90 protein-coding genes and 2 pseudogenes (1 of these 92 cut by a window edge) are annotated in these 88,723 nt (G+C 63.2%); 50 read left to right on the top strand and 42 right to left on the bottom strand.

All coding sequences use genetic code 11. From position 1 onward, the window contains the following. Positions 1–444 (top strand): integrase core domain-containing protein (locus NKH21_RS13240; protein WP_352865461.1); only part of this gene is annotated, 444 nt, incomplete at its 5' end. 402 nt (positions 445–846) lie between these two features. On the opposite strand, the gene NKH21_RS13235 is transcribed toward NKH21_RS13240, so the two are convergent. The 8 genes and pseudogenes from NKH21_RS13235 to NKH21_RS13200 form a co-directional block, all read right to left on the bottom strand. Continuing rightward, positions 847–1,053: a type IV toxin-antitoxin system AbiEi family antitoxin domain-containing protein gene (locus NKH21_RS13235; RefSeq protein ID WP_352865459.1), complete on the bottom strand. Its 207-nt coding sequence runs from the start codon at positions 1,051–1,053 to the stop codon at positions 847–849. Positions 1,054–1,261: 208 nt separating this feature from the next. Then, positions 1,262–1,441: pseudogene (locus tag NKH21_RS13230) on the bottom strand (TetR/AcrR family transcriptional regulator); the annotation flags it as partial. A gap of 63 nt (positions 1,442–1,504) precedes the next feature. Beyond that, the gene (locus NKH21_RS13225; RefSeq protein WP_352468751.1) at positions 1,505–1,750 is read right to left on the bottom strand and encodes a DUF982 domain-containing protein; all 246 of its coding nucleotides are present in this window, start codon (positions 1,748–1,750) and stop codon (positions 1,505–1,507) included. A 165-nt stretch (positions 1,751–1,915) separates the two neighbouring features. Continuing rightward, positions 1,916–2,158 carry a DUF982 domain-containing protein gene (locus tag NKH21_RS13220; protein ID WP_352666034.1) on the bottom strand — a complete coding sequence of 81 codons (243 nt, stop codon included), beginning with the start codon at positions 2,156–2,158 and terminating at the stop codon, positions 1,916–1,918. Further along, positions 2,079–2,339 carry a hypothetical protein gene (locus NKH21_RS13215; RefSeq protein ID WP_352666086.1) on the bottom strand — a complete coding sequence of 87 codons (261 nt, stop codon included), beginning with the start codon at positions 2,337–2,339 and terminating at the stop codon, positions 2,079–2,081. Before NKH21_RS13215 ends, NKH21_RS13220 begins: the two co-directional genes overlap by 80 nt. 172 nt (positions 2,340–2,511) lie before the next feature. Next, positions 2,512–2,961, bottom strand: a complete 450-nt coding sequence (locus NKH21_RS13210; protein ID WP_352666033.1) for a hypothetical protein — start codon at positions 2,959–2,961, stop codon at positions 2,512–2,514. Positions 2,962–3,181: 220 nt separating this feature from the next. Next, positions 3,182–3,460, bottom strand: a pseudogene (locus NKH21_RS13205) (AtaL-like protein); the annotation flags it as partial. A gap of 36 nt (positions 3,461–3,496) precedes the next feature. Then, complete coding sequence (locus NKH21_RS13200; RefSeq protein ID WP_352666032.1) at positions 3,497–4,360, bottom strand: SDR family oxidoreductase; 864 nt, start codon at positions 4,358–4,360, stop codon at positions 3,497–3,499. 104 nt (positions 4,361–4,464) lie between these two features. Between NKH21_RS13200 and NKH21_RS13195 the strand changes: the two genes are divergently transcribed. The 4 genes from NKH21_RS13195 (at position 4,465) to NKH21_RS13180 (ending at position 9,277) form a co-directional block, all read left to right on the top strand. Beyond that, positions 4,465–5,355 (top strand): LysR family transcriptional regulator, encoded by an 891-nt coding sequence (locus NKH21_RS13195; RefSeq protein ID WP_352865455.1) that lies wholly within the window; start codon positions 4,465–4,467, stop codon positions 5,353–5,355. 231 nt (positions 5,356–5,586) lie between these two features. Then, complete coding sequence (locus tag NKH21_RS13190) at positions 5,587–6,072, top strand: (2Fe-2S)-binding protein (protein WP_352865479.1); 486 nt, start codon at positions 5,587–5,589, stop codon at positions 6,070–6,072. Continuing rightward, positions 6,069–7,058 (top strand): FAD binding domain-containing protein, encoded by a 990-nt coding sequence (locus tag NKH21_RS13185; RefSeq protein WP_352865453.1) that lies wholly within the window; start codon positions 6,069–6,071, stop codon positions 7,056–7,058. The genes NKH21_RS13190 and NKH21_RS13185 overlap by 4 nt, the downstream gene beginning before the upstream one ends. After that, positions 7,055–9,277, top strand: a complete 2,223-nt coding sequence (locus NKH21_RS13180) for a xanthine dehydrogenase family protein molybdopterin-binding subunit (RefSeq protein ID WP_352865451.1) — start codon at positions 7,055–7,057, stop codon at positions 9,275–9,277. The genes NKH21_RS13185 and NKH21_RS13180 overlap by 4 nt, the downstream gene beginning before the upstream one ends. Here NKH21_RS13180 and NKH21_RS13175 read toward each other — a convergent pair. Beyond that, positions 9,255–10,454: an amidohydrolase gene (locus NKH21_RS13175; protein WP_352865449.1), complete on the bottom strand. Its 1,200-nt coding sequence runs from the start codon at positions 10,452–10,454 to the stop codon at positions 9,255–9,257. The two genes, NKH21_RS13180 and NKH21_RS13175, sit on opposite strands and share 23 nt — an antisense overlap. Positions 10,455–10,544: 90 nt before the next feature. Here NKH21_RS13175 and NKH21_RS13170 point away from each other — a divergent pair, with 90 nt between their 5' ends. Further along, positions 10,545–11,375 (top strand): AraC family transcriptional regulator, encoded by an 831-nt coding sequence (locus NKH21_RS13170; RefSeq protein WP_352865447.1) that lies wholly within the window; start codon positions 10,545–10,547, stop codon positions 11,373–11,375. 68 nt (positions 11,376–11,443) lie between these two features. After that, complete coding sequence (locus NKH21_RS13165; protein WP_352666025.1) at positions 11,444–11,875, top strand: cupin domain-containing protein; 432 nt, start codon at positions 11,444–11,446, stop codon at positions 11,873–11,875. 55 nt (positions 11,876–11,930) lie between these two features. Here the strand turns inward: NKH21_RS13165 and NKH21_RS13160 are convergent, their stop codons facing one another. The 4 genes from NKH21_RS13160 to NKH21_RS13145 form a co-directional block, all read right to left on the bottom strand. After that, complete coding sequence (locus NKH21_RS13160; protein ID WP_352865445.1) at positions 11,931–12,377, bottom strand: nuclear transport factor 2 family protein; 447 nt, start codon at positions 12,375–12,377, stop codon at positions 11,931–11,933. 130 nt (positions 12,378–12,507) lie between these two features. Further along, the gene (locus NKH21_RS13155; protein WP_352865442.1) at positions 12,508–12,927 is read right to left on the bottom strand and encodes a nuclear transport factor 2 family protein; all 420 of its coding nucleotides are present in this window, start codon (positions 12,925–12,927) and stop codon (positions 12,508–12,510) included. Further along, the gene (locus NKH21_RS13150) at positions 12,893–14,041 is read right to left on the bottom strand and encodes an alpha/beta hydrolase (RefSeq protein WP_352865440.1); all 1,149 of its coding nucleotides are present in this window, start codon (positions 14,039–14,041) and stop codon (positions 12,893–12,895) included. Before NKH21_RS13150 ends, NKH21_RS13155 begins: the two co-directional genes overlap by 35 nt. A 59-nt stretch (positions 14,042–14,100) precedes the next feature. After that, the gene (locus tag NKH21_RS13145) at positions 14,101–14,604 is read right to left on the bottom strand and encodes a nuclear transport factor 2 family protein (protein WP_352865438.1); all 504 of its coding nucleotides are present in this window, start codon (positions 14,602–14,604) and stop codon (positions 14,101–14,103) included. A gap of 128 nt (positions 14,605–14,732) precedes the next feature. On the opposite strand from NKH21_RS13145, the gene NKH21_RS13140 reads away from it, so the two are divergent. Next, positions 14,733–15,641, top strand: coding sequence for a LysR family transcriptional regulator (locus NKH21_RS13140; RefSeq protein WP_352865435.1), 909 nt, complete (start codon positions 14,733–14,735; stop codon positions 15,639–15,641). 28 nt (positions 15,642–15,669) lie between these two features. Here NKH21_RS13140 and NKH21_RS13135 read toward each other — a convergent pair whose 3' ends face one another. Further along, entirely contained in the window at positions 15,670–16,125 is a 456-nt protein-coding gene (locus NKH21_RS13135) for a carboxymuconolactone decarboxylase family protein (RefSeq protein ID WP_292662971.1), read from the bottom strand. Positions 16,126–16,364: 239 nt separating this feature from the next. On the opposite strand from NKH21_RS13135, the gene NKH21_RS13130 reads away from it, so the two are divergent. Next, complete coding sequence (locus tag NKH21_RS13130; RefSeq protein ID WP_352865432.1) at positions 16,365–17,123, top strand: copper homeostasis protein CutC; 759 nt, start codon at positions 16,365–16,367, stop codon at positions 17,121–17,123. Between the two features lie 22 nt (positions 17,124–17,145). Further along, positions 17,146–17,643, top strand: a complete 498-nt coding sequence (locus tag NKH21_RS13125) for a GNAT family N-acetyltransferase (protein ID WP_352865429.1) — start codon at positions 17,146–17,148, stop codon at positions 17,641–17,643. Between the two features lie 19 nt (positions 17,644–17,662). On the opposite strand, the gene NKH21_RS13120 is transcribed toward NKH21_RS13125, so the two are convergent. After that, positions 17,663–18,685, bottom strand: coding sequence for an acyltransferase family protein (locus tag NKH21_RS13120; protein ID WP_352865426.1), 1,023 nt, complete (start codon positions 18,683–18,685; stop codon positions 17,663–17,665). Positions 18,686–19,055: 370 nt separating this feature from the next. Between NKH21_RS13120 and NKH21_RS13115 the strand changes: the two genes are divergently transcribed. Genes NKH21_RS13115 through NKH21_RS13100 form a run of 4 tightly spaced genes read left to right on the top strand, consistent with a single transcriptional unit; the run spans position 19,056 to position 21,980 of the window. Next, on the top strand, positions 19,056–19,766 hold the full coding sequence (locus NKH21_RS13115; protein ID WP_352865423.1) for a fumarylacetoacetate hydrolase family protein: 711 nt from the start codon (positions 19,056–19,058) through the stop codon (positions 19,764–19,766). Beyond that, complete coding sequence (maiA, locus tag NKH21_RS13110; protein ID WP_352865420.1) at positions 19,763–20,413, top strand: maleylacetoacetate isomerase; 651 nt, start codon at positions 19,763–19,765, stop codon at positions 20,411–20,413. The genes NKH21_RS13115 and maiA overlap by 4 nt, the downstream gene beginning before the upstream one ends. Beyond that, positions 20,403–20,879 carry a DUF4262 domain-containing protein gene (locus tag NKH21_RS13105; RefSeq protein ID WP_352865417.1) on the top strand — a complete coding sequence of 159 codons (477 nt, stop codon included), beginning with the start codon at positions 20,403–20,405 and terminating at the stop codon, positions 20,877–20,879. Before maiA ends, NKH21_RS13105 begins: the two co-directional genes overlap by 11 nt. A 60-nt stretch (positions 20,880–20,939) precedes the next feature. Next, positions 20,940–21,980 (top strand): zinc-dependent alcohol dehydrogenase family protein, encoded by a 1,041-nt coding sequence (locus NKH21_RS13100; RefSeq protein ID WP_352865414.1) that lies wholly within the window; start codon positions 20,940–20,942, stop codon positions 21,978–21,980. 19 nt (positions 21,981–21,999) lie between these two features. Here NKH21_RS13100 and NKH21_RS13095 read toward each other — a convergent pair whose 3' ends face one another. Continuing rightward, positions 22,000–22,893, bottom strand: coding sequence for a LysR family transcriptional regulator (locus tag NKH21_RS13095; protein WP_352666012.1), 894 nt, complete (start codon positions 22,891–22,893; stop codon positions 22,000–22,002). A gap of 141 nt (positions 22,894–23,034) precedes the next feature. On the opposite strand from NKH21_RS13095, the gene NKH21_RS13090 reads away from it, so the two are divergent. Further along, entirely contained in the window at positions 23,035–24,495 is a 1,461-nt protein-coding gene (locus NKH21_RS13090; RefSeq protein ID WP_502903412.1) for an MFS transporter, read from the top strand. Between the two features lie 42 nt (positions 24,496–24,537). Here the strand turns inward: NKH21_RS13090 and NKH21_RS13085 are convergent, their stop codons facing one another. Further along, on the bottom strand, positions 24,538–25,446 hold the full coding sequence (locus NKH21_RS13085; protein ID WP_352666011.1) for a DMT family transporter: 909 nt from the start codon (positions 25,444–25,446) through the stop codon (positions 24,538–24,540). 105 nt (positions 25,447–25,551) lie between these two features. On the opposite strand from NKH21_RS13085, the gene NKH21_RS13080 reads away from it, so the two are divergent. Beyond that, positions 25,552–26,955: an aminotransferase-like domain-containing protein gene (locus tag NKH21_RS13080; RefSeq protein WP_352666010.1), complete on the top strand. Its 1,404-nt coding sequence runs from the start codon at positions 25,552–25,554 to the stop codon at positions 26,953–26,955. 30 nt (positions 26,956–26,985) lie between these two features. Here the strand turns inward: NKH21_RS13080 and NKH21_RS13075 are convergent, their stop codons facing one another. The 3 genes from NKH21_RS13075 to NKH21_RS13065 form a co-directional block, all read right to left on the bottom strand. After that, positions 26,986–27,483 carry a MaoC family dehydratase gene (locus tag NKH21_RS13075; RefSeq protein ID WP_352666009.1) on the bottom strand — a complete coding sequence of 166 codons (498 nt, stop codon included), beginning with the start codon at positions 27,481–27,483 and terminating at the stop codon, positions 26,986–26,988. Between the two features lie 138 nt (positions 27,484–27,621). Next, a complete protein-coding gene (locus NKH21_RS13070) occupies positions 27,622–28,050 on the bottom strand; it encodes a phasin family protein (protein ID WP_352666008.1) in 429 nt (142 codons plus the stop codon). An 84-nt stretch (positions 28,051–28,134) separates the two neighbouring features. Then, complete coding sequence (locus NKH21_RS13065) at positions 28,135–29,439, bottom strand: DUF445 domain-containing protein (RefSeq protein ID WP_352865409.1); 1,305 nt, start codon at positions 29,437–29,439, stop codon at positions 28,135–28,137. 192 nt (positions 29,440–29,631) lie between these two features. Here NKH21_RS13065 and rirA point away from each other — a divergent pair, with 192 nt between their 5' ends. Further along, positions 29,632–30,093, top strand: a complete 462-nt coding sequence (gene rirA, locus NKH21_RS13060) for an iron-responsive transcriptional regulator RirA (RefSeq protein ID WP_352865406.1) — start codon at positions 29,632–29,634, stop codon at positions 30,091–30,093. 13 nt (positions 30,094–30,106) lie between these two features. Here the strand turns inward: rirA and NKH21_RS13055 are convergent, their stop codons facing one another. The 5 genes from NKH21_RS13055 to hemP all read right to left on the bottom strand — a co-directional run bounded on the left by NKH21_RS13055 (position 30,107) and on the right by hemP (position 34,357). Continuing rightward, complete coding sequence (locus NKH21_RS13055; protein ID WP_352865403.1) at positions 30,107–30,895, bottom strand: heme ABC transporter ATP-binding protein; 789 nt, start codon at positions 30,893–30,895, stop codon at positions 30,107–30,109. Positions 30,896–31,050: 155 nt separating this feature from the next. Continuing rightward, positions 31,051–32,154 (bottom strand): FecCD family ABC transporter permease, encoded by a 1,104-nt coding sequence (locus NKH21_RS13050; protein ID WP_352865401.1) that lies wholly within the window; start codon positions 32,152–32,154, stop codon positions 31,051–31,053. A gap of 5 nt (positions 32,155–32,159) precedes the next feature. Further along, positions 32,160–33,068 carry a heme/hemin ABC transporter substrate-binding protein gene (locus NKH21_RS13045; RefSeq protein WP_352865399.1) on the bottom strand — a complete coding sequence of 303 codons (909 nt, stop codon included), beginning with the start codon at positions 33,066–33,068 and terminating at the stop codon, positions 32,160–32,162. Between the two features lie 11 nt (positions 33,069–33,079). Then, positions 33,080–34,141 carry a hemin-degrading factor gene (locus NKH21_RS13040; RefSeq protein ID WP_352865397.1) on the bottom strand — a complete coding sequence of 354 codons (1,062 nt, stop codon included), beginning with the start codon at positions 34,139–34,141 and terminating at the stop codon, positions 33,080–33,082. 9 nt (positions 34,142–34,150) lie between these two features. Continuing rightward, a complete protein-coding gene (gene hemP, locus NKH21_RS13035) occupies positions 34,151–34,357 on the bottom strand; it encodes a hemin uptake protein HemP (protein ID WP_352451949.1) in 207 nt (68 codons plus the stop codon). 201 nt (positions 34,358–34,558) lie between these two features. Between hemP and NKH21_RS13030 the strand changes: the two genes are divergently transcribed. The 3 genes from NKH21_RS13030 to tolA are packed head-to-tail and all read left to right on the top strand — an operon-like array spanning position 34,559 to position 38,523. Continuing rightward, positions 34,559–36,766 (top strand): TonB-dependent hemoglobin/transferrin/lactoferrin family receptor, encoded by a 2,208-nt coding sequence (locus tag NKH21_RS13030; RefSeq protein WP_502911894.1) that lies wholly within the window; start codon positions 34,559–34,561, stop codon positions 36,764–36,766. Between the two features lie 5 nt (positions 36,767–36,771). Further along, positions 36,772–37,203, top strand: coding sequence for a hypothetical protein (locus tag NKH21_RS13025; protein WP_352666001.1), 432 nt, complete (start codon positions 36,772–36,774; stop codon positions 37,201–37,203). Between the two features lie 36 nt (positions 37,204–37,239). Continuing rightward, the gene (gene tolA / locus NKH21_RS13020; protein WP_352865391.1) at positions 37,240–38,523 is read left to right on the top strand and encodes a cell envelope integrity protein TolA; all 1,284 of its coding nucleotides are present in this window, start codon (positions 37,240–37,242) and stop codon (positions 38,521–38,523) included. A 69-nt stretch (positions 38,524–38,592) separates the two neighbouring features. On the opposite strand, the gene putA is transcribed toward tolA, so the two are convergent. Continuing rightward, positions 38,593–42,204 carry a bifunctional proline dehydrogenase/L-glutamate gamma-semialdehyde dehydrogenase PutA gene (gene putA, locus NKH21_RS13015; protein ID WP_352865388.1) on the bottom strand — a complete coding sequence of 1,204 codons (3,612 nt, stop codon included), beginning with the start codon at positions 42,202–42,204 and terminating at the stop codon, positions 38,593–38,595. Positions 42,205–42,366: 162 nt separating this feature from the next. Here putA and NKH21_RS13010 point away from each other — a divergent pair, with 162 nt between their 5' ends. Continuing rightward, positions 42,367–42,819 carry an Lrp/AsnC family transcriptional regulator gene (locus NKH21_RS13010; protein ID WP_292226421.1) on the top strand — a complete coding sequence of 151 codons (453 nt, stop codon included), beginning with the start codon at positions 42,367–42,369 and terminating at the stop codon, positions 42,817–42,819. 21 nt (positions 42,820–42,840) lie between these two features. Here NKH21_RS13010 and NKH21_RS13005 read toward each other — a convergent pair whose 3' ends face one another. From NKH21_RS13005 to NKH21_RS12995, 3 genes are all read right to left on the bottom strand, one after another. Next, positions 42,841–43,572 (bottom strand): cysteine hydrolase family protein, encoded by a 732-nt coding sequence (locus NKH21_RS13005; protein WP_352865385.1) that lies wholly within the window; start codon positions 43,570–43,572, stop codon positions 42,841–42,843. 129 nt (positions 43,573–43,701) lie between these two features. After that, positions 43,702–44,901, bottom strand: a complete 1,200-nt coding sequence (locus NKH21_RS13000; RefSeq protein ID WP_352865382.1) for a cytochrome-c peroxidase — start codon at positions 44,899–44,901, stop codon at positions 43,702–43,704. Positions 44,902–44,908: 7 nt separating this feature from the next. Continuing rightward, positions 44,909–45,355: a FixH family protein gene (locus tag NKH21_RS12995; RefSeq protein WP_352865476.1), complete on the bottom strand. Its 447-nt coding sequence runs from the start codon at positions 45,353–45,355 to the stop codon at positions 44,909–44,911. A 157-nt stretch (positions 45,356–45,512) separates the two neighbouring features. On the opposite strand from NKH21_RS12995, the gene NKH21_RS12990 reads away from it, so the two are divergent. Next, the gene (locus NKH21_RS12990) at positions 45,513–46,442 is read left to right on the top strand and encodes a sugar kinase (protein ID WP_352865379.1); all 930 of its coding nucleotides are present in this window, start codon (positions 45,513–45,515) and stop codon (positions 46,440–46,442) included. On the opposite strand, the gene NKH21_RS12985 is transcribed toward NKH21_RS12990, so the two are convergent. From NKH21_RS12985 to NKH21_RS12975, 3 genes are all read right to left on the bottom strand, one after another. Beyond that, entirely contained in the window at positions 46,435–47,436 is a 1,002-nt protein-coding gene (locus NKH21_RS12985; RefSeq protein ID WP_352865376.1) for an NADP-dependent oxidoreductase, read from the bottom strand. The two genes, NKH21_RS12990 and NKH21_RS12985, sit on opposite strands and share 8 nt — an antisense overlap. 5 nt (positions 47,437–47,441) lie before the next feature. Beyond that, positions 47,442–48,389, bottom strand: a complete 948-nt coding sequence (locus NKH21_RS12980) for an alpha/beta fold hydrolase (protein WP_352865373.1) — start codon at positions 48,387–48,389, stop codon at positions 47,442–47,444. Between the two features lie 86 nt (positions 48,390–48,475). Continuing rightward, on the bottom strand, positions 48,476–49,291 hold the full coding sequence (locus NKH21_RS12975; protein ID WP_352865369.1) for an oxidoreductase: 816 nt from the start codon (positions 49,289–49,291) through the stop codon (positions 48,476–48,478). 107 nt (positions 49,292–49,398) lie between these two features. On the opposite strand from NKH21_RS12975, the gene NKH21_RS12970 reads away from it, so the two are divergent. Further along, positions 49,399–49,983 carry a TetR/AcrR family transcriptional regulator gene (locus tag NKH21_RS12970; protein ID WP_352865367.1) on the top strand — a complete coding sequence of 195 codons (585 nt, stop codon included), beginning with the start codon at positions 49,399–49,401 and terminating at the stop codon, positions 49,981–49,983. 12 nt (positions 49,984–49,995) lie between these two features. Here the strand turns inward: NKH21_RS12970 and NKH21_RS12965 are convergent, their stop codons facing one another. Continuing rightward, a complete protein-coding gene (locus NKH21_RS12965) occupies positions 49,996–51,159 on the bottom strand; it encodes a LacI family DNA-binding transcriptional regulator (RefSeq protein WP_352865364.1) in 1,164 nt (387 codons plus the stop codon). A gap of 33 nt (positions 51,160–51,192) precedes the next feature. On the opposite strand from NKH21_RS12965, the gene NKH21_RS12960 reads away from it, so the two are divergent. From NKH21_RS12960 to NKH21_RS12940, 5 genes are all read left to right on the top strand, one after another. Next, complete coding sequence (locus tag NKH21_RS12960; protein ID WP_352490671.1) at positions 51,193–52,233, top strand: ABC transporter substrate-binding protein; 1,041 nt, start codon at positions 51,193–51,195, stop codon at positions 52,231–52,233. A gap of 127 nt (positions 52,234–52,360) precedes the next feature. Further along, complete coding sequence (locus tag NKH21_RS12955) at positions 52,361–53,398, top strand: ABC transporter ATP-binding protein (RefSeq protein ID WP_352865362.1); 1,038 nt, start codon at positions 52,361–52,363, stop codon at positions 53,396–53,398. Beyond that, positions 53,395–54,282, top strand: a complete 888-nt coding sequence (locus tag NKH21_RS12950; RefSeq protein WP_352865360.1) for an ABC transporter permease — start codon at positions 53,395–53,397, stop codon at positions 54,280–54,282. Before NKH21_RS12955 ends, NKH21_RS12950 begins: the two co-directional genes overlap by 4 nt. Next, positions 54,275–55,066 carry an ABC transporter permease gene (locus NKH21_RS12945; protein WP_352624600.1) on the top strand — a complete coding sequence of 264 codons (792 nt, stop codon included), beginning with the start codon at positions 54,275–54,277 and terminating at the stop codon, positions 55,064–55,066. The genes NKH21_RS12950 and NKH21_RS12945 overlap by 8 nt, the downstream gene beginning before the upstream one ends. 80 nt (positions 55,067–55,146) lie before the next feature. Beyond that, complete coding sequence (locus NKH21_RS12940; protein WP_352865358.1) at positions 55,147–56,001, top strand: phosphorylase family protein; 855 nt, start codon at positions 55,147–55,149, stop codon at positions 55,999–56,001. Between the two features lie 111 nt (positions 56,002–56,112). On the opposite strand, the gene NKH21_RS12935 is transcribed toward NKH21_RS12940, so the two are convergent. The 3 genes from NKH21_RS12935 to NKH21_RS12925 form a co-directional block, all read right to left on the bottom strand. Further along, positions 56,113–57,138, bottom strand: coding sequence for an aldose epimerase family protein (locus tag NKH21_RS12935; protein ID WP_352865356.1), 1,026 nt, complete (start codon positions 57,136–57,138; stop codon positions 56,113–56,115). Positions 57,139–57,219: 81 nt separating this feature from the next. Beyond that, positions 57,220–58,677: an NAD-dependent succinate-semialdehyde dehydrogenase gene (locus NKH21_RS12930; RefSeq protein ID WP_352865354.1), complete on the bottom strand. Its 1,458-nt coding sequence runs from the start codon at positions 58,675–58,677 to the stop codon at positions 57,220–57,222. A 170-nt stretch (positions 58,678–58,847) separates the two neighbouring features. Further along, a complete protein-coding gene (locus NKH21_RS12925; RefSeq protein WP_352865351.1) occupies positions 58,848–59,798 on the bottom strand; it encodes an AEC family transporter in 951 nt (316 codons plus the stop codon). 192 nt (positions 59,799–59,990) lie between these two features. On the opposite strand from NKH21_RS12925, the gene NKH21_RS12920 reads away from it, so the two are divergent. The 7 genes from NKH21_RS12920 (at position 59,991) to NKH21_RS12890 (ending at position 66,187) form a co-directional block, all read left to right on the top strand. Next, positions 59,991–60,356, top strand: coding sequence for a hypothetical protein (locus NKH21_RS12920; protein WP_352865349.1), 366 nt, complete (start codon positions 59,991–59,993; stop codon positions 60,354–60,356). A 106-nt stretch (positions 60,357–60,462) separates the two neighbouring features. Next, positions 60,463–61,011 (top strand): histidine phosphatase family protein, encoded by a 549-nt coding sequence (locus NKH21_RS12915; protein WP_352665980.1) that lies wholly within the window; start codon positions 60,463–60,465, stop codon positions 61,009–61,011. Positions 61,012–61,223: 212 nt separating this feature from the next. Beyond that, positions 61,224–61,508: an acyl carrier protein gene (locus NKH21_RS12910; protein WP_023719977.1), complete on the top strand. Its 285-nt coding sequence runs from the start codon at positions 61,224–61,226 to the stop codon at positions 61,506–61,508. Between the two features lie 38 nt (positions 61,509–61,546). Further along, complete coding sequence (locus NKH21_RS12905; protein ID WP_352865474.1) at positions 61,547–62,734, top strand: beta-ketoacyl-ACP synthase; 1,188 nt, start codon at positions 61,547–61,549, stop codon at positions 62,732–62,734. A gap of 75 nt (positions 62,735–62,809) precedes the next feature. Further along, the gene (locus NKH21_RS12900) at positions 62,810–64,081 is read left to right on the top strand and encodes a beta-ketoacyl-ACP synthase (RefSeq protein WP_352865347.1); all 1,272 of its coding nucleotides are present in this window, start codon (positions 62,810–62,812) and stop codon (positions 64,079–64,081) included. An 83-nt stretch (positions 64,082–64,164) separates the two neighbouring features. After that, complete coding sequence (locus NKH21_RS12895) at positions 64,165–65,193, top strand: zinc-binding dehydrogenase (RefSeq protein WP_352865344.1); 1,029 nt, start codon at positions 64,165–64,167, stop codon at positions 65,191–65,193. Position 65,194: 1 nt separating this feature from the next. Beyond that, entirely contained in the window at positions 65,195–66,187 is a 993-nt protein-coding gene (locus NKH21_RS12890) for a lipid A biosynthesis lauroyl acyltransferase (RefSeq protein WP_352865342.1), read from the top strand. 95 nt (positions 66,188–66,282) lie between these two features. On the opposite strand, the gene NKH21_RS12885 is transcribed toward NKH21_RS12890, so the two are convergent. Next, positions 66,283–66,711 carry a L,D-transpeptidase gene (locus tag NKH21_RS12885; protein WP_352666077.1) on the bottom strand — a complete coding sequence of 143 codons (429 nt, stop codon included), beginning with the start codon at positions 66,709–66,711 and terminating at the stop codon, positions 66,283–66,285. A gap of 222 nt (positions 66,712–66,933) precedes the next feature. Between NKH21_RS12885 and NKH21_RS12880 the strand changes: the two genes are divergently transcribed. The 9 genes from NKH21_RS12880 to NKH21_RS12840 all read left to right on the top strand — a co-directional run bounded on the left by NKH21_RS12880 (position 66,934) and on the right by NKH21_RS12840 (position 77,419). After that, a complete protein-coding gene (locus NKH21_RS12880; protein WP_352865340.1) occupies positions 66,934–68,223 on the top strand; it encodes an acetylornithine deacetylase/succinyl-diaminopimelate desuccinylase family protein in 1,290 nt (429 codons plus the stop codon). Between the two features lie 129 nt (positions 68,224–68,352). After that, complete coding sequence (locus NKH21_RS12875) at positions 68,353–69,831, top strand: ABC transporter substrate-binding protein (RefSeq protein WP_352865338.1); 1,479 nt, start codon at positions 68,353–68,355, stop codon at positions 69,829–69,831. Between the two features lie 256 nt (positions 69,832–70,087). Continuing rightward, entirely contained in the window at positions 70,088–71,035 is a 948-nt protein-coding gene (locus tag NKH21_RS12870) for an ABC transporter permease (protein ID WP_352865336.1), read from the top strand. Then, on the top strand, positions 71,032–71,901 hold the full coding sequence (locus NKH21_RS12865; RefSeq protein WP_352865334.1) for an ABC transporter permease: 870 nt from the start codon (positions 71,032–71,034) through the stop codon (positions 71,899–71,901). Before NKH21_RS12870 ends, NKH21_RS12865 begins: the two co-directional genes overlap by 4 nt. Beyond that, the gene (locus NKH21_RS12860; protein ID WP_352865332.1) at positions 71,898–73,520 is read left to right on the top strand and encodes an ABC transporter ATP-binding protein; all 1,623 of its coding nucleotides are present in this window, start codon (positions 71,898–71,900) and stop codon (positions 73,518–73,520) included. Before NKH21_RS12865 ends, NKH21_RS12860 begins: the two co-directional genes overlap by 4 nt. A gap of 67 nt (positions 73,521–73,587) precedes the next feature. Continuing rightward, the gene (locus tag NKH21_RS12855) at positions 73,588–73,953 is read left to right on the top strand and encodes a hypothetical protein (RefSeq protein WP_352665971.1); all 366 of its coding nucleotides are present in this window, start codon (positions 73,588–73,590) and stop codon (positions 73,951–73,953) included. A gap of 152 nt (positions 73,954–74,105) precedes the next feature. Further along, complete coding sequence (locus NKH21_RS12850; RefSeq protein ID WP_352865330.1) at positions 74,106–75,881, top strand: RHS repeat-associated core domain-containing protein; 1,776 nt, start codon at positions 74,106–74,108, stop codon at positions 75,879–75,881. Between the two features lie 26 nt (positions 75,882–75,907). Continuing rightward, complete coding sequence (locus NKH21_RS12845) at positions 75,908–76,390, top strand: hypothetical protein (RefSeq protein ID WP_352865329.1); 483 nt, start codon at positions 75,908–75,910, stop codon at positions 76,388–76,390. Positions 76,391–76,624: 234 nt separating this feature from the next. Then, positions 76,625–77,419, top strand: a complete 795-nt coding sequence (locus NKH21_RS12840; RefSeq protein ID WP_352865327.1) for a hypothetical protein — start codon at positions 76,625–76,627, stop codon at positions 77,417–77,419. A 556-nt stretch (positions 77,420–77,975) separates the two neighbouring features. Here the strand turns inward: NKH21_RS12840 and NKH21_RS12830 are convergent. Then, positions 77,976–78,401, bottom strand: a complete 426-nt coding sequence (locus tag NKH21_RS12830; RefSeq protein ID WP_352666076.1) for a tellurite resistance TerB family protein — start codon at positions 78,399–78,401, stop codon at positions 77,976–77,978. A 200-nt stretch (positions 78,402–78,601) separates the two neighbouring features. On the opposite strand from NKH21_RS12830, the gene NKH21_RS12825 reads away from it, so the two are divergent. The 3 genes from NKH21_RS12825 to NKH21_RS12815 all read left to right on the top strand — a co-directional run bounded on the left by NKH21_RS12825 (position 78,602) and on the right by NKH21_RS12815 (position 80,196). After that, positions 78,602–78,772: a hypothetical protein gene (locus NKH21_RS12825; protein WP_023676480.1), complete on the top strand. Its 171-nt coding sequence runs from the start codon at positions 78,602–78,604 to the stop codon at positions 78,770–78,772. Positions 78,773–78,872: 100 nt separating this feature from the next. Further along, positions 78,873–79,700: a helix-turn-helix domain-containing protein gene (locus NKH21_RS12820; protein ID WP_352665968.1), complete on the top strand. Its 828-nt coding sequence runs from the start codon at positions 78,873–78,875 to the stop codon at positions 79,698–79,700. Positions 79,701–79,773: 73 nt separating this feature from the next. Then, positions 79,774–80,196, top strand: coding sequence for a VOC family protein (locus tag NKH21_RS12815; RefSeq protein WP_352640468.1), 423 nt, complete (start codon positions 79,774–79,776; stop codon positions 80,194–80,196). Here NKH21_RS12815 and NKH21_RS12810 read toward each other — a convergent pair. Both NKH21_RS12810 and NKH21_RS12805 read right to left on the bottom strand, forming a co-directional pair. After that, complete coding sequence (locus NKH21_RS12810) at positions 80,193–81,662, bottom strand: cobyric acid synthase (protein WP_352665967.1); 1,470 nt, start codon at positions 81,660–81,662, stop codon at positions 80,193–80,195. The two genes, NKH21_RS12815 and NKH21_RS12810, sit on opposite strands and share 4 nt — an antisense overlap. A gap of 1 nt (position 81,663) precedes the next feature. Further along, complete coding sequence (locus NKH21_RS12805; protein ID WP_352865324.1) at positions 81,664–82,278, bottom strand: dimethylsulfonioproprionate lyase family protein; 615 nt, start codon at positions 82,276–82,278, stop codon at positions 81,664–81,666. A 151-nt stretch (positions 82,279–82,429) separates the two neighbouring features. On the opposite strand from NKH21_RS12805, the gene NKH21_RS12800 reads away from it, so the two are divergent. From NKH21_RS12800 to NKH21_RS12790, 3 genes are all read left to right on the top strand, one after another. After that, on the top strand, positions 82,430–83,596 hold the full coding sequence (locus NKH21_RS12800) for an isobutyryl-CoA dehydrogenase (protein WP_352665965.1): 1,167 nt from the start codon (positions 82,430–82,432) through the stop codon (positions 83,594–83,596). A gap of 26 nt (positions 83,597–83,622) precedes the next feature. After that, a complete protein-coding gene (gene mmsB / locus NKH21_RS12795; protein WP_352665964.1) occupies positions 83,623–84,507 on the top strand; it encodes a 3-hydroxyisobutyrate dehydrogenase in 885 nt (294 codons plus the stop codon). A gap of 473 nt (positions 84,508–84,980) precedes the next feature. Continuing rightward, positions 84,981–85,394: a VOC family protein gene (locus NKH21_RS12790; RefSeq protein WP_352668835.1), complete on the top strand. Its 414-nt coding sequence runs from the start codon at positions 84,981–84,983 to the stop codon at positions 85,392–85,394. 110 nt (positions 85,395–85,504) lie between these two features. Here the strand turns inward: NKH21_RS12790 and NKH21_RS12785 are convergent, their stop codons facing one another. Together NKH21_RS12785 and NKH21_RS12780 are read right to left on the bottom strand one after the other, a co-directional pair. Further along, entirely contained in the window at positions 85,505–86,884 is a 1,380-nt protein-coding gene (locus tag NKH21_RS12785; protein ID WP_352865320.1) for an aspartate aminotransferase family protein, read from the bottom strand. Positions 86,885–87,138: 254 nt separating this feature from the next. After that, positions 87,139–88,723, bottom strand: partial view of a prolyl oligopeptidase family serine peptidase gene (locus NKH21_RS12780; protein ID WP_352865318.1) — the 3' portion only. 485 nt of this gene lie beyond the right edge of the window; 1,585 of the gene's 2,070 nt are visible here — the last part of the coding sequence; its start codon lies beyond the right edge, outside the window — the gene reads right to left on this strand; the stop codon is at positions 87,139–87,141.

Here is an 88,723-nt window from a genome sequence, read left to right as displayed (position 1 = left end):
GCCCGCGAATTGGACCGGCTCATCACCGAGCGCGGCCGGCCGAGGATGATCGTCAGCGACAATGGCAGCGAGTTCACCTCGAACGCCATCCTCTCCTGGGCGGATCAGAACCGCGTCGAATGGCATTACATTGCGCCCGGCAAGCCGATGCAGAATGGCTTCATCGAGAGCTTCAACGGCCGATTGCGCGATGAACTGCTCAACGAGACGCTGTTTACCTCGCTGGCTCAGGCGCGCGTCGCCATCGCCCTGTGGCACGCCGACTACAACACCGCGCGGCCGCACTCCCAAATCGCCTGGCAGACCCCGGCCGAGTTCGCCAGCACCTTTAATCCGCGACGGTCGCTCGCGCTGCGCTATGCCAAAGGCTCCGCGCCAGCGCCCGTCGCTTCACCGGCCCAGCAGGGCACAACCCACGCCGGAAACGAACTCAAAACTGGATAGAAACTGGGGGCAACGTCAGCTGGTCAAGCGCGCGCACTGTGACGTACAACTGGGCGACAGAGCGTCCACGGACTGTCCAACGCGAGCTGCTTATCCCGGCGGAACATTGGTGGGGCGATCGGAAATCGGTGCCTGGACCAAGCCCAAGTGAAGGCTCCCGGCTTCGTATGAGCCGCCAGTCCGCTTTCGGCATAGCGGCCACTTCATGACTGACGACGGATGACTGCTTCTGGCCCAAGACCCGACGGGTCAAGCGGCCTTCTGAAGGACGGCACGAGGGCGGCCGTAACCTGCGCCCAATCGACGCCTCCGCGAAGGCCGGATTGGGAGGTCATCGAAGCGGCGCGATCCTATGGCGCATTCGGCCCGGCCTGAAGGTCAGGCCGCCTTCAACGCAGTGGCTCAACACCGGCCATAGCCGACCTTCACGAGCAGCCCTTCCTCGCGCATCCGGGAGAGATAGCACCGTGGGATACCGATGTCGGTGAGATCGCGGGTCCGCACCTCGCCGCGCTCTCGCGCCAGAGCAACGGCGCGATCCCGGAGCGATGGCGGCCGCCCACCTGCAAGGCGTAGTGCTTCTGCGCGGTCACGATCACGTTTTCGCACTTGATGCGGCTGTTGCGCGTGTCGGTGGAGCGCTATGGCGAACTCGTATTTCGCTGCTTCGTCGGTCCCGGGGAGCCACCGCCTTTTGTACGCTAAGGCGCGCTAGAACCAGCCGCGGCGCGCCCAGACTGCAATGCTGGCCGGGGAACGAGCGACATCGTCGGGAACAAGTCCCGTCTCATAAATCAGCACAACAGGTCTGCCGGGGCTAACTAGCTGACACTTGGTTGATCCCGGCATCAACCCAGGAACGTGTCTGTTCCAGCACCTCATCGGAAAACGCTGGGTCGTCAATCGCCCGGGCGAGGATCACTGCCCCCACCATCGCCGCAAAGCTTCCGATCGCCGCGCGGCGCCTGTCTGCCGCATCCAGTTCCGGGAACGCCCTACCGGATGCTTACGGTCTTGACGTTGACCGGAGGGGAGAACCAATGGGTAGCCATGACACCTACTACTCAGGGGAGAGATACATCTTGGCCTCCTTAGCGGCAGCCTCAAATGCCTTTCGTATCACGTGAGGGTCAATCGGATCGCCCTCCACAGCCGACAGGCAGAGGGTCACCGCCTTGTGCCAGCAAGGTCCTCTCCGGGTCCACGTCTTTAGCTGCTCAAGGGCTGCCCTCGCATTGTTGCAGCCATGCCTATCACCGGACGCAGTCCTTACGAACACAGGAGGGACGAACCAATGGGTTGCCATGAGGGGAATCTAGAGCGGGACGAGCCTGCCGACCAACCCAGTTGTAGCCCGCAATAATGGAACAACGCAGGCGCTCAGTAGTTTAGAAATCGCAGCGGTCGATTCTTCGTGGATGCAGCCGCGTGCTGGGTCCGTCGCCTTTCTCACGAGCGGCGGGCCTCCACCTTATGGAGGGACTAACGTCCCCTGCTCCTTAGCGGCAGCCAGGAATGCCTTGCGGGCCTCCTCGGGTGCCATCTGGTCGGAAATCACGGCGATGCAAACGCGCACCGCGAGGTCCCACTGAAGGCCATGGTTGGTCCACTTCAGGAGTTCCTCAGCGGCTGCTTCAGCGTTGCTGACCTTGCGCGTCGAACCGCGACCCTCGGTCCTTACAGGGACCGGCGGGGAGAACCAATGGAGCGCCATGCAGCCACTCTTTGTCGGCCCGATCAAGTTCCTGCAGCAAATGCTTTTGCTCAGCCGGCAGCTCCTGTTCTACAGGCAGATTTAGCATGGCGCGAAGGTAATTGCGGATTACCTCTGAAGTGATCCACCGCCGCACAACTTCGGCAACAACTTCCTGTCTGGCTTTATCGATTTCGACCACGTTCAGGCCTACATGCTTAATAGGGCCGAACCCCCTCGCAAGCGGATTTGTTCCTTAGAGGGCGGGGAATGTTTGGTACAAAACCCAAGGGGTGATCGGATAACTGGCTCGCGCGAGGCCCCCGTACGTACCCCCCTCCGTTTCCCTTACGGCGCTGGTGGGCACAGCCTTGCTATGTACCCTTGGCAGCGTCCTCGATCAGGTCGGCTATTAAGGTGCGGACCCGTAGGTCGGACCTATCCCCTATGTTTCCCACATCTTTGGTCACCATCCCCGGCGAAGATACGGACACCGCCCCGCTCACCTTAACGTTGACCGTAAAGGTTCTTCTAGGCGCCTTCTCCAATTCTCGCTTCCTGTAGATCTGGAAACGAATCGACGGGGTTAAAGCTTTGACCTGCCGGCGTGGCGCGGTGTCTATGTCGACAGCCACCTCGCCTGCCACGTCAGCCTTGGCCGCCTCCAGCGATGCAATCACGACGTCGTTTAGCCAGGCCTTTGCTTGCTCGCTGAAGTCCGCCATGGGGGCATCTCGCTTCCCCATCTCCGCGCCGCCGACGGGCTTCTCCTGCTGACGGCGAGCTTCCTTCCCGCGCTCAAGGGCTTCTTTAAACTTTGCCATCCCTGTTGCTCCGATTTATCATCAGGCCACCCCCGTCAGATCGGCTATGGCGCCCTCCCATTCACTAGAACGCGCGTAGTCGGGGTACGTTGCGTTGGGGAGCCTTTGGGTTCGCCGCTATTCAGCGTCACGGGGCGCGGCCGATGGACAGCGAAGCAGGTTTCGAGGGTGCTGGAGAGGGTATCGGGCTGATTGTTTGACGGACTGGCTTTGCGAAGGCGATCTCCGCCCCTTCGCGCGGACCGGTCGCCTGGAAGAAGGTGACCTTGCTTTCCGGCTCGAGCGTGACGATCTCGCGCAGATCAGCACCGGCGAGCGTAGCTTCGCGCACGAAGTGGGTCGCGCTCTCCTCCACGACGTCGCAACGGGTGCAGAGGCCTGCGGGCAGGAACAGTCTGGCGTCGCGCGCCTTGAGTTCGAGGCCTTGCCATATCTGCGCACGGGTCAGCCTGGTCTCGCCGCCGGGATTCACCGGAACGGTAGCGCTCGAGTAGATCATGATGTGTCTCCTGGACAGAAGGTCGGTGATGGGGACTCAGCCGGCAATTGCGGCCGCATAGTCGCGATAGGAGCGCAACGGCCGGCCCAGCAGCGCGGTCAGCCGATCGACATCGCCGGCATCGGGGACCATGCCGTCCGTGAGGAAGCGCTCCGCCATCAGGCGCATGTCGAGCGCCATCCAGCTCGGCATGAACTGTCGCAGGTTCTGCTCGAACCCGGCGGTGTCGTCGCCCGGATACGCGATCTTGCGTCCCAGGACGTCTGTCCAGATGGCCGCGACATCCGCGCCGGTCAGCGTGTCGGGGCCGACCAGGTTGATGCGGTCGAACGGCAGCGGCGCGGCGGCCTGCTCGCGGCGGATGAGTTCGATCGCAGCGATCTCGCCGATGTCCCGCGCGTCGATCATGGCGACACCCTTGGCTCCGATCGGCATCGGATAGATGCCGTAGCCGGTCACCACGTCCTTGATCGTGATGTCGTTGTTCATGAAGTAGGCGGGCCGCAGGATGGTGGCGTTGAGCCCCATCTGCTCGATCATCCGCTCGACGCCGAACTTGCCCGCAAAATGCGGCACGTTGACGTAGAGGTCGCTGTGGATCACCGACAGGTAGACGATCCGCTCGATGCCGGCCTCGCGGGCAACGGCAAGCGTTACGAGAGCCTGGGTGTATTCGTCGGCCACCACCGCGTTCAGCAGGAAAAGGGTGGAGACGCCGGAGAACGCCTTGCGCAGGGAATCGACGTCGAGCAGGTCGCCCTGCACGACATCTACGCCAGCGGGGAAGTCGGCTTTGGATGGATCGCGAACCAAAGCGCGCACATTGGCGCCACGCTTCACGAGCTGTTCGACTACGTTGCGGCCGACATTGCCGGTCGCGCCGGTAACGAGAATGGTCATGGGGTTACTCCTGAGTTGAGCCGGATGGCATCCCAGAAAATTAGTGATCCACATTTGTGCCGGTAGGCGTTATATCTGGACACACCGTCTCACTGGTGGAACACATGGATCTACTTGCCCTTGCTGATTTCAATCTGGTCGCCCGCCATGGGGGCTTCGGCAAAGCCGCGCGTGCTGCCGGGCGCCCGAAGGCCACCTTGTCCCGACGCGTGGCGGAGCTGGAGGCGAGTCTCGACTTACGGCTGTTTGAGCGCGGCGCGCGCGCGTTGAAGCTGACGGAAGAAGGACGTGCGCTTTTCGAGCGCGCCGGCCGGTTGCTGTCCGAGCTCGAAGAGACCGCGGCGGCAATCGCCTCAGGCGGCGAAAGGCCGCGAGGCAGGTTGCGGATCAGCGCCCCAGTGCTGTTCTCACAGACCGCGATGGGGAAGATCGCTGCCGGCTTCGCCCTGAAATACCCGGAGGTAAGGCTCGAGGTCACGACGGAAGACCGCGCCGTCGACATGATCGAAGAGGGATTTGATCTGGTGATCCGGGTCAACCCGGATCCGGATGAGAGCCTCGTCGGGCGAGCCTTTCTGCGTGATCGACTGGTGGTCGTGGCAAGTCCTCACCTCGCCCGGCCGGCGGAGGGTCTGGCGACCCCGGCCGTCATGCGTTCGACAACCGATCGAAGGGCTTGGGACGTGAAGACGCCCGCTGGCCGGTCAACAATCGCGATCGAGCCGGTCCTTGCGCTGTCGTCACTCATCATGGTCCGGGATGCGGTGCGGGCGGGCGTCGGCGCGGCACGCCTGCCGGTGTCGCTGGTGAGCCATGATCTGGCGGACGGAACGCTGGTACATTGGGGGGATCTCGATCGACCCGACATCGCCCTGTGGACACTCTATCCCTCTCGGCGGCTGCTGAGCGCCCGCGTCTCCGCATTCATTGACCATCTGAAGCAGGCCTTTCCGATGGGAACGCCTGACGAGCTGGCCGCCTATATCGGCAAATGACGCCGGGAAGCTGGTTAACCCAGCTGAGGCCTTACTCCAGGGTTGGGGGATCGAGCGGTCATTGGTCGTGCAAGCCCTTCCACCGCAAATCATAAACGCGCGTTTTTTGCTTTCTGCGCACGACAGCGCCTTTTCCCTAAAATCGATCGCCCTATTTCGCCTCGACAGGTGGGCGGCTGCTTGCTGGACGAGTCCTTGCGGCGAGTACGGCATGTGCTTCGAGGTAACCCCATGGACTTCCACGATCGGCACCTATTGCGGTTGCGGGTGAACGGAGAGGACCACAGCCTTTCCGATCTCGATCCTCGCGTCACGCTGCTCGACCTGCTGCGCGAGCGGCTTCATCTGACCGGAACGAAGAAGGGATGCAATTTCGGCGAGTGCGGCGCCTGCACCGTGCATCTCGACGGACGGCGTGTGAATGCCTGCATGATACTCGCCGTGTCCGTGGAGGGACGCGAGGTCACGACGATCGAAGGCCTGGCAGACGGCGACGCGCTTCATCCCGTGCAGCAGGCGTTCATCGATCATGATGGTTTCCAGTGCGGATTCTGCACGCCCGGCCAGGTGATGTCGGCGGCGGCGTTGATAGAGGAGGGACATACCGGCTCCGATGCCGAGATCCGCGAGTGGATGAGCGGCAATCTGTGCCGCTGCTCGGCCTATCCGCAAATCGTCGAGGCGGTGCGCGCAGCGGCCGGGAGGGCGAGCCAATGACCCCGTTCGTCTATGCGCGTGCCGATAGCCTGGGCGAAACGATCGCGGCAGGTGCCGCGCCGGACAGCGCCTTTCTCGCCGGCGGCACCGAATTGCTCAACTGGCTGCGCCTTGGAATTGCGGGGCCGACGCGGATCATCGATATCTCCCGCCTCGACGGGCTGGATCAGATCGAGGCACTGCCCGGCGGCGGCTTGACGATCGGCGCCCTGACGCATCTCAACGATGTAGCGCAGCATGCGCTGGTCATGCGCGACTATCCGGTGTTGAGCCAGGCGATCCTCAACGCCGCGTCGCCGCAACTGAGAAATCTCGCAACGATAGGCGGCAATCTGCTGCAGAAGACGCGCTGTGCCTATTTCCGTGCCGAAGAGCAGCTGCCGTGCAACAAGCGTCAGCTCGGCTCCGGTTGCTCGGCATTGCATGGCATCAACGACAATCACGCAATATTCGGCTGGACCAAGGATTGCGTCGCCACCCAGCCGTCCGACCCGGCGGTGGCGCTGGCAGCACTCGATGCGGTCATCGTCACCGCGCACCGCAGCGGCGGCCGGCGCATTCCGGCAGCCGAATTCCACCTGCTTCCCGACACGCGGCCCGAGGCGGACAATGTGTTGCAGCAAGGCGAACTGATCACGGCAATCGAGCTGCCGGCGCCGGCGCCGCGATCGGCCTACCTCAAGGTGCGCGAGCGCGAATCCTACGAATATGCCATCGTCTCCGCCGCCGCGGTGCTGGAGATGGACGGTCAAACCATCCGTCGGGCTGCCCTGGCGCTGGGATCCGTCGCGCTACGGCCGTGGCGGCTGAGCGCCGCCGAGGAGCAGCTCGCCGGTGCCGAACTCGGCGATCGCGAGGCGTTGAGCACCGCCATCGAGCAATCCTTCGCCGAAGCGCGTCCCTTGTCGCAGAATGCCTACAAGATCGAACTGGCCAAGACCGCCGCTTTGCGGGCGATCGAAAAAGCAGCGAGGATGCCGTCATGATGATCAGCCAGCCTGTTGCCCGCCCTGACGGCGGCGTCAAGGTTACCGGCCGCGCCCGCTATGCGGCCGACTATTTTGCTCCCGATCTGCTCCATGCAGTGCTGGTGACCGCGCCAGTTCCCGCCGGCCGCGTGACGTCGATCGTCGTCGACGATGCGCTCGCCGAGGAAGGCGTCGTGCGTGTGCTCACGCATGAGGACATGCCCAAATTCGGCCGGTTCGCATCGCCGAGGGCCGAGCCCGATACGCAGATGCAGCAGGCCGAAGGTCCGCCGGCGGCGCAGAGCTTCATGCCCATGCAGAGCAACGAGATACGTCACGAGGGCCAGCCGCTTGCCATTGTGCTGGGCGAGACGCTGGAGGCGGCGGAAGCCGGCGCCCGCCGCGTCGCATTGCGCTACGAGTTCGCCGAGCCGGAATTGCCGGCACCGCCGGAGTGGACGGCAATCGACAAGGCTGCGGTCGTGCCGAGGGAGAGCGGCTTCCTGTTCCTGGAGCCGACGTTTACGAAGGGCGAGGTCGACCGCGGGCTTAGCGACGCGGCCGCCACGGTCGAAGCCGTCTACCTGCAGCCGTCGCGCCATCACAACGCCATGGAGCCCTCGGCGACGCTCGCTGAGTGGAACGACGGAGAGCTGACGCTGCACGACGCCACGCAGCACGTCTATGGTGTCCGCCAGGTGCTTGCCGCCCGTTTGAATGTCCCGGCCGAGAAGGTCCGCGTGATTTCCCGCCATACCGGCGGCGGCTTCGGCGGCAAGGGTTGGATCTGGCCGCATCAGGTGCTGGCCGCCGCCGCGGCGCGCATCATGCAGCGCCCGGTCCGGCTGGCGCTCAGCCGCGCCAATGCCTATTCCTGTCTCGGCTACCAGCCGCGCATGGCACAGAAGATCGTGCTGGCGGCGGACAGGTCGGGCAAGCTGACCGCCGTGCAACAGGACGTGGTCAACCTGACCACCGTGAGCGACGATTTCGTCGAGTTCGCCACTGAAGCCTCGAAGGGTCTCTACGCCACGCCGGCCATGCGTCTCAGCCAGCGCGTCGAGCGCGCGAACGTCGCCATGCCGACGGCGCTGCGCGCCCCGGTCGAGGGTCCCGGCACCTGGGCCCTCGAAAGCGCGATGGACGAGCTCGCCCACGGTCTCGGCATCGATCCGCTCGACCTGCGTCTGATCAACCATGCGGACACGGATCCGGCCACCGGCCAGCCCTGGTCATCGAAGAAGCTGCGCGAGGCTTATGAGGAAGGCGCCCGCCTGTTCGGCTGGCGCGAGCGCCCGCGCCAGCCACAACGCGACGGCGATTGGCTGATCGGCTACGGCATGGCGACCTGCAGCATGGGCTGTTTCCGCCACCCGACGCCTGCAGCCGAGGTCAGGCTGCACAGGGACGGCACGGTGCTCATCCGCACCGGCACCCAAGACATCGGAACCGGAACACTCACCATCTTTCCGCAGATCGCAGCCGACGTGCTGGGCCTGCCGATGGAGAAGATCGAATTGGAAATGGGCGATACAGAGCTGCCGGAGGCGGGACCGACTTATGGCTCATCATCGACCATGGGAGTGGGCTCGGCGGTGCTCGCAGCTGCCGAAGATGCGCGTTCGCAGCTTGCCCGTCTCGCCAATCTGCTGCCGGACGAGGTGGAGATGCAGGACGGCAAGATTCGCCGCAGAGGCGCTGCCGGCGGCCAGACGATCGCCGATGTTATGAGCCATACCGACATCGGCGAGATCATCGGCTCCGGCTCGTTCGATCCGGCGCAGCATGGCAAAGGCCTCGCCATGCGCACTTTCGGCGTGATTTTCGTGGAGGTCGGTGTCGATCCGGGGCTCGGCCTGCTCAGGCTTCGTCGCGCCGTTGGCAGCTACAGCGCCGGCCGCATCGTCAATCCCCGCACCGCACACAGCCAGATGACGGGCGGCATCATCTGGGGCTGGGGCATGGCGGCAATGGAGCAGAGCAGGCACGAACCAGTGCTTGGGCGGTTCCTGTCGAAGAACCTTTCCGGAGTCGCCATTCCGGTCAACGCCGACATTCCCGGCGATGTCATAATCCATTTCGTCGACGAGGTAGACGAGCATGCCAGCCCGATCGGCGGCAAAGGCATCGGCGAGCTCGGCGCCACCGGCGTTGCCGCCGCGGTTGCCAACGCCGTCTTCGACGCCACAGGCAAGCGGATCCGGGAGTTGCCGATCACGCCGGAAAAACTGCTGTAGGAGGACCGGCCTGCGGAAGCGTCTGCTCGACGAGGTTGACGTAATAGCGCATCACCGTCGGCACGATCTCGTCGTTGAAGATGTAGCGGTCGCCGTGCAGGCCTTCGCCCGGGCCGACCTCGCCGGCACCGATCCACGCATAACAGCCGCTCGCCTCGCGGATCATGAAAGCGAAATCCTCGCAGCCGAGACTGGGGCTGAACTCGGTCAAGACATTCTCCCGGCCGACGGCGGAGGCGGCGGCCTCGACGGCATGGGCCGTCGCGTCCGCGGTGTTGATCAGCGGCGGATAGCCCTTCCTGTAGTCGAGCCTGGCGTTGAGCGAATGCGCGGCGGCAATGCCTTGTGCGATCTCCCCGATCAGCCTCTCGCAGTGGTCGGAAAGTCCGGGCTCGAAGAAGCGGCAGGTGCCTTGCAGCCAGACCTTGCCCGGCACGATGTTGCCGACATTGCCGCCATGGATCTGCGTGAGGCTGACGACAAGCGCGCTTTGCGGGTCGACCGTGCGGCTGACGATGCGCTGGACGGCTTGCACGAAGGCGCCGGCGGCCAGGATCGGGTCGTCGCCGAGCTGCGGCATCGCGGCATGCGCGCCAAGACCCTCGAAGGTCAGTTCGAAATTATCGACGGCCGCCATTTGCGCACCAGCGCAGGCGGCGATCGTTCCCAGCCTGACGCCCGGCCAGTTGTGGACCGCATAGACCGCCTCGACTGGAAAGCGCTTGAACAGGCCATCCTCGATCATGCGCATGCTGCCACCCTCGTTCTCCTCGGCTGGCTGGAAGATGAAAGTGACGGCGCCGTCGAAGGTGCGCGCCTCGCTGAGCAGTTTGGCGGCGCCGAGCAGCATGGCAGTGTGGCCGTCATGGCCGCAGGCGTGCATCACGCCCTCTCGCCTAGAAGCATAGGCCAAGCCGGTTTTCTCCAGCACCGGAAGCGCGTCGAGCTCGGCGCGAAGGCCGATGGCGCGTGTGCCGCCACCGCTGCGCAGAACACCGACGACGCCGGTGCCGCCGATCCCTTCATGCACCTCGTCGACGCCGAAGGAGCGCAGTTTCTCTGCAACGAAACGCGCCGTTTCGTATTCATTGAATCCGAGCTCCGGATTGGCATGGATATGGTGCCGCCAGCCTATGACCTCTGGTGTCAGCGCGGCGATGGGGTCATTATGCAGCATCATGCCTCCTTTCACGCCGGCAAAGGCGGCGCGGTTTGATCCTGCCAGCCATAGAAGGCCGGACGAGAAGCGTCTTGAACCGGATTGACCATGGCAAGGACAAACCAAGCGGCAGAGACCGGGAAATACTGGCGCCATCCATGCTTCCCCGACCTTGGCCTGTTCGAGGCGCGCTTCACCCGGCACCGCTACGAACTGCACACGCACCCGACCTACGTGATCGCCCTGATCACCTCCGGCTGCGAGCGGATACGCATCGGCCGCCAAAGCGTTCTCGCTCCGGCAGGCACCATTGCCGTGGTCAATCCCGAGGAGTGGCATGACGGCGAACGCGGGGCGGACGAAGGCTGGGCTTACCGGACGTTTTATCCCTCGGTGCCACTGATGACCGCGCTTGCCCGCGAACTCGGCCGCGACGGCGCTCCGGTATTTTCGCGCGCGAGCATCGAAGACAGCAGTCTCGCCGCAGCATTGAAGGCAGCACACCAGGGCTCGACATCCCCGGACACAATGAGGGCCGAGACGTCCCTGCTCGTGGCATTGCGACGGCTGATCGTTCGGCATGGCGACTGGAGCGGGCGCCCCGAGGAGCTCGAAAGCTCCAGATCACAGCGAAGATTTTCGCTCTACCGCGATTTTGTCGAAAGCGAGCTTGGCTCGCAGCTCGACCTCAAGCGGCTTGCCGGCGTGGCTGGCGTGACCCGGTTCCAGGTCATCCGCGACTTCAACAAGACAATCGGCCTGACGCCGGCGGCCTACATCCGCGACCGGCGATTGCGCCGGGCGAGCGCGCTGATCGAACGGGGATTTGGCCTCGCCGACGCCGCTATCGCGGCAGGTTTCGCCGACCAGAGCCATCTTTCCCGTACATTCCGGGCCATGCATGGCATGACGCCGGGCATGTTTAGAAGAGCGGGATAGGCGCTCCTGAACAGACAGCTTGCGCGCCAATGCGTGCTGCGCAATGCTGACGCAGCTCGGGGGGAATCATGCGAAAAATCTTGGCATTGACGCTGCTGCTCGCGGCTGCACTGTTTGCAAATAGGGCCCAGGCGCTGGATGCCAGCGGCACGCCGGTCGTGGTGACCCCACTTGCCTCTCGCACCGAGACCGCGTCCGGCCAGCCGATTACGCTGCCGCAGAAGAACGTGCAGGTCCTGGTCTCGGCCTATCAGATCGCGCCGGGCGCGACCTTGCCGGTCCACAAGCATCCGTTTCCGCGCTATGCCTATGTCGAGGCCGGCACGCTTCAGGTCACCAACGTCGAGACCGGCAAGAGCAACACCTATCAAACAGGTGATTTCATCATCGAGATGATCGGGCAATGGCATCAGGCGACCAATGTCGGCGCCGATCCGGTCAAGCTGCTGGTCATCGACCAGGTCGAAGAAGGTACCAAGAACACCGTGTTGCGCCAGTAGCTGCCACGTCTGAAGACGGAGTCCGTGGCGGATCCAGCACAGCGCGTAACAGACGTCAGAACGCGAACCCCTCCGGCAAATTGTGATTCCAATAGCCTTCCTCGACAAGTTCACTTATGCGCCAGCCCTCGGACGTGCGTACGACGCGGTCGCGATACCACAGCCCTTGGAAGAAGACCTGCCTTTTGCCTTCGCCGAGGTCGACCTCCATCGGGCATGAACAATGCACGCGCGCGCTGGCCTCATCCTCTCGGAGATCCAGAAGGATTGTCGAAATGGCGTGCTGCGAGATCAATATCTTCGAAAGGGCGCCTTTTATGTAAGCAACATGCTCATCCACACTGCTCCTGATTCCACCTGTTACAGTGTCGTCAAGCACAGCATCAGGTGTGAATATTTTGCGATAGGCGTCCCAGTCGCGATCGTCTACCGCGTAGCAATAGCGAACAAGCAGCTGTTCGATCTCGAGCCGATCCGAAACCTCGTGCAATGAAAGGGTCATGTCCTGTCTCCGCGGTTGGCGGCACTAATGCCGCATGCGCCAAGCCTGCCCGACATTTCGATCAAATATTCACGTTGCCGATGCTCCGAGCAACCTCGCCGCGCGACTGGGCATGCGCAAACCCGAACACTCATTTGGCCTCCGCCTTTACCCGGTCGGCAGCGGCGGCCAGCACGGCGCGATCCCCCTCCTCGTACAACCGATGGATGGCAATGGCGTTGACGCGCCAACCTTCCGGCGTCCGCACCAGCCGGTGGAGATAGCTGCCACCGACCGTCCAGAACCGCCCGTCGATCCAGTGGGCGGCGCGGACATGGCTGCGTGCGACCGCGTCATTGCCCGCGCCTTCGACGGTGATGTTGGTGATGAGGTGCTGGGTGGCGTCGAAGCCCGGCAGCAGTCCTTGCCACTGCGCGATCAGCGCGTCGCGGCCGCCGGTCGTGACCTCGCCGCCGAAGAGGCTGGTATAGTCGGTCGTGACACGGGCCGCGAGATAGGATCTGACCCGGTTCCACTCACGCAGATCGGCATAGAGGCCGATCCCGGCCACTGCCTCGGCGATTGCGATCCTGTCTTCGACCGTCAGCGCATCTCCCGATGCGCTCGACGTGGGCGCCGAGACGGCGGAAACCGTCGCAGCGGAAAGCGCCGCGACCAGGACATGCCGACGGGTGACGAAGCTCATTGTTCCGCCCCCCCGCACTGCCCAGCGTCGCGCGGAAGTGCGCGGCGACGGCGTCGCTCGCGGCCTTCACCGGCGCGGCACGATCGTAGAAATCGAATTGGGTGACGTTGTCGAGCCACAGCTCCTGTTTGGAACTGGTCAGCCGCGCGTAAAACTTGTGCGCACCCTGCGGAATGGCTGCCGCCTCGCTATGCACCATCAGAAAGGGCTGGTGCAGGCGCGGGGCAGCCTGGATGGCGTCAAACCTCAGCCAGCCGCGCCAAAAGGCCGGATCGGCCTCGTTGCGCCAGGCCGGGATCATGCCGCGATCGGGTTCGGTGTAGTAAGGCACCTTGAACATGATTGCGCGCTCTTCGGTCAGGCTAGCGGCCGGCAGGAACGCCTGTCTGCCGGTGCGGCGATACGCTGCCTTGGCCGCGTCGCCTGCGGCCTCAAGCCTGGCGATGCCTTCCTTGCCGCCATAGGTCTGCTCGACCACTTCGGCATCCTGCAACCAGGGCGCAACGAGGGCGACCGACTTGATCGCAGCGTTTTCGGCCGCAGCGGTGACCATGTAACCGGAGCTGGCGCAAATGCCGAGCCCGCCGATGTGCTCCTTGTCGGCCTCGGGCCGGCTCGCGAGATAGGCGACGGCTGCTTCGATGTCGGCGGTCTTGGCGTTCGGGTCCTCGTACTGGCGACGTATGCCGCCGCTTTCGCCCCACCCACGAAAATCGAAGGTCAAGGCGACGAAGCCACGATCGGCCATCTCGCGGGCGTAGCGGGCTGGCATCTGTTCCTTCACCGTCATCCAGGCACCGGTCACCACCAGCGCGGGCCGAGGTTTCGCCGTGTCTATATCCTCTGGCAGATAGAGTTCGCCGACGAGCTGCTCACCATGCGAGGAGAATGTGACGCGCTCGACGCGCGGTGCGGCGACGGCATTGGAGGCGGCGAGCGCGGCGGTGATTGCTACGGCAAGTGTCAGGGTTTTAAGCATCGCAAGTCTCCTTTGGCTTGGAGTGAGAAGCGCGGCGCGTTGCGAGAAAGACCGTCGTCTCAGCGCTCGCCAGCCAGTCGGCCGGGCAGTGGCTTCAGCGGGTAATGCGCCCAGTAGAAGGCGTCCGACTGGTACATGTCGGTCAAAAAATTCTGTGCCTCGGCGATCTTGCCGTCCTTGATGCGGAACATCAGCGCGTAGAACTGGTCAATCTCGGGACCTGAGCCGACATTCGACCGGCCGCGATGGACGTCGACGACGAGGTTGCCCTGCGCCTGGAAGAAGATCGGTTCCGCCTTGAATTTGCCCTCGGCCAGGCCGCGGAAAAAGGCGACCACCTCGTCCGGCCCGCGCTTGTCCCCGGCGAGCGGATGATGACCGGGAATGCGCCACACGATGTCGGGCGCGAGGAAGGACCGCACGGCCTCGGGATTGCCGGTCGCGTAAGCTGCGTAATAGTCCTTGATGAGCTGGATGTTGCTGTCCTCCAGCGGCCCGGCGTCCGCCGGGGCGGCAGACACCGCCAGAAGAGCGCCGGTGGCGAGTAAAGCGAGCCTGGTCATCGGTCCTGTCTCCGTGCCCCGTTCGGGTCCTCGCAATAGCGAGATCCGTTCGTCGGACCCAACATGACGCCTTTTGTTCACCGGAAAAACCAGTAGAGTTCGACAGGGCTATTTGGAAAAACCTTACAATGCGCCTCGACCAGTTCAGCGGCATCGTCGCCTTCGTAAAAGTTGCGGAGGCCAGAAGCTTCACCCGCGCCGCGGCCGAGCTCGGCGTCGCTCCGGCCTCGTTGAGCGAGGCGGTCAAGGGGCTCGAGGAGCGTCTGGGGGTGCGGCTGCTCAACCGGACGACCCGCAGCGTTGGCTTGACAGAAGCTGGCGCCCAATACCTCGACCATGTGCGCCCGGCAGCCGAGGATATCCGGGCGGCTGGTGCGGCACTGCGCGAAGCCCGCGACCGTCCCGCCGGCACGCTGCGCCTCAGCCTGCCCTGGATCGCCGCGCCGCTGCTGATCGAACCGCTGATGCGGCCGTTCATGGATGCTTATCCGGAAGTGCGGCTTAGCCTGATCTTCGACGACAGCTTCGTCGACATCGCCGCCGAGGGCTTCGACGCCGGCCTGCGCATCGGCGAGCTTCTCGAGAAAGACATGATAGGCGCGCGCCTGGGCGGGCCCCTGCAGATGGTCGTGGTGGGCAGCCCCGACTATCTGGCGCGCAACGGCACACCGAAGCGGCCGGCCGACCTCGCTGCCCATCGCTGCATCGCATTCGCCCTCACCCGCACCCGCTCGATTTCGCCCTGGGAGTTCACCGTAGAGGGACGCGAAGTCGCATTCACGCCGGACGCATGTCTGGTCGTGAACACGCTTCCGCTGTGCATTACCGCCGCCGCGCAAGGGCTTGGCCTCGCCTTCGCGGTCGGGGGCCTCGCCGCGCAGCTTCTCGCCTCAGGCGCGCTGGTCAAGGTGCTGGAGCCTTTCTGTCCAGCTTACGAACCGCTTCATCTCTATTATCCGAGCCGCCGCCTGGTACCGCCGAAGCTGCGGGCCTTCATCGACTTCGTGCGCGCGAATTCGCACAAGCTGCGGATCTGATGTGGCTTTTGGAGAACCCGGCCCCGTTTCAGCCCCAGGCGCCGACCATCTGCCTGGTGGTTGCGTTGAGCCGGTTGAATGCGTTGATCAGGGCAATCTGGACGACCAGGGCGGCAAGCGCCTTTTCATCATAGTGCCGGGCGGCCTCGTCCCAGACCGCATCCGGCACCGGATCCGGGCGGTCGGCCAACCGGGTTGCCGCCTCGGTCAGCGCCAGCGCGGCGCGCTCGGCATCCGTGAAGTAAGGTGTTTCCCGCCAGGCGGACACGGTGAAGACGCGCTCGTCCTTTTCACCGGCCTTCTTCAATTCGCGCGCATGCATATCGACGCAGAGGCTGCATCCGTTGATCTGGCTGGCGCGCAAATGGACGAGCTTGCGCGTCACATAGGACAGGTCAGCCGTTTCCGTCGACTTGTCCAGCGCCAGCAGCGCCTGCAGGGCGCCGGGAATGAGCATCACGGGGTTTTTCAATCGTGCTTGCATGGTGGTCTCCTTAGGCGTGTTTTTGCCGGCCGGACATTTCAGCTGTCGGTCGGCGGCGCTGTTAACGCAATCAATAACTCATCAGTTATGAATTGACATATAACTTCCCGGTTATGGATGTGTCAAGCGGCAAAATTGAAGGAAGTGGCGCCATGTCGCGTGTTGAGCCAACAGTTCCGGCTTTCATGGCACCAGACCCGATGCTACCGCTGGCCAGCCAAATCATCGACGGATCGCCCATGACCGAACGCCCTCGCCTCCCGCTGATCGAGATCTGCGTCGAAGGCATACACGGCCTGCTGGCCGCGCAAGCCGCTGGCGCCGACCGTGTCGAGCTCTGTGCCAGCCTGATCGAAGGCGGCATCACACCGAGCTTCGGCACGGTGCGCACGGCACTCGAGCTGGCGACGATCCCGTTTCACGTCATCGTGCGGCCGCGCGGCGGCGATTTTCTCTATAGCGAAGCCGAATATCGTTCGATGCTCGCCGATGTCTGCGCGCTTGCCGAGCTCGGCGTCGCCGGTGTCGTTATCGGCTGCCTTAATGCCGACAGCACGATCGACGAACAGCGCATGAGCGAACTGGTGAAGGCGGCGGGGCGATTGAACGTCACCTGCCACCGCGCATTCGACATGACCCGCGATCCGGCCGAGGCGCTCGAGGTGCTGATCCGCTGCAAGGTCGGCCGCGTGCTGACCAGCGGCCAGCGCGACACGGCACTGGAAGGCGCGGACCTGCTCGCCGATCTTGTCAGGCAGGCCGGCGACCGCATCATCATCCTCGGCTGCGGCGGGCTTGATCCCGAGAACATCGGCAAGGTGCGGAGGAAAACCGGGTTGAGCGAAATGCACTTCGCCGCGCTCAAGGACGTGCCGAGCGCCATGCGTTACCGCAACCCGAAAGTCGGCATGGGCGGCACCGACCTCGACCGCGAATACCGCAACACCGTGACCGACGAGGCGGTGGTGGCGGCGACCATCGCCGCTGCCCGGACATGATCCTGGAAGATCGAACAAAAACATGATCGAAACGCATTTGCCGATCGAGCAGGTCTCGCCGCAGGATGAGCCCGTCATCCTCGCGCTCAACAACGAGCATGCGGCGGAATTGTCGTGGCTCGAGCCTGAGCGCCTGTCCTTCCTGCTCGGCGAAGCGTTTTACACGCGCCGCATCGGCACGCTCGAAGCCTTCATCATGACCTTCGACCAGGACGCGAGCTACGACAGCCCGAACTTCCTGTGGTTTCGCGAGCGCTACCCGCGGTTCGTCTATGTCGATCGCGTCGTGGTCGCCGCCGCAGCGCGCGGGCGCGGCCATGCCCGCCGGCTCTACGAGGATTTGTTCGACCAGGCGTCACGCGCGGGCCAGGCGATCGTCACCTGCGAGGTCAATGCCGAGCCACCCAATCCGGCTTCAGACGCCTTCCATGCCGCACTCGGCTTTGTGGAAGTGGGCGACGCGGTAATCCACGGCGGCAAGAAGGCGGTACGGTATTATGCAAGGCGGATCGCCGGCTAAACTGCGGGCGCTGTTCGCCCTACCAATTGCGGTTCAGCCAGGAGCGGGCCGGCTTTTCGATGATGTAGTAGCTGCACAGCGCGCAAGCGAACACCGCCGCCAGCATCAGCCACGGCGAACTGCCTTTTATGTCGACGAATTGATAAAAGGGCTGCTGCCAAAGATAGAGCGAATACGACCACAGCCCAAGCATTGTCATCGGCAAGGAGGATAGAAACCCGGTCAGGTACCGGCTGCTGAAGTCGAGCGAGTTGACGGCGAGCGCCAGCAGCGGCACCGCGACCAGATAGTGGATGGGGGTTGGCACGGCAGCCATGAAAAGGAGCACAGCCACGACTGCGGCTGCCAGGGCGACATGCGGCCCCTTGAGCAGGGCCGGCAGCCTGTCATCGGCCTTGAGCAGGCATATCACCGCCGACAGCAGGATCGAGGCGATGTGCACGTCGGTGCGCCAATAGGTGCCCTCGTAGCCTATTGCGAGCACCCAGTAGGAAATGGCGCCGTTTGCCATGGCCAGCACCGACAATGCGCCGAGCAGCACGATGACCCGGGACCGCCCCGAGACGACGACGCTGATCAGCGCCAGGATGATATAGGCATGCTCTTCGACGCAGAGCGACCAGATATGGTCGAGCGCGCCGGCGCGGGTGACGAGAATTCCGGCATAGTTGTAGGTGAACGTCAACGCCGTCAGCGCCGCCTTCCACTTGAAGGCGATGAATGTGCCGGACAAGGCAACCATCGCGGCGACGACGAAAACCAGCAGTGCCGGGTAGATGCGGGAGAACCGGCGCTTGAAGAATTTCTTCAGCGGATAGTGTTCGACAAACAGGATCTCGGCCATCAGCCGGCCGCTGAGCACGAAGAAGAATTCGACGCCCAGGACGCCGAGATTGATGCCGGGAATGGGGAAGAAATGGCCGATCAGCACCAGCGCGATCGACAGGCCGCGCCAGCCGTCGAGATAGGCAAGCCTGGTTCTTGCCGAGCTGTCGGCGACAGGCCTGGACACGACAAGACGCGTCGCGGAAATATCCGTCATGCCGGTCCCTTCATTGAACCTGCGAAAAGGCGGGCTGGAGGCCGCATTCCTCCTGGTATATTGCAGTGCACCAGAGCTTTGTGCAAGTGCGAGATAACGACACGCCCGAAGTACGGGACGCACAGAAAGCGCCGTCGAGCCCCTTCCCAAAACCAACGGTCGGTAGTCTCAGGCGTTGGCGGCAGGCGCTGCGCGCCATGGCCAGCTTATTGCCAAATAGTACATTGCCATCCTGGCTGGCTAAGCAAAATGTACTCACGATTTCCGCGGCGCCGCGCGGCAGGCCTGCTCTTCCGCCATCCAATGCCTTGCCCGTTTGTCCAAATCGGCCGAATGTGCCGGGGACAGATCCACTGAACAGAGGCAGTGCATGACCGGCTTCGTCCTTCCCCTGCCCGCAACCCCGTCGGTGGCTGTGGTTGGCTCGTCGGAGCGTTTTGCGGTGCGCCGGATCTTCTGCGTCGGCCGCAACTACGCCGCCCATGCCCGCGAGCTCGGCAATGATGAGCGCGACCCGCCCTTCTTCTTCACCAAACCGGGCGACGCGGTGGTCGACGCGGCAGTTGGTTCGGGCACGACGATCCCCTACCCGCCGCTGACCCAAAACCTGCATCACGAAATCGAGCTGGTCGTCGCGATCGGCAGAGCCGGCTTTCGCGTCCCGCGCGAGCGCGCGCTGGACCATGTCTGGGGCTACGGCGTCGGCGTCGACCTGACCCGCCGCGACCTTCAGGACGAGGCGAAAAAGGCGGCAAGGCCGTGGGACTGGTCGAAAGCCTTCGACCGTTCCGCGCCCTGCGGCCCGCTGGTCCCGGCGCAAAAATCCGGTCATCCCGACAAGGGCCGCATTTGGCTCGCCGTCAACGGCGGGATCAGGCAGGATGGCGACCTCGCCGAACTGATCTGGCCGGTTCCCGACATCGTCTCGATTTGCAGCGAGGCGATAGAACTTAAGCCCGGCGACCTGATATTCACCGGCACGCCGGCCGGCGTCGGCGCCGTTGGGCCGGGCGAAAACATCACCGGTGGCGTCGACGGCATCGGCGAAATCGAACTGACCATCGGCCAACCGATCCGATGAGCGACATCGTCCTCCATAACTACTACCGCTCCTCGACCTCTTACCGGGTGCGGATCGCGCTGGAGATGAAGGGCCTGGCCTACGAGTACGTGCCGCATCATTTGCGCCATGGCGAACATCGGGAGCCCGCCTACCTCGCGGTCAATCCGCAAGGGCTGGTGCCGGCGCTGGTCCTCAGCGATGGCACGCTGCTGACGCAATCGCTGGCGATCATCGAATATCTCGACGAGACCACGCCTGAGCCGCCGCTGCTGCCCAAGGATGCGCCTGGCCGCGCTCGCGTCAGAATGCTGGCGCAGATGAGCGCCTGCGACATCCATCCGGTGAACAATCTGCGCGTGCTGACCTCACTGCGCACACTGTTCGGCGCCGGCGATCAGGATGTCGTCAACTGGTTCCGGCACTGGGTCAACGAAGGCTTCCAGCCGCTTGAAAAGATTCTGGCTTCTTCGCCCGAGACCAAGACATTCTGCCATGGCGACACGCCGGGGCTGGCCGACATCTGCCTGATCGCACAGGTCACTAGCAATGCCCGCTTCGGCGTCGACATGACGCCCTACCCGACGATCTCGCGCATCAATGCCGCCTGCATGGCGCTGCCGGCGTTCCAGAAGGCCGCGCCGGAGAACCAGATCGATGCCGAATAGAGAAGCCAAAGATCCAGATGAAGCGAAAACGCTCGCCGACATCGAAGAATATGGCTGCCACATTCTGTATGTGCTGGAAGAGGGCGAGCATCCGCCTTTCAGCTACTCGGTGGGGATAGAGCACAATTTCAATGCTCCTGAACTGGTCGTTGTCGGGCTGAAGCCAGAGCTTTCCCAGTCTGTCATCAACCAATACTGCAGACGGGTGAGCAACGGCGAGATTTTCCGCATCGGGCAGCGATCGTCTGGTTTCATAGGCGGCTTCGACTGTCAGTTCGGCTCGGTCCATGTGGAGCACTACCCTGAACATTTCGGTTGGGACATCTGGTTCTACGACGGCCTGGGCTTCCGGGTTATGCAGCTTATCTATCCTACGACCGAAGGCATCTGGCCGTGGGATACTGAAGCGAGCGAGTGGTTTCGAAAGCGGCAACCGCTTCTCGACACGCCGCCGGCATCAAGCTAACTCCGAACAGCCGCCTGACGAATGCGCCGTTATTGAATTGAAACGTGTGAAAGCCTTGTCATGAAAGCCGTCGTCTTCGAAAAGTTCGGTGAAACGCCGACGATCCAGACCGTTCCCGATCCGGAGCCGGCACCGGAAGGCGTCGTCATCAAGGTCGAGGCGACTGGCCTCTGCCGCAGCGACTGGCATGGCTGGATGGGCCACGACGACGGCATCCGCCTGCCGCATGTGCCGGGCCACGAGCTGGCCGGCGTCGTGGTGGCGGCCGGCAGCCAAGTGACCCGCTGGAAGGGCGGCGAGCGCGTCACCGTGCCGTTTGCCGTCGGCTGCGGCCGCTGCTTCGAATGCACCTCGGGCAACCACCAAGTCTGCGAGCATCAGTTCCAGCCCGGCTTCACCGCCTGGGGATCGTTCGCCGAATATGTCGCGATCGACCATGCCGACACCAATCTCGTGCGCTTGCCCGACGAGATGGAATTCGCCACCGCCGCCAGCCTCGGCTGCCGCTTCGTCACCTCGTTCCGCGCCATCGTCGATCAAGGCCGGGTGACGCCCGGCGAATGGGTGGCCGTGCATGGCTGCGGCGGCGTCGGCCTGTCGGCGATCATGATCGCCAGCGCCATGGGCGCCAATGTCGTCGCCATCGACCTCACCGACGAGAAGCTGGACTTCGCCAAAAAGATCGGCGCGGTGGCGACGATCAATGCGGCAAAGACGCCGAACGTGGTCAAGGCGGTCAAGCAGATCACCAATGGCGGCGCGCATATGTCGATGGACGCGCTCGGCCATCCCAGTACCTCGTTCAACTCGATCGCAAACCTGCGCCGCCGCGGCCGCCATGTGCAGGTCGGCCTGATGCTCGGCGACCATGCCAGGCCGCAGATTCCGATGGACAAGGTGATTGCCTTCGAACTCGAGATCCGCGGCAGCCACGGCATGCAGGCCTTCCGCTACCAGGCGATGATGGAGATGATCGGCACCGGCAAGCTCAAACCCGAACTCCTGGTCGGCAAGAAAATCAGCCTCGAAGAGGCACCGGCCGCATTGATGGCGATGGGCGGCTTCGAAGGCATCGGCATCGGCGTGGTGACCAGATTCTAGATCACGCTCCGAGTCTGGATCAGCGAAACGACGCACAGACCTCCCGCACGCAGGCTCGCAGCCAGCGTTGTGCCGGATCGGCATCGAGCCGCGGATGCCACAGCATCGAAATGGTGACCTCCTCGATATCGACCGGCAACGGGAAGCTGTACATGCCTGCGCGCGCGCCCAGCGTGTGCCGTTCGGGGACGCTGGCGATCAGATCGGAGGCGCGCGCCATGGCGAGCGTGGCCGAGAAGCTGGAAACCATGCATACAATCGTCCGCTGGAGACCGAGCAGTTTCAAAGCCTCGTCGATCGGGCCCTTTTCGCGGCCACGCCGCGAAACGCTGATGTGGCGGCCGGCCGCATAGCGTTCCGGCGTCACAAGGCCCTCGCTCAGTCTATGTCCCGTTCGCACCGCACCGATGAAGCGGTCGCGAAACAGCGCCTGAATGCGCATTTCAGGGCTCGTTTCACTGGCAACCCCGATTTCGAGATCAACCGCCGCGTCACGCAACGACATGTCGTTCTTGTCGGATTTCGGCGCAAAACGCAGCCGCACGCCGGGCGCGTCCGCTTCGATGCGGGCGACAAGACGCGGTGCGAACTCCTCGACGAAACTTTCGTTGGCGCGCAGCGTGAAGACCTTGTCGAGAGCTGACAGGTCCAGAAGCCTGGCAGGACGCAGCAGCGCCTCCGCGTCCTCAACGACGCGGCCCACCTGTTGCTGCAATTCCTGCGCGCGAGGCGTCGGAACCAGGCCGCGGCCGGCCCGGACCAGCAATGGATCGCCTGTCGCTTTCCGCAACCGCGCCAACGTCCGGCTCATCGCCGAGGGACTGAGGCGCAGCCGCCCGGCCGCGCGCGCCACACTGCCCTCGCTCAGCAGCACATCGAGGGCGACAAGCAGATTGAGATCGGGCGACGACATGGAAGGACTATAGCACAGCTCAGCCGTGATGTGGCGTTTCATGCACGAATAAGATGAAAATGCTGCGCCTTTCGCCACATCAAGCCGGGGAATAACTTCCGGCAGCTCCGATCCTGGGGGCTGCCGGCAAAGGAGTTCACCTTGGCATCGATCGCTGAAAAGACTTGGAACGAAGTTGCCCCGGTGAGCGCACGATCGACCCGATGGGCATTGGCAAGCCTGTCGCTTTCAACGCTGCTGTCGTCGCTCGCCAACAGCATCGCCAGCGTCGGGCTGCCATCACTGATGCAGGCGTTCGGCGCATCGTTCCAGCTCGTGCAATGGGTCGTTCTTGCCTATCTGCTCGCCATCACCACCTTGATCGTCAGTGCCGGGCGGCTCGCCGATATATTCGGCCGCCGCCCGCTAATGCTCGGCGGCATTGCCCTGTTCACCTTCGCATCCGTGCTTTGCGGGCTCGCGCCGACGCTCTGGCTGCTGATCGCCGCACGGGCGGCACAGGGGCTCGGCGCGGCCGTCATGATGGCTCTGACGCTGGCCTTTGTCGCCGATACGGTTCCCCGGGAAAAATCCGGCAGCGCCATGGGCCTGCTCGGCGCCATGTCGGCGATCGGCACCACGCTTGGCCCCTCGCTTGGCGGATTTCTGATCGCCGGCCTCGGCTGGCGCGCGATCTTCCTCATTAATCTGCCGTTGGGGGCGCTGGCCTTCGCGCTCGCCTGGCGCGTCCTGCCGGCCAGAAAAAAGATAGCGGAACCGGATCGGCGCGGTTTCGACGGGATCGGCACGGCCTTGCTCGCTCTGACGCTGGCCGCCTATGCGCTCGCCATGACCCTTGGGCGCGGCAGTTTTGGCTCTCTCAATGTCGGCTTGCTGATTGCCACCGCCGTGGCTGGCCTCCTGTTCGTCATTGCGCAGACAAGGGCCGAGAACCCTTTGATCCAGCCTGCCAGGTTCCGCGACCGCGCCTTGAACGCAAGCCTCGCCATGAACCTGATGGTCGCCACCGTGATGATGGCGACGCTGGTGGTCGCGCCATTCTATCTGTCGCGCGCGCTTGGGCTGGACGCAGCCATGGTCGGGCTGGTTCTGTCGACCGGCCCTCTGGTTACCGCACTGGCGGCGCTTCCAGCCGGACGCCTGGTCGATCGTTTCGGGGCGCACCGGATGATGATCGTCGGCCTGTTCGATCTCGCTATTGGTACCGTTGCTCTATCGCGGGCGGAATTCGGTATTGCCGGCTATGTCGTACCAATCATCATCGTCTGCACCGGCTACAGCCTGTTTCAGACCTCCAACAATTCGGCCGTGATGACCGGTGTGGAATCCGACCAGCGCGGCGTCGTCTCCGGCCTGCTCAATCTGTCGCGCAACCTCGGCCTGATCACCGGTGCGTCGGTGATGGGTGCGGTGTTTGCCTTCGCATCGGCTGGCGGAAGCGAAGGCACCGGTCAGCAGATATTGGCATCTGCGGCAGCCGCACGCGGCATGCAGGTCACTTTCCAGGTCGCGACGGGCCTAGTGCTGATGGCGCTGATCCTTGCGATATTTTCAGCCCGCACCACTGCCGGGCGAACAGATATCGTTGCCAAGCATCCTTGAGGATTCCACCCGGTTCGCATGCAACTCCGGCAGCCGGCACACCTATCTCGCATATCTCTTGGCACCGACGACGCAAAGCACCACGGCGGCGGTGACGGCGATCATGGCGGGACTGACCTGCTCATGCAGCAGCGCTGCCGCCAGCCCAAGGCCGAAGAAAGGCTGCAGCAGTTGCAACTGCCCGACCGCAGCGATGCCGCCTTGCGCCAGGCCGCGATACCAGAACACGAAACCGATCAGCATGCTGAACAGCGAGACATAGGCCAGGCCAATCCAGGCGCCCCTGCCGGCACTTTCGAGCGACGGCGGCATGGTGATGAACGTCAGCGCCAGCATGACCGGCAGCGACAGCACCAGCGCCCACGAGATCACCTGCCAACCGCCGAGCTTGCGCGACAGCGCCGCTCCTTCCGCATAGCCCAATCCACACACGATGATGGCGGCCAGCATCAAGATGTCGCCGAGCGGAGAGACCGAGAGGCCTTGGGTGACTGCAAAACCAGCGACAAGGGCGCTGCCGAGGCACGAGAACAGCCAGAACGCCGGCTTCGGGCGATCACCGCCTCGAACCACGCCGAAGATCGCGGTCGCCAACGGCAACAGGCCGACGAAAATGATGGAGTGAGCCGAATTGATGTGTTTGAGCGCCAGCGCCGTCAGCAGGGGAAAGCCGACCACGACGCCAAGCGCCACGATCGCCAGCGGGAACAGATCTCGCCGCTCCGGGCGCTTCTGGCGAAAGAGAAGCAGCAGCGCCAGGCCGAGGATGCCCGCCGAAGCCGCACGGGCGACCGTTACGAACACCGGATCGAAATCCATCACCGCCACGCGCGTCGCCGGAAGCGAACCGCTGAAGATCAGCACGCCTATGAACCCGTTGACCCAGCCACTCGCCCCCCAGCCACTCGCCGCCCAAATACTCGCCGCCCAGCCACTTGCCGCCTTGTCCATCGATGCCCCGCTCGTTTTCGCCCTCTATCGGGCCGGGCGTCTGGCTCCGCCAGAGACAATCGGGTACAGTTTGACAAAACCGTCATGGTAGGGCGAGCAGTACGGATGGACGAGCAGACGACAACAGATGAGGGCAGCCGGACGCTTGTCGAAAGCGTCATGGCGACGATCAGGCACAGGATCGCCGCGCGCAGCCTGACACCGGGAATGCGGCTGCCTTCGATCCGGGCTTTCGCCAAGGCCATGCAGGTTTCCAAATCCACCGTGGTCGAAGCCTATGAGCGTCTAGCGGCGGAAGGCATGATCCGCTCGCGGCCGGGCTCTGGTTTCTATGCCGCCGGACCGTTGGCTCCGCTGTCGCTGGCCGAGATCGGCCCCAGGCTTGACCGTGCTGTCGACCCGCTCTGGGTCTCGCGCCAATCGCTGGAAGCCGGCGATGGCGTCCTGAAACCGGGTTGCGGCTGGCTGCCGGCAACATGGATGCCCGAGGCTGGATTGCGCCGGGCATTGCGGACGACGGCCCGCGCCGACGACGCCGCGCTGACCGATTACGGCACGCCGCTCGGCTTGCCGGCGCTACGCCATCTGCTGGCGCGGCGCATGGCCGAGCACGGCATCGAAGCCTCTCCGGACCAGATCATGCTGGCGGAGTCGGGAACCCAGGCGATCGACCTGCTGTGCCGGTTCCTGCTCGAACCGGGTGACACGGTATTGGTCGACGATCCCTGCTATTTCAACTTCCATGCCCTGTTGCGCGCCCATCGGGCCAAGGTGATCAGCGTCCCCTACACGCGCTCGGGTCCGGACATCGAGTTGTTCGCGCAGGCGCTGAACGAGCACCGGCCGCGCCTCTACATCACCAACTCTGCGCTCCACAATCCGACCGGCGCTATATTGTCGCCCGTCGTTGCCCATCGGGTGCTGAAGCTCGCCGACCAGTCGGGGCTGACGATCATCGAGGACGATATCTTCGCCGATTTCGAACACACGCCCGCGCCCAGGCTGGCGGCCTTCGACGGGCTCAGCCGGGTCATCCATATCGGAAGCTTTTCCAAGACGCTGTCGGCATCGGTGCGCTGCGGCTTCGTCGCCGCTCCTCGCGACTGGATGGACGGATTGACCGATCTCAAGATCGCCACCTCGTTTGGCAGCGGTCGGCTTGCATCCGAACTGGTACTGACGCTGCTGAAGGACGGCCTCTATCGCAAGCACGTCGATCTGCTGCGCGCGCGGCTCTCGCGCGCCATGGAAGAAACCAGCACCCGCCTCAGGGCAATCGGCATCGTGCCATGGATAGATCAGCCCGCCGGCATGTTTTTATGGTGCAAGCTGCCGGAGGGGATCGATGCCGCGGATGTCGCCCGCCATGCCCTGTCGGCCAATGTCGTGCTTGCGCCCGGCAATGCGTTCAGCCTGTCCCGGTCAGCCAGCCGTTACATGCGCTTCAACGTCGCCCAATCGGGAGACGACCGGATTTTCAGGGCGCTTGAAGAGGCGATGTCGCGTTGATTGCGCTGCCCCAAAACTGAGGCTGAACTCTCAGATGCTGGCCCGCTTGCGGCGCGCATAAAGCATGACGAGCGTCTCGGCGGTCAGCGCCGGTCTCTGCTCGCCTTCGATCTCGACCGTATTGGCGGCCTTCATCAGATACTGCCCCGGACCTTTGTCTTCCATCGACAACAGCGTGGTGCGCAGCCTGATTCGCGAGCCGACCCTGACCGGCGCCACGAAGCGCACTTTGTCGAAACCGTAGTTGAACGCGGCCTGCGTGTTTTCGGGTACGATCCCCATCTCGAGCGCCAGCGCGCCAATGATCGACAGGGTCAGATAGCCATGCGCGATCGTGGTGCGAAACGGGCTTTGCCGCTTCGCCCGCTCCGGATCGACATGGATCCATTGATGATCGCCAGTGCATTCGGCAAACTGGTCGATGCGGTGCTGATCGACCAGCGTCCAGTCCGAGACGCCCAACTCCTGCCCGGCCATCGCCCTGAGTTGCTCGAAGGTCGGCGGCGTCCTCGGCCGTATCTGCGTCATTCCTGCTTTCCCGATCGCTTGCCTGTTCCGGACCACGACGGGCCGCCCCTGTCAATTCGCCAGTGCGATTCCAGCCCATAATCTTCGGCCGCGAACCGCCGGTCTTCGCCGCCGGCAAGCGTGCTGCCGGGGAACAGCTTACTTCTTGTCGTGGCCGGCGCGGATCTCCTCCATCGCCTCCTTGATGCGGCTGCGCAGGATTTCGATCGATTCGGTGCCGGATACCCTCGCCAGTTCGGCCATCTCGCCGGCATTCTTCAGCGCGGTCTCGAACGATTTTCTGGCGAATGCCGCCTGCTTCTGCATCATTTCCTGCGGATTGCCGGGCGCCCTGTAGCTTTGTGCCATGTCGGCGATTTCGCGCAGCGTGTCCTGCAGCATCTCGCGTTGCCTGGACAACAGCGCCGACGCTCCGGCGGCACTCGCCCGGGCCGACTTCTCCAGCGCTTCCAAGTTTTTGCGGTTGTGAGCGAGGATCGCCTCGACGTCGACATTCGGCAGCTTCAGGTCGCGGCCGAACTTGCCGAACATGTCGATGAAGGACTCGGACTCCGGTCGTTTTGCCATGCTGGTTCTCTCCCCCCTGTTGCCGTGAACGCCGCCACTGCACGGAAGATAGTGCAGCAAAGCTCAGCGGTCCATTCGGAGGAGTCAGCCGACGAGAAACAGCCGTTCGGCGGTGTAGAGCACGAGCCCGGCAAGGCCACCGATGATCATGCCGTTGAAGCGGATATATTGTAGGTCCTTGCCGATGTTCATTTCGATAAGCCTTGTCAGTTGCGCGAGGTCCCAGCGCTTGACTTGGTCGGCGATGAATTTGGACACGCCGCTCTTCTGGCTTTCGACGAAGGAGGCCAGCGCCACGATGAACCCCTGGTTCATGTCGGCCCTGATCTGCGCGTCGTCGGCAAGATGGCGGCCGACCTCGACGAACATGGTGGCGAGATGGTCACGGATCATCGAATTCGGCGCCTTGGCGTCCTGTTCGATGAACAGCCGCATGCTGTCCCACATATCGCCGGCCAGCGCGCTGAGCTCCGGCCGGGCGAGGAAATCGCGCTTCAGCTTTTCGGCGCGCCTGGCATATTGTTTGGATGTCCTCAGCCGCTCGACGAAGGTTTCGACGAAAAGGTCGAATTCGGCTCGCATCGGATGGTGCGGATCGGCCCGCACCTCATCGAGCAGCGAGCCGGCCGACGCAACGATCTTCTTCAACAGATAGGCGTCGGCGCGAAACAGGTTGAACAGCGACGGCAGTTCCTCGCGGATCTTCTCGCGCATCGTCGCCAGCGCCTGCTCGTCGCTCAGGAAGCGGCCGACCACCTTGGTGAACTCGTCGAACAGTTTCTGGTGGCGGCGATCGCCGGTGAGCGCCGACAGCAGCTCGGCTGCAAGCGGCGCCAGCGGCACCTTTTCGATCTGCTCCAGCATACGGCTGGTGACGAAGCCGCGCAGTCCGGATTGCTCGACCGCCGCCAGCGTCTGCGGCACCAGCCGGCCGACGAAGCGCGACAGGTCGGCGGCGCGGTTCGGGTCGGCTAGCCAGTCCGCGACCAGCGCGGAAAAGTCGACCTCGGCGAGCTTTTCGCGCACCGGTTCCGGCGCCAGGAAATTGACCTCGATGAAGCGGCCGAGATTGTCCGCGATGCGGTTCTGGTTTTCCGGGATGATGGCCGTATGCGGGATCGGCAGGCCAAGCGGCCGCCGAAACAGCGCCACCACCGCATACCAGTCGGCCAGCCCGCCGATCGTCCCCCCTTCGGCGAAAGCGGCGACGAAGCCCAGCCACGCATGCCGGCTCTCGAGCGATTTCGCCACAGCAAAGACCAGCACGCAAAACGCAAGTGCTGCGGCGGCAACGAATTTGGTGCGCCTGAGCGCTGAAAGCTTGGCATCGGCATCGGCGTCGAACCGGACGGATGCGACAGATGCAAATGCCGGGGCTGGTCGTGACATGGTGGGCCGCTCCTGATCGATTTATGCGAACTTATCTAGTGTCGCTTCGCTCAGAAAGCGCGCCGCTGGTTCCGGTGCGCGCAATCGTGCACGCAAACTTGACGCCGCAATTCATCTATTATGCAGCGCCAGTCTGGAATTGTTCCAAACTATGGGCCATATTGACGCCAACCACTGTTATGTGAGGACACAATGCGGCTTACCCGTCAGACCAACTACGCCATGCGCATTCTGATGTATTGCGCCGCCAACACCGAGCGGTTGAGCCGCATCCCCGAGATCGCCGCCGCCTATTCGGTATCGGAACTTTTCCTGTTCAAGATCCTGCAGCCGCTGGTCGAAAACGGCCTGATCGAAACGGTGCGCGGCAGGAATGGCGGCGTCAGGCTCGGCCGCGCGGCCGAATCAATCAACCTGTTTGATGTCGTGCGGGTGACGGAGGAAAGCTTTGCCATGGCCGAGTGCTTCGAGAACGACGCCACCGAATGCCCGCTGGTCGACAGCTGCGCGCTGAATTCGGCATTGCGCGAAGCGCTCAACGCCTTCTTCGCCGTGCTGTCGCGCTACACGATCGCTGATCTGGTGGCGGCGCGCCCGAATGTGAGGCATCTGCTCGGCATCGACATGCTGGTGCAAAGGGCGCCGGCCGCCTGATTTCTCTGATTGCCTACGCTGCCGATTGCGGCAATACGAATGGCATGTTTGCGGCCGGCAACACGCTAACCTTCACCCGGCAATCGAAGACCTTTTCGATCAGCTCGTCGCTGAGCACCTGTTGCGGCGAACCTGTAGCGGCGAGCCTGCCGCGATGCATGACGAAAATCCGGTCGGCATACATCGCCGTCAAATTGAGGTCGTGCAGGATGGCGACCACGCCGCCGCCGCGTCTGGCGAAATCACGCGCGATGTCCATGATGATCAGCTGGTGTTTGATGTCGAGGCTGGACACCGGCTCGTCGAGGAACAGATAGCGCGGCTTGCCGTCGAGCGCCGGCGCCCAGACCTGGCAGAGTACGCGGGCAAGCTGCACGCGCTGCTGTTCGCCGCCGGACAGCTCCTGGTAGAAGCGGCCGGCAAAACCGTTGAGGTCGACGCGAGCCAGCGCCCGTTCGGGCAGGCGCTGGTCCTCGCCGGACAGCGCGCCGGAGCGCCCGCCGACCAGGCCGAGCCTGACGATCTCGCGCACGGTGAAGGGAAACGACAGCGTCGTCGCCTGCGGCAGCACCGCGCGCAGCGTCGCCGCCTCGACCGGCTTCATCGCCGATAGATTGCGGCCGTTGATGGTGACCTCTCCCGAATAGCCAAGATCGCCGGACAGTGCTCTGAGGAAGGTCGTCTTGCCCGAGCCGTTGGGGCCGACGATGGCGGCGATTTCGCCGGGCCGCGCCTCGAAATCGACATTGGCGACAATGTGCTTGCCGCCGATCGCCACCGAGACATCGCGCGCTTCGATCATAAGAACCCCTTAGAGACTATTTCGAAAATCGCTCTGGCGAGCCATATGGTGGTGGTTTCGAGAACCGGAGCGCAGCGGACATTTGGGTCCGTGAGCACCGGAAGCGCAGAAAACGCCATCAGATGGCCGCCAGAGTAGAGTTTCCAAACGGTCCCTCACAGGTCGATGACGCCGCGCTTACGCAGCAGGATCCACAGGAAGAACGGGGCACCGGCGACCGCGGTGACGATGCCGATCGGCAATTCGGCCGGGGCCACAATGGTGCGGGCAACGGCGTCGGCCAACAGCAGCAGCGCGGCGCCGAGCAGCGCCGATGCCGGCAGCAGGTAACGGTTATCGGGGCCTATCAGCAGGCGCAGCAGATGCGGCACCACGATGCCGACGAAACCGATGCCGCCGCTGACGGCGACCGACGCGCCGACCGCTGCCGAGACGCCGACGATCGCGGTGTATTTCAGCCGCTGCACCGGAATGCCGAGATGGCCGGCCGTGGCCTCGCCGAGCGCCAGCGCGTTGAGGCCGCGCGCCAGGAACGGCATTGCCGCCAGCGCTAGCACGATGATCGGTCCGACCGAGCCGATTTTTTGCCACGTTGCGCCGCCCAGCGAGCCGAGCTGCCAGAAGGTCAGGTCGCGCAATTGCCGGTCGTCGGCCATGAAGATCAGGATGCCGGTCAGCGCCATGGCAAGCGCCGCCAGCGCGATGCCGGCGAGCAGCATGGTGGCGACCGAGGTTCGGCCTTGCCGTGTCGCGACCTGATAGAGCAGCAATGTCGTCGCCAGCCCGCCGCAGAACGCAGCCAGCGGCAACGCCAGCGTGCCGAGCGCCGAAGTCAGCGGCGCCAGCATGGTCGAGCCAAGCACGATGACGGCGACCGCACCGAGGCTCGATCCGGCCGAAACGCCGATCAGGCCGGGGTCGGCCAGGGGATTGCGGAACAGCCCCTGCATGACGGCACCGGACACGGCAAGCGATGCGCCGATCAGCACGCCCAGGATGATGCGCGGCAGACGGATGTCATGGATGATCAGGTGGTCGCGGGCGCTCAACGCCGCATCGCCGGGCGGCGCGCCGAACAGCCAGTCGCGCATGACGCCGATGGCCGAGGCATCGGATGCGCCGGAGGTTAGCGACAACAGCACGGCGATAGTCAGCCCGACGCAGAGCAGCAGGATGACGAGGTGGGCGCGCCGCGAGCGGTCACCCTCGGCTGCCGTCACCATAATTCCCGCCGCACCGGCGATCGAATGATCGGCCATCGCGCTCAATCCGTGACCTGGCTGCCATAGAGCGAGACGGCGAGATCGTGGATGGCGTCGGCCGTGCGCGGGCCGAAGCCGAGCAGATAGCCGCCGTCCATGCGGATCAGCCTGCGGGCGGCTCCCGCCGGCGTCGAAGCCACGGCAGGGTTCGAAAACAATTCGTCATCCGCGGTGGCCGGCCCGGCATTGTTCATCATCAGGATCACGTCGGGCCTGGCGGTGATGACTGCCTCGTCCGACAATTGCTTGTAGCCGGCAAAGCCGTCGATGGCGTTGATGCCGCCCGAAAGCTTGATGATGCCGTCGGCGGCGGTGTCGCGGCCGGCGGCAAGCAGCTTGCCGCCCTGCATCGACAGCACGAACAGGGTGCGCTTGCGCTCCTTGATCGAGGCGGTCTGCTTTTCGGCTGCCTTCAGCCTGGTGTCGATCTGGGCCGCCAGCGCATCGGCTTTGGCCTCGGTGCCGAGCGCCTTGCCGACGATGTGGATCTTTTCGAGAATGCCTTGATTGTCATAGCGCTCGGGCACCTCGATGAACGGGACGCTTGATTTCTTCAAGACGTCGACGGTTTCCTTCGGTCCGCTGCCGTGCAGCGCCAGTATACCGGACGGATTGACCGACAGCACACCCTCCGGCGACAGCTGGCGCATGTAGCCCACATCAGGCAGTTCCGCCGCCGCTTGCGGATAGCGGCTGGTCGAATCGCGTGCGACAAGACGATCCTGTTCACCGAGCGCGTAGACGATCTCGGTGATCGAGCCGCCGATGGCCACGATCCGCGAGCGGTCGGCGAAAGTCGCGATGCCCTCGGCGGCCTGAGCCGGCATCAGCGCGGCGAACGCCATGAAAACAGCGGCCGCAGGACGAGGCGCCGACTTGGAGACCGATGCCAGCCTGGAGAAAAGAACCATCGTCGTTTTTCTCAGGCTGCGGTCGGGCTCGGGATTCGCGGCAGGTTTTCGGCCAGAAAGCGCCAGTCTTCGCGCTCGCTTTCGCTCTCATGCCGCTTACCGAAGAACTGGATGATCATCTTGCCGTCGGCGCCATAGACTTCGAGCGACGTGACATGGCCGTCCTTGGTCGGCTTGCGCACGGCCCAGACCTCATCGATGTGATCGGTCCGCAGGTGCAGATGGAAGGTCTCGTCGAGCACATTGAGCCATGGTCCCATCGGCTTGATCGAGGCGACGGGGCCAGAATGGATCTGGATGCAGCCGCGATTGCCGACAAAGCACATGATCGGCATGGCGCCAGCAGCGGCGTGGTTGAACATGGCGCTCACCGCATCCTTGTCGACCAGCCAGGCGTAGTCCTGGCCGACCATGCGCACCGCCTGGCGGCGGCTGAGCTTCAGTGTCTTCAACATGCCGAAGAACTGATGCACGTCGGTCAGCTGGCTCCAGCGGTCGCGCAGATCGTCGACGCTCGCCGAATTGTCCGCAGTCTCGGTCTCGTCGTCAGCCGCGCCCGCTGAAATCGCCACCGTCGGTTCCTGGTTCGGCGATTCCAGCCCGGCCACCAGCTTCTGATAGGCGTAGAGGTTGGAGGCGGGTCTGAGATGCACCTTGTGCATCGCCTCGCCTGCGGTGTCGAAGAACTGCAGGCTGCGTCGGATGTCGGCGCCGTCGCGCTTTTCCACGGCGAAGCCGTGCGCCCAGACTTTCGGGAAGATGCGCAGGTCGATGTTTTCGCCGAGCACCATGGCATTGTGATTGCCGGTGACGACCTTGTCGTAGACGCCGATCTTCTCGTGCACCGCGCTTTCGTTGCGGGTCAGCGCCATCACTTCACCGACAGCTTCCAGGCCAGTCAAGAGGTCGTTGACACGCGGCTCGACGCGCACGACGCCGTCGCCGCAATGCGCGGCGACCAGTTCGGCTTCCGAAATACCGAGCTGGGCGGCGAGATCGCGCTCGCGCATTTTCGGATTGTCTGCCCGTGCCCGCCGGATCTCGTGCGGAGCGGGTTTTACGCGCTGGTCCATTTCTACCACCTACTTGTTGAGGATGAGCTTGCCCTGCCGGGTGATCTTCAGCCGGTACAGCGCACCATGATGCTCGATGCCGATCTCGTGCTCGCCCTGGAACAGCGTGTTGCTTGACAGCGTTCTCACGGCCGATTGGACCCGGTCGAAACGGACGGAATTTTCGTCGGAACGGCGGACGCGATAGCGAAAGTCGCTGGGATTGTGCGTGTTCATGGGTTCGCTCCCTTTCCTGTGCCGGGCATCTGGCTCGGCGCCTGCGTGAAATGCCGATTCAATTCTTGACTCGAATGGTCATGTTATCTAGCAGTGCAATACCGGAGTAAATGAGTCAACATTTAAGACGCCGGACGCGATGAAAAATGCCAGCGAGCCCCAAGCCAGCCAGCATCGAACATGGATTCTTGGAGTTGCAGCATGGGGTTGGCGAATTGGGGACGGCTGGCGGGCAACGGCCTGACACACTGTTCTATGACAAGCAAAATGGCTGCGTTTTTGGCCGGCGCGGCGGCGATCCCGCTGCTCGCCACACCGGCCGGCGCCCAGCAGGCCGCCCAACCGGCAACTGACCAGCAGCAGACTGACCGGTCTCAACAGCCCGAAAAGACAAAGCCGGCGGGTACCACGCTGCTCGACAAGATCCTGATCCTCAGCCGTACCGGCGAGACGGCGATCGAGTCGCTTGCTTCAGCCAGCCATGTCGACGAGGAACAGCTCGAGCGCCGCATGGCGACGACGCCCAACGAGATGCTGTTCGGTGTGCCGGGTGTCGCCGTCCAAGCCGACGCGAGGCGTGTCAGCTCCAGCATCAACATCCGCGGCTTGCAGGACTTCGGCCGCGTCTCCGTCATCGTCGACGGTGCCCGCCAGAATTTCCAGCGCTCGGATCACGGTACGCAATCGGCCTTCTACATCGATCCCGAACTGATCAAATCCGTCGACGTGATCCGCGGCCCGGTCGCCAACACCTACGGCTCCGGGGCGATCGGCGGCGTCGTATTTTTCGATACCAAGGATGCGCAGGATTTCCTCAAGCCGGACGAGACCTGGGCGGCATCTGCGACCGGGCGCTACGAAACCAACGGCGAAGGCTGGACCACCAGTGCCACCGGCGCCTATCGGATCAACGAGAACTGGGACGTGCTCGGCAATATCATCTACCGCGACTATGACGACTACAAGCATGGCGGCGGCGCCACTGTAGCGGGCACCGGCTTCGACGTCTTGAGCGGCCTCCTCAAGACGACCATCCGCCCCAGCGAAAACAGCGAGCTGAAGCTGGGCTGGATCGGCTCGAACGACGGATGGACCGAGACCAGCGGCAGCACGCCGGTGAACGACGCCGACCTCAAGGCGAATACCTTCACGGCCCGCTACAACATCACCGACGAAGACAAAAGCTGGCTCGATCTCCACATCAACGTCTCCTACAACAAGACTAAGCTCGATCTGACGACCCTTGTCGCGCAAAACCGGTTTGATCCGGTCACCGGCCTGCCCGTGGTTTTGCCGGCGGGCTCGAAATCGACGTTCGACATCGGCACCTCCGGCATCGACATCTGGAACACGTCGAGATTCGAGACCGTCGGCATTGCGCATGAGCTGACCTATGGCGGCGACTGGGTTGGCGACGATGTCGAGACAGGCGGCACGGCGGGCGGCGACAGTTTCTACACGCCCTCGGGCAACAGGAACGTCTCCGGCGCTTACGTCCAGGACAAGCTCACCTGGGACTGGCTCGAGGTCATCGCCGGGCTGCGTTACGACAGCTACAAGCTCGACAGCGATGTCGGCGAAACCTCGGGCAACCGGCTGTCGCCACGCATCACAGTGGGCGTTTCGCCCTTCGAAACCGCCAGCCTTTCCGGGCTGCAATTCTACGGCACCTATGCGGAAGGCTACCGTTCTCCGTCGCTGTCGGAGACCCTGATCAGCGGCAATCATCCGGCAGGCGTCAGCTTTCCGTTCCTCCCCAATCCCAATCTCAAGCCCGAAACCGGCAAGACCGTGGAATTCGGCGTCAATTACAGCACCAACGGCGTCATTGAGGCCGAAGACGCGTTGCGGCTGAAGGCGGCCTATTTCAACAACAATGTCGACGACTACATCGACGGCGTGACCCTATCGCCGTTCGACCCGACCAGCGGCTGCCCGTTCGGTCCGGGCATACCGATCTGTTTCCAGTATCAGAATTTCGCCAAGGCCAAGATCCACGGCTTCGAGATGGAGGGCGTCTATGACGCCGCCTGGGGCTTTGCCGGCCTGTCCGCCTCGATCACCGACGGCCACACGATTTCCTATGAAGGCGAACGGGCGGACCTTGTCACCGTCCCCTCCCCCCAGATCACCGGGCAACTCGGCTTGCGCTTTCTCGAGGACCGGCTGACCATCGGCGGCGAAGTGCAATACAACGGCAAGCCGCAGGGCAACCCGGTGGCCAGGGACTACACGCTGGTCAATGCCTTCGCCAGCTACCAGGCGACCGACAATTTCAAGGTCGATTTCCGCGCCGACAATCTGTTCGACGTCAAATACGCCAACCCGCTGAACGCATCGACGACGAGCGTCGTCTACGAGCCCGGCGTCACCCTGAAGCTGGCGGCGACCATGAGGTTTGGAGGCTGACGACAATGACAGGCATGACGGCATCCCTTCGTCTGTTCGCCGCGGTGCTGGCAATATTGCTTGCGGCGGCTCCGGCGTGGACACAACAGCAAGTGCCGGCGCTTTTCCTCGAGCTCAACGGCGCGCAGCCTTCCGACAAGGGCTGCCGCCTGACGTTCGTGGTCACCAACAATCTCGGCGCCGGTCTGTCCAAGGCGGCATTCGAGATCGCATTGTTCAATGAGGCCGGCGTCGTCGATCGGCTGACCGTGCTCGATTTCAAGGAGCTGCCGGCAGGCAAGACCAAGGTGACGCGTTTCGACCTTGCCGGCACCGATTGCGGCAAGGTCAGCCGCGTGTTGATCAATAGCGCCACGGAATGCGCCGGCGCCGAGCCGAATGCCTGCATGCGCGGGCTGAAGGCGCAGACTAGGACCGGCATCGCCTTCGGGGTCTGAATTTTGGGACTGGAACCCGCCTTCGCACGAAACGCTGTGGCGTGGCCGCTAGCCGGTTTCCTGCCGCCGGAGCCGGATGATCCGGATTTCGCCATCCCGCGCGGGGCGCTGCGTGTTTCGCTGCGCGACAGGCCGGAAGACGGTTACATCGTCGATGCCGACGGCGACTTGCCTACGGTGCCGGCGGAGCCATTGCGGCAGGCACGACGGAAGCAGCGGCGCCGCAACTGGACGGTGGCGATCACCTGCTCTTGCGCATTCCACGTAGCGGTGGCGCTGGCCTTTCTCACGCTGCCGGACGATCGGCCAAAGATCGAAGGTGCCGACCAGCACGGCGAAATGCTGCTCGGCGCCGATCCGCAGCAGGCGGCCGGCGATGCCGCAGATGACCCGGAAGTGGCCAACGTAACGATGGTGACCATGCTCGAGGCCAAGCCCGTCGAAACGGTCGAGGCACAGGCGACCGCGGCCGAGGAGACGCTCCAGCCGGTCACTGACGCGGCCGAAGCATCGGGAGTGGTCGAGCCGGTTAGCGAGGCCGCAACGGAAACTGCTGCGCCTGCCGATCGCACCGAGCCAGCTCCTGCGCAGCCGGCGCGCCAAGACCCATCGCCCGACATTCTTGCGATCGACAGGCTGGTGCCTACCGACGACAATGCCGTGCCGCCGCCAGCAAGCGCCGTCGAAACGGCCAAACCTGCCGAGACAAACGCGCCGGTACCAGCCGCTCCGAGGCCAGCCGAAACAGTTCAGACGACCGAGACAGTCGGCGCGGCGGAAGAACCGAAGCCGGACAGGCCGAAGCCCAAGCAGCCGAAGAAGGCAACCGCGCAGAAAAAGCCGGCCGGGAAAGCCGAACCAGATGAGCCTGAAAAGCCGACCCTGCGCAAGAAGTCGGGCAAGGCACTTGCCAAAGCCGATTCCAAGAAGAGAAAGACCGGCTCCGGCGGCCGTGACGAAACGGATGTCGCGCGCGGCATGGCCGACGGCAGGAAGGACGGCAAGCTCCTGACCGCCAGCAGGGGCGGCAAATCAGGCATCGGCAATGCAGCCGTCACGAACTACCCCGGCAAGATCAGGTCAAAGCTGGTGCGGGCCTTCAATTCGACACGCACGCGCGCCACCGGCACAGCAACCGTTGCCTTTACCGTCGGCTCGAATGGCAACGTCCGGTCGGCCAGGCTGACGGGCAGTTCAGGTGTTACCGCGCTGGACAAGGCCGCACTCGACGCGGTCCGCCGGGCATCTCCGTTTCCGCCGATTCCAGACGGAGCCGGTCGCTCGGCCTGGCAGTTCGAGGTGCCGCTCGGTATCAGGTAGCGACCGTCCCTATGCCGGCACCAAAGTCGGCGCCGCCCCTGCCCGCGATACGCGAGCCCTGGCGAAACCCTACGCAGCGGCCAGCAGGCTGGCATTGCCGCCCGCCGCCGTGGTGTCGACGCAGACGGCGCGCTCGTGCGCATAGGCGGCCGGATAATAGACTTCGCTGATCAGCGGCACGATCGGGCCGGCGCGCTCGGCGATGACCTTGCGCACGATGCGCGCGGCCTCGGGCGTGCCGGAAAAGGCAACCACATCGACGCGCAGCGAGCGCGCTTCGACCGGGTCCGGACGGCCGTCGATCGCCGCCAGCGGCAGGCCCTTGCCGGTCAGCGCCGACAGTGCCGCCGGCGCGCCTGGGGCGACGGCGAGCACCGCATTACCGGCGGCCAGCGCCTGGATCGCCTGGGCAAGCAGCGTATCCGCGTCCGGACCGAGGCACAGCACGCGGCCGCGCGGCGACAGCGACAGCGTGTTGGCCTCGCCGGTCGGCCCGGGCAGGTCGACCTGGCCGAAATCGATCGCGGCTGCAGTGCCGATGGCCGCGGCACCCTTGCCGCGCAGATGTTTCCTCAGGATGGCGACACGATCTGGACGCGTCGACCAGCCGCCAAACGCCGGGTCCGGCAGATTGTCGGCGAGCTCGGTCGCCGTCACCTTGCGGCCTTCGGCAAGATGGGTGCCGGCCTCCGGTCCCTTGCGGAAGCGCCGGAGATAATGTGGCCCGCCGGCCTTCGGCCCGGTGCCGGAAAGGCCCTCGCCGCCGAACGGCTGCGCGCCGACGACGGCGCCGATCTGGTTGCGGTTGACGTAGATGTTGCCGGCATGGATGCCATCGACGAAATGCTGGGCGCGGCCTTCGATGCGGGTGTGCAGGCCGAAGGTCAGGCCATAGCCCTTGCGGTTGATCGCGGCGATCACCGCATCGATCTCGTCGGCATCGAAGGTGGCGACATGCAGCACCGGGCCGAACACCTCGCGCTCCAACTCCTCGATGCCCTTGACCCGAAAGACGTGGGGCGCGACGAAGCGCCCGTCCTTCGGCGCTTCGAGCTTGGCGATCAGCCGGCCCTGCAGGCCCATTTTCGTGCAATAGTCGCGGATCGACGCCTGCGCCTCGTCGTCGATGACCGGGCCCACATCGGTCGAGATCCGCCAGGGGTCGCCGAGGCTGAGCGCTTCCATCGCGCCCTTCAGCATCTCCAGCATCTTCTTCTCGACGTCCTTCTGCACATAGAGAATTCGCAATGCCGAGCAGCGCTGGCCGGCACTCTGGAAGGCGGAGGCCAGGATGTCGCGCACCGCCTGTTCGGGTAGCGCGGTGGAATCGACGATCATGGCGTTCAGGCCGCCGGTCTCGGCGATCAGCATGGCGTCGGGCGCGGCGGTCTCGGCGAGCTGCTTTTCGATCAGCTTGGCGACCTCGGTCGAGCCGGTGAAGCAGACGCCGGCAATGCGCGGATCGGCGGTCAGCGGGCCCCCGACCGAGGGGCCGTCGCCGGGCAGAAGCTGGATGACGTCTTCCGGCACGCCGGCCTCGCGCAGCAGCTGGACGGCGCGAAAGGCGATCAGCGGCGTCTGCTCGGCCGGTTTGGCGATGACGGAATTACCGGTGACGAGTGCCGCCGCAATCTGCCCGGTGAAGATGGCGAGCGGAAAATTCCACGGCGAGATGCAGGCGATGGCGCCGCGCGCCTCGGTGCCCGCCTCGGCATTGACCGCCTCGGCAGCATAGTAGCGCAGGAAGTCGACCGCCTCGCGCACCTCGGCAACGCCGTCGGCCAGTGACTTGCCTGCCTCGCGTGCGGCCAGCGCGAAGAACTCGACGGCGTTCGCCTCGTAGAGATCGGCCGCCCGGTTGAGGATGGCAGCACGCTCAGCGACCGGGCGTCTTGCCCATGCCGGTTGTGCCTCGACGGCGATGCGCACGGCGGTCTCGACCTGCTTGGCGCCGGCCTCGCTGACCGTGCCGACCACTTCCGAAGGTTTTGCCGGATTGACCACCGGACGCTGCTTGCCGTAGCCGGCGGCGCGGCTGACCGGCTTGGCGTGCCAGCGCTCCGGCCCGGCGAACTCGGCCCTCGCCTTGTCGATCGCAGCCAGCGTCAGCGTGTCGGCGATATCGAAACCCTTGGAGTTGCGCCGGCCGGGGCCAAAAATCGCCGATGGCGGCACGATCGCCGGATTGGCGGCGGGACCTTGCTTCTCCACGGTTTCGAGCGGGTCGCGGGCGATGTCCTCGGGCTCGACCTCCTCGTCGGTGAGCTGGTGGACAAACGAGGAGTTGGCGCCGTTCTCCAGCAGCCGGCGGACCAGATAGGCGAGCAGGTCGGAATGCGCGCCGACCGGCGCATAGATGCGGCAGCGCGTGCCTTCGGCCTTGCGCACCGTCTCGTGCAGTGCTTCGCCCATGCCGTGCAGCCGCTGGAACTCGAATGTGTCGCGGTCCGTCGTCATCGACAGGATGGCGGCGACGGTGTGGGCGTTATGTGTGGCGAATTGCGGATAGATGCGATCGGTCATCGCCAACAGCTTCTTAGCGCAGGCCAAATAGGAGACGTCGGTGTTGGCCTTGCGGGTAAAGACCGGATAGCCGTCGAGCCCGAGCGTCTGCGCCCGCTTGATCTCGGTGTCCCAATAGGCGCCCTTGACCAGCCGCACCATGATGCTGCGGTCGTATTTCCTCGCCAATTCGTAGAGCCAGTCGATGACGAAAGCGGCGCGCGGGCCATAGGCCTGCACGACGACGCCAAAACCGTTCCAGCCGGCCAGCTCCGGCTCGGCCAGCACCCGTTCGATGACGTCGAGCGACAAATCGAGGCGGTCTGCCTCCTCGGCATCGATATTGAGCCCCATGCGCGAATGGCGCGCCGCCAGCGCCAGCGACAGCAGCCGCTCGGCCATGACGGGCAGCATCTTTTCCTTCTGCGTCACCTCATAGCGCGGATGCAGCGCCGACAGTTTTACCGAAATGCCGTGGTTCTGGCGGATGTCGGGGCCGTTGGCGCCGGCGTCGAGCGAGGAGATGGCGTCGGCATATGCCTTGAGGTAGCGCAGTGCGTCGGCCTCGGTGCGGGCCGCCTCGCCCAGCATGTCGAAAGAATAGAGATAGCCCTTCTGCGTCATCGGACGGCCGCGCCTGACCGCCTCGGCAATGGTGCGGCCGAGCACGAACTGCTCACCCATCTCGCGCATCGCCGCCGCCACCGCCTTGCGGATGACCGGCTCGCCCAGCCGGCGCACCATGGCGCGCAGCGTGCCTTCGATGCCGCCCTCGCCTTCGTCAAGCACGCGGCCGGTCAGCATCAGCGCCCACGTCGACGCATTGATGAAGATCGAGCTCGAGCCGCCCGAATGCGCCGACCAGTCGTGCGGCGCAATCTTGTCGGCGATGAGGTCGTCCATCGTCTCGGTGTCGGGCACGCGCAGTAGCGCCTCGGCCAGGCACATCAGCGCCACGCCTTCTTTGGTCGAGAGGCCATAGGCTGACAGGAAGACCTCCATCAGCCGCGGATCGGACGAGCCGCGCACCGCGCGCACCAGATCGGCTGCACGGGCCGAAATCGCCTTGCGTTCTTGCGCGGACAGCCCGGCCGCATCGGCCAGCCGCTTCACCGCCTGATCTTCGTCGGGCAAATAATTGGCACGGATCTGCTGGCGGATGGTGTCGAGCGCTGGCATGGCGGTCCTGTAGAGCGAGCATAAGGGAGCGGGCCGGCGGTCACCGGACCGAACGGCGCAAGCTAACATAAGTAGGGATTCCAGTCGGTCCAAAGAAGTCGACAGAACAGATCGATCGATCTATCATTAGGACTGATCACCTCCAATTCGACCAGGAATCCAGTGACAGAAGACCAATTGGACCGGATCGACAGGAACATCCTGTCGACTCTGGGCAGCAATGGCCGGCTTTCCATGTCGGAACTGGCGGCGAAAGTCGGCCTGTCGAAGACGCCGGTGCAGGCACGGGTCAAACGGCTGGAGAAGGACGGCTTCATCAGGGGCTACCAGGCGATCATCGACCGTGAGCGCATGGGCGAAGGCCATGTCGCCTTCGTCCAGGTGAAACTGTCCGACACCCGCTCGGCCGCGCTCGACGCCTTCAACCGCGCCGTGCAGGCGGTGCCGGAGATCGAGCAGTGCCACATGATGGCATCGAGCTTCGACTATCTGCTGAAGGTCCGCACCACCGACATCGCCGCCTACCGCCGCGTGCTCGGCGAGCGCATCTCCGCCCTGCCGCACGTCGCCCAGACCTCAACGTTTGTCGCGATGGAGACGGTGAAGGATCGATAGGCGCTCACCGAGCTCGTCAGCTCATCCGGCTCGTTCAAGACGCTCCTGAAATTGCTCCTCGATCCCCTTCAGGAAATGGTCGGACGTCGATGTCCATCCAAAGAGTATCTGCACGAGCGTAATCGAGGCGTCATGGTTGCTCCGTGGGGCGTCCAATGCGATGGGTTCGCTCGTGCAATCCGTCAGCAGGATGCAGTGATAGTCCCTGAAGAAGGCATCCCGAATTGTCGACTCCACACACACGCTGGTCGTGCACCCAGTCACGATGAGCTGTTTGATGCCTGCGGCCTTCAGAACAGCATCGAGTTCGGTCTCGTAGAAGCCGCTGAACCGGGTTTTGTAGAGGACAACATCCCCCGCCTCCGGCCTTAGGTCGTTGACGATGTCTGTTCCCCAGGTGTCGCGGATCAGAATCCGGCTCTCACTGCCATCCGGCGCTGTCATTTTCTCACCGACCCCAAAGATCCGGAGATGTCGGAGACGATTGGGGGCATCCGATGTCCCGAGATCCGAAAGGTCGGAATGATACCCCATCTTCAGATAGATGACGGGCAGTCTCAACTTGCGAGCGGCCGCTGCTACGGTTGCAGTAGGGCCGACAGCCTTTTGAATCCCGGAGATATCGATGCCGGCTCTGTCGAACATTCCGCCTTTCGAGCCGAAGTCATTCTGCATGTCCACGACGAGAACTGCAGTCTTGGCGGGGTCAATTGAAACAGGTTGAGATTTTGCGTCGATGACAAGTGGCTGCATTTTTATCCTCCCACAGCCTGAGGTATCGCACTTTGCGCCTTTGTTATCATGAGCAGCGACCCTGCATCGTGTCAACGTTACTTGGCGGCCCAAGACGATGGTCCGCTCTTGTCGCAGACTAACCCGGCCTCACTCCGCCAGCGTCTTCAAAAACGCCACCAGCGCCGCGCGCTCGCGGTCAGAGAGCTGCAGCGGGTGGATCTCGGATGTGCCTTCGACACTTGCCAGCGCCCTGGAGTAATGCGCCACCACTTCGTCGAGCGAGGAAAACTGCCCGGCATGCATGTAGGGCGGACGGGTGGCGACACCGCGCAGCGACGGAGTCTTGTAGGCGCGGACGAGTTCCGGCCCGGTCTTGACCATGAAGCGCAGTTCGCGGCAGGCGTCGGCATCGCCGTCGCGAAAGACGCCGAAACAGTTGAACGGGTCGGCCTCGACTTGGCGTACCGCGTCGACGCGGCCGCGATCCGGCGGCAGGCCCGCGACCGGCGGCACGCCGGTATTGTGGAAGCTGCCGTCGGTAAGACGCGGGCCGTTGTGGCAGGTCACGCAATTGGCCTTGCCGATGAACAATTTCAGGCCGAGGATTTCCTCCGGCGAAAAGGCGGCGTCGCCTTTCGGCTCGGCGCCCGCAGCCAGGTCGATGGCAAAGCGGTCGAAGCGTGTCTGCGGCGGCGCGATCGAGCGCTCGAAGGCGGCGATCGCCTTGCCGATATTGGCAAAGACGCGGTTGACGTCCTCGGCTTGGCTGGCGGGCATGGCGTTCCAGGCCGCCTTCTCGGCATCGGTGCCGAGCGGGCTGGCATTGGCCGGCACGCTCGAAAGGTCAGGCAGCGGCCCGAAGATGCGCTCGTAGCGCTCGCCGAAGCGGGCCTTGATGTAATGCGCGAAGGCGGCGCGGTTGCCGGCCTGCTCCAGCGGATTTTCGAGCGGTGTCAGTGCTTGCGCCCACAGGCTGTCGCGCCGCCCGTCCCAGAAGAACCAGGGATCATGCGCGACGCCGGCCAACGGCATGGTACGCCGGTTGGTGCGGCCGACGCCGACCGCTTGCGGCAGGTCGTCCTGGAACTGGCGGTCGATCTTGTGGCAGGTCGAGCATGATACCGTGCCGCCGCCGCTCATCCCGGTGTCGAAAAACAGCGTCGAGCCGAGTGCCGCGGCGGCCGGCACATCGGCGAAGCGATTGGTGGTGTCGGGCTTCAGCGGCGGCAACTTGGACAGCGCCAGCGAGGCGATGGTCTGCTTTTCGGCGTCGGAAAACTCCGATCTGCCGCAGCCGGCGAGCACGGCCACCATCACCAACGCGAGAAGGCTGGAAAGCCGGCTCATCAGTGCCTCACAGCACCACGTTGAAGACGACAGTGTCCGAACCGGCCGCAGCGGAAATGGCAAAATGCAATTGCCACCACCCGCTCATCGTGAATTTCACGCCGTCGATGCGATAGCGCCCCGCGCCGAGGTAATCGGTCGCCTGCGGGCTGGTCGGTAGACCGTGCTTGTGCTGCGGCATGCCGCCGGAAATCGTTATCGCAGCACCTTCCACCGGCGCACCCTCGACGGTTTTGAGCGTCAGCAGCCAGGATTCCAGTTCGCCCTGCCGGATGACGCCTTTCTCGGGCTCGAAAGTCGCCACGAACAGCTTGTTCGCCGTCGTCTGGGAACGGCCTACGTCCGAGCTTGGTTGGGGTGCATGCGGCGCCGTCAGATAGACGACGGCCAGCACGCCAGCGAGCAAGGCAGCCAGGCCGAGGCCTCCAAGAAGATAACGCCATAACGATGCCAAACCCATTCCTGTTCTGCGGATAACGTTTCGCTGGGCAGATCGCGTCCCACGCCCCTGTGGGAAATCGCGCCCAGTGCAAGAATCCGCCGTCGCCGAGCATGGCGCTGCCGGCCGCAAAAAGCTACAGCACCGCAATTGCAGGATGGAGGAGTGCTTCATGGCAGGAAACGGCATCGCCTCGATCGGCGAGTGCATGCTCGAGCTTTCGGGCCAGGCCGGGCCAAATTGGCGCATGGGCTTTGCCGGCGACACGTTCAACACTTTGTGGGCGCTGCATGCCTTGAGCAGCGAGAGGCCGGCGACCTATGTGTCGGCCTTCGGCGACGACCCGTTCTCACGCGACCAGATCAAGTTCCTGGCCGAGAACGGCATCGGCATCGGCGCCAGCCCGGTGATAGCGGGCGCCCGCCCCGGCCTCTATGCGATCACGCTGACCGGCGCCGAACGTTCTTTCACCTATTGGCGGGCCGATGCGGCCGCCAGGCAGCTGGCTTCCGACCCAGCCGCTCTGCAGAAAAGCCTTGAAAACCAGGCGCTTGTCTATTTTTCCGGCATCACCTTGGCAATCCTAGACGAGGATGCACGCAAGGTGCTGCTGACGGCCGTGGCCGAGGCGCGCGTGGCCGGCTCGCTGATTGCCTTCGATCCCAATTACCGGCCGCGGCTATGGCGCCGGCGCGAGGAAGCGCAGGCCGCGATCCTCGAGGCGCTCGCCGTCGCCGATATCGCGCTCCCGACCTTTCCCGACGAGCAGATGCTGTTTGGTGATACGACACCGCAGAAAACAGCCGAACGGCTGCGAAAACTGGTCGGCGAAGTCGTCGTCAAGAACGGCGAGGAACCGGCGCTGATAGCGCAAAACGGTACCTCGCAATCGGTGCCGGCGGTGCACGTCGCCAACCCTGTCGACACCACCGGCGCCGGCGACTCCTTCAACGGCGCCTATCTCGCCGCTCGCCTTGCCGGCCATGCGCCGACTGAGGCGGTGCAGCGCGCCCATCGCGTCGCCGCCGCCGTCGTGCAGGTGCGCGGCGCACTCGCGCCGTTCGAGACGCTGCGGGCAGCGTTCGAAGGACTTGCTATCTGACCTTGATGACGACCTTGCCCTTGGCGCGTCCTGTTTCGACATAGGCCAGGGCGTCATTGGTCGCTTCGAAGGGAAAGACCCGATCCACAACCGGGCGGATCGCGCCGGCTTCGATGAGGGCGGTGATTTTGCTCAGCTGATCGCCCTGCGCCCACATGAAGAGGAACGAAAACTGCACGCCACGGCGCTTGGCTTTGGCCCGAATTCCGCGGCTGAGTAGGCGCAGCACCAGCCTCAGCATCAAATTCAGTCCCTTTTCCCTGGCAAATTCGGGGTCCGGCGGACCCGAGATGGAGATGAGCTTCCCACCCGGTTTCAGCACGTTCAGGGATTTTTCGAGTGTCTTGGCGTCCTGGCTGTTCAAGACGACGTCGTAGCCCGACAGAACTTTCTCGAAGTCGTCTTTCCTGTAGTCGACGACGACATCGGGGCCGAGACTTTTGACCAGATCGGCACTCGCCGCGCTCGCGGTTGTCGCAACGGTCGCGCCGAGGTGCTTGGCCAACTGAATAGCAAATGTCCCGACGCCGCCGGAACCAGCCTGAATGAAGATCTTCTGTCCCTTCCTCAGGTTTGCCCTTTCAACGAGCATCTGCCAGGCGGTCAAACCGACCAGGGGAATCGAGGCCGCCTCTTCCATACTGAGATTCGCAGGCTTCAAGGCTACGTCGGCCTCATTCACGGCAATGAATTCGGCGAATGTCCCAATCCGGCCATCGCGCGGTCGCGCATAGACCTCGTCGCCGGCTTTGAACTTGCGGACCTTGGATCCCACGCGGATAACCTTCCCGGCCACGTCGTGGCCCAGGATGAACGGCCGGCGATAGGGCAGGATGAGTTTGAATTCTCCGGTTCTGATCTTGGAATCGAGCAGGTTCACCCCTGCGGCATGGACCTCGACCAGAACATCGCTGTCCTGGAGCTCCGGTTCCGGCATTTCGGCCAGCCGCAGGGTGCCCTTTTTATTATACTTATCGACAACGAATGCCTTCATGGCAGTTACTTTCTAAGACAAGGTATGGGTACGCAGGCAAAAACGAGCCGTGCGCGTTCGGCTGAAAAGCCGCATTGTGGGACACGTCCGGTTTCGAGGAAGGACAGGGCTTTCCGGACAAAATCGGCGTAGTTCTGAAATACCCCGCCATGCCCGGCATCCGGATAGATGACCAGATGCGCCCCCGGGATACGCCCGGCGAGATCGTAGGTATTGCTGCTCGGCACCATCCTGTCCTGGTCGCCATTCGCAACTAAAGTGGGAATGCGGATGGTGCTCAGGTCTTGTGGCGCCTGCAGTCCGTAGGCCTTGATCGCCTTGAGTTGCGCGCCGAACGCGCTCAGCGATACCGCTTTGTCCCGGTTATTCCGGCGCTCTTTCAATCGTTGCAGAAATGCGTTTGCGGCGCGGCGGCCATTCGGCGTTCTTGTGAAGAAGAGATAGTATTTCGGATCCCGAAAAGTCAGCGCGCCCTTGATCATGTCCACGATCGTCAGCGGCGTCACCTTGTCGATGCCTTGCCCACCGGCCGGCCCCGTGCCAGCCAGGATGAGTTTGCGCACAAGCTTGGGCTCGGTCAGCACAATCTCCTGCGCCACGAAGCCGCCGAGTGAAAAGCCGAAGAGATCGACTTCTTCGAACCCCAGCGCCCGGATAAAGGCGATTGCATCCCGCGCCATGCCGGAAATGGTCGACGGAGTTTTGCCTCCCGAAGCACCGATGCCGCGATTGTCGAAGGCAATCACCCCCCGGGTCGCAGCGAGGCCATCGACAATGCGCGGATCAAAATTGTCCAGCTGAGCAGCCAGATGGTTGAGCAGGATCACCGGCACGCCCGCCCTGGGCCCGAGTTCCCTGTAAGCAAATGCTGTGCCGCCGACATCGATCGAGAGCGTTGGCGCGTCCCGGAATAATGCCGGTGAACGCGGCGGCCGATTGGATGTATGTGTCATGTTTGGCGCCTCCGTCTCGTAGGGCCTGGCCAAATGTGTTGTGGTTGCTAGTCGCATCTGCGTGAAATCCTCTGGCTCGCTGTCGTTCAGACTGGCAGTCGGAACTGCTGGCGCAGGCTCTTGTCGAAAATCCCCGCGGGGGCAAAGCGGCGCAGCAGGCTGACCTGGCGCGCTGCCTTACCGGCGGTGTAGCGCCGTCGCGGACGGGCATCGGTCGCTGCCTTGACAACCACATCCGCCACCACTTCCGGCCGATCGGCCTTGGGCATCACATCGCCCAGCAGCGCCTTGAGCCCGGCTCGAGCCCGATCGTATTCCTTTAACAGCGAATCCGGCTCGATGCCGTTCTGGTCGAAGACGGTGCGGACGAATGCCGGCTCGATGACGGAAACGCGGACGTTGAAGGCGCGCACCTCGTGGTCAAGCGATTCCGAATAGCCCTCGAGCGCGTGCTTGACTGCCGAGTAATGAGCTGAGTATGGCGCGGGTACCAGTCCCAGAATCGAGCCGATATTGATGATGCGCCCTTCGCCGCGCCGCCGCATCGACGGCAACACCGCATTGGTCATTCGCATGACGCCGAACAGATTGACGTCGAACAGGGCTTGTACCTGTGCGACCGAGGATTCCTCGGCGCCGCCTAGCAGGCCGACACCGGCATTGTTGACCAGGAGGTCGATCCGGCCGGTCTGCGCGAGCACGGTGGCAACGAGCGCATTGACGGCCGCATCATCGGTCACGTCGCATGCCAGCATGGTCACTCCATTTGGGCCATTACTGGTCTTGCGGCGACTTGTCCCGAAGACAGTGAAACCCGCCCGCGCCAAGGCCTCGGCGCTGGCGCGGCCGATGCCCGAGGAGGCTCCGGTCACGATTGCGGTCTTTTCAGAATTCCCATTCATTTTTGATGTTCCAGGTTCGAGAGGTCTAGCTTATTTCCACGAATTGAATTATGGTCGTATTATCAGATTATGATCATAATGCAATAGCAGGACAGGAAAGAAAGACCATGCGCTACGAAAAGGGCCGAAAAGACGCGTCACGCAGCCGGATCATGGAGGTCGCCGCCGAACGTTTTCGATCTGACGGCATCGCGGCGTCCGGGCTTGCGACCATCATGAGCGACGCCGGGCTGACGAACGGCGCCTTCTATCCGCACTTCCAGTCCAAGGCGGAGCTCGTCCGTGAAAGCGTGGCGGCGGCGTTGGACGCGCAGTCGCATCAAGTGCAGGAAGCGTTGGACGCCGGCGGCCCGGAGATGGCCATAGAGACGTATCTATCGGCCGAGCACCGGGACAATCCTGGAAAGGGCTGCGCTTCGGCCGCGTTGTTGCCGGAAATCGCGCGGCAGCCGCCTGAAACGCGAGCCCTCTATGCCGAGCGCGCTCAATCTCTGGTGCGCCAGATAGCTGAAGCTCTGCCGCAGACCAACGATCCCGAGGGCGCTGCGTTGGGCATGTTTGCAACGCTCATCGGCGCGCTGCAACTCGCGCGCGCCGTGGAAGGGACGGAATGGTCGGATCGTATCCTAGCGGCGGGAGCAGCTGCCGCAAAGGCGCTGATCCGGCCGGTTCAAGACGAGGTGGCATCCTGAGGGCAGCCCGGATTATTCGGCCGGCTCGAATCTGCCTTGCACCAAGACTGTCTCCACCGGCCCAAGCGGATTGATGATCCGGCTCTCCAGGACTTCGATAAGTTTGCGTCCAACACCAGCCATATCCACGAAATGAACTCCGATCTTTGCCGGCAGGAAACGTGCCAGCCGCGTGCTGTCACGGGTGACGATGTGGACGTCGCGGCCCGGTGTAAGACCCCGCTTGCCGAGAGCGTGCAACGCTCCCAGAAGGCCCAGTTCGTTGGCGCACGCCAGGCCAGTCGACGGATCTGATGACGCCAGCAAGCGATCGAACCAGCCTGCGCTCGATTCCATCGTGAACATGCCATGACCGATCAACGATTGGTCGATCGGAATACCGGCCTCGGCCATTGCCCTTCCATACCCGGAAAGACGCATGGCACTCGTCTGGTCCTCCGGAACGAGAAGTTGCAGCGCAATGCGTCGACAGCCAATATCCATGAGCCGCCGGGTCGCCTCGTAGGCAATCTGTTCATTGTCGACATCGACATAAGGATACGCAATATCCAGGTCGGTTCTTCCAAACGCGACGAATGGCATGCCTCTATCAAGCAGCAGCTTGACGCGCGGATCAGCCGACACCAGGCGCGTGATGATCAGGCCGTCTGCGCTGCGCGCCTGAAGCTGCCGCTGCACACTCTCAACGGGATCGTCGTCGGGCGTGGTGGAATAGATGGACAGACTATAACCGGCTTGCCGCGCCGCCAGCGTCATGCCTTCGATTAAAGGAAGCTTCAACAGATCGGACAGATGGTCTCGGGTCTCCATCGGGAGTACCGCCGTCAGCGTCTGCGTTCGACCGGTTTTGAGCGCGCGACCATGATGATTTGGTAAATAGCCGACCCGCTTAGCCGCCTCCTTGACGCGGGCTATGGTCGAGGGCAGCACTTCCGGCCCGTCCTTCAGAGCGCGGGATACCGTGGTCACCGACAGGGAAAGTTCCGCGGCGATCTGCTTTAGATTGGCCATTGTTCGCCCGACTTCATTTGCGAAAGCGCCGGCTGATTTGCTGACCGCCATAACGTTACCGAATTCGACATCCCGGTCAATCCAAACTCCCGCAGGAAGCAGCTTGACTCTAGCGTATTCAGATGCAATCGTAACGTTACGATTACAAAATAACGGCTCGTTCAAGCGATATTCCATAAAAGTTGGGGAGGAGAACCTATGTCCTGGCTACGCATTTCCTTAACAGCATTCGCAATCTCGGCTGCCCTGCCCGTGCACGCGCAGACGGTCACCATCACGACCGCAGGCGGCGATTATGGCAACGCCATAAAGGAAGCCATGTGGGGCCCGGCTGCAAAAGAGCTCGGCTATGATGTCCGCGAGGAGACGCAGAGCGACGGCCTGGCCGCCCTGAAGATGCAGGTTACCTCGGGTGCAGTCACGACCGACATCGTCCACCTGGGTTCGCCGGAAGGCGCGCAGGCTGCCGCACAGTCGCTGCTGGAGCCACTCGACTACAAGATCATCGATCCGAAATCCGTGCCGGAGGGTGCGAAGTCCGACTACTGCTATCCGTTCGACTCCTATGGCACCGTCATGTCGTGGAACACCAAGACCTATGGCCAGAACCCGCCGAAGACGTGGGCGGAATTCTGGGATGTTGCCAAATTTTCTGGCCGTCGCGCGTTGCGCGCCAATGCGCAAGATTCGATCGAGATCGCGCTTCTCTCCGACGGCGTGGCACCGGCCGACGTCTATTCCGTGCTCAGCACGCCGGAAGGGCTAGAACGCGCCATCAAGCGGCTTGAAGCGATCAAACCAGATGTCGCCGTGTGGTGGACCTCGGGCGCCCAGTCCGCGCAGTTGCTGAAAGACGGTGAGGCGGATTTGGTCATTACCTGGAACGGACGCGCCCAAACCGTGAAAGCAGATGGCGGCGCGGCTGACTACACCTTCAAGGGTTCGGTCATCGGCACGGACTGCCTTGGGGTGCCGAAGGGAGCGCCGAACAAGGAAGCCGCGATGAAGCTCATCGCAGCGATGACGCAGCCCGCGCGGGTTGCCAAGCTGACCGATTTCATTGCCTACGGCCCCGTCAATCCTGCGGCATATGAGGGTGGCCTTATTCCCGCGGACCGTCTGAAGACCCTTGCGACCGCGCCTGAAAATGCTGGCACTTCGGTGTTTTCCAATTCAGAATGGTGGGTCAAGAATGGCGAGGCTGCACAAAGAGCCTTCGATGAAATGATGGCCCGCTGACCCTCAGCTCTAACGCATGTCGCGCAAAAATGTGCAGCGCGCGACAACGACATGCATGAAAACAAGAACCTAAAGCGCGTCGCGTGAAGCCGGTCGAACGCGACGCGCTTCAAGGCTGGAGCACATGATGAAGTCGCTCGCGATCACCATCGAAAGCGTGCACAAGGCTTATGGGTCCTACGTCGCACTGGAGGATGTTTCGCTCGACATCCAGGCTGGCGAATTCCTCACACTGCTAGGGCCATCGGGATCGGGCAAGACCACGTTACTCATGGCTCTGGCCGGTTTTGTCCGGCCGGATTCCGGTAAACTTTTCTTGGGTGATCGAGACATCACCCGCCTGCCGCCCAACAAACGAGACATTGGCATAGTATTCCAGAATTACGCCTTGTTTCCCCACATGAATGTCCTGGCGAACGTCGCGTACCCGCTGGTGCTGCGCAAGGTACCGAGAGCGGAGGCGCGTCAGCGGGCGCTTGATACCTTGGCCCGCGTGAAGCTGGATGGTCTGGCGGAGCGCAATGTTGCCGCACTATCCGGCGGCCAACGTCAACGGGTGGCATTGGCGCGGGCTATCGTCTTCGAACCGCGCGTGATGTTGATGGACGAGCCGCTGTCGGCACTCGACAAGAACCTGCGCGAGACCATGCAGTATGAGATCCGGCGTCTGCATGATCATCTACGGATCACCACAATCTATGTAACCCACGACCAGCGCGAAGCGCTGATTATGTCTGACCGGATTGCGGTGATGAATTCTGGCCGCATCCAGCAGATAGATACACCGCAGCGGATTTATGATCGTCCATCGACCCGCTTCGTCGCGCAGTTCATGGGCGAGGCCAACATTGTGGCCCCAGGCTCGGCACGCAGAATCGACGGCGCCGAAGCATCACGCGAAACTCTGATGATCCGCGCCGAAAGCTTCCATCTTGATGCGAAGCTCGTCGGGGGCGACGGAGTGGCTCTCGAAGGAATACTGCGCGCCAAAGCGTTCCGCGGCGAGAACTGGCTTTTGACGCTGGCGCTTGACGGTGGGCAAGAGGTTCTTGTCTGCATTCCGGCAGCGCTGGCCGGCGGCTGCGCCGAGCTTGCCGCCGGTCAGCGGATGACCGCCTATGCACCAGCAGCGAAGGTTCACGCGATACCGGGAGCGATGGCGTGACCGTCGTCCGGGATCCGGCGCTCGCGGCGGATGCACGGCGCGAGCGGCGGTTTTTTCTTTCGCTTTCGCTCCCGGCGCTGTTCATCGTTGGGCTGGCCGCGATACTGCCCATCCTTTGGATCATCCGCCAATCCTTCCTGACCACCGGGGGCGAGTACACCGTCGGCAATTACCAGAAGGTCCTTTCGAGCGGACTGACATGGTCGGCGCTCGTCACGACCCTCGAACTATCCTTGGGTACGCTGGCGGCCTGCATTGTTCTCGGCACCCCTCTGGCGCTGGCTCTGGCCAGCGTCAGACCAAGGGTGGCCAACGTGCTCATGGCGTTCGTCATGCTGCCGCTGTGGACCTCCATTCTGGTGCGTACCTATGGTTGGCTCGTGCTCTTGCGGCGCGACGGCCTGATCAACGCGGCTTTGACCGGTTCACGCCTGACGGCGGAGCCATTGCCGCTGGTCTACAACTTCACGGGAACGCTCATCGGCATGGTGCACTACATGCTGCCGCTCTTTCTGCTGCCTGTTTATGCTGCGATGCGCGATATCGACCCAAATCTCATTCGCGCGGCAGCGAGCATGGGAGCCACTCTCAGGCAGGTCGTCCGCACAGTCATTATGCCGCTTTCGGCGGGCGGCATCTTCTCGGGTTCGATCATCGTCCTCATCTACGCCATAGGTTTTTTCATCACGCCGGCGGTGCTTGGCGGCGGCAAGGTAAATCCTCTCTCTACCCGGATCGAGCGTACACTATCGACCTTTCAGGACTGGGGGTCGGCGAGCGTCCTGGGCATTCTGCTCCTCGTTCTGATGGCGCTGATCGGTGTGATGTTGCTGGCAGCACGCCGCCTGGTGGCCCAGAACACCGTGGAAGCCTCCCATGCTTGAAGCCTATCCGCAAAACAGGCTCGCCCGCATTTTGCTCTGGAGCTTTGCCGCTCTTGTCATGGCGTTTCTGATGCTGCCGACGCTCGTGGTGGTGCCGCTGTCCTTTTCGGCGTCGAATCTCCTCGAGTTTCCGCCGCACGCCTACTCGTTGCGCTGGTACGAGAACTTCTTCGGCTCGGCAACGTGGATGGCCGCGCTCAGAACGAGTTTGATCCTTGGGACGTTGACGGCGTTGATCGCCGTGCCCTTTGCGCTGCTCGCCTGCATTTCAATGAATCGGCTGGGCGGTAAGACCGCTGCGGCCATCCAGAGCGTCCTGCTAACCCCCTCGATCACCCCAGGAATCCTGCTTGCGATCGGTCTCTTCTTTGTGTTGGCCGCACAACATCTGATCGGAACGCTATTCGGTGTGCTGGTCGGACATGTGGTGCTGGCCGTTCCGGTCGCCTGCATTGTGTTGCTACCCGCGCTCGCCCGCTTTGACTGGAACCAGGTTCAGGCGGCGCGCAGCCTCGGTGCAAACTGGGCCAGGTCCATTGGCGGAATCATCGTTCCGCAACTTCGGATCAGCTTGCTGTCGGCGACATTGATGGCGTTCCTGACTTCGCTCGACGAGTCTGTGATTTCGATCTTCATCGCAAGCGGTCGCAACAGCACGATGCCGAAGCTTATGTTCCTGTCGCTGCGCGATCAGATCGATCCGACGATTGCGGCGATCTCGACATTGTGGACCGTCATCGTCGTGGCCGTGGTCCTGATTGTGACCCTTCGCCAAAAATCCTGACCGAGACTGGAAACATGCCCTCCAATCACCACGCAGCCGACGATCTGACGGATCATTCGACGGACATCCCTCAGGTAGGGTTGGCCATCATCACCGGGTCGGCAAACTGGGGGCTTGCCTTCCCGGAAGATGTCGAATTCGATGGTGTGCGCACCTTGCGGCGCGACATGAGTTTTGAAACGCCTTTCGGTCGCACCGACAACTGGAAGCTGCTCGAGTTCGATGCGTCGATCACCGCCGAAGGGAGAGCGAAGCGCGCGCTGTGCATGTATTCGCACGGCAATCCCCGCGACCGTATCGACCATTCCTGCCATCGCCGCGCGTTCTGGGTATTGATGCGGGCGGGTGTACGGCAAGTTCTCGCCTGCTCGACTGTAGGCGCCGTCAACAAGGCGATCCAGCCGGGCGACATGGTGGTGGCCGCCGATATCATCGAACTGACGCAGACCCCGTTTTCACTGCTTCCTGACCGCCAGAGCTTTGACTGTTCGGGCAAGCAAATCGTGTGTCCAAGATGTGCGGCGGTTCTGGTCGAAACGGCCCGCCGTCATTGGCCAGCCGAATGCCGCGTTTACGGCATCGAACAGCAGCTGGTGGCTGCCCATTGTTATGGGCCCCGGCTGACAACGCCAGCCGAAGCCTTGGCGTATCGGGGCATGGGGGCGGATGTACTCAACCATTCCATCGCCCCTGAGGCGACCTTGTCGCGCGAGATCGGCGCGTGTTTCGTGCCTTGCGCCTTCGTGACTGCGGGCTTCAACGACTATATGGATCGCAATCGCCAGAAATTGCTGCAGGAGGACGTGCTGCCCAGTCTCTCCATGACGGCCTCGCGGGTCGCGCTGGAGACCGCCGCGCGACTGCCCGCTGACCCGGAATGCTCGTGTCAGGGCTTGAAGTCGCCTCAGCCGAAAGAACGCTCCAGCCGGTTCTGAGATAACCCTGGTGCGCTAGCTGAAGCTCTGCCAGACCAAGGATCCAGAGGGCGCTGCGCTGGGAGTGTTCGCGACGCTCGCGTCGTATGCCTTGGCAGCGGCACTCCCGCCCTAAGGCAGCCTGAACCGGTATTCCGTCACATGGTGGTAGATCTGGCCCGGCCACAGCGTGGCTTGCGGGAAATAGGGCCGGTTGGGCGCATCCGGCCAGATTTGCGGCTCCAGGCAGAAGCCTGAAAAGGCCTTGTACTGGCGTCCGCCCAATCCAGGCGAGGACGGTGCCAGATACTGGCCGGTATAGAGCTGGACGCCGGGCTCGGTGGTCCAGAGCTCCATCTCGACGCCGGAATTCGCGCCTTGCGCCCACGACGCCTGCTTCAACGGCCCGCGCGTCGAAGCGAGGCAGAAATTCTGGTCGTAGGGGAGCTGTTCGCCCTCGGTCTCCATGCGCAGCGGCCGCGCCTGGCGAAAATCGAAGGGGGTGCCGTCGACCGGCTTGACCGTTCCTGTCGGGATCAGATCCGCGTCGACCGGCAGATAGGCGCCGGCATTCAGCATCAGCCGGTGGTCGAGAATGTCGCCGGTGCCGCCGTCATCCAGGTTGAAATAGGAATGCTGAGTGAGATTGCAGAGCGTCGGCTCCTCGCAGGTGGCGGTCAGTTCGACGCTGAGCGTGCCGGGGATCTTCAGCCGGTAGGTGCAGGTCACGTCGAGCGCGCCGGGAAAGCCCATCGTGCCGTCCGGGTCATGCAGGGTCAGCGTGACAAAATCCCTGCCGTGCAGCGAAACCGCCCAGGCCCGGCGCGAAAAACCTTGCGAACCGCCATGCAGCGTATGCTTTTCGAGGAAATTACGCTCGGTCTGGTAGCGTTTGCCGGCAAGCGTGAAGCGGCCGTCGCGGATACGGTTGGCGTAGCGCCCGACGACAGTGCCGAAGAAGGCGGTATCCGTCTCATAATGCTCGAAACGATCATAGCCGAGCACCAGCGGCGCCTCGTGCCCGGCCAGGTGCAGATCCTGGATGATCGCACCCAGCCCGATGATGTTGGCGGTCAGGCCGCCGCCACGGATGGTGAAGCGACGGACTTCCTCGCCCGCCTGCGTCGCGCCGAAAACCTCGCCATCCTTCATCGCCATGCCCGCAAGTTCGTTGCTCGATGCCAGCCTGGCCTTTCCGAAGCGGCCCAGGATCGTTTTCGGTATTACCGCATGAGGCTTCTAGAGACCAAGTCCGCCGATGCAGACATATTTGGTGTCGAGATAGTCCTCGATGCCCTGATGGCCGCCTTCCTTGCCGAGGCCCGATTCCTTGACGCCGCCGAACGGTGCCTCAGGCGTGGTGATGAGCCCTTCATTGACGCCGACCATGCCGTATTTGAGCCCTTCCATGACCCGGAAGGCGCGGCCGAGATCGCCGGTGTAGAAATAGCAGGCCAGGCCAAACTCGGTGTCGTTGGCGAGTCCTACGGCCTCTTCCTCGGTCTCGAACTTGAACACCGGCGCCACCGGGCCAAAGATTTCTTCCTTCATGAAGCGCATTTTCGGCGTCGCATTGGCAATCACCGTCGGCTGGAAGAACGAACCGCCGAGCGCGTGGCGTTTGCCGCCGGCGACGACCTTGCCGCCCTTGGCGGTCGCGTCGGCAATCAGCTCCTCGACCTTCTCCACCGCCTTCTCGTCGATCAGCGGCCCCTGCTGGACACCGTCTTCGAGGCCGGAACCGACCTTCAGCCCGTTGCTCGCAGCAGCCAGCTTTTCGACGAACTGGTCATAGATGCCGGCCTGCACCAGGAAGCGGTTGGTGCAGACGCAGGTCTGGCCGGAATTGCGGTACTTGGCGGTGATGGCGCCAGCGACGGCCCGCTCGATGTCGGCGTCGTCGAAGACGATGAACGGCGCATTGCCGCCGAGCTCCATCGACACCTTCTTGACGGTCACCGACGACTTCTGGATCAGGATCTTGCCGACCTCGGTCGAGCCGGTGAAGGTGATCTTCTTGACCAGCGGGTTGGCACAGATCTCGTCGCCGATCTCACCGGCGGCGCCGGTCAGGATGTTGATCACGCCCTTCGGGAAGCCGACTTCCTCGGCAAGCGCGCCCCAGGCAAGGCCGGAATAAGGCGTCTGCGACGCCGGCTTGACCACCGCGGTACAGCCGGCGGCAAGCGCAGGACCGAGCTTGCGGGCCAGCATCGAGGATGGAAAATTCCATGGCGTGATGGCGGCGATGACGCCGACCGGCTCCTTGGTCACCAGGATGCGGCGGTCCGCCCAGGGCGACGGCACGACGTCGCCATAGGTGCGGCGGCCCTCTTCGGCGAACCACAATATGTAGGACGCGGCCGAGCCGATCTCACCCTTCGATTCGAACAGCGACTTGCCCTGCTCGATAGTCAGCAGTTCGGCCAGCACGTCCTGATTGTCCATCATCGCGTCGTGCAGCTTGCGCAACAGCTTCGAGCGTTCGAGCGCGGTGGTCTTGCGCCATGTCTGGAAGGCAGCGTCGGCGGCTTCGATGGCGCGACGCGTCTCGGCCTTGCCCGATTTCGGCACGGTTCCGATCTTGAGGCCGGTGGCAGGATTGTTGACGTCGACCGTCTGGCCTGAGTCGGCCTGCACCCATTCGCCATTGATGAGATTGGCCTGCCGCATGAAATGGCTGGTTTTCTGAAGCATGATCTCGCCTCCGTTCGGCACCTGGCGGGCCGGTCGCTGATTTCGTGAATGGACGTGCGCGATAGCATCGCTAGAGCCACTGCTCTTAGCCCAGGGCAAGCCCCGCAAGCAATCACAAGATGGCATATAGGGTTTGGGCCAGCCAAAGCGAGAGGGCTGCAGCCGGGCTCTTATCCAAAAACATGGACGACCACTGTCAGCCAAAACGCCGTGGTCACGACCGCACTGGCGGTGGCGATGGTCATCTGGTTCGACGCCAGCGCCTGGCCGGTGTTGAACTGCACCGCGATGAGATAGGAATTGATGCCGGACGGCAACGCCGCAACCATCACCGCCACCTTGGCCGTCAATGGCGGCAGGCCGATCAGCCAGACCAGGCCGAGAACCAGCGCCGGCATCAGGAACAGTTTCAGCGCCGACAGCGCCAACGCCGGCCTTACATTGCCGGAGATGCCGAAACGGCGCAGGCTGAGCCCCATGGCAAACAGCGCCACCGGGGCGGCGGTGCCGGCCAGCGCGTCGCTCAGCCGCGTCGCAAGCACCGGCAGCGGCGCACCGGTGAAGCGCCACGCCAGCCCGGCCAGTATGCCGATGATCAGCGGATTGATGAATACCCTCCTGAGAAAGCTCCTGACGACGCGGAGCGGATGCACAGGCTCGCTGCCGCCGCGGCCGAACATCTCGAACAGGATGATCGAGGCCATCATCATCACCGGCAGGTGAATGGAAACGAGCAGTGACAGCACTTCGAACCCGGCCGGCCCGAACACGCCGATGATGAAGGGCGCGCCGAGCAGGACGACGTTGGAGTAGGACGACGACACGCCGCCGACGACGCCGGCGCGGGCGTCCCGCCCGAAGATGCGCGTAATGACCAGATGGCCGGCGGCCCAGGTGAGCGCGACCGCCGCGAAATAGGCGCCCCATAGCGACCACGGCGCGACGCCGTGGAAATCGGCCTTTACCATGGTCTGGAACAGCAGCAGCGGCATTGCCACGTTGATGGCGAATTCGGATACGCCCTCGCCGCTCGCCGGCTTCAAATAGCCGGTCAACCCGGCAAGATAGCCGATCCCGACGAGACTGAAGACGAAGAGGACGGTTTCGGTAAGCGGAGACATTTTTCCCGTGATAGGCGAGCCCCGGCGGCGGCGCAATCGCCCTTCCCTCGCGAGATAAGGTAATCGGCTCGGTTTGCGCTGCCCCTCACCCTTACCCTCTCCCCGTGAAGGACTCCGTGAAGGACGGGGAGAAGGTCCCGGCAGGGGGTTGGGGACGGCCGACACCGAAAGAGGGCGCTTGGCACCGAAAAGATGCCCGAGAATCCTACCGACCTGCTCGACGCGCAGGCAGCGCGCCTAAAGAAGCCGAGCACGACGCGCTGCGCACCGGCGACCCGAGATCAGACGTCTCTGGATGAGGCCGAAGCCGCCTTCGAGGCGACACTCAAGGTCTTCACCCGCGAAAGCCAGCCGATGCAATGGGCCTTCGAGCAGAACAATCTCGGCGACGTCCACTGGAACCGCGGCAGCTATGGCGGCGGCAATGCCGAATTCCAAAGGGCGATCGAATTCTTCGAGAACGCCAAGCAGGGCTTTACCGAAGCCGGCTACACACTCCCCATCCCGCTGACCGACCGCAAGATCGATCTGGTGAAGAAGCAGATAGCGAAGAAATAGGCGTTTCGGCCGCAGGTTGCACTCGGCTTGTCTTTCAGGCCGCTTTGCCGTCCCTATATGCCGGTCACCGGGGACCTGCCTGCCGGTCACCCGAAAAGGATGTCTGATGCTTCGATTTGTCCTGGCGCTGCTGTTGCTTGCCGTTTCCGCCACAGCCCATGCGACGGAAGCCGGCTGGGCGCTGCTGCGCGACGGCGGGCATGTGGTCCTGCTTCGCCATGCCATGGTCACCGGCACCACCGATGCAGCCAATTTCGACCTCGGTAAATGCGCCACCCAGGTCAATCTCTCGGAGCGCGGCAAGCAACAGGCGCGCAAGATCGGCGCGCTGTTTGGCGCCCGCGCGGCACCGGTCGAGCGCGTGCTGTCCAGCCGCTATTGCCGCTGCCTCGAGACCGCCCGCATCGCTTTCGAAAGCGAGCCGGAGCCGTTCGCACCGCTTGACCTGCTGAAGACCGACGAAAAGGAGAAGGCCGCCCAGATCGCTGCGATCCTGGCCGAGATCCGCGGCTATTCCGGCTCCGACAATCTGGTCATGGTCACGCATCTCGAAAACATCAAGGAATTGACCGGCATCTCGCCGCGTGAAGGCGAGGCCGTGGTCGTCGCGCCGCAGGGCGACGGCCTGCGGGTACTCGGCCGCGTTACGTTTTGAGGGGTCGGTCGCTCCTCGCGTCGAGCGAGATAGCTGTTGCCGAAATGCCACTGCCACGAGACGTCGTGGTTGGATTCCGATCTCATCTTGCTCTGCCTGGGCAGCCAGCCCATCTGCGCCCGGCGCATCAGGCCTTTTCCTGCCCGGAAAAACCGATTAGACAGCCCAAAACACATGCGGACAGATTCCGCCCGCAATCGAAGGAAAAGCCCTTGTCCACCACGTTCGACAAAGTCGCCAAGATCATCGCCGACACCAGCGAGATCGATATCGAGACGATCACGCCCGAAAGCCATACCATAGACGATCTCGGCATCGACAGCCTCGACTTCCTCGACATCGTCTTTGCCATCGACAAGGAATTCGGCATCAAGGTGCCGCTGGAAAAGTGGACGCAGGAGGTCAATGACGGCAAGGCTTCGACCGACGACTATTTCGTCATGAAGAACCTGTGCGCCAAGATCGACGCGCTCGTCGCCGCCAAGAACGCCACGTGAACACAGCGCCTGACGCGCCCGACCCACAACAGCCCGCCATGAACCCCCACGACGTCGTCATATCAGGCATCGGCCTTGTCTCGTCGCTGGGCGAGGGTCCGGACGCGCATTGGGCAAAGCTCGTCCAGCCGCGCCTTGAACCGGTTCTAGAGGCCTCGCGCTTCTCGCCCTATACGGTCCACCCGCTGCCGGCGATCGACTGGAACCTGCAGATCGCCAAGCGTGGCGACCAGCGGCAGATGGAGACCTGGCAGAGGCTCGGCACCTATGCGGCCGGCCTTGCGCTCGACGATGCCGGCATCAAGGGCAATGACGAACTCTGCGCGACCATGGACATGGTGGTGGCCGCCGGCGGCGGCGAGCGCGACGAGGCGGTCGATGCGGCCATTCTCGCGGCATCGGAAAGCCGCAATGACCGCGACGTGCTGCTCAACGAGAAGCTGACCACCGAATTGCGCCCGACGCTGTTTCTGGCGCAGCTCTCTAACCTGCTCGCCGGCAACATCTCGATCGTCCACAAGGTGACCGGCTCCTCTCGCACCTTCATGGGCGAGGAAGGTGCGGGCGTTGCCGCAGTCGAGACGGCGGCCGCGCGCATCCGCTCCGGCCAGTCGACGCATATATTGGTCGGCGGCGCTTTCCAGACCGAACATTCCGACATGCTGCTCGGCTATGAACTGGCCGGCTACCTGCATCGCGGCCCGTGGCGGCCGGTCTGGCAGAGGCAAGGTGCCGAGGGCGGCGGAGTGGTGACCGGATCCGGCGGCGCGTTTCTCGTCCTGGAGCAGCGCGAGCATGCGGAAAGCCGTGGCCGCAAGATCTATGCGGAACTCGGCCCGATCCTGTCCGGCCGTGCCAGGCGCCGGCGGGGCGAACTCGGCGGTGAGATCGCCGCGCTGCTGAAGCAAGCCGCATTGCCGGACGGCGAGTTACTGGCGATCTCCGGCGCTTCGGGCGCCCATGCCGCGACCGCCGCCGAGAAATCGGCGCTCGACGCCAATCCGGCGATCGCCGCACGCGGCTTTTCGACGCTGACCGGCCACATGAAGGAAGCGCAGTTCCCCTTTGCCGTTGCGCTGGCGGCCTTGGCTGTCGACCGCAAGGTCGCCTACCCTGTCTTCGACGCCACAGTCGAGAAACCGTTTGCCGGCGTCCCGAAGACCGTCCTTGCAACGGCGATCGGCTATCACCAATTCGAGGGCATGGCGCTGATCAAAGCCGCCTAGAGCATCGGACCGAAAAGTGTGACGCGGTTTTCGGGCGATCCGATGCTCCAAGAGAAACAGGTTTTTGGACAACAAATGGCCAATCTGAACGACCACATGGGCAGGCCGATCGTCGCCGTCACCGGCATCGGTGTGGTGACGTCGCTCGGTGTCGGCAAAGCCGACAATTGGGCGGCACTCACGTCAGGCAAATCCGGCATCCATCCGATCACCCGCTTCCCGGTCGATCATCTCAACACCCGCATCTCCGGCATGGTCGATTTCCTGCCGTCGAGCTCCAAGGGCGCCAGTCTCCTCACCTATGAGCTTGCCGAAACCGCCGCCCAGGAAGCGATGTCGGAGGCGGGCCTCGATGCCGGCGATTTCGGCGGACCGCTGTTCCTCGCTTCGCCGCCGGTCGAGCTCGACTGGAGCGAGCGCTTTTCGCTCTACAATTCCGACACGCACGACACCGGTGCAGAGAGGCTGATGCGGGTAGCGCGCGGCCTCAGGGAACTCGCCATCTTCGAGACCACGCAGTTCGGCTCGATCGCCGACCGGCTTGCCGACCGTTTCGGCACGCGCGGCCTGCCGATCACGCTGTCGACCGCCTGCGCTTCGGGCGCCACGGCGATCCAGCTCGGCGTCGAAGCGATCCGCCGCGGCGAATGCGACAGGGCGCTGTCGATCGGCGCCGACGGCTCGGCGACCGCCGAAGCCTTGATCCGCTTCTCGCTTCTGTCGGCGCTCTCCACCCATAACGACATCCCCGAAAAGGCCTCCAAGCCGTTCTCCAAGGATCGCGACGGCTTCGTGCTGGCCGAAGGCTCGGGCGCCCTCGTGCTGGAATCGCTGCAGGCAGCACTTGCCCGCGGCGCCACCATTCTCGGCATATTGCGCGGCTGCGGCGAAAAGGCCGACGACTTCCATCGCACCCGCTCCAAGCCGGACGGTTCGCCGGCGATCGCGGCGGTGCGCGCCGCTCTTGCCGATGCCGGCCTGAGCGAGGACGGGATCGATTATGTCAACGCCCATGGCACCTCGACGCCCGAAAACGACAAGATGGAGCATTTGTCGCTGTCGACGGTGTTCGGCGAGCGGATCTCGTCAATGCCGGTCTCGTCGAACAAGTCGATGATCGGCCATACCCTATCGGCTGCCGGTGCCGTCGAGGCTGCATTTTCGCTGATGACGATGCGTGAAAGCGTCATTCCACCGACCATCAACTACGACAATCCCGACCCGGCAATCGTGCTCGACGTGGTGCCGAACACCAAGCGCAACGCCGAGGTCGGCACCGTCCTGTCGAACTCCTTCGGCTTCGGCGGCCAGAACACCTGCCTTGTCATGGCGCGGGAACCGGTCTAAGCGACCGTTCCGCTCTAGCACTGTTGTCGTGCGCATGGTCCTTTCCGAAACGGTTCTCGGTCCTGCGCAACCTGGGATCTGGCATGCGCGCATTGCAACTTATCGAGGACCGCCGGCTTGAAACGGTGGACCTGCCGCCGCCGCCGCCGCCTTCGCTCGGCGAGGTGACGCTGCGCATCAAAGCCGTGGCGCTGAACCACATCGACGTCTGGGGCTGGCGCGGCATGGCCTTCGCCAAGCGCAAGCTGCCGCTGGTCGTCGGCGCCGAGGCCTCGGGCGAGGTCGAGGCGGTCGGCCCCGGCGTTTCCAGTCTTGTACCCGGGCAATTGGTGTCGATCTATGGCGCCCGCACCTGCGGTCTTTGCCGCGCCTGCCGCGAAGGCCGCGACAATCTCTGCGAGCATGTTTCGGGCGTGCACGGCTTCCATCTCGACGGTTTTGCGCAGGAAAAGATCAACCTGCCGGCGCGCCTGCTCGTCGCTGCCCCGCCCGGCGTGAGCGAAATCGGCGCGGCGGTGGCGCCTGTCACCTTCGGCACGGTCGAACACATGCTGTTCGACAATGCCCGGCTGCAGCCCGGCGAGACGATACTCGTCCATGCCGGCGGCTCCGGCATCGGCTCCGCCGCAATTCAGCTGGCCAAGAAGATGGGCTGCACGGTCATCACCACCGTCGGCTCGAACGACAAGATCGACAAGGCGAAGGCGCTCGGCGCCGACCACGTCATCAATTACCGCGACGACCGCTTCGAAGGCGTCGTGCGTAAGCTGACCAAGAAGAAGGGCGTCGACGTGGTGTTCGAGCATGTCGGCACTGACACCTTTGCCGCCTCGATGCTGTGCCTCAAACGCGGCGGCCGGCTGGTCACCTGCGGCTCGACCTCCGGCGTGTCGACACAGATCAATTTGATGCAGTTGTTCCAGCAGCAGCTGAAGCTGCTCGGCTCGTTCGGCTGCCGCATGGAAAACATGGCCGACGCCATGCAGAAGATGGCGGCGGGCCTGGTCGCGCCGGTGATCGACACCGAGGTCGGCTTCGACGGCATCGATGCCGCGCTGAAGCGCATGGAAGGCCGCGACATCTTCGGCAAGATCATCCTGCGCGTCGGCTGAAATGATCGGCAACGCCTTCAGGAAGATCCGCAGAGACGTGGGATTCCGCTATGGCAGGCGGCTTCGCCAGTTCAACTACTGGCTGGTCGCGCGCGTCGCGATGATCATCATCTCCTCGCTGCGCCTGCTGCCGCCCGACCGGGCGCTCAATTTCGCCGACCGCGCTGCCCGCCGCATCGGCCCTTGGGTGCAGCGCCATCAGGTTGCTGTCGACAATCTGCGCAAGGCCTATCCGGAAAAAAGCGATGCCGAGATCGAGGCGATCGCTTCCGACATGTGGGGCAACATGGCCCGCCTGGCCGCCGAATACATCTTTCTCGATGCTCTGTTCGACTACGATCCCACTGCGACGAAGCCGGGCCGCGTCGAGGTCAAGGGCGTGGAGCATTTCGTGCGCATCGCCGGCGAGGACAAGCCGCATATCGTCTTCACCGGGCATCTCGGCAATTTCGAACTGCTGCCGGTGGCTGCGGCGACCTTCGGCATGAACATCACGGCGCTGTTTCGCCCGCCCAACAACCCTTATCTCGCCGATTACATCCTCTCGACCCGCCGTTCGAGCATGGGATCGCTGCTGCCGTCTTCGACCGGTGCCTCGTTCGCGCTTGCGGCCATCCTGGAGAAAGGCGGCAATATCGGCGTGCTGGTCGACCAGAAATTCACCGGCGGGCTCGAGACGACATTCTTCGGCCGCCCGTGCGAGAGCAACCGGGTTCTCGGCACCCTGGCGCGGCACTACGATTGCGATGTCTACCCGGCGCGCTGCGTGCGCCTGCCGAACAACCGTTTCCGGCTCGAGATCGAGGACAGGCTCACCTTGCCACGCACCGCCGGCGGAAGTGTCGACGTCCGCGCCACCACCCAGCTTCTCAACGACGTGGTCGAGCGCTGGGTGCGCGAAGACCCCGGCCAGTGGATGTGGTTCCACAAGCGCTGGGAGATCAGCGGCCGCAAAAAGCGTCGGCCGGCGACAGTGCGCGACAAAGCCGCCTGAGCGGAACGATCTTTTTGGGCACCGGCCCTATTTTGTTCTTGATTTGTGCCGGCAGCTATGCGGCGGGTTTTTTATTGCGGGCCGAGGAGCAGGCCCTAATTCGTCACGAGGATCCGCGTATTGCCGAAGCCGGCTTTGCGCACCATCGAATAGAACGCGGCAGCGTTGCTGGGGTGGAGGCGCACGCAGCCATGCGATGCCGGGCGCCCCAATTGCCGGATCGCGCCAGTGCCGTGGATGGCATAGCCGCCGCGGAAGAACACCGAATATGGCATCGGCGACATGTCGTATTTGCGCGAATACCACATCCGGGCCGTCCGCTGTGGACGATAGCTGCCGCGCGGCGTGACGTAGCCTTTGCGGGCGGTGGAAACGCTCCACCGGTAATACGAAAGCCCGTATCTTACCGTCATCGTCTGTGAGGAAATATCGATGTTCGCGACCAGGCTGGCCGCCCGGCTCTCGAACGACGAACCGAACAGCATCGCCATCAATGCCGCTGCCATGAGAACAGTATTTTTCATGCAATCAAACCCCTTTGATGCCCCTTGCCTGCCTGCCGTCACGCTGTTCCCCAGCGTTTTGATGGCAAGCCAGCGAGCTAACACCTACTCCCTGACGATTTCACCAATCCAAAGCAGCGAATTTGAACGATTTCCCGCAATAGTTGCCGTAACGACACGCAATCGCCTGGCAATTCGCCATCGGGCTTGCAAAACCGCCTCATCCGCTGCTCAATTCGCCGAATGAACGAACCGAACGAACGGCTCCTCAAGGCTATCGATGACCGAGCCGATGATCTGGTTGCACTGACTGCGGATCTGATCCGCTTTCCGACCATCAATCCGCCCGGCGAAGCCTATCGGCCGTGTGCCGAATATATCGGCGCGCGGCTGAAGAAGCGTGGTTTTGAGATCGAATTCATTCGTGCCGAAGGCACGCCCGGCGACACTGACCGTTATCCGCGCGTCAACGTCGTCGCCCGTTTCGATGGCCGGGCGCCGGGTGCTTGCGTGCACTTCAATTCGCATATCGACGTGGTCGAGCCCGGCGACGGCTGGAGCCTCGATCCGTTCGCCGGCATCGTCAGGGATGGCAAGGTCTATGGCCGCGGTGCTTGCGACATGAAAGGCGGGCTTGCCGCCTCGATCATCGCCGCTGAAGCCTTCATGGAGGTTTTTCCCGATTTTTCAGGCGCCATCGAGATTTCGGGCACGGTCGACGAGGAGTCCGGCGGCTTTGGCGGCGTCGCCCATCTGGCCAAGCTCGGCTATTTCTCCAGGCCGAAGGTCGACCACGTCATCATTCCCGAGCCGCTCAACAAGGACCGCATCTGCCTCGGCCATCGCGGCGTCTGGTGGGCGGAGATCGAGACCAAGGGCGAGATCGCGCACGGCTCGATGCCGTTCCTCGGCGACAATGCTGTGCGCCATATGGGCGCCGTGCTGCGGGCCTTCGAGGACGAATTGTTTCCGGCTCTCGACCGCAAGATGACGCGCATGCCGGTCGTGCCCGAAGGCGCAAAACGCTCGACCATGAACATCAACTCGATCCATGGCGGCCAGACGGAGGATTTCCGGCCCGGCCTGCCCTCGCCCAACGTGCCCGATTCCTGCCGGCTGACCATCGACCGCCGCTTCCTGCTCGAAGAGGATCTCGCTACGGTCAAGAGCGAGGTGACCGAAATCCTGGAACTGCTGAAGCGCGAGCGCAAAAAGTTCGATTACGAAATCCGCGATCTGATGGAGGTGCTGCCGCTGATGACCGAGCGCGATGCGCCGGTGGTTAAGGCGGTCGCGCAAGGCATCATGGAGATATTCGACCGCGAGCCGGATTATGTGATTTCGCCCGGCACCTACGACCAGAAGCACATCGCCCGCATCGGCCACATCTATGACTGCATCGCCTATGGCCCGGGCATTCTCGACCTCGCCCACCGGCCCGACGAATGGGTCGGCATTGCCGACATGCTGGACTCGGCAAAGGTGATGGCGATCGGCCTCGACGTGCTGCTGAGGGGCGCCGGCCCGCGATGATCCGGCCATGGGCGGAAAAACATTCCTCCCGGCGTCTGCGGACGGTACGAAACGCAATTTACTCGGCGGCGAATTCACGCTTCTATCGCCCGGGTTTGAGCACGTGTTTTAGATATGGGGAGTTGAACGATGAAATTGTGGAAAACCATCCTGGCCGCCGCGGCGCTGGTGTTGGCCGCCGGAACCTCGGCGATGGCTGCGCGCACCGACCTGGTCATCGGAATTACGCTCGAACCCCCACATCTCGACCCGACCGCGGGTGCCGCCGCGGCGATCGACGAGGTGCTCTACGCCAATGTCTTCGAGGGCCTGACCCGCATCGGCCCGAACGGCGAAGTGCTGCCCGATCTCGCCGAAAGCTGGAGCATTTCCGACGACGGCAAGGCGTACACTTTCAAGCTGCATACCGGCGTGAAATTCCATGACGGCAGCGACTTCAACGCCGACGACGTGAAATTCTCGCTCGATCGTGCCCGCGCCGACAATTCCGTCAACGCGCAAAAGGGCCTGTTCGCCGCCATCGACAAGGTCGAGGTCGTCGACCCCACGACGGTGACGGTCACGCTGAAGAACCCGCAAGGCTCGTTTCTCTACAATATGGGCTGGGGCGACGCGGTTATCGTGGCGCCTGAGACAGCCGACACCAACAAGGAAAAACCGATCGGTACCGGCCCGTTCAAGTTCCAGAGCTGGGCCAAGGGCTCATCGATCACGCTGGTCAAGTCGGACAATTACTGGGGCGCCCCAGTATTTCTCGACAAGGCCGAGTTCCGCATCATTCCGGATGCTGCCGCCGCCGTTCCGGCGCTGCTTTCCGGCGACGTCCAGGCCTTTCCGTTCTTCGACCCCGACAGCGTCGCCCAGGTCAAGGACGACCCGCGCTTCAAGGTGGTGATCGGCTCGACCGAGGGCGAAACCATCCTGTCGATCAACAACAAGAAGCCGCCCTTCGACAAGCTGCAGGTCAGGCAGGCGATTTCCTTTGCGCTCGATCGCAAGGCGATCATCGACGGCGCCTCGGCCGGCCTCGGCGTGCCGATCGGCTCGCACATGTCGCCCGCCAGCAAAGCCTATGTCGACCTCACCGGCCTCTACCCGCACAATGTGGAGAAGGCCAAGGAATTGCTGAAGGAAGCCGGCCTGGAGAATGGCTTCAAGGCGACGCTCAAGCTGCCGCCGCCCTCCTATGCGCGGCTCGGTGGCGAGATTATCGCCTCCGAGCTTCGCGAAGTCGGCATCGATCTCGAGATCATCCCAGTCGAATGGGCGCAGTGGCTTGACCAGGTCTTCACCAAGAAGGATTACGACCTGACCATCGTTTCCCACACCGAGCCCAACGACATCGATATCTATTCGCGCAAGGACTATTATTTCAACTACGACAATCCGGCCTTCGACAAGATCATCGACGAGCTGAACCTTACCTCCGATGAAGCCAAGCGCATGACGCTGCTCGGCGAGGCGCAGAAGGTCCTGGCCGATGACGCCGTGGTCGGCTTCCTTTACGAGCTGCCGAAGGTCGGCGTCTGGGACGCCAAACTGCAGGGCCTATGGGAAAACGCCCCGATCCAGGCCAACGACCTGACCAAGGTGAAGTGGACGGATTGAGGCGCTGGGCAAAGAGGCGAAGCTTGCGTTCCCGCCCACCCCCCTCTGTCCTGCCGGACATCTCCCCCGCAAGGGGGGAGATCGAGCCCTCACCGCTGCTTTCGCCAACCACTAGCGTTGTAAGGGCAGCGCCGGCGTGGAAACTGCCAATCTCCCCCTTTGAGGGGGAGATGTCCGGCAGGACAGAGGGGGGTGGGCGGGAACGCAAGCTTCGCCCGGTTTTTGCGTCCGGCAACACAGCGGTTCATCAACGTCCATGACCGCCTATCTCCTCAAGCGCCTCGCCATCGCCGTCGTCACGCTGGTTCTGGCCTCGATCGTGGTCTTTGCCGTGCTGGAGATCATTCCCGGCGACCCGGCGCGGCTGATGCTTGGCCTGAACGCCAGTGCCGACCAGATCGAATTGCTGCGCAACCAGATGGGTCTCAACGCTCCCGTCGTGCTGCGCTATCTGCATTGGGCCGGCGGCTTGCTGAGCCTCGATTTCGGCCGTTCCTACACCTATTCGGTGCCGGTCATCGATCTGGTCCGTGAGCGCCTCGTCGTCTCGCTGCCGCTGGCACTGATAGCGCTGGCGCTGTCCACCGTCATTGCCATTCCGGTCGGGCTGTTTTCCGCCAGCCGGCTCGGCCGCACCGGCGACACGATCGCGATGGGTGCCGCCCAGCTTGGCGTCGCCGTGCCAAATTTCTGGTTTGCGCTGATGCTGATCTATCTTTTCGCCGTCTGGCTGCGGCTGGTGCCTGGCGGCGGCTTTCCCGGTTGGGGCGCCGGCGTCTGGCCGGCGCTGAAATCGCTGCTTTTACCGGCGGTCGCACTTGCTCTGCCGCAGGCGGCGATCCTCGCCCGGGTCACCCGCTCGGCGCTGATCGAAGTGCTGAACGAGGACTACATCCGCACCGCCCGCGCCAAGGGCCTGCCCTACCGCCTTGTCTTGTGGCGGCATGCGCTGCGCAACGCCATGATCCCGGTGGTCACCATTCTAGGCCTGCAATTCGCCTTCCTGCTCGCCGGCACCATCATCATCGAGAACGTCTTCTATTTGCCCGGCCTCGGCCGGCTGGTGTTCCAGGCAATCAACCAGCGTGACCTGATCGTGGTCGAGAACGTCGTCATGCTGCTGGTTGCAGCCGTCATCGTCGTCAATTTCATTGTCGATCTGTCCTATGCGGTGGTCGATCCGCGCCTGAGAGGCCGGCAATGACGCTGCACATCGACATCCCCGACGAGAACCTTGCCAGCATCCTGGCCAAGGCGTTCAAAAACCGTTCGTTCCTTACCGGCTTCGTCATCACCACACTGGTGGCCGCGGTCGCGATCATCTCCTTCTTGTGGACACCTTACGACGTCACCAGGCTGGTCATTTCCGACAAGACCCAGGCGCCATCGCTGGCGCACTGGTTCGGCACCGACCATTTCGGTCGCGACATCCTGTCGATGATCATGGTCGGCGCCCGCAACTCGATTGCCGTGGCGCTGGTGGCGGTCGGCATCGGCATGGGCATCGGCGTGCCGCTCGGCGCCTTTGCCGCTGCGCGCGGCGGCTTCGTCGACGACGTGCTGATGCGGCTGAACGACCTGGTCTTTGCCTTTCCGGCGCTGCTTTCGGCAATCATGATCACCGCCATCTTCGGGCCGGGCGCGTTCAACGCCATCATTGCCATCGGCATCTTCAACATCCCGGTGTTCGCGCGCGTCGCCCGGGCCGGCGCCCTGGCGATCTGGCCGCGCGAATTCATCCTCGCCGCCCGCGCCGCCGGCAAGAGCAGGACGCTGATCAGCATCGAACATGTGCTGCCCAACATCGCCACGCTGCTGCTGGTGCAAGGCACCATCCAGTTCGCGCTGGGCATATTGGCCGAAGCCGGGCTTTCCTATGTCGGGCTGGGCACCCAGCCGCCGATGCCGAGCTGGGGCCGCATGCTGTTCGACGCCCAGACGCGCATGGTGGTGGCGCCGTGGATGGCGATCTTTCCGGGCATGGCGATTGTCGTCACCGTGCTTGGCCTGAACCTGCTTGGCGACGGCATTGCCGACATTCTCGATCCGAAATCGCGGCGGCAGCGATGAGCCTGCTCGAAATCGACAAGCTGTCGCTGACCATCGGCGACACCGCTATCCTCAGAGGCGTCGAGCTTTCCGTCGCGGCCGGCGAAGTGATGGGGCTGGTTGGCGAATCCGGCTCCGGCAAGTCGATGACGGCGCTCACGGTGATGCAGCTTCTGCCCTGGGCGGCGCACACCAGCGGACGCATCACCTTCGACGGCATCAACATCCTTGCCGCCAGCGAGGACCAGATGTGCGCACTGCGCGGCGACGACATCGGCATGGTTTTCCAGGAGCCGATGGCGGCGCTCAATCCGGTCAAGACCATCGGCGAGCAGGTCGCCGAGGGTATTCGCTGGCACACCAGGGCGAGCCGCGCCGACGCCGAGGAACGGGCGCGAAAGATGCTCGACCGGGTCGGCCTGCCGGCAGCACAATTCCCGCTGTCGCGTTATCCGCACGAACTCTCCGGCGGCCAGCGCCAGCGCGTCGTCATTGCCATTGCCTGTGCGCTGAAACCCAAGCTGCTGATTGCCGACGAGCCGACGACGGCGCTCGACGTGGTGCTGCAGGCGCAGATCCTCGACCTGCTGCGCGATCTCGTAGCGGAAAACCGCATGGGTCTTCTGCTCATCTCGCACGACCTCGCGGTGGTGACCGAGATGGCGGACCGCATCACCATTCTGCGCCATGGCGAGGTGATGGAGGCCGGCGATACGGCCCGCACGCTATCCGAACAGCTTCATCCCTATACCCGCCAACTGGCGCAGGCCTCGATGCATGTGCCCGCGCGGGCCCGCACACATGACAGCGGATCGGCCAAACCGCTGCTTCAGGTAGAGAGCGTAACGCGCGACTATCCGGGACGCCGCATATCGCTGTTGAAACGCGCAGCTCCCATCCGCGCCGTCGACGATGTCTCCTTCTCCATGGCGCCCGGCCAGTCGGTGGCGCTCGTCGGCCGTTCCGGCTGTGGCAAGTCGACGCTTGCCCGCATGGTTCTGGCACTGGACAAGCCGACGGCCGGTACGATCCGCTTCCGTGGCGACACCCTCACCGGCAAGAGCGAGGCGGAGCTGAAGCCGGCGCGGCGCGACATGCAGGTCGTGTTCCAGGACCCGTATGGTTCGTTCGACCCACGCCAGAAGGTCGAGAGATTGGTGGCCGAGCCGCTGCATGTGCTGGAGAAGAAGCCGGCGCCCGCCGCGCGGCGCGAGATGGTGGCGCATGCGCTGCACGAGGTCGGCCTCTCACCAGGCGACATGGACAAATACCCGCACGAGTTTTCGGGCGGCCAGCGCCAGCGCCTGTCGATCGCCCGTGCCATCATCACCCGGCCGAAGCTGGTCGTCGCCGACGAACCGGTCTCGGCGCTCGACGTCTCGATCCGCGCCCAGATTCTCGATTTGTTCGCCGAGCTCAACCAGAAACTCGGCATCGCCTATCTGTTCATCACCCATGATCTGACCGTCGCCCGCGCCATCACCGACGAAGTGATGGTCATGCATGACGGCAAGATCGTCGAGCGCGGCAGGACGAGCGAAGTGCTCGACCACCCGCAATCCGAAGCCGCCAAGGCGCTGGTCGCCGCCGCCCCCGATTTGCATCGGGCAATTGCGAAAAGGCTGCAGGAACAGGGGTGAGCAGCTTCGCGACTCAAAGCCCGTTTGCCCACTATCCGTTGGATCCGTTCGACTCCTTGAGGTTTCCATGAGTACTCAGATACCGTGGGTTGAGAATACCGAAATAGCTTTGATTAGAATCGAATTGTATTCGGTTGTGATTGAAGCGTTATCAAGGGATTCTGGAAATTGGATTTCCATTGGTTTAAACGTTGACTTTCAAATCTATCGCTCGGATGAATTTTCAAAGTACGGTGTTGTAAAACACAGTGGCTCACTGCCAATCCTTTGGAATCTGATTGGGGCAAGCATCGTTTCAGTTGAATTCGATCAAGGTACCCTCGAGATAAAATTAGACGTCGGCGCATACATCTCTGTCGAAATAGAAGCTGAAAGACTGGAGCAAGTTACTTTCCGCCGCCTTGGGTCAAACGCACTCGAGCACCTTCCCTGATCGGCAAGTCTGGCTCCGGGTCAAAATTGTCGGAACTACGGTGACAGAATTGGCACTGCACCCGGTAATTCTGTGACAGGAATTACGGTGACAGGCAAACTCGCCCGCCAGGATGTCACGCTGGGAACGCTCACCCACACACCGCGACCAGCGTGCGCGATGCTTCCGGCCAGACGCTGCGCACCCAATATCTGCCGGTGCAGCTCGACTTCGGCACGGTTGCCGCCCCGCTGCAATACACGGCCGCCAACAAGCTGCTCTCGGCTTCAGGCTTCATCACCTCGACCATCTACGAGGCCGACGGCCAGACCAAGGAGATCACCTATGCCAATGGCGTAAAAACGTCCTTCATCTACTCGCCGACCCGGCGCTGGGTCACCCGCGTCACCACCGCCAAGGGCGCCACGATCCTGCTCGACGACCAATATGCCCGCGATCTCCTCGGCCGCATCACCGGCACGACGGGGCTGACGGCTTCCGACAGCTGGACCTATGGCTACGACAAGGCCGACCGGCTGACCCTAGGCGATAATCTCGGCAACAACACGCTCGACGAGACTTTTGTTTACGCCGCCAACGACAATCTGACCTCGCGCACGCGGGTTGCCGGCACCTATGTTTACCCGGCGGCGACAGCGCCGCGTCCGCATGCCCCGACCGCGGTCGGCGTCAAGACGCTCACCTACGACGCCAACGGCAACATGACCTCCGACGGCACCAGGACGCTCGCCTGGGACGAGGCCAACCGGCTGAAGACCGTCACCCAGGCCGCCAGCACCGTGTCGCTGTTCTATGGCCCGGATGGCAGCCGAGCCAAAAAGACCTCATCCGTCGCCACCACGCTCTATCCCGACGCCTCGGTCGAGATCAATCCGGCGACGCCGGGGGCAGAAATCTACACCCGCTATCCCCATCCCGACGTCAAGGTCACCGGCACGGTAAAAGCCTTCCTGCACCGCGATCACCTGGCCTCGGTGCGCATGGTCACCGATGCCACCGGCGCCGTCGCCGAACAGACCAACTACGCAACCTACGGAGAACGCCTCAACACCGGCTTCCAGACGCAGAAGAGCTACATCGGCGAACGCTTCGACCCCGAGACAGGCCTGCTCTACCTCAATGCACGGTACATGGACCCGCTGCTGGGGAGATTCATCTCGCCCGATGACTGGGATCCGACGCTGCCGGGCGTCGGCACCAACCGGTATGCCTACGCCCAGAACGATCCGGTCAACAAGAGTGATCAAAATGGGCATGCCACTCCGACCTCACCGCGAGATTCAGATGCTGATGCGCCCACAGCTGGCGGCGGCAACCAAGCAGGTGATGCCACAGATCACAAGGACGGACTTGCAAATGCTGCCAAGGATGCGGAAGATAATTTCCCGGGGGTAACGGGTAAGAAGAAGGCATCTCAGGGCTCAGTCAAGGTTGCTGGCCCAGCGATCGCTCCAACACAAGCACGTGTGCCTCCGGATGCGATCTTCCCAGGCGCTAATTGGAGATGGAGCCCAGACGCTCCCAATTCGAGGGGTGGCACTTGGACTACCAAGGTTGGCGATACGCGCTATAGTGCCAGTTGGGACGTCAAAGACCAGCACTGGGACGTACAAACCCAGCCTACAAAACAAAACCCATTGGGATCTCGTCAAAGATACAGCAGATGGGGTGTCCCGCTGTCGAAAGAACAAGCTCACACTCGTCCACCTGGACCATTTCGTGGTCCTTTCGAAGGACCAATGCTAGTTGTCCCAATTGGTCCGCTAATGGAGATGATGAAGCGGGGGGGGGTGAAATGTGGGGCTGGACAGATCCAGACTACAGATCGTGAGGACAGATTAGATTTATCACCCATAGCCATCCCAGGTGTTAACAATATGCTCATGATGACGATGCAGCAACAAGAGGAATTTGATGGACAACAATAGATCTCCCTCAAACGTGAGCCGTAACTATGAATTTTCTGAGCAAAACCGATTGCGAATCGTTGATTCAAAGACGCCTAGGAGGTAAAGGAGAAGACGTTCGTACGTTATTAACCCGCGGCGGTTCAACAAAAATAAGTGATATCAATAGATTTTACGTTTCAAATAGAATTTTATCTACTTATCGTATTATTTTAGAAGAAAATAGTAGCGCGTTCGATGAGTGTATAGCTTTCTTTGACAGTATCGGTGTATGGCCGTATCAACAAGACGAGAAGTTATCTCAGCTGCTATGGAGACACTACACAAGACATTTTCCCGCTGAGCGTCCAGGAATTGTCTTTTCGAGATTTGAATTCGAAAAGATTTATGCATTTTTCTGTGTATCATTCTATTCAGGATGGGACTCGGCTCTTATATTTAATGAATTCAATTGGATTTATTTCTCACACGACGAATACATGCTGTGCAGATTTGAAGACAAAAGCATAGAGGATTTTCTGAAGAAGTAGACCGGTAGAATTCCGGTAAATCCTCATGAATTACGGTGACACCCATTAGCCGGCCCCTCGTCAAGGGCGCGCAGAACGTTTTGGCGACGTCAGCCGCCAATTTGCATCTTTCTTTTCCTTCCCTCAGCGGCAGGTTTTGAACCGCACCCGTTTCTTCACGCTTGGCTGCGAGAACGATCGCGCCATACACCCGTAAGGATCAAGCACTCATAGGGATCAAGGGTTGGTCAGGCCTTGCGGCTTTCCCTCGCCACCGGCGGCCAGAGCGCCGACACCCGCTTCGTCTCGACCGCCACCTACAACACGGTCTGCGGGCTGCCGGCGGCGAAGACCGACTTCAACGGCCTGATCAAGACCTTCACCTACGATCCGTTCTGCCGGCCCTACCAGGTCTCGCAGAGCATCACCGGCGCCTATGCCAAGACGCGTTTCGAGAACGAGGGCAATCCGGCGACACAGGCATTGGCCAAGCTGACGCCGCTGCCCAATGGCGCCGGCGAGGATTTTACCCGCTCCTATTATGACGGGCTTGGCCGGGTCTACCGGGTGGAAACGCCTGGGGAGACGGTGGCCGGCGCCAAGCGCATCGCCGATACCGATTTTGACCTGCGTAGCAATGTCCTGCGCACCGCCTTCCCGCGCTTTGTCGGCGACACAGCGCAGTGGACGACGAACAGCTACGACTGGAACGACCGGCTGGTAAAAACCCTCTATGCCGATGCCAGCCAGGCCATCTTCGCCCACAGCCTCGACACCGGCACGGGGACTAATCCGCGGCTTTACGCGGTCACCCAGACCGACCAGATCAATGCGACGACCACGCGCCAGTCGAAAGCCGTGTCCTCGACGCGCGGCGATGTCGTGCAGATCGTGCGCGATCTCGGCGGAGGGCCGCAGCTACGATGTCCTTGGCCGGCTGGTCGGGGTCAGCGATCCCGGCGGCTCGAACTGGTCCTACAGCTACGACATGGTCGGCAACCGGCTTTCGGCAACCGATCCCGATCTCGGCTCATGGTCGTACATCTATGACGCCGCCAACCGGCTGACCAGCCAGACCGACGCGCGCGCCACCGTCTCCGCGCTTGCCTACGACCAGATGGACCGGCTGACCCTGAAGACGGCAACGCCCTTCGGCGGCAGCGCGGTGACGCTGACGCAAAACACCTACGACCAGGCAGCGGCCGGCTTCTACAATGTCGGCCAGCTCACCACCTCCACCAACCCTGCCGCCACGCAAAGCAACAAATATGACGGCTTCGCCAAACTCGCTCGCCAGGACGTCACGATCGGCACGCTGACCCACACCACGACCAGCGTGCGCGATGCGTCTGGTCAGACGCTGCGCACCCAGTACCTGCCGGTGCAGCTCGACTTCGGCACGGCGGCCGCCCCGCTGCAATATACGGCCGGCAACAAGCTGCTCTCGGCTTCAGGCTTCATCACCTCGACCATCTACGAGGCCGACGGCCAGACGAAGGAGATCACCTATGCCAACGGGGTGAAGACGTCCTTCACCTATTCGCCGACCCGCCGCTGGCTGAACCGCGTCACCACGGCCAAGGGGCGCCACAATTCTGCTGCTGCCTCAGCCTTGCGACTTCACCACATCGGCCGGGCTGATGTCGAGCAGTTCGAGGGTGCGGCGCAGCAGCTGCATCTCGCTCCCGGCAAGTTGCGAATCGGCCTTGGCGATCTCTGCCATGTGGCGGGCGAGCAGTTTGCGCCGTTCGATGTCGAGGTCGCGAAACTGAGCGATGGCCTGCGAGCCGTTGGTCTCGTAGCCGAACTCGTTGAGATATTCGATGACGCTGTCGATGCTGGTTTCGGGAATGCCGAAGGCGTCCCGGCAGATGCGCCTGAAGGCGGTCATTTCGCTTTCGCTGACCGATCCATCGGCCAGGATCATGCGGAACAGCATCAGCAGCTCCGCCGACAGCACCGGATCGTCCGCCACCTTGCGCACGCCGGGGTCGCCATCGAAGATCGAGCGTATCTGGTCCAGCAATCCCATCGCCGTCAGCCCCTTCCGATTCGTCGGGAAGGTAGCGCGGAATCGGCTTTGCGCAAACGGGGTCGAATGGTGGAACCCGCCATATTTTCTCGCCGGAAACTGCCGGCCAATCCGATAAGCCCGCTGCGTGGGCTCATTGGTGTGTGACCGCGCGACTGATACTATGCCGCTGTACGAATCATGTTGAGGAGGGACCGAACATGAATCTCAGTGCGCCTACCCAGCTTATTTTCATCATATCCCTTGTCATCGCCATCATCGGCGTTCTCGCCGCGCTTGGCGTTCTTGCTTTCATCCCTTTGAATGCCGCGTGGATTGTCGTCATCGCCTACATCGTGCTGGCCGCCGGCTGCCTGATGCGCGGCGCTTAAACAATTCAGAATCTCAGGCAACTCGGAGCGCCCGGCCAAACGCCGGGCGCTTTTGATTCTGCAGGATGGTCTGTTAGAATTCCTGGACGAGGGAAAGCACATGCCCGCCAGCGAAGACGGCAGCCGCCACGACGGCCCAGGGCTCGATCGGTTCGAGATGGTGCGGCGCGCGCCCAGTCATCGGCTTCAGGGCGCCGTCACCGACATATGCGGCTTTCGCGAAACCATTCCAGGCCATTTCCGCGCCGTCGAATATGCCTCGCTGACCGTGCCGCTGGTCATCAGCTTTGCCGAACCCTTTGCCATCGGGCTCGGCAAGGACCCGAGCGACAATGACCGCTTCGCCAGTTTTGCCGCCGGCCTTTATGCCGGCCCGGTGGTGATCGAATCCTTCGGCGGCGCCTGCTGTGTGCAGATCAATTTCACCCCGCTTGGCGCCCGTCGTTTCTTCGGCCGGCCGATGAGCGAACTGACTGACCGCATGGTCGGCCTGGATGACGTGCTCGGCGTCGAAGGCATCGCGCTTCGCGAAAGGCTTGGCAATGCGCCGGATTGGAGCTCACGCTTCGCCATCGCCGAGGCCTTCGTCGCGAACCGGTTGGCAACCGCAGACCGCACTCAAGCCGACATAGTCTGGGCCTATGAGACGATCGTCTCGACGCGTGGGCGGATCCGCATCTCGACGCTGGCCGAAAAGCTTGGCTGGAGCCGCAAGCATCTTACCGGAAAGTTTTCGGACGCGGTCGGCACCGGCCCAAAAACGCTGTCGCGAATTGTCCGCTTCAACCATGCGCTTGGCCTGTCGAGACAGGCCAGCAGCGATTGGGCCGACATCGCCGCCGACTGCGGCTATGCCGACCAGGCGCATCTGGTGCGCGAGTTTCGCGACCTCGCAGGCGTCACGCCGACGACTGTCGCCGTGAGGTAACATTTCTTCAAGACGCGCGACCGGCCTTCGCCCAGACTGGGTTGATCGACCAACACAGCGAAGGAGATCAGCCATGCCGAACACCACCGAAGCACCGCGGCTTTACCCGGCGCTACGCTACAGAAATGCCGGCAAAATGATCGACTGGCTATGCGAGGCCTTCGGCTTCAGCGTCCGCGCCCGCTATGGCGAAGGCGACGTGGTGCACCATGCCGAACTCGCATTCGGCTCCTCGATCATCATGCTCGGCACGGCCCGCGACGATGCCTATGGAAAGATGGTCGGCGCGCCCGGCTCGGGCGGCGGCAAGTCGATCTATGTCGCGGTCGCTGACGCCGACGCGGCATACGCGCGGGCAAAAACCGCCGGCGCCGAGATTCTGGAAGAGCTCACCGACCGCGACTATGGCAGCCGCGAATTCATCTGCCGCGATCCGGAAGGCAATGTCTGGTCGTTCGGCACCTACTGGCCGAAGGCCGACGAAGCCGCCAGCTAACGCGCCAGCCCGAAAATCGCGTCGCAGTCGAGGTGGGTTTCCAGTTCGGCTGCGATCTCGTCCAGTGCCCGGTCGACCTCGGCGCGGTAGTCGATGCCGCCGCCCTTGACGCCGAGGCTTTCGAGGAATTTCGCCCGGAAGGCATCGGCGGAAAACAGACCGTGCATATAGCTGCCCAGCACCTTGCCGTCGGCCGAGATAGCGCCGTCATCGATGCCGTTGATGACGGCGGACGGCCGCAGCGCGTCGGGACCGGTGGTGCGGCCGAGATGGATTTCGTAGCCCTCGAGCGGCAGATCGAACGGCACCGAGCGCGCGCTGACATTGCGCACCGTCTTTTCCGGTTCCATCACCGTTTCGACGTCGAGCAGGCCAAGCCCTTGCGCCTCGGTAACGCTGCCCTCGATGCCATCGGGATCGCGCACGACATGGCCGAGCATCTGGAACCCGCCGCAAACGCCGACGATATGGCCACCGCGTTTCCTGTGCGCGGCGAGGTCGCGGTCCCAGCCGTTCTCGCGGAATTTCAGGAGATCGCCGATCGTCGACTTCGAGCCGGGAATGACCACCAGCCCTGCATCTTCGGGCAAGCGCTGGCCAGGCGGCACGAACACCACCTCGACCTGCGGTTCGGCCTTGAGCGGGTCGAGATCGTCGAAATTGGCGATGCGCGAGAGCACCGGCACGGCGACCTTCAGTGCGCGCTTCTCGCCTGACGCCAGCCGTTCGAGCACGACGGAATCTTCAGATGGCAGCCGCGCCGCCGCCTTCAGCCACGGCACCACACCAAAACAGCGCCAGCCTGTGAATTTTTCGATCGCCTCGATGCCATCGTCGAACAGCGAGACATCGCCACGGAACTTGTTGATGAGATAGCCGACGATCATGCGCCGGTCCTCGTCCGGCAGGATCAGGTGGGTGCCGGCGACCGAGGCAATGACGCCGCCGCGATCGATATCGCCGACCAGGATCACCGGCACGCCGGCGCGCGTCGCAAAGCCCATATTGGCAATGTCGCGGCTCCTGAGATTGATCTCCGCCGGCGATCCCGCGCCCTCGACAATGACCAGATCGGCGTCCTCGCCGACCGTCGCCCAGGAGTCCAGCACCGCGTCCATCAGCCTGCCCTTCAGCGCCTGGTAGTCGCGCGCCCGCGCCTCGCCGAACACCTTGCCCTGCACGACGACCTGAGCGCCGACATCGGTCTGCGGCTTGAGCAGCACCGGGTTCATGTGGACGGTCGGCGCCACGCCGCAGGCGATTGCCTGCAGCCATTGGGCGCGGCCGATCTCGCCACCGCCTGAACCGCCGGGAATATCGGCGACAGCGGCGTTGTTCGACATGTTCTGCGGCTTGAACGGCCGCACTTTCAAGCCGCGCTTCTTCGCCGCGCGGCATAGGCCGGCGACGAGCACCGTCTTGCCGACATCCGAACCCGTGCCCTGCAGCATGATCGCTTTGGCCATATCAGCCCCTGCCCTGCGCAACGGTTCCGGTGATCGTCGACTTGGCCGCCAGTGGCCCACCGCGCCAGAGATAAAGCGCCAACAGCGGCTCCCTGCCGGTGCGCATGGCGTGGCTGACGCCAGAGGCATGGTGGATCACCTCGCCCGCCGATCGAAGGTGAAAACCGCCATCGCCCATGCGCCATTCGGCGCCGCCGGTCAGCGGGATATAGATCTCCTCCGCGACATGATGATGGTCGGGGTAGACGATGTCGGGTCCAAGGATCAGCAGACCGCCCGCGACCTCTTCATTGACGAAATGGCCGCGTGTGCCGAACACCTCCAGCCAGCCGTAATTCTCCACGAAAATCCCGCCGAAATCCGCCTCGCCATAGGTCTGGCCCCAGTGCAGATCGCCGCGACGCTCCGCAACCAGCCGCGCCAACGGCTTGGCCGCAGCGGGAGCGAGTTCGACGATACGGTCAAGCTGGACGAGACAAGGCAGTGCATGCGGCTCGAGCGGCCGACCCGGCATGTCCCAGCCGATCCGGGTCACGGCGTCGCGCACCAGCGCATCGTCGAACGTCTGGAGATAGGCCTGGAAGCGTCCAAGCAGTTCGTCGAAATTTGTCGTCACACATTGCTCCAAAGCACATTCGCGCACAGCGGCTGCCCAGATAATTGGATCGAGACGGTCGGGTTGCGCGGCGGCATCATTGGTCTAGATTGGACTGCGCGCAAAGCCAAAAACGACAGGCCAGCAGGCCGGAAACATCAGGGAGCACGCCATGGACGCCGCTGTCGATGCGGGCACCAGCCAGTTCGAACTCAACGAGGACCAGCGCGCCATCCAGGAGATGGCCGAGGCCTTCGCCGCTGATCGCGTCGCGCCGAATGCGCTCGACTGGGATCGCAACAAATATTTCCCCGCCGATGTGATCCGCGAGACAGGCCCGCTCGGCCTTGGCGGCATCTATGTCCGCGACGATGTCGGCGGCTCAGGGCTCGGCCGGCTCGACGCCGTGCTGATCTTCGAGGCGCTTTCGCGGGCCGATCCGGCGTTTTCCGCCTTCATCTCGATCCACAACATGGCGGCATCGATGATCGACCGCTTCGGCAGCGACGAGCAGCGCCGGCGCTTCCTGCCGAAGCTGACCTCGATGGAATGGCTGGCAAGCTACTGCCTGACCGAGCCGGGCTCGGGCTCGGATGCGGCGGCGCTGAAGACGCGCGCGGTCAAAAGCGGCAGTGACTATGTGCTGAACGGCGTCAAGCAGTTCATCTCGGGTGCCGGCGACAGCGACCTCTATGTCGTCATGGCGCGCACCGGCGCCGACGGGCCGAAGGGCATTTCCACCTTCGTCGTGCCGAACGATGCGCCCGGCCTTTCCTTCGGCGCCAACGAGCACAAGATGGGCTGGCACATGCAGTCGACCCGCCAGGTCGTCTTCGAGGATTGCAAGGTGCCGGCCGAAAATCTTTTGTCGGCTGAAGGCGCCGGCTTCGGCATCGCCATGGCCGGGCTCGATGGCGGCCGGCTGAACATCGCCGCCTGTTCGCTCGGCGGCGCGCAATCGGCGCTCGACAAGGCGCTCGCCTACACCGCCGAACGCAAGGCTTTCGGGTCGAAGATCAACCAGTTCCAAGCGCTGCAGTTCAAGCTCGCCGACATGGAGACCGAACTGCAGGCAGCGCGCGTCTTCCTCTACACCGCCGCTTCGAAGCTCGACCACAAGGCGCCGGATGCCTCGAAATGGTCGGCGATGGCCAAGCGCTTCGTTACCGACACCGGCTTTAATATCGCCAACGACGCCCTGCAGCTGCATGGCGGCTATGGCTATCTGCACGATTACGGCATCGAGAAGCTGGTGCGCGACCTGCGCGTCCACCAGATCCTCGAAGGCACCAACGAGATCATGCGCGTCATCATCGCTCGCGCCCTGATCGGACGGTAAAGCCAGCAAATACCGGGAGAAAAACGATGACCACCATCGCCTTCATCGGCCTCGGCAATATGGGCAATCCGATGGCCGCCAATCTGGTCAAGGCCGGGTATGCCGTCCACGGCTTCGACCTGGTGCCGGAAAACCTCGTCATCGCCAGGGAGCACGGCGTCGTCATCATGGCCAATGCCGTTGCAGCGGTGAAGGATGCCGATGCGGTCATCACCATGCTGCCGGCGGGCAAGCATGTGCTGTCGGTTTACGCAGACATCGCGGCCAAGGCGAAAAAAGGCGCGCTGTTCATCGATTCCTCGACCATCGACGTCGAGTCGGCCCGAAATGCCCATGCCATCGCCGCCAAGCATGGGTTGCTGTCGATCGACGCGCCGGTCTCCGGCGGCACGGGCGGTGCGGCAGCCGGCACGCTGACCTTCATGGCCGGCGGTTCGACGGACGCCTTCGCCAAGGCCGAACCAATCCTCAAGCCGATGGCTGGCCGCATCGTTCATTGCGGCGACGACGGCGCCGGACAGGCGGCGAAGATCTGCAACAACATGATTTTGGGCATTTCGATGATCGGCGTTGCCGAGGCCTTCGTACTGGCGGAAAAGCTCGGCCTGTCGCACCAGGCGCTGTTCGATGTCGCCTCGACGTCGTCCGGCCAGTGCTGGTCGCTGACCACCTACTGCCCGGTGCCCGGCCCGGTGCCGACATCGCCCGCCAATAATGGCTATAAGCCCGGGTTCGCGGCGGCACTGATGCTGAAGGACCTGAAACTGTCGCAGGAGGCCGCACTGAGCGCCGGTGCGGTAACGCCACTCGGCGCGGAGGCAGCCCAGCTTTATGCGCTGTTCAACGCGCAAGGAAATGCCGGCGCCGATTTTTCCGGCATCATTAATTTCCTCCGTGGTGACCCGGTATAAGCTCCAAGTTCACAGGTTTTCGATCTGCCCAAAGCGGAAAGTCGGCAAATTTAGGTTTGCTTAAGCTCTTGCTAACCCTGCAGTAACGATGTGCGTTTAAAACGGATTGCGAGGCGGACATCCGCCCGGCGCTCCGGATCAGGTCTCGCGTACCGGAGCCCGTAAGTTTCGCAAGTGTATTGTTGGCGAAGCGCCATGCGTATCTGGCAAAGCCGCGTTCCGATGGAGCGCGGTTTTTGCATTTTCACCATGTCGTCGGGCTATATTCCGATTGCCGCGTCGCTGACGCGGCCCTTCCGTGCTGTCTCAGTTTGAATTTCCGCTCACGACCTCCACATGAATTTCGGCTCGCCACCATTTCCACCGGGCGGGCTCGAAGCTTGAAGGCAACCCGGTTGCAGACATAGTCTCGAAGACTATTTCGTTAAAGGCTATACGGCCGCACGAATCTCTTCACATATTGAGGTCCCGCAATGGCGCACGAGCCTCGAAAAAGACCATTATTCCGCAAGCTCGATAATCATCTATTGCGCGTGAGCGATCTCGATGCAGCCGTATCGTTCTATAGGGATCGGCTCGGTCATGCCCTCGTTTGGCGGGACGATGAAGCCGCTGGCTTTGCGCTGCCGGAAACCGATGCGGAGCTGGTTGTCCATCTTCATATCGGTCCCGAGACCGACATTCTGGTCGATAACGTGGATGACGCGTTTGAGGAATTCTTGGCGGCCGGCGGTGAGGCTGTGCAACCGCCATTCGAGATCGCGGTCGGACGGTGCGCCCGTGTCCGCGATCCTTTCGGCAACATAGTTGTGATCTTGGACCAATCGAAAGGGATGTTGGTCACTGACGCGGAGGGGCACGTCATCGGTGTCAAGGCGGGCCAGTGATCACGCGTGGTCGTCGATACCGCCAACAGCCTCGCCTGGCGAGCTCTTGCCATAAAGCGGCATTCAAACTCCGGGCGCCCGATTACCGGACGCCCGGCGATCGTTCCACCTTACCGCTTGCACAAATCCGCTTGCGCCACGTCGAGCGCCCTGGCGATGCGGTCGCAGGCCATGTCGATCGTCTCGCGCGTCCAGATCAGCGGCGGTGACAGGATCATCGTGTCGCCGGTGGCGCGCAGCATCATGCCCTGGGCAATTGCGTGGTCGCGAACCATCACCGCCGCGCTGCCGGCCGGCAGGAAGCGCTCCTTGGTTGCCTTGTCTTTGACGATCTCGATCGCTCCCATCAGCCCGAACGAGCGCACCTCGCCGACCAGATCGTGCCCGCCGAGACGTTCCTGCAAAGCCCTGGCGAAGTAAGGCCCGGTGTCGTTCCTGACGCGCTCGACGAAGCCTTCGCGCTCGATGATCTCGAGGTTCTTCAGCGCCACCGCGCAGGCCACCGGGTGCCCGGCATAGGTGTAGCCGTGATAGAATTCGCCGCCCTTTTCGACCAGCGTCGCCGCGATGCGGTCGCCGACCAGCAGCGCCGACAGCGGCTGATAGCCGGAGGTCAGCGCTTTGGCCGTGGTGATGGTGTCGGGCTCGACGCCGAAGGCTTGTGCCGCGAACCACTCGCCGGTGCGGCCATAGCCGGTGATAACCTCATCCAGCATCAGCAGGACATCGTATTTGCGGCAAATGCGCTGCACTTCCGGCCAGTAGCTCATCGGCGGGATCTTCACCCCGCCTGCCCCCATCACCGGCTCGCCGATGAAGGCGGCCACCTTGTTGGCGCCAGCTTCGAGGATCGCGTCCTCGACCGCTTTTGCCGCGCGCAGGCCGAAATCATGGTCGCTTTCGCCGGGCAGTGCCAGCTCATAGGCATAGGGCATCATTACATGGACGATGTTGGGTACGGCGCCGCCGAGCTGCTTGTGCATCAAATCCATGCCGCCGAGCGAGGCGCCGGCGATGGTCGAGCCGTGATAGCCCATCTTGCGTGAGATGACGCGGTTCTTCTCGGGCCTGCCTTCCAGCACCCAATAGTGACGGACCAGGCGCAGCGCCGTGTCGTTGGCCTCCGAACCGGACGAGCCGTAGAACACCTGGTTGATGTGCCTTGGCGCGATCTCCGCCAGCTTTTTCGACAGCAGAACCGGCGTCGGCGTCGAGCATTTGAAGAAGGAGTTGTAGTAGGGCAATTCCTTCATCTGGGCGTAGGCGGCGTCGGCCAGCTCGTCTCGGCCATAGCCGACATTGACGCACCACAGCCCGGCCATGCCGTCGAGGATTTCCGTCCCTTCGGCATCGTAGATGAACGGCCCGTTGGCGTGGGTGATGATGCGCGAGCCGGTCTCGCGCATCTCTTTGTGGTCGGTGAACGGATGAAGGTGATGCGCGGCATCGATCTGCTGAAGCTGCTTCAGCGAATAATTCTGGTAGGTCATGTCTGGTCTTTCCTCTTGAACCAATCCGGCAGCTTTCGCGCCGGGGCGGATTCGTCAGAGGACAGCGGGCGGCGAATAGCCGATGCGGGCGCACAGCCGCAACAGCTCGGCGCGAAGCGTTCGCGACGACGGCGTCACCGCGACCCCAAATGCGCAACCCGATTTCGCCAGCCGAGCCATGCATGTACCTTAGGCTGCCTCGAGCCCTCAGTTCAAGCCGTGCCGGTTAAGCGATGCCGGTCAATTGGTGCCAGTCAATTGGTGCCAGTCAGGGCCCGCTGCAGGAAGACGTACTTCATCGCCGCCTGTGCAGCCTGCGGCCGCCGGTCGCCGCGTCCACCATGGCCGCCCTCGGTCTCCTCGAAGAACAGCGTCTTGCCATGGCCGGCCGCCTGCAGCCGTGCCGCCATCTTGCGGGCATGCCCGGGATGGACGCGATCGTCGGCGGTCGAGGTCGTCAGCAACACCGGCGGATAGGCTGCATCCGTGTCTACATGCTGGTAGGGCGAATAGGCGGCGAGCCAGGCCGCCTCTTCCGGCTTCGCCGGATCGCCATACTCGGCCATCCACGACGCCCCGGGCGGCAGCTCGGTGTAGCGCAGCATGTCGAGCAGCGGCACGTCGATGATCACCGCACCGAACAATTCCGGGTGCTGGGTCAGCGAGACGCCGGTCAGCAGACCGCCATTCGATCCGCCCTGGATGCCCAGCGTCGCCGGTGTGGCGATGCCGCGTTTGACCAGATCTTGCGCGACCGCGGCGAAATCGTCGAAGGCATTCTGGCGATTGGCCTTGAGCGCCGCCTGGTGCCAGTTCGGGCCGAACTCGCCGCCGCCGCGGATGTTGGCCTGGACATAGGCATTGCCCTTCTCCAGCCACAGCCTGCCGCGCACGCCGGCATAGCCGGGCAGCAGCGGCACTTCAAAGCCGCCATAGCCGTAAAGCAATGTCGGCACGGGTCCATGCAAGTCGCGCCGCCTGACGACGAAGTATGGAATCATCGTGCCATCCTTCGAGCGCGCCTCGAACTGTTCGGAGACTAGGGACGACGCATCGAAGCGCGCCGGCTGCGACTTCACCGTTGCCAGCCCCGCGGCGTTGTCGTCCGACCAGATGATCGAGCTCGGCGTCAGGAAATCGGTGAAGGAAAAGGAGACGCTGGAACCGAAATGCTCGGCATGGCTGATGCCGACATTGCCGTTTTCGGGCAACGCCACGGGCTTGAACTCCCAGCCGCTGTCGCTGCGCTTGCCGGCGACGACCTTGCCGCGCACATTGTCCATCAAATTGATGAATAGCCGGTCCTGCGTGCGGGCAATACCGGCGATCGAGACACGGTGCGCCGGCTCGAGCACGGTATCGAGGGATCCGAATAGCCCGGTTTCGATCCAGCGCTCGAAATCGAGTGAATAGAGCCCGTCGGGCTTGCACTGCGTGCCGTCCGGCGCCGTCCATGGGGTGCGCACGCCGAAGAGAAACTGGCCTTGGAATAGCGCCGTATCGGTGACGTCGTCCGGCAGCGGGATACGCCTGTTTTCGCCCGATGGCAGCCGCAGGAAATTGTGCGAGGCGAAGAAGTCGAGGGTCCGGGCGAGGAAGACACGGCGTTTGTCGCCGTCGAATTCGACGGACCCGCCGGCGGCAAGATCCTGCTTCAGCGCCTCGAAGATCGGCGTCGCCGCTTGCAGTGGCGTGCCGCGCCGCCAAAGCTTGACCACGCGCGGATAACCGGACTGGGTCTTGTCGTCCTCCTCGAAAGCGGCGGAAACGATAAGCGTGTCCTCGTCCAGCCAGCTAAAGCTCGATTTCGAGGCAGGAGCGCGAAAGCCGCTATCGACG

It is taken from the genome of Mesorhizobium sp. M1329 (genome assembly GCF_040318035.1).
Lineage (GTDB): Bacteria > Pseudomonadota > Alphaproteobacteria > Rhizobiales > Rhizobiaceae > Mesorhizobium.
The sequence above is the reverse complement of the archived record's forward strand: the minus strand, read 5'-3'. Positions and strand labels throughout refer to the sequence as shown.

Coding starts and splice junctions, on each gene's coding strand:
- NKH21_RS12990 (WP_352865379.1), top strand. CDS start 45,513: ATGGCAGGAAACGGCATCGCCTCGATCGGCGAGTGCATGCTCGAGCTT.
- NKH21_RS12970 (WP_352865367.1), top strand. CDS start 49,399: ATGCGCTACGAAAAGGGCCGAAAAGACGCGTCACGCAGCCGGATCATG.
- NKH21_RS12825 (WP_023676480.1), top strand. CDS start 78,602: ATGAATCTCAGTGCGCCTACCCAGCTTATTTTCATCATATCCCTTGTC.
- NKH21_RS12820 (WP_352665968.1), top strand. CDS start 78,873: ATGCCCGCCAGCGAAGACGGCAGCCGCCACGACGGCCCAGGGCTCGAT.
- NKH21_RS13145 (WP_352865438.1), bottom strand. CDS start 14,604: ATGACCAGGCTCGCTTTACTCGCCACCGGCGCTCTTCTGGCGGTGTCT.
- NKH21_RS13165 (WP_352666025.1), top strand. CDS start 11,444: ATGCGAAAAATCTTGGCATTGACGCTGCTGCTCGCGGCTGCACTGTTT.
- NKH21_RS13175 (WP_352865449.1), bottom strand. CDS start 10,454: ATGCTGCATAATGACCCCATCGCCGCGCTGACACCAGAGGTCATAGGC.
- NKH21_RS13080 (WP_352666010.1), top strand. CDS start 25,552: ATGGACGAGCAGACGACAACAGATGAGGGCAGCCGGACGCTTGTCGAA.
- NKH21_RS13055 (WP_352865403.1), bottom strand. CDS start 30,895: ATGATCGAAGCGCGCGATGTCTCGGTGGCGATCGGCGGCAAGCACATT.
- NKH21_RS12905 (WP_352865474.1), top strand. CDS start 61,547: ATGAACCCCCACGACGTCGTCATATCAGGCATCGGCCTTGTCTCGTCG.
- NKH21_RS13115 (WP_352865423.1), top strand. CDS start 19,056: ATGACCGGCTTCGTCCTTCCCCTGCCCGCAACCCCGTCGGTGGCTGTG.
- NKH21_RS13045 (WP_352865399.1), bottom strand. CDS start 33,068: ATGGTTCTTTTCTCCAGGCTGGCATCGGTCTCCAAGTCGGCGCCTCGT.
- NKH21_RS13180 (WP_352865451.1), top strand. CDS start 7,055: ATGATGATCAGCCAGCCTGTTGCCCGCCCTGACGGCGGCGTCAAGGTT.
- NKH21_RS13190 (WP_352865479.1), top strand. CDS start 5,587: ATGGACTTCCACGATCGGCACCTATTGCGGTTGCGGGTGAACGGAGAG.
- NKH21_RS13070 (WP_352666008.1), bottom strand. CDS start 28,050: ATGGCAAAACGACCGGAGTCCGAGTCCTTCATCGACATGTTCGGCAAG.
- NKH21_RS13210 (WP_352666033.1), bottom strand. CDS start 2,961: ATGGCAAAGTTTAAAGAAGCCCTTGAGCGCGGGAAGGAAGCTCGCCGT.
- hemP (WP_352451949.1), bottom strand. CDS start 34,357: ATGAACACGCACAATCCCAGCGACTTTCGCTATCGCGTCCGCCGTTCC.
- NKH21_RS12900 (WP_352865347.1), top strand. CDS start 62,810: ATGGCCAATCTGAACGACCACATGGGCAGGCCGATCGTCGCCGTCACC.
- NKH21_RS13170 (WP_352865447.1), top strand. CDS start 10,545: ATGGCAAGGACAAACCAAGCGGCAGAGACCGGGAAATACTGGCGCCAT.
- NKH21_RS13120 (WP_352865426.1), bottom strand. CDS start 18,685: ATGACGGATATTTCCGCGACGCGTCTTGTCGTGTCCAGGCCTGTCGCC.
- NKH21_RS12915 (WP_352665980.1), top strand. CDS start 60,463: ATGCTTCGATTTGTCCTGGCGCTGCTGTTGCTTGCCGTTTCCGCCACA.
- putA (WP_352865388.1), bottom strand. CDS start 42,204: ATGCCAGCGCTCGACACCATCCGCCAGCAGATCCGTGCCAATTATTTG.
- NKH21_RS13225 (WP_352468751.1), bottom strand. CDS start 1,750: ATGGCAACCCATTGGTTCGTCCCTCCTGTGTTCGTAAGGACTGCGTCC.
- NKH21_RS12935 (WP_352865356.1), bottom strand. CDS start 57,138: ATGGCGATGAAGGATGGCGAGGTTTTCGGCGCGACGCAGGCGGGCGAG.
- NKH21_RS13105 (WP_352865417.1), top strand. CDS start 20,403: ATGCCGAATAGAGAAGCCAAAGATCCAGATGAAGCGAAAACGCTCGCC.
- NKH21_RS13040 (WP_352865397.1), bottom strand. CDS start 34,141: ATGGACCAGCGCGTAAAACCCGCTCCGCACGAGATCCGGCGGGCACGG.
- NKH21_RS12880 (WP_352865340.1), top strand. CDS start 66,934: ATGAACGAACCGAACGAACGGCTCCTCAAGGCTATCGATGACCGAGCC.
- NKH21_RS13130 (WP_352865432.1), top strand. CDS start 16,365: ATGACCGAACGCCCTCGCCTCCCGCTGATCGAGATCTGCGTCGAAGGC.
- NKH21_RS13095 (WP_352666012.1), bottom strand. CDS start 22,893: ATGTCGTCGCCCGATCTCAATCTGCTTGTCGCCCTCGATGTGCTGCTG.
- NKH21_RS12925 (WP_352865351.1), bottom strand. CDS start 59,798: ATGTCTCCGCTTACCGAAACCGTCCTCTTCGTCTTCAGTCTCGTCGGG.
- NKH21_RS13075 (WP_352666009.1), bottom strand. CDS start 27,483: ATGACGCAGATACGGCCGAGGACGCCGCCGACCTTCGAGCAACTCAGG.
- NKH21_RS13195 (WP_352865455.1), top strand. CDS start 4,465: ATGGATCTACTTGCCCTTGCTGATTTCAATCTGGTCGCCCGCCATGGG.
- NKH21_RS13140 (WP_352865435.1), top strand. CDS start 14,733: ATGCGCCTCGACCAGTTCAGCGGCATCGTCGCCTTCGTAAAAGTTGCG.
- NKH21_RS13025 (WP_352666001.1), top strand. CDS start 36,772: ATGACAGGCATGACGGCATCCCTTCGTCTGTTCGCCGCGGTGCTGGCA.
- NKH21_RS12980 (WP_352865373.1), bottom strand. CDS start 48,389: ATGACACATACATCCAATCGGCCGCCGCGTTCACCGGCATTATTCCGG.
- NKH21_RS12930 (WP_352865354.1), bottom strand. CDS start 58,677: ATGCTTCAGAAAACCAGCCATTTCATGCGGCAGGCCAATCTCATCAAT.
- NKH21_RS13100 (WP_352865414.1), top strand. CDS start 20,940: ATGAAAGCCGTCGTCTTCGAAAAGTTCGGTGAAACGCCGACGATCCAG.
- NKH21_RS13220 (WP_352666034.1), bottom strand. CDS start 2,158: ATGGCGCTCCATTGGTTCTCCCCGCCGGTCCCTGTAAGGACCGAGGGT.
- NKH21_RS13065 (WP_352865409.1), bottom strand. CDS start 29,439: ATGTCACGACCAGCCCCGGCATTTGCATCTGTCGCATCCGTCCGGTTC.
- NKH21_RS12945 (WP_352624600.1), top strand. CDS start 54,275: ATGCTTGAAGCCTATCCGCAAAACAGGCTCGCCCGCATTTTGCTCTGG.
- NKH21_RS13030 (WP_502911894.1), top strand. CDS start 34,559: ATGGGGTTGGCGAATTGGGGACGGCTGGCGGGCAACGGCCTGACACAC.
- NKH21_RS13085 (WP_352666011.1), bottom strand. CDS start 25,446: ATGGACAAGGCGGCAAGTGGCTGGGCGGCGAGTATTTGGGCGGCGAGT.
- NKH21_RS12815 (WP_352640468.1), top strand. CDS start 79,774: ATGCCGAACACCACCGAAGCACCGCGGCTTTACCCGGCGCTACGCTAC.
- NKH21_RS12870 (WP_352865336.1), top strand. CDS start 70,088: ATGACCGCCTATCTCCTCAAGCGCCTCGCCATCGCCGTCGTCACGCTG.
- NKH21_RS12960 (WP_352490671.1), top strand. CDS start 51,193: ATGTCCTGGCTACGCATTTCCTTAACAGCATTCGCAATCTCGGCTGCC.
- NKH21_RS12845 (WP_352865329.1), top strand. CDS start 75,908: ATGAATTTTCTGAGCAAAACCGATTGCGAATCGTTGATTCAAAGACGC.
- NKH21_RS12855 (WP_352665971.1), top strand. CDS start 73,588: ATGAGTACTCAGATACCGTGGGTTGAGAATACCGAAATAGCTTTGATT.
- NKH21_RS12885 (WP_352666077.1), bottom strand. CDS start 66,711: ATGAAAAATACTGTTCTCATGGCAGCGGCATTGATGGCGATGCTGTTC.
- NKH21_RS12955 (WP_352865362.1), top strand. CDS start 52,361: ATGAAGTCGCTCGCGATCACCATCGAAAGCGTGCACAAGGCTTATGGG.
- NKH21_RS13150 (WP_352865440.1), bottom strand. CDS start 14,041: ATGCTTAAAACCCTGACACTTGCCGTAGCAATCACCGCCGCGCTCGCC.
- NKH21_RS12790 (WP_352668835.1), top strand. CDS start 84,981: ATGGCGCACGAGCCTCGAAAAAGACCATTATTCCGCAAGCTCGATAAT.
- NKH21_RS12875 (WP_352865338.1), top strand. CDS start 68,353: ATGAAATTGTGGAAAACCATCCTGGCCGCCGCGGCGCTGGTGTTGGCC.
- NKH21_RS13005 (WP_352865385.1), bottom strand. CDS start 43,572: ATGCAGCCACTTGTCATCGACGCAAAATCTCAACCTGTTTCAATTGAC.
- NKH21_RS13200 (WP_352666032.1), bottom strand. CDS start 4,360: ATGACCATTCTCGTTACCGGCGCGACCGGCAATGTCGGCCGCAACGTA.
- NKH21_RS12785 (WP_352865320.1), bottom strand. CDS start 86,884: ATGACCTACCAGAATTATTCGCTGAAGCAGCTTCAGCAGATCGATGCC.
- NKH21_RS12800 (WP_352665965.1), top strand. CDS start 82,430: ATGGACGCCGCTGTCGATGCGGGCACCAGCCAGTTCGAACTCAACGAG.
- NKH21_RS12985 (WP_352865376.1), bottom strand. CDS start 47,436: ATGAAGGCATTCGTTGTCGATAAGTATAATAAAAAGGGCACCCTGCGG.
- NKH21_RS12810 (WP_352665967.1), bottom strand. CDS start 81,662: ATGGCCAAAGCGATCATGCTGCAGGGCACGGGTTCGGATGTCGGCAAG.
- NKH21_RS13160 (WP_352865445.1), bottom strand. CDS start 12,377: ATGACCCTTTCATTGCACGAGGTTTCGGATCGGCTCGAGATCGAACAG.
- NKH21_RS12975 (WP_352865369.1), bottom strand. CDS start 49,291: ATGAATGGGAATTCTGAAAAGACCGCAATCGTGACCGGAGCCTCCTCG.
- rirA (WP_352865406.1), top strand. CDS start 29,632: ATGCGGCTTACCCGTCAGACCAACTACGCCATGCGCATTCTGATGTAT.
- NKH21_RS13135 (WP_292662971.1), bottom strand. CDS start 16,125: ATGCAAGCACGATTGAAAAACCCCGTGATGCTCATTCCCGGCGCCCTG.
- NKH21_RS12860 (WP_352865332.1), top strand. CDS start 71,898: ATGAGCCTGCTCGAAATCGACAAGCTGTCGCTGACCATCGGCGACACC.
- NKH21_RS12920 (WP_352865349.1), top strand. CDS start 59,991: ATGCCCGAGAATCCTACCGACCTGCTCGACGCGCAGGCAGCGCGCCTA.
- NKH21_RS12895 (WP_352865344.1), top strand. CDS start 64,165: ATGCGCGCATTGCAACTTATCGAGGACCGCCGGCTTGAAACGGTGGAC.
- NKH21_RS13000 (WP_352865382.1), bottom strand. CDS start 44,901: ATGAGCCGGCTTTCCAGCCTTCTCGCGTTGGTGATGGTGGCCGTGCTC.
- NKH21_RS13125 (WP_352865429.1), top strand. CDS start 17,146: ATGATCGAAACGCATTTGCCGATCGAGCAGGTCTCGCCGCAGGATGAG.
- NKH21_RS13050 (WP_352865401.1), bottom strand. CDS start 32,154: ATGGCCGATCATTCGATCGCCGGTGCGGCGGGAATTATGGTGACGGCA.
- mmsB (WP_352665964.1), top strand. CDS start 83,623: ATGACCACCATCGCCTTCATCGGCCTCGGCAATATGGGCAATCCGATG.
- NKH21_RS13185 (WP_352865453.1), top strand. CDS start 6,069: ATGACCCCGTTCGTCTATGCGCGTGCCGATAGCCTGGGCGAAACGATC.
- NKH21_RS12865 (WP_352865334.1), top strand. CDS start 71,032: ATGACGCTGCACATCGACATCCCCGACGAGAACCTTGCCAGCATCCTG.
- maiA (WP_352865420.1), top strand. CDS start 19,763: ATGAGCGACATCGTCCTCCATAACTACTACCGCTCCTCGACCTCTTAC.
- NKH21_RS12830 (WP_352666076.1), bottom strand. CDS start 78,401: ATGGGATTGCTGGACCAGATACGCTCGATCTTCGATGGCGACCCCGGC.
- NKH21_RS12890 (WP_352865342.1), top strand. CDS start 65,195: ATGATCGGCAACGCCTTCAGGAAGATCCGCAGAGACGTGGGATTCCGC.